The sequence below is a fragment of the Amycolatopsis sp. NPDC114478 genome, assembly GCF_055633805.1.
In genome coordinates, this window is sequence record NZ_JBVKDO010000010.1 from 226,446 (window position 1) to 338,742 (window position 112,297).

Below are 112,297 nucleotides of genomic sequence, written 5' to 3' on the forward strand. Positions count from 1 at the left end.
ATCCGCTGAACCACGCCGAGGAAGCCGCGCTCGCCAAGTGCGCCGGCGATCCGCGCCTGGCCGGCGCGACGATGTACAGCTCACTCGAGCCGTGCAGCCACCGCAGCTCCCACCCGCGCAGCTGCACGCAGCTGATCCTCGACGCCGGGATCCCGCGGGTCGTCTTCGCGTGGCGCGAGCCGCCCGTCTTCGTCGACGCCCGGGGTACCGAGCTGCTGCGCGAAGCCGGGCGGCACGTGGTCGAGGTTCCCGCGCTGACCCCGGAGGTCCAGCGCGAGAACACTCACCTCGAATTCTGAGGGCCGAAGCCTCAGCAGGCGCCGTTGTCGACCCAGACGCCCCATTCACCGGTCGTGCCCGGCTCTTCGCCCTGGGTCCACCACTTCGCGGTGAACTTGTGGCTGTTGTGCGAGACGACGTCGTCCTTCACGTAGACCTTGGTGCGATCCCATTCCGCCGCGGTGCAGGTGCCGCCGCCCGGGGTGGTCGGGGTCGTCGTCGGCTGGGTCGGCGTCGTCTGCGGCGGGGTCGCGCCGGCGAACCGGACGCTGAACTTCGTGAAGTCCCAGTCGTTCTGCGGGACGTTGCTGCAGACGCCGTTGTCGGTCGTCCCGACGCAGGCGCGGTCGCGGTTGACCGACCAGAACGTGAAGCGGCCGAGGCCGTGGCTGGTCGCGTAGTCGTAGACCGTCTGGAAGTCCGCCGTGTAGAACATCTCGGCGGCGTCCGACTTGCCGTTCATGCCCGAGAAGCCCTCGTGCGAGTACGCGGTCGCGCTGTCCCAGCCCATGTGCGACGTCAGGAGGCCGTGGAACGCCTCGAGCGCCGACACCTGCGACGAGCCGCCGTTGAAGCCGCCGTCGAACGGCATGATCGAGAAGTTGTTGGGGCTGAAGCCGATCGACTTCGCCTGGTCGAGCAGCTGCGTGCCGAACCAGCCGGTGCCGGCCGCGGTGCCCGGCATGGTCACCGACACGAACAGGCCGGGGTTGTTGGCCTGCAACGTCTTCGCCGCGCCGAGCTCGTTCGCGATGGCCGCGGTGTTCTCGTACTCCGGCTCTTCGAGGTCGAAGTCGATCGCCTTGAGCGAGTACTTGGTGATGACCTGCTGGTAGGCGTCCGCGGTCGCCGCGGCGGTGCCGCAGGTCTGGCCGAGCTTCGTGCCGCCGTAGCCGCCGACGGACACCGAGACGTCGCCGCCGTTGGACCGGACCCGCGAGATCACGTTCGCGACGGTCGTGTCGGAGGAGACCGCGTTGGTGCCGTCCCAGGTCGGGCTGCAGCCGCCGCCGTTGGGCGCCAGGATGAACGCCAGCTGGAACGCTTTGAGCCCGGTCGCGTTCATCACGGTGATCGGGTCGGGCGGGTTGTTGCTCACGGGCATCAGGTAGGGCGCTGCGGCGTACCAGTTGTTGCTCAACGCCGCGGTGGCCGACGGCGCACCGAGCACGAGGCTCACGGCGGTGGCGGCGAAAGTGGCGGCGGCGAGCCCGATGGCGGCCAGTCTGCTCCTGCGCATGATCTGTCCTCCCGGTGGGGTTCGAGGGTGGACAAACTATTGGACTAGACCATTAACGAAGTCAAGACGCGAAGGTCGGATAGGGGGAAATGGCGGGCGATAAGCGCCGAAATATCCGATATTGGTCCGGGGAAAGGCAACGCGGGGGTGAGGCCGCGACGGATGGATGCACCAGAGGACCGGGAGAATAAATCGGTGTGCGGCTTCGCGCGCGCCGAGACGCGGTTCGTTGCCCGCTCATCCGGTTACGCTGCCCGCGAGTCCTCATCCCGCGGGCAGCGACACCACCACGACCAGTCCGCCCTCCGGCCGCGCCGTCGCCACGACCTCACCGCCGTGCGCGTGCGCCACCGAGCGCACGATCGACAACCCCAGCCCCGCGCCTTCCGCCGCGACGCGCGCCCGCCGGTGGAACGGCTCGAACAGCGCCGGCACCTCGTCCGGCGCGATCACCGGCCCGCTGTTCGCCACCTCCAGCTCCACTCGCCCGGGCAACGCCCGCGTCGTCACGCGCACCCAGCCGTCCGGCACGTTGTGGCGGATCCCGTTCTCCACCAGGTTGTGCGCCAGCCGCTCCAGCATCAGCGCGTCGCCCAGCGCCGTCGCCTCGCCGAGATCCGCGAGCACCCCCGGCGGAACCACGTGCGCGACCACCGCCGCCAGGTCGACCGGGCATCGCTCGGTCAGCGCGCTCTCCGACCGGGCCAGCAGCAGCAACCCGCTGATCAGCTTCTCGTGCCGCGCGTTGATCTCCAGCAGCTTGCCCCCGAGCTGCCGGACGTCGTCGGAGGCCGTGCGGCGGTGCATCGCCACCTCGACCAGGGACCGGTTCAGCGTCAACGGCGTGCGCAGCTCGTGCGACGCGTTCGCGACGAACCGGCGTTGCGCGTCGAACGAGCGGTCCAGGCGCTCGACCATCACGTCGAACGCGTCGGCGAGGTCCTTCACCTCGTCGGCCGGGCCGTGCAGCGCGATCCGCGCGTGGCCACCCGGGTCGGCCGCCGCCGCGATGCCGCGCGCGGTGTCCGTGACCTGCCGCAGCGGCGCCAGCGCGCGGCCCGCCACCAGCCAGCCCAGCCCGGCCGCCAGCACCGCCACCGCGCCGAGCGCGATCGCCCCCTGCGTCAGCAGCGACGTCACCGCCGCCGCACGCAGCTGCCGCGCCTGCTCGTCGAGCGCCTTGAGCGAAGGCAGCGTGGGCAGTCCCGGCGACGGACTGCCCGAGATGATCGTGACCCGCCGGCCGACCTGCTGGGTGAACAGCAGGTACGTCACGCCCAGCAGCAGGCCGCCCGCCAGCAGGAACAGGCCGCCGTACAGGACGGTCAGCCGCAGCCGGAGGCTCACCGGAGCCGGTAGCCGACGCCGGTGACCGTCTCCACCAGCGGCGGGTCGCCGAGCTTGCGGCGCAGCTTGAGGATGGTGAGCCGGACGGCGCCGGTGAACGGGTCCGCGTGCTCGTCCCACGCCTTCTCCAGCAGGTGTTCGGCGGACACGGCGGCGCCGTCCGCGCGCAGCAGCTCGGCGAGCACGGCGAACTCCTTTTTGGACAGCGGCAGGTACCGCCCGTCGCGGAACACCTCGTGCCGCGCCGGGTCGAGCGTGACGCCGGAGCGGCGCAGAACCGGTGGCGCGGCCGGCCGGCAGCGCCGCCCCAGCGACTGGATCCGCGCGGCCAGCTCGGGGAACGCGAACGGCTTCGTCAGGTAGTCGTCGGCGCCGAGGGACAGCCCGGCGACGCGGTCGGTGACCTCGACGGCCGCGGTGAGCATCAGCACCCGCGTCGCGACCTCGGACGCGACCACCTGCCGGCAGACGTCGTCGCCGTGCACGACCGGCAGGTCCCGGTCGAGCACGACGACGTCGTAGTCGTGCACGGCGATCCGGTCGAGCGCGGCGCCGCCGTCGTGGGCGATGTCGACCGCGTGCGACTCGTCGCGCAGCCACTCCGCGATCGCGTCCGCGAGCATCGGCTCGTCCTCCACCACCAGCACCCGCATGCCCCGATGATCGCCGCGGCCGTGTTTCCTCGCCGTTAGCGGCACCGGAAGAGCGTGTCCGCCCCGCCACCGCCGTACGCCGCGGGGTCGACGGTCGCGCAGTGCTCTTCGATCCAGCGTTGACGTTCGGCCTGAGCCGGGCTGCGCGGCGGTCCTGGTCGGGGCCCGGTGTTGCTCAGCACGAACCGCAGCTTGCCCTCGGCGAGCCAGCGGTCGAGCTGCGCGACCGACGGCGCGTTGTCGCGGCCGCCGAAGCCGCCCATGCCGATCACGGTCGCGTCCGAGTCGATCAGGTACGGCGCCACCGCGCCGGCCTCGGCGTTCACGGCCAGGGTGATCTCGGTGCCGCTGCGGCGGGCGTAGTCGAGGATGCGCCGCTGCTCGTCCGACAGCGTGGCGGTGCCGTCGCCACCGGACAGCATGATCCGTGGCCGGGGACCACCGGGTGGCAGCGGCGGCGGCGCGGCGGGACCGGTGGCGGGGCCGGCGGCGGGCAGCGTCCCGGCCGACGTGCTCTGCGCGGCGGCGTACGACCACACGGCGGGCGTGAGCAGCAGGGGCACGAGCGCGGCGACGAGCGCGCGTCGGTCCGGCGCGACGACCAGCCACGCGATCGCGGCGACGGCGGTGCCGATGGCGGCCCAGCGCGTCCAGCCGTAGAAGGCCGTGTCGCGCGAGGTCAGGACGAACGCCCAGGCCGCGCTCAGCGCGACGGCCGCGGGGAGCAAGGTCCGCCGGTATCGCCGCCAGAGGAGCGCCAGTCCGGCGGCGGAGACCGCGGCGACGGCGGGGGCCAGCGCCGTCGTGTAGTACGGGTGCCAGATGCCGCCGGCGAAGCTGAAGACGACGGTGGTCACGAGCAGCCAGCCGCCCCAGAGCAGCCAGCCGGCGTCGCGCCACCGGCGGCCGAGGACGACCAGGACGACGAGGGACAGTGGAAGCAGCCACGAGATCTGGCCGCCGACGAGGTCGTTGAACATCCGGCCCGGGCCGGGGTCGCCGCCGAACGAGGTCGTGGTCTGCTGCCCGTCGCGCATGATCGTCATGCCGCCGCTCTCGCCGTCACCGGAGAGGCGGCCGAAGCCGTTGTAGCCGAAGACGAGGTCCCACGCGGAGCCGTCTTCGCTGCCGCCCATGTAGGGCTTGGCGCCGGGCCACCAGTCGTACAGCGCGATCCACCAGAACGAGGAGACGACGAGCACGAGGCCGGCGCCGAGGACGTCGAGCAGCCGCCGTCGGAGCGGCCCGCTCGTCCCGGCGAGGTAGGCGGCGACGAGGGCGGGCACGATGATCCACGCCTGCAGCATCTTGGTCAGGAAGCCGCAGCCGACGAAGAAAGCGCACCACCACAACCACTTCCGGCCGTCCCGCAGCGACCGCGTGAGGGCGTACGCGGCGGCGACGAGGAAGAGGACGAGCAGGGTGTCGGGGTTGTTGTCGCGGTTGATGATGACGGTGACGGGCGTCAGCGCGAGGAGGGCCGCGGCCAGGAGGGCGACGTTCTCGCCGGCCCAGAGCCGGATGGTCCGGTGCAGGAGGAACACCGCGGCGACGCCTTCGAGGACTTGGGGGAGCAGCAACGCCCAGCCGTGGAAGCCGAAGATCAGGACCGAGAGCGCCTGCGGCCACAGGGCCATTGGCGGTTTGTCGACCGTGACGACGCCGTAGGGGTCGAAGGAGCCGAAGAGGAAGTTGGTGAAGCTGCCGGTCATCGACTTGACGGCGGCGGAGTAGTAGGTGTTCCCGAGCTGGCCGTCGCCGATCTTCCAGGCGTAGAGAAGGGCGGCGCCGAGGCAGACGAGCGGAAGCGCCCAGGAGCGGGTCTTCGCTGGTGCGGCGGTGATCATGCCGCCACCCAACTCCGGCCCGCGTTTCCCGGGCGTTTCTACTCCGACTCGAGGTCGCCCTCCAAGGACAGGTACACCTCGCGCATCTTCGCGAGCAGCTCCGGGTCCGGCTCCTCCCACAGCCCGCGGTCCGCGGCCTCGTTCAACCGCTCCACGATCCCGCGCAACGCCCACGGGTTCGCCTGCCGCAGGAACTCCTGGTTGACCTCGTCCAGCACGTACGACTCGGTCAGCTTCTCGTACATCCAGTCCCCGACCACGCCGGCCGTCGCGTCGAAGCCGAACAAGTAGTCCACTGTGGCCGCCAGCTCGAACGCTCCTTTGTAGCCGTGCCGGCGCATCGCCGCCAGCCAGCGCGGGTTGACCACCCGGGCGCGGAACACCCGGGCCGTCTCCTCGCCCAGCGTTCGCGTGCGGACCGCGTCCGGTGACGTGCTGTCGCCCACGTAGGACGCCGGGGCCGTGCCCGTCAGCGCGCGGACCGTCGCGATCATCCCGCCGTGGTACTGGAAGTAGTCGTCCGAGTCCGCGATGTCGTGCTCGCGCGTGTCCGTGTTCTTCGCCGCCACCACGATGCGCTTGTACGAGTTCTCCATGTCCTCGCGCGCCGGACGGCCGTCCAGGTCGCGGCCGTACGCGAAGCCGCCCCAGACCGCGTACACCTCTGCCAGATCCTTGTCGTCGCGCCAGTTCCCGCTGTCCATCAGGGGCAGCAGACCCGCGCCGTACGCGCCCGGCTTCGACCCGAAGATGCGCGTGGTCGCGCGGCGGGAGTCGCCGTGCGTGGCCAGGTCCGCGGAAACGTGCGCCCGGACGAAGTTCTCCGCCAGCGGTTCGTCCAAAGAGGACACCAGGCGCACCGCGTCGTCCAGCAACGTGATGACGTGCGGGAACGCGTCGCGGAAGAAGCCGCTGATCCGGATCGTCACGTCGATGCGGGGCCGGCCCAGCTCCGCGAGGGGGATCGCTTCGATGCCCGTCACCCGCCGCGATGCCTCGTCCCACACCGGCTGGACACCCAGCAGCGCCAGGACTTCCGCCGCGTCGTCGCCGGACGTGCGCATCGCCGACGTTCCCCACACCGAGAGCCCGACCGAGCGCGGCCAGTCGCCCGTGTCCTCGCGGTACCGCTTCACCAGCGAGTCCGCCAGCGCCTGCCCGGTCTCCCAAGCCAGCCGGCTCGGGATGGCCTTCGGGTCGACCGTGTAGAAGTTGCGGCCCGTCGGGAGGACGTTCACCAGCCCGCGCAACGGCGACCCGCTCGGCCCCGCCGGGATGTACCCGCCGTCGAGCGCGTGCAGCACCGCGTCCAGCTCGGCCGTGGTCCCCGCGAGCCGCGGGACGATCTCCTCGGCCGCGAACGAAAGTACGCGGGCGACCTCGGGGTCCGGCGCCACCGACGCGACCGCGGTCGCGTCCCAGCCGCGCATCTCCATCGTCTGGACGAGCTCGCGCGCGGTCTTCTCGGCAGCGTCCACTTCGGACATCGGAGCGTCTTCCTTCAGCCCCAGCGCGGACCGCAGCCCCGGCACCGCGCCTTGCTTGCCGCCCCACATCTGGGACGCGCGCAGCATCGCCAGCACCAGGTTGACGCGCGCCTCGCCGACCGGAGCCGCGCCCAGGATGTGCAGGCCGTCGCGGATCTGGGCGTCCTTGACCTCGCACAGCCAGCCGTCGATGTGCAGCAGGAAGTCGTCGAACTCCGCGTCGTGCGGCCGTTCGTCGACGCCGAGGTCGTGGTCCAGCTTCGCGGCCTGGATCAGCGTCCAGATCTGGGCGCGGATCGCCGGCAGCTTCGCCGGGTCCATCGCCGCGATGTTCGCGTGCTCGTCCATGAGCTGCTCGAGCCGCGCCATGTCGCCGTAGGACTCCGCGCGCGCCATCGGCGGGATCAGGTGGTCGACGATCGTCGCGTGCGCCCGCCGCTTCGCCTGCGCGCCCTCGCCCGGGTCGTTGATCAGGAACGGGTACACCAGCGGCAGGTTCCCGAGGACGGCGTCGGGCGCGCACGACGCCGACAGCCCGGCCGTCTTGCCCGGCAGCCATTCGAGCGACCCGTGCTTGCCCAGGTGGACGACGGCGTGCGCGCCGAACTCCTCCTCCAGCCACCGGTACGCGGCCAGGTAGTGGTGGCTCGGCGGCAGGTCCGGGTTGTGGTAGATCGCGACGGGGTTCTCGCCGAACCCGCGCGGCGGCTGGATCATGATGATGACGTTGCCGCTCTGCAGCGACGCCAGCACGATGTCGCCGTTGTCGACGTACAGCTCGCCCGGCGCCGGGCCCCAGTGCTCCTCGACGCCCTCGCGGAGCTCCGCGGGCAGCGCGTCGAACCACTCCTGGTACCGCGCGGCCGGGACGCGGATCGGGTTCCCGGACAGCTGTTCCTCGGTCAGCCACTCCGGGTCCTGGCCGCCGGCGGCGATCAGCGCGTGGATCAACGCGTCGCCGTCGGGCTGGTCGGTGCCGGTCGGGTCGACGCCCGGGAAGGCGTCCGGACCGAGGTCGTAGCCCTGGGCGCGCATCCGCCGCAGCAGCTCGATCGCCGACGCCGGCGTGTCCAGCCCGACCGCGTTGCCGACACGGGAGTGCTTCGTCGGGTACGCGGACAGCATCAACGCGATCCGCCGCTCCGACGCGGGCGTGTGCCGCAGCCGGGCGTGGGCCAGCGCGATGCGGGCGACGCGGGACGCGCGCTCGGCGTCCGGCACGTACCGGGGGAGACCGTCCTCGTCCAGCTCCTTGAACGAGAACGGCACCGTGATCAGCCGCCCGTCGAACTCCGGGACGGCCATCTGGTTCCCGGCGTCGAGCGGCGAGAGGCCGTCGTCGTTGGCCGCCCACGTCTCGCGGTCGCTGGTCAGGCACAGCGCCTGCAGGATCGGGACGTCGAGCGCGGCCATCTCGGCGACGTCCCACGCCTCGTCGTCGCCCCCGGCGCCCACCTCGGACGGCCGCGTGCCGCCCGCCGCGAGCACGGTGACCAGCAGGGCGTCGACCTTGCCCAGCTCGGCCATCATCTCCGGCGCGCGTGTACGCAGCGAAGCACAGTAGATCGGCAACGCGCGCCCGCCCGCCGCCTCGATCTCGTCGGCGAGCGCGTGGACGAAGTGCGTGTTCCCGGACAGGTGGTGCGCCCGGTAGTACAGGATCCCGATGACCGGGCCGTCGCCTCGCGAAGGACGCTCGAGGATGCCCCATTCGGGCTGACGGGCGGGCGGCTCGAAGCCGTCGCCGGTGAGCAGGAGCGTGTCGGAGAGGAACCGGTGCAGCTGGGTGAGGTTCGCCGGGCCGCCCTGCGCGAGGTAGGCGTGGGCCTCGGCGGCGATGCCGGCCGGGACGGTCGAGAGCTTCATCAGCTCGGCGTCCGGTGTCTGCTCCCCGCCCAGGACGACGACGTGCGCGCCCGACGCCAGCAGCGTGTCCAGGCCGTCCTGCCAGGTCCGCGGGGTGCCGAGGATGCGGACGACGACGATGCGCACGCCCTCGAGCAGGCCCGGCAGCTCGGCGACGTCGAGGCGCGAGGGGTTCGCCAGCCGGAACTCCGCGTCGGCCGAACGGGCGCTGAGCAGGTCGGTGTCCGAAGTGGACAGCAGCAGGATCACGAGGTTCCTCCTCGGGGTCCGCGCCCCGGGTAGACGGGCGCGCCGGCCGGAGTTCCTGGCTCCCGGGGATCGCTCCCCGATGACAGTGGCGGGACCGCCCCGGACTCTCACCGGGTTCCTCCACCTGCCGACGCGTGGGTATCGCCCTCACTCTCCGGTGCCGGTGCGGGCGCGTCAAGGTGACGTACGCGGCTCAGAGCCGCTTCGCCGCGCGGAAGGCCTTCGCGTACGTCCCGGAGCCGTCGATCAGCGACACCCCGCCGGCGTCGCCGAAGGTCGGCCCGTTCGCCACCTTCCGGCTGGACAGCACGCGGTGGTGGCCGTCGCTGTCGATGCCCAGGTAGATGCCCGTGTGCGACACCTGCGTCCCCAGCTGGGGCTCGAGGTTGAAGAACAGCAGGTCACCCGGTTGGAGCGTGCTGAAGTCCGTCGCCTGCTTCTTCTCGTCGTGGATGACCTCGGCGCCCGGGCCCAGCTCCGACAGCGCCCACGCCCGGCGCGGCAGGCCCGGGCCCTTCGCGTTCGTCCCGAGCAGCGGGTACCCCGACCGGTAGCCGTACACCATCCGCACGAACCCGGAGCAGTCCAGCGACCGCGCCCGCGCCGGCTCCGCCGCCTCGTGGACGCCGCCCGGGAAGTCCCAGCCGATGCCCAGGTAGTCGTAGAAATCCGACTTCTCGAGCCGGCCCTCGGCGCTGTCCGGGCCGAAGTTGGCATCCCCGGCGATCCGCAGCTTCTTCGCGGTCTGGTCGGCCGCGCCGTCGGTGTACTGCAACGCGACGGCCAGGACGTCCGGATCGGTGTCGCCGATCGCCTTCGGCAGCCAGTCGGTGAACCACTTCTCCTTCTCCGCGCCCGGGTGCCACGTCTGCGGCGCGAGCCGGATCCAGGCCGTCGAGGTGATGCTGACCTTGGTGAACCTCGGCTCGGTGAAGGTCCGCGAGCGGCCCGTCAGCATCGCCGTGCGGGCGCCGTCGGTGAAGGACGCGAGCTGCGCGCCCGCGGCGTCGCGGACGACCGTCCGGGGCGGGTTCTCCAGCCGTTCGTAGGTGTAGCCGCCGGTGACCGCCGCGCCCGAGGGCGCCGCCGACGCCGAGATGGCCGTGATGCCCTGCTGGTCCTGCGTGGCGACGTAGACCGCCGCCGTGCCGGACACGCCGATGACCGCGGCCAGCACGCCGATCCGGACCGGCTTGCGCATCGTCACCTCACACCGTCGGGACCAGCCCGACCAGCACGCCGCTGATCAGGATCGCGTAGCTGGCCACGCTCACCCCGCCAGTGGCGAGCATCGTGGCCATCGGCTTCTGCCGCACCAGCTGGTAGGCGACCAGACCGGGCACGACGAACCCGAGCGTCTGGTGCACGAACAGCAGCGGGAAGTCGGCCTGCAGTACGATCAGCAACGTCGTCTGCAGCACGACGCCCAGCAGCACGACCGCCGCGAACAGCCGCTTGCCGTAGAGGATCACCAGGCGCTGCAACAGCTTCGTGCCGCCGAACGTCAGCGCCGTCATCAGCACGATGATCGCCGCGCGACGGTAGTCCTCGACCATGGTCAGCGCGATCCAGCCGGGCGTGATCATGCCGCCGGGCGACAGGTTCGTCGTCAGGTAGCAGACCAGCGACAGCAGCAGGCCGATGGCCAGGCCGACGGTGGCGACCTCGGGGGCGAGGGACGTGGTGAGCATCAGGCGACCGGTTCCAGTTTGGCGAGTTCCTCGATGAGCAGTTCCCCCTGGCCGTGGATGTTGCCGATGGCGATCAGCGACGCGTGCCGCCCGACGCCGCCGACGATCCCGCGCAGCAGGTCCCGCGGCGACCGCGACCCGCCCAGGTCGACGACGCGGTCGTGCCACTCGCTCGGGATCGCGGCGCGGGCGCTGCGCGTCGGCTCGCCGATCAGCACCACGCGTTCCGGGGCGATCTTCGGGATGAGCGCGCCCATCTGGCCGTTGCGCTCGACGCGGTCGGGGCGGCAGTTGATGATCACGTGCAGCGGGTCGGTGATCGCCCCTTGGCGGCGGAGCTGGTCGATGTTCATCAACGTCGATTCGGGGTCGTTCGCGGCGAAGACGTTGGCGAACCGCAGGTGACGGCGGCCCGCGCGGTACTGGTGGACCTGCAGTACGCCCGGGTCGGGCGGCGCGGCCCACATGCCTTCGAGCGCGAGCTGCCGGTTGACGTTGAGCAGGTCCGCCACGGCCAGCGCGATGGCGACGTTCTCCTTGAACGTGATCCAGCTGAAGCGGCGCAACTCCGCGTCGGTGACGGATTCGGGGTCGACGGCGATGAGCTCGCAGTCCCGCTTGTCGGCCTCCTCCTGCAGGATGTGCAGCCGGTCCTTCTCCGCGGTCAGGCAGATCCCGCCGACCGGCATCGAGCGCGACAGTGAGCGGGCGACGTCGTCGAGGGTGGGGCCCATCTCGGCGAGGTGGTCTTCGCGGACGTTGCACAGCACGCCGATGGTGGAGCGGATCAGCTTGCTCTGGTTGATCTCCTGCAGGTCCGGCATGACGGCCATGCATTCGATGACGAGGGCGTCGGGCCGGTAGGCGGCGGCGCGGCGGACGATGCCGATCTGCTCGACGACGTTGGCGATGCCGAACTTGCGGTAGACCGGTTCTTCGCTGCCGTCGGGGTGGATGAACCGGGCCGCGGTACCGGTGGTTTTGGCGGTGGTGACCAGGCCGCCGCCGCGCAGGGCGCCCGCGCAGAGCCGGGTGATCGACGACTTGCCGCGGATGCCGTTGACCAGCACGCGCGTCGGGATGCTGTGCAGGTGCTTGTAGTGCTGGCGCTGTTCGGCGATCCCGGCGGCCAGCATCGCCGCCGACGCTGTGAGCAGCACGACGTAGAGGAACGTCACGTCAGACCCCGGCCCCGTCCAGCCAGCTGAGGTAGTCGTTCTTCGCTTTCTCCTCGGGCGTCCGGGCGGGCAGCCGCGGCGGCGTCTGCGGCCGGGCCGCGCGCGGGGGTTGTGGCTTCGACGGCGGCCGCGGCTTCGGCTCCGGCGCGGGTTCCGGCTCATCGACGATCTTCTGGAGCAGCTCGGTCTCGTCGGTCGCCGCCCCCGTCGGCCGCCGGACCTCGCCGAGCCTGTTCCGCCCGTCGGTCAGGGCTTGCCGGCAGATCTCGACGCAGGAGGCGATGGTGCCGATCTCGTCCTGGCGCTGCGGGTAGACGACGGCGCCGGTGTCGCCGGCCGCGACCCGCCGCGCCTCATCGCCGACCCGCCGCAGTGGCCGCACGACCACCAGGAGGTGCCAGGCGAACAGCATCAGCGCGACGACGGCGGTGAGCAGCGCGGCGACCCGCGCGCCCGAGCGCACGGTGTTGTCCGCGACCCCGAGCGAGCCGATCGGCTGCTCGGCGACGACGACCCACTTCAGCGTCGCGGCGGTGCCCTTGTCGGCCAGGCGCTGCGCCGCGACGAGCGCGGACGACGTGGTCTCGCGGGCGTCCTTGCCGGACTGCGCGGCGTCGACGTTCTTGACCAGCGTCGCGTCGGACAGCGGGGAGAACGCGAGGTAGCCCTCGGTGTCGGCGATCGTGCGCTTGCCCTCGTCGACGACCCGGACCCGGCCGCTCGCGGAGCCGAGCAGCCCGGCCATCCGCGGCACGTCGTACTCACCGACCAGGACGTTCGTCGAGTCCGGCAGCGGCGTGAAGGCGTAGACGATCGGGACGCGCCCGCTCGTGTTGTGCTGGCGCAGGCCTTCGCCGTCGGGCAGCCTCGCGGCGTCGCGCAGCGACTCGCGCCCGGCCAGCAGCCGGACCGCGCCCTGGCCGTCGGCGACGTAGACGCTGCGGAACCGGCTCTCGGTGCCGGCGAGCCGGTCGAGCATGCCGCGCAGCTGCTCCGGCTCCTTGCCCTTGCCGAGCCGGGCGACGGACTGCAGGTCGCTGAGGCCTTCGGCGAGGCTGCGGCGCAGGGTGTCGGCCGAGCGCGTGACGCGGACGCCGTGCTCGCTGAGCATGGTCGGCGACACCGCGGCGTGCTGCCGGCCGAGCGTCGCGGCGACCGCGCCCGACCAGCCGAGCAGGGCCAGCGCGACGGCCGCGATGACGAGCTGGGCGGAGAGGACCGCGCGCACGTTCGGCGCGGGCTTGCGGCGGCGCAGCTTGGAGCGCGACCGCTCGAGCGCCGCCGTCACGCGGTTGACCTCGCGGATCCGCGACTGCCGGACCGGCTTGCCGAGCACGCCGGCGGCGACCGCGAGGGCATCGGTGCGGAGCCGCCGGATCGGCGCGACGACCGTGCGCCGCAGCAGGAAGAAGCCGACCACGGCGAGCGCGAGCAACGCGGCGGCGGGGATCAGGCCCGGCCAGCGCACCGGCACGGCCTCGACCGGGAAGCGGCTGAACGTCACGACGGACAGGCCGAGGCTGCCGCCGATGCCGGCGGGGGAGACCGGCGCGTAGGAGACGACCGGGGCTCGCTCCTTGCCCTTTTCGGTGGCGGCCGGGCCGGTCAGCACGCCGGCCTGCCCGGCGGCGGCCGCCGTGGCGGCGCGCGACAGCAGCTCTTGGGCACGGGTGTCGGTCGCGGTGACGTCGGAGCCGTGCGAGTACAGGACCGCGCCGTCCGCGGTGACCAGGCGGACCTGCTGCTGGGTGTCCTTGTCGAGGTCGCCGGCGGTGGTGCGCAGGGCCGTCGAGACGACGAGGAGCTTGCCGGCGCGGGTCCCGGTGAGCGGGAGCGCGGTCAGCACGAGCGGGGTGTCGCCCGGACGGGCGACCGGCCGGACGGTGAGGTTCGCGACGGCGACCCCGCGCAGCGTCTCGACCGGCACCGGCTCGCCGCGGGTGGTCAGGACCTTCTGCGCGGTGGGGTCGTAGACGACGACGCCACGCCAGTCTTCGTAGGTCTCACCCAGGCGGGTGAGCAGCGCGGTGTCGTCCGCGGTGTCGAACACCCCGGAGCCGGACGCGACCTGGAGGTCGCCGGCGGCGGTCGTCGCCGAGGTGGCGACGCTCTGCGCGAGACCGGTGGCGCCGCGCTGCTGGCCCGCGGTCACCTCGTCGGGGACGCGGCCGGCGGCGGCGTTCGCGCGGATCAGGGACAGCGGCCCCGCGGTGGACAGGTACAGCGCGGTGAAGGCGGCGATGAGCAGCAACAGGACGAACGCGGTCGCCGAGGCGACCCCGGCGCCGCGGGGGAACCCCGCTTCCGGAATCTGGGCGCGCAGCCGCGCTGTGCGAACTTCGTGCTGTTTCAAGAGGGTCTCCCCAGGCCCTTCCGGCCACCGCGGCCCACCCGTTCGGGTTACGTGAAGGTATCCATGACGTCTTCGGTGACGTTACAACTGCCCCCATTGGGGGACAAATGGTGCCTAACGCTAACGAACCGGTGACATCAGTACACTCCGGGTGGTGATGAGCCGACCGCGGATGTTGCTCAGCGTGGCCGGCGTGGCCGTCGCACTGGCCCTGGTGCTCACCCTGGTACTGACCCTCGGTGACGACGCACCGCCGAAACCCGCGCCGGAGGCCGGTTTGGATTCCTTGGTGACCGACTTCACCTCGAAGCTGTCCGCCGACCAGGAGTACCGCTCACCGAAATCCGACGAACGTCGGACGGCGGCGGCCGGGTTCGCGGCGGTGCTGGACCGCCGCGGCACGGCGGACCTCGAAAAGCTCGGGTTTTCGGTGCACGACGGCGTCGACCCGGCGACTGGGCGGCCGTACACGATCGCCGTCAACGAACCCGGCACCGAGCGGGCGTGGGGGATGTACGTGATCGACCGGTCGGCCCCGCCGTCGCTGGCGGTCGAGGTGCCGCACCCGGCGTTCGACCTGCGGACGGAGCTGTTCGGCGTCGACCTGTTCCGCCGCACGCCGGGCGCGGTGCTGCTGGTGGCGGGCGCGCACCGGAAGGCCGACGACAACAAGGCCGACGTCGCGCACGAAGAGGATTCGGTGTTCCACGTCGTGGCTTCGGCGCTCGCCGGGCGAGGGCTGGCCCAGGTCCAGCTGCACGGCTTCCACGACGAAAACCTGCCGTCGACGGACATCGTGCTGTCCTCGGGAGCCTCGGTGGCCGGCGACGCGGCCCGCCGCACGGCGACGCGCTTGACGGCGGACGGGTTCGCGGTGTGCCGCGCCTGGGAGGAACGCTGCGGAGCGCTCGAAGGGACGAAGAACGTCCAGGGCAAGCAGGCGGCGGCGGACGACACGGTGTTCCTGCACGTGGAGATGAGCCGGACGGTCCGCGAGTCACCCGAACGACGCGCGGGCGTCGTCCGGGCGCTCGCGGAGGCCGAGCTCACCAAGCCCTAGGCGGACTGCTCTCCCAGGCGGGGGAAGGGTTTCGTCGAGAACAGGACCTCCACCGGGACCTCGAAGAACTCCGCGATCCGCAGCGCCACGAACAGGCTCGGGCTGTACTCGCCGCGTTCCAGGTAGCCGATCGTCTGGTAGTGCACCCCCAGCGCCTCCGCCAGCTGGCGGCGCGAGATCGACCGCTCCGCGCGCAGCATCGCGATCCGGTTGTAGACGACCTCACTCATCTCTACCCCACACGCTGCATGGCCTTCTGCCGCCGTTCGGCCACCGACGATCCCGCTTCCCGCCGCGCCATGCGGCGCAGCAGCACCGGGGCCAGTGCCAATCCGATCACGGACCACGCCAGCAGCACGGCCAGGGTCGGCAACGGCCGCCACGACTGGCCGATCTCCACGACCACCGCGCTGTCCGGCAGCAGCGCCGAGCGCATGCCGAGGCCCAGCCAGTACATCGGGAACACCTGCGCGATGTCCTGCACCCAAACCGGCAACGCGGTGACGGGGTAGAAGATCCCCGAGATCGCGCCCAGGCCCAGAACCGGCAGCGTGATGAACCCGAGGGAGCGCGCGCTCGAGGCGAGCGAACCCAGTGCGGCGCCGAGCGGCAGCGTCGCGGTCAGGCCGAGGGCCAGGACCCCCAGCAGGTGCAGGTACGACCAGACACCGCCGGGTGCGAGGGCCGGGTACAGGAACAGGCACGGGACGAGCGTGATGAGCAGCCCGGTGACCTGCGTCATCGACAGCGACGTCGTCTTCCCGACGAGGTAGCCGAGCATGCCGTTCGGCGTGGCTTTCGCCCGCAGCAGCGTGCCGTCCTCGCGGTCGACGGCGAGGTGGCCCGCCGCGCCGTTCAGCCCGTTGAACACGATCCCGGCGCCGAGCACGCTCGGCACGGTGACCGCGCCGAGCGAGAACCCGGTGCCCGGCAGCGTCGCGTCCCGCATGAAGAACAGCACGCCCAGGAAGATTCCGATGAAGACGAACTGGCCGATCGCGTCGTCGCGGTTGGTCCACGTCTGCTTGAACTCGATCCAGCCGCGGGCCACCCCGGCCCGCACCGCGACGGCGTTCATCGCGCACCCGCTTCCTGGAGACCCAGCTCCGTCTCGCCGCCGGCTTCGGCGCGGTGGACCAGCGCCATGTACGTGTCCTCCAGCGACGCCCGCCGGACCTCGAGGTCCGCGACGGCCTCGCCGTGCTGCTTGAACAGGTCGTGGACGTACTTCGTCGCTTCGGTCGTCAGGTGCACGAACCGCTGGCCGTCGACCGTCCAGCGCACCTCGGCTTCGCCGGAGATCTGCCGCGACAGCGCGTCGGCCGAGCCGTCGGCGACGATGCGGCCGCCGTTGAGGATGAGGATCCGGTCGGCCAGCTTCTCGGCCTCGTCGAGGTCGTGCGTGGTCAGCAGGATCGTCGTGTCCAGCTCGTCGGACAGCCGGTGCACCAGGTCGTGGAACTCCCGCCGCGCCTCCGGGTCGAAGCCCGCGGTCGGCTCGTCCAGGAACAGCAGCTCGGGCCGCCCGACGATGCCGATCGCGACGTCGAGCCGGCGCCGCTGGCCCCCGGAGAGGGTTTTGATCTTCTTCTGCCCGTGCTCGGTCAGCCCGACGGCTGCGATCAGCTCGTCGGTGTCCCACGGCCGCGGGTGTGACGCCGTCGAGTACGGCGCGTAGTACCGGCCGAGGTGCGCGAGCAGCTCCCGGACGCGCCACTTCCCGTGGTCACGCCAGGATTGCAGCACGACCCCCAGCCGCGCCCGCCAGTCCTCACCGCCGTGCGCCGGGTCGACGCCCAGGACGTCGACCTCGCCCGCGGACCGCATCCGGAACCCCTCGAGGATCTCGATCGTCGTCGTCTTGCCCGCGCCGTTGGGCCCGAGCAGGCACACGACCTCACCCCGGTGCGCCTCGAACTCGACGCCGTGGAGCACGTCGTTCGCGCCGTAGCGCATCCGCAGCCCGCGCACGCGGACCACGGGAACAGCTGGATCTCTCATCTCGCCAACCCCCATCGGACTGATGCGATCGAATGTAGCACACCTACTACATTTGATCAGAGTTCTGCTGTGCCGGGAACTTGACCCGCGGTCACCCGGTTCGCCGGGCATGGGTACCTGGCTGGGGCTGGCTCTTCCGGGCGGCGTCGTGATCCTGCTGGTCATGGCCGCGATCGAACTGCGGCCGCGCAAGGACGGTTCGCGCTTCAAGGCGCGGATGTCCGCGACCTACCTCGAAGAGACCACCGCGTTCCTGTACGGCACCAAGCGGCGTGAGCTGGAACACCGGGAAACGATGTCGATGCTCGTCGAGCAGGACGCCGACGGCGCGCCACCCCTGCGTGACGTGGACCTCGAGGCCGGGATCGCCCGGCTCCGGCCGCGTTCCGACCCGCTTGAGCCGGAAAACCGCCAGCTACAGTGACTCCCATGCCGACCCCAGCGCGTGTGCGAGCCGACGCGTGCCCGGGTGTTTTCGCACCTCACGACGCCGCCGACGGCCCATTGGCCCGCGTCCGGCTGCCGGGCGGTGCGGTTTCCGCGGCGCAGCTGCGCGCGCTGGCCGAGTGCGCCGAGGAGTGCGGCGACGGCGACCTCCACCTCACCTCGCGCGGCAACGTCCAGCTGCGCGGCGTCACCCGGCCCGGCCTCGCGGCGCGGCTGACCGACGCGGGCCTGCTGCCTTCGCCGTCGCACGAGCGGGTCCGGAACGTCCTCGCGTCGCCGTTGAGCGGGGTGCGCGGCGGGCTCGCCGACGTCCGCGGTCTGGCTGCCTCGCTCGACGTCCTGGTGTGCGCCACGCCGGAGCTGGCCTCACTGCCGGGCCGTTTCCTCTTCGCCTTCGACGACGGACGCGGTGACGTCGCCGGCGAAGGCGCCGACGTCTGCTGGCGGGCGCTTGACGCGGACACCGGAACGCTCCTGCTCGCCGGCGGTGACACCGGACGCCGGGTGGCGCGCGCCGACGCCGTGGCGACGCTCGTCGAAGTCGCGCTGGAGTTCGGCCGGGTGCGCGGATCCGCTTGGCGCGTCGCCGAACTCGACGACCCGGCCTGGCGCGGGACCCCGGTCCCGCGGGCCGACATCGAGGTCCCGGCCGGGCTGATCGAGCGGGATGGCGGCCGGGCCGCGGGTGTCGTGCCGCGCTTCGGGCAGCTGACCGCCGACCAGGTCCGCGCCTTGGCGGAGTTCGGCCCGGCGCTGGTCACACCGTGGAAGTCCGTGGTCCTGCCGGACGTCCCCGCCGACGTCTTCGAGCGGCTCGGCTTCGGCGGCGAGCCGCTCGGCACCAGCGCGTGCATCGGACGTCCGGGCTGCGCGAAGTCGCGCGCCGACGTCCGGGCCGACGCCGTCTTCCGGCCGGACCTGCGCGCGCACTTCTCGGGCTGTGAACGGCGGTGCGGGAAGCCGTCGCAGTCCCATGTGGACGTGGTCGCCGAAGCGGACGGATATCGGGTCGACGGCCGCTGGGTGCCGTTCGACGAGCTGAAGGGGAATCTGTGATCGACTACCTGCGGGACGGTGCCGAGATCTACCGGCACTCGTTCGCCACGATCCGCGAAGAGGCGGACCTGGCGATCCTGCCCGACGACGTGGCGGGCCTGGCGGTCCGCATGATCCACGCCTGCGGCATGGTCGATCTGGTCGACGACCTGCGCTACACGCTCGACGTCGTCGAGTCCGGCCGCGCGGCCCTGGAGGCCGGCGCGCCGATCCTGTGTGACGCGCAGATGATCGCCAGCGGCGTCACCCGGCGCCGGCTGCCCGCGGACAACGAAGTCCTCTGCACGCTGTCGGATCCCAGCGTTCCTTCGCTGGCGGAGCGGATGGGCACCACGCGATCGGCGGCGGCGCTGGAACTGTGGCGCGACAAGCTGCCCGGCTCGGTCGTGGCGATCGGCAACGCTCCGACCGCGCTCTTCCGCCTGCTGGAGATCCTCGACGAAGGCGTCGGCGCGCCCGCGGCGATCATCGGCGTGCCGGTCGGGTTCGTCGGCGCGGCCGAGTCCAAAGTGGAGCTCGCCAAGCGCGCCCCGGCGCCCTACCTGGTGGTGCACGGACGGCGGGGCGGCAGCGCGATGGCCGTCGCCGCGATCAACGCCCTCGCGAGCGTCGAAGAATGACGGGCACGCTGTACGGCGTCGGGCTCGGCCCCGGCGACCCGGAACTGATGACGGTCAAGGCCGCGCGGCTGATCTCCGAGGCGTCGGTGATCGCGTACCACTGCGCGCGGCACGGGCGCAGCATCGCGCGGTCGGTCGCCGAGCCGTACCTGCGCGAAGGGCAGATCGAGGAGAAGCTCGTCTACCCGGTCACGACCGAGACGACCGACCACCCCGGCGGGTACGAAGGTGCGATCGCCGACTTCTACGAGCTGAGCGCGAAGCGGCTCGCCGAGCACCTCGACGCCGGCCGCGACGTCGTCCTGCTCTGCGAAGGCGACCCGTTCTTCTACGGCTCGTACATGTACATGCACGAACGGCTTTCCGGCCGGTTCGAGGCGGTCGTCGTGCCCGGCGTGACGTCGGTGAGCGCGGCGTCGTCGGTGCTCGGCCGGCCGCTGGTCCAGCGGGACGAGGTCCTGACGGTGCTGCCGGGCACGTTGCCGGCGCCGGAACTGGCCCGCCGGCTCGCGGACACCGACGCGGCGGCCGTCCTGAAGCTGGGCCGGACGTTCTCGTCCGTGCGGGAAGCGTTCGAGGAGGCGGGCAAGCTCGATTCCGCCGTTTTCATCGAGCGCGCGACCTGGGAACAGCAGCGGGTCGAGCCCCTCGCGGACGTGGATCCCTCGACTGTTCCGTACTTTTCGTTGGCGCTGCTGCCTTCCCCGGCTTACGTATCCCGGGTTTCGCCCGCCCCCGCCACGCCTCCCGCGGTGGCTTCGGGTGGCGAGGTGGTCGTGGTCGGGCTCGGTCCGGCCGGTCCCGAGTGGCTGACGCCCGAGGCCGCTTCGGAGCTTTCCGCGGCCGAGCACGTCGTCGGGTACGGGCCGTACGTCGCGCGCGTCCCGCAGAAGGCGGGTCAGCAGCGGCACGCGTCGGGCAACCGCGTGGAGGCGGACCGGGCTCGCGAGGCGCTGGAACTGGCGGCCGGCGGCGCCCGGGTGGCGGTCGTTTCCTCGGGCGACCCGGGGGTCTTCGCGATGGCGTCGGCGGTGCTGGAGCAGGTGTCCGCCGGCCACGGCGCGGGGGTGCGCGTCCGGATCGTCCCGGGTGTGACGGCGGCCCAGGCGGCGGCGTCCCGGGTCGGCGCGCCCTTGGGGCACGACTACTGCGTGCTCTCGCTGTCGGACCGGCTGAAGCCGTGGGAGATCATCGAGAAGCGCCTCGACGCGGCGGCCGCGGCGGACCTGGTGCTGGCGCTGTACAACCCGGCGTCGCGGTCCCGGACGACGCAGCTGGCGGACGCTCGTGAAGTCCTGCTGCGGTACCGCTCGGTGGCCACTCCGGTCGTGGTGGCACGGGACGTCGGCGGTCCGGAAGAGGACATCCGGATCACCACCCTGGGCGACCTCGATCCGTCCATTGTGGACATGCGGTGCCTGCTGATCGTGGGCTCGTCGAAGACCCGCGCGGAGAACGGGGTGGTGTGGACGCCGCGCAGCTACTGACGGCTGAGCTCGCGTTGCACCGCCGGGCCGTCCTGGCAGGCCGGGCGGCGTCGGCCGCGGGAGTACCCGGCCGCTTCCGGGCGTGGGAGCACGCGGGGTTGCTGGCGGTGCTGGCGACCGACCCGGCGCTGGCGTACCTGTCGACGGTGACCGGGGTGACACCGGAGACGCTGCCCGCGCTCCCGGAGCTGCTGAGTTCACCGGACTGGGACGGCGTCGACCCGGCGGTCGTCGCGCCGGCGGGTCTGCCGGTACCGGGCCTGGTACCGGCGGGCGAGCGGTTCCTGGCCGTCCGCCGCCTCGAGCCCAGTCCGGCGCCGCCACCGGAAGCGGCCGACGAGGAGGTCTTCCTGCGCGTCCTGCTGGCCGGCTTCGAGGTGAGGGGAGCGGTGGCCGCGTACATGGCCGCGGAACACCGGCTTCCGATCATGCGCCGGCTCCTGCTGGAGGACGTCGCGGCCGCGGGCATGACGGTCGACGCCGGGGTCGCGATCCTCGGCGCGGCATCGACCCTGCCTGCCCACCGCGGCCGAGGCGCCCAGCCGACGTTGCTGCGCCGCCGCCTCGAAGCGGCCGCGGCGGAGGGCTGCACCCTGGCGGTGGCGACGGCCCGCCCCGGCTCACCGAGCGTGGCGAACTTGGAGCGAGCCGGGTTCCGGCTCCACCGCCGCCAGGCGTGGACGAAGCCTTAGCGCGTCGGGTCCTTGCCGTTGGGCTGGCTCGGTCCCGGTCCCGGCGACCACCACCCCGGCACGGTCTTCTCCCCGTGCACCACGGTCGGCGCGATGCCCTCCGTGAACGGCTCGATCTGCAGCAGCTGGCCCCACGACTGGCTCGGCTGCCCGATGAGATAGCTCGGCACCTCGGGCTCCTCGGCCAGCTCCTCGAGCCACCCGATCGGCCCGCCGTTCGTCGACGACGCCCACTGGGCCTCGTCCGCCAAGCCGCCCGCCGTGATGCGGTACTCCGGGACCTGGGAGATCCCGTCGTGGGACGTCACCGGCTGGACGCACGGGTACACGAACGACGCCGGCCAGTCGACGTACACCGGCTTCGAGCCGATCTTGTCCGTCAGCGTCGTGAACGTCGGGACGCGCGGGGCGGACGCCGCGATCCAGCCGTCCTCCGTCAGGTCGTTGTCGACGATGTTGATGCGGACCGCGTTCGTCTCCGGCGGCAGGTCGCGCAGGTTGATGCGGGTGTCGTTCCAGCCACCCGTGCCCGAGCCCGGCGGCAGCATGAACTGGCTGCGCAGGATCTTCACGCCCTCCGGCGTGTTGACGCCGTAGTCGAGGCTCACCGACGTCGGGCGGCGGGGCGCACCCGCCGTCGCCACCACGATCTGGCCGTCCGCCGGCTTCTCCGTCAGCGCGTACCAGTCGCTGCGCAGGCGGCCCGCGCGCGTCTCCGGGTCGAGGTAGCTCGACCACATCGGCACGGTCTCCGGGGTGAACCCGTGCGGCGGCTCGGCCAGCGGGTCCTTGTCGTCGACCGAGCGGGTGTGGAAGCCGGTCTGGACGCGGCCGTTGTCCTGGTCGGGGTTGGGCAGGGGCGAGTTCTGCGGCTCCTTGGGCTTCTCCGCGACCGTCCGCTGCTCGGACTGCGGGCGCAGGATGCTCGTCGCCGCGTCGCGCTCGACCATCACGTGGTCGGACAGGTTGCAGCTCTTGCCGAACAGGTGCCCGACGTTCGCCGCGCCCAGGCTGTAGCTGCCGGACTGGTTGTGGATCGCCCACGCCATCGTGACGAACTCGCCCGCCGCGACCAGGCCGCAGACCACCACCAGCGACAGCGACCCGAGCCGCAGCGCGCGCAGCCGGCCTTCCTGGGGCTGGGCCGGCAGCCCTGGCCGGTGCGCGCGGACGTTCTCGACGAACGCGTAGATCCCGGCGACCGCGGCCGCGATCAGCAGGAGCGTCGACAGCGGGATGCCGCCGACCGAGGGCGCCACGTTCGTCCACTGGACGCCGAGGCGGGAGACGAACCAGTAGGTGTTGGGCCCGGTCGCGGCGAGCGCGGCGACCACCAGCAGCGCCGCGAGGAAGGCCGCGCGGTTGCGTTTGGACCGCAGCACCGTCGAACTGGTCGCGAGCGCGGCCAGCGCGGCCATCGACGCGCCGACCGCGGCGAACGCGCCGAAGTGGTGCGTCCACTTCGTCGGCGTCAGGGCCAGCAGCAGGAAGAACAGCGCCGTCGTGCCGATCAGGCGGCGGGCCGGGCCGAGCGACGCGCCGGGGATGCGGCCGCGGCGCAGCAGCACCACCAGGCAGGTGGCCGTGCAGAGCACCACCAGCAGCACCGGGAACCGGCGTGGCGCCGAGCCGTCCGGCAGGCTTTCGAACAGCAGCTGGTAGCGCGAAAGCTCCTGGAACCACGACAGGTTCGGGCCCACCTGGGTCCGGATCCGGGTGGCCTCCTGGACGGTCGCGAACGTCTGGTCGGCGAACACGACGACCAGTACCAGCAGCCCGGCCGCGGCGATCGGCGCGAGCACCGGCAGCCAGCCGTTCTCGTTCGCGCGCTGGCGGATCAGCTTGAACAGCGGGCGCGCGGCGACCAGGTACGGCGCCACCGCGATCAGCCCGGTCGGCGTCGCGGCCAGGGTGAAGCCGGCCGCGGTCAAGCCGAGGCACAGCGGCAGCAGCCGGCGCGTCACCAGCGTGCGCTCGACCGCGCAGATCGCCAGCAGCGAGCCGAGCGCGGCCACCGGTTCCGGGCGGACGCCGTTGTTGTAGGGCATCCACCAGATCAGGAACACCGTCGCGGCGGCCCAGCTGGCCGGGCGGCTGGTGCGGATCTGGGTGCCGAGGCGCGGCATCACCTCGCGGCTGATCAGCAGCCAGCTGAGCACGCCGAGCAGGAACGACGGCAGCCGGATCCACGGCGGCACCACGCTGACGTGCGCCATCAGCTCGAAGACGTGGTAGAACCAGCCGAACGGCGCCTCGGCGACCCCGAACCAGCGGTGGTAGTTCGTGAGGAACCCGGTCTGCTCGGTGACCCGGGCCATCGTGAGGATGTAGCCGTCGTCCGAGGTCACCGGCCCGATGAAGACCCACGCGCCGAGCGCGGCGATCACCGTGGCGTCGCGCATGGTCAGGCGCCACCAGCCGACCGGCGCCCAGCGCGGCGCGCGTCTCGCGGAGCCGGAGTCGCGGCGCCAGACCGCGATCATGCAGCCGATCAGCGACAGCACGGCGACCACGCCGACGCCGATCTTCAGCGCGGTCGGCGACGTCTGGTAGCGCGTGTCCGGTACGACCGAGACGTGCAGGCCGGCGATCGGGTCCTTGCTCGAGTTGATCGAGGAGTAGATGCCGATCACGCGGGGCCGGACGTCGCCGTTCGCGTGGAAGATCGGCGTCCCGGCCACGGCCAGGGTCATCTGCGTCGCGTCGACGTCCAGCTCGACATCGCACTTCTCGGCCGGCAGCGGCTGCTGGGCGATCTGCTGGCCCTGGCTGGAGGCTATCAGCACGCCGTTGTCGACGCGCAGCTGCAGGCCGACGCCCTTGCCGGCGTTCGGGTCGGTGCGGCCGTCCGGCACGGTGGCGAAGAGCAGGCCCGGGCCGTTCGTGCGGGCGTCGACCGAGCGGATGGCCGCGCACGGCAGTTCGGCGCGCAGGTCCTGGGCCCAGTACCCGGTCAAGGGCGCGTTGACGGAGCGGGTGTCGCTGCCGGTCGGCCAGACGACCTCCGCCGTGTCCTGCACCACCGGCAGGAAGGGGAAAGCCAGCGCGCACAAGGCCGAGAGCAACCCCAGCGCTACGGCAATCAGACGCATCGGCGCAACGCTAACGGGTCAGACGTCGGCGGCTGACGCAACCCCCGGGTCACGCGGGGTGAAGCGGCCGTGGTGGAGGGCCTCGGTCAGGGGACGGCGGCTGCGCCAACCGTGGCGCTCCAGGTCGGGCACGGTTTCCAGCTTGCTGACCGGCCCGACGCAGAGCCAGGCGACCGGCCGGATGCCGTCCGGGACGCCGAGCAGCTCGCCGAGGAACGGTTCGCGGTAGAAGCTGACCCAGCCGACGCCGAGGCCTTCGGCGGTCGCGGCGAGCCAGAGGTTCTGGATCGCCAGGCACACCGAGTACAGGCCGGCGTCGGCGATGGCGTGCCGGCCGAGGACGTCGGGCGCGCCGCGCGCCGGGTCGTAGGTGACGACGATGCCGAGGCTCGACTCGAGGATGCCCTCGATCTTGATGTTCGCGAAGGTGCTCGCGCGGTCGCCGTCGAGCTGCGCGGCGAAGACCTCGCGCTCCTCGTGGACGTGCTTCGCGAACGTCTCGCGCGTCGCGAAGTCGTCGACCAGCACGAAGTCCCACGGCTGGGTGAGCCCGACGCTCGGCGCGGCGTGCGCGGCCTCGAGGATCCGCATGAGCGTCGCTTCGGGGATCGGCTCGCCGGTGAACTCGCCGCGGACGTCCCGGCGCTTGCGGAGGACTTCATAGAACTCTTCGATCATCGGTTGAGCACCCATTCGACGGCTTCGGTCACGGTTTCGGCGGTCTCCGTGCGCGGCCTCGGCGGCCGCCGGACCACGACGACGGGCTTGCCGAGTTCACGGGCCGCCGTCAGCTTCGCTTCGGTCTGCGGGCCGCCGGAGTCCTTGGTCACCAGGACGTCGACCTTCTCGAGCAGCGCGCGTTCGGCGGCCACCTCGTACGGGCCGCGGGCGAGGATCAGCTCGTGGTGCCGCGGCAGCGGCGGCTCCGGCGGATCGACGCAGCGGATCAGGAACCACAGGTCGTCGAGGTGCGCGAAGGCCGGGAGACCTTGGCGGCCGCTGGTGAGGAAGACGCGTTCGCCCAAGCCGGAAAGTTGCCGGGCGGCATCTTCCAGGTCGTCCGCCCAGTGCCAGACGTCGCCGGGGCCCGGCTGCCACCCCGGCCTGGCGAGCCGGAGCAGGGGGATTCCGGTGCGTTCGGCCGCTTTCGCCGCGTTCGCGCCGATGCGCTCGGCGAAGGGGTGCGTCGCGTCCACGACGGCCTTCACGTCGTTCTCGCGCAGCCAGGCCGCGAGCCCGTCCGGGCCACCGAAGCCGCCTACGCGCACTTCGCCGACCGGGAGCCGAGGGCGCGCGACGCGTCCGGCCAGCGACGACATGACGCTGACGTCGTTCTTCACGAGCTCTTCGGCGAGGTGCCGCGCTTCGCCGGTCCCGCCGAGGATGAGGATCACCGCGGACGTCCGTAGCCGACGGCCTCGCGCCACCGGTCGAGGGTCCGCAGGTTGGCCAGGGTCTCCGCCCAGGTCAGCTCCGGTGCCTGCCGGTCGTCGATGTGCGCGGCGACGTGATCCGCTTCGCGCGCGAAGACACCCTGCGTCGCTTCGACCTCGATGACCTCCGGCTCGCCGTCGGCCGGTGTGAGGATGATCTGTGAGACGCCGGGTTTGCGCAGGGGATGGATCCACGCGGGTTGCGGCACATAGAGCTGGCCGCTTGACCCGTAGACGCGGATGCCGTCCTCACGGGTGAGCCGGATGCCGCAGGAGATCGTCGCGAGGATGTCGCCGGGGAGGCGCAGCAGGCCGGTGGCGTACTCGTCGACGCCGCTCGCGCTCAGGTGCGCCATCCCGCTGACCTCGGTCGGCTCCACGACGTCCTGCCCGGTCGCGGCCTGGGCGACCAGCCGGGCCAGCGACGTGCAGTAGCAGCCGACGTCGAGGATCCCGCCGCCGCCGAGCGCGGGGTCGGACAGGCGGGCGGTCTCCTCCGGGTTGCTGTCGAAGGAGAAGGTCGTGTCGACCGCGCGGACGTCGCCGATCGCGCCGCTCGCGATGAGCTCGACCAGCCGCCGCGTCTGCGGGTGCAGGCGGTACATGAACGCCTCCATGAGGAAGACGTCGTGCTTGCGCGCGGCGGTGATGACCTCCTCGGCGTCGGCGGCGGTGATCGTCAGGGGCTTCTCGCACAGCACGTGCTTGCCCGCTTCGGCCGCCGCGATCGCCCACTGCTTGTGCAGCGCGTGCGGTGTCGAGACATACACGGCGTCGACGTCCAGGTCGGCGAGGAGGTCTTCGTAGCTGCCGTAGGCCTTCGGGATCTCGAAGCGGGTCGCGAACTCGCGGGCGCGTCCGCCGTCCCGGGCCGCGACGGCGGTGAGCGTGCCGTGCTTGCTTTCGTCGACGCCCGCGGCGAAGTGGGCGGCGATGGTCCCGGCGGCCAGCAGGCCCCAACGCAGTTCGGTCACAACGACTCCGGTTGGTTCGCCCGGTCGCGGGCACTGGAATAGAGGAAGCTGTCGGGGAAGTCCGCGGCGGCGAGCACCCGGCCGACGAAGATCGTGGCAGCGCGGGTCATCCCGGCTTCCCGGACGAGCTTCGGCAGCTCACCGAGCACACCCCGCACGACGGTCTCCCCCGGTTGCGTGGCGAGCGCGACGACGGCGACGGGACAGTCGGCGCCGTAGTGCGGAGCCAGTTCGTCGGCGACGCGCTCGACGTGGTTGATGGCCAGGTGCAGCGCGAGGGTGGCCTCGGTGGCGGCGAAGGCGGCGAGGGTTTCCTTCGGCGGTATCTTCGTGGACCGGGCCTGGACGCGGGTGATCACCAGGCTCTGCCCGACTTCGGGCACGGTGAGCTCGCGGTTCAGCACGGCCGCGGAGGCGGCGAAGGCGGGCACGCCGGGAACGACGTCGTAGGGCACCTCCAGCGCGTCGAGGCGGCGCATCTGCTCGGCGACGGCGCTGTAGAGCGAGGGATCGCCGGAGGTCAGCCGGACCACGTCCTGACCCGCGCGGTGAGCCTCGGCCATCCGCGCGACGATCGCTTCCAGCGCGAGGTTCGCCGTGTCGACGAGGACCGCGTCCGGAGGGCAGTGCGCCAGGAGGTCGGTCGGCGTCATGCTGCCGGGGTAGAGGCAGACAGCGCAGCGGGCGAGCAAGTCGCGGCCCCGCACGGTGATGAGGTCGGCGGCCCCGGGCCCGGCCCCGACGAAGTGCACGGTCATCGGTTGCTCCACTGCGTCACGACGCGAGCCGGCGTCCAGCCGGTGAACCCGCCGAGCGTCCCGGCCCGTTCCACCCCGATCCGCACCAGTTCACCGCCGTACTGCGCATACGCCCGCGCCAGCACCTGCTCCGCCTCCAACGTCACTCCGTGCGCGACCACTCGCGCCTCCGTCGCCAGGCACGCGTCCAGCACGCCCGGCACCGTCACCCCGCCGCCGATGAACACCGCGTCCGGCGCCGGCAGCGCGCTCAGCGCGTCCGGTGCCTCGCCCGTCACCACCTCCAGTTCCGGTACCCCCAGGTCGAGCGCGTTCCGCCCGATCCGCTCCGCCCGCGCGGGGTCGCGCTCGATCGCGATCGCGCGGTTCAGCCCGTGCAGGCGCGACCACTCGATGCCGACGCTGCCCGCGCCCGCCCCGACGTCCCACAGCAGCTCGCCGGGGCTCGGCGCGAGCCGGGCCAGCGCCGATACCCGCAGGTCGCGCTTGGTCAGCTGGCCGTCGTGGGAGTACACGTCGTCCGGGATGCCGATCAGCGGCAGCGCCGGACCCGCGCACCTCAGCCCGAACACCGTCAGCGGGCCGGGATCGCCGGACCAGCCGTCGGAGATGCGCTCGTCGGGCCCGCCCAGGTTCTCCAGCGCGAACAGCTCGCTCTCGGCGTACCCGCGCACGGTCAGCAGGGAGCGCAACGCCGCCGCGTCGGCCCCCAGGACCAGCACCCGCCGCCCCGGCGCCAGCACCCGGGCGACGCGGGCCGACGACCGGCCGACGAGGGTCACCACCTCGGTCTCCTCGGCGGACCAGCCCAGCCGGGCCCGGGCCAGTGTCACCGACGAGACCGCGGGCAGCGCCTCGACCTCGTATCCATGTGCCACGAGCGTAGTGCCGACCCCCGACAAAAACGGATCACCGCTGGCCAGGACGCAGATCCGCTCGCCTTCGTGCTCGGCCAGCAGCGCGTCGAGCCCGGGCAGCAGCGGCGACGGCCACGGCTCGCACACGACGCCTTCGGGCAGGTACGCCAGCTGCCGCGGCGCCCCGATCACGACGTCGGCGCCGAGCACGAGGGCCTGGGCTTGCTCGGACAGGCCGGACCACCCGTCCGCCCCGATGCCCACCACCGTCAACCGTGATTTTTCGCGCACGATTTCCCACCCTAAGCGAGCCGGGCGCTGTGCGATGATCGGCCGGTCGCCGACCTGGAGGAGTGCTGTTGAAGCCGTACCCGTTCACCGCCGTCGTCGGGCTGCCGGACCTGCGCCTGGCGCTGGTCCTCTCCTCGATCTCGCCCGCGGTCGGCGGCGTGCTGGTGCGCGGCGAGAAGGGCACCGCGAAGTCGACCATGGTCCGCGCGCTCGCGGGCCTGCTCCCGGGCGTGGACGTCGTGTACGGGTGCCGCTTTTCGTGTGATCCCGCGGCTCCCGACCCGCTCTGCCCGGACGGCCCGCACGACGGCGCGACGAGTCACCGCCGCCCGGCCAAGCTGGTCGAGCTACCGGTCGGCGCCGCCGAAGACCGCGTCATCGGCTCGCTGCACCTCGAACGCGCGCTCGCCGAAGGCGTCACGGACTTCCAGCCCGGCCTCCTCGCCGCCGCGCACCGCGGCCTGCTCTACGTCGACGAGGTCAACCTGCTCCACGACCACCTCGTCGACACCCTGCTCGACGCCGCCGCGATGGGCCGCGCGACCGTCGAACGCGAGGGCGTCTCGGTGTCGCACGCGGCCCGGTTCGTGCTGATCGGCACCATGAACCCCGAGGAAGGCGAGCTGCGGCCGCAGCTGCTCGACCGGTTCGGGCTGACCGTCGAGGTCGCCTCCAGCCGCGACCCGGAGCAACGCGTCGAGGTCGTCCGGCGCCGTCTCGCCTACGAAGCGGATCCGGACGCCTTCGCCGCGCAGTACGCCGGCGAAGACGCTCAGCTCGCCGCGGACATCGAAGCGGCGCAACGGCTTCTGCCCGCCGTCAAGCTGCCCGACGATGCCCTGCGCCAGATCGCCGAGATCTGCGCGTCCTTCGAGGTCGACGGCATGCGCGCGGACATCGTCACCGCGCGCGCGGCCGTCGCGCACGCGGCCTGGGCCGGCCGCGCCGAGGTGACCACCGAAGACGTCCGCGTCGCCGCGCGGCTCGCGTTGCCGCACCGGCGCCGCCGCAACCCGTTCGACGCGCCCGGCATCTCGGAAGAGCAGCTGGAGCAGGCTCTCCAGGACGCCCAGCCGGACCCGGGACCCGAGGACGACGGCCCCGGTTCCGGCTCGACGCCCGAGGAAGCCCCGCAGGAAGTTCCGCAGGGTGACGCGCCGCAGGGACAGCCGCAGCAGAGTCAGAGCGGCGGGCAGCAGAAGACCGTCGGCGCCGGCGAGACGTTCAAGGCACGCGTCTTCCGCGTCAAAGGCATGGGTGAAGGCGAGCGCGGACGCCGGTCGCGCGCAATCACCGACAGCGGCCGCACCATCGGCGTCCAGCCCCCGAGCGTCCGCGACGGCCGCCCCCACTTGGTCGCGACCGTGAAAGCCGCGGCACCGCACCAGAAGTCGCGCGGCCGCGACGGCGCCGCGCTCAAGCTGCGTCCGGAGGACCTGCGGTACGCGCTGCGCGAAGGGCGCGAAGGCAACCTCGTGCTGTTCTGCGTCGACGCGTCCGGCTCGATGGGCGCGAAAGCGCGCATGCGCGAGGTGAAGTCCGCAGTGCTGTCGCTGCTGCTCGACGCCTACCAGCGCCGCGACAAGGTCGGGCTCGTCACGTTCCGCGGCAACGCCGCCGAGCTCGCGCTGCCGCCGACGATCAGCGTCGACGCCGCCGCGTCCCGCCTCGAAGGCCTCCCGACCGGCGGCCGGACGCCCCTCGCGGAAGGCCTCCTGGAGGCCGCGCGGGTGCTGCGCGTCGAGGAGATCCGCGACCCGCGGCGCCGGCCGCTGCTGGTCGTCGTCACCGACGGGCGCGCCACCAGCGGGCCCGACGCCGTCGCGCGCGCCCAGGCCGCGGCCGGGCTCCTCACCGGCGTCACGACGATCGTCATGGACTGCGAGAGCGGCAAGATGCGGCTCGGCCTGGCCGCCGATCTAGCCGCCCACCTGGGCGCGGAGCACGTTCCCCTCGCCGACGTCGCCGCCGAATCGCTGGCGAGCGCCGTCCGCGCCCGGACCGGAAAGGCCGCCTGATGCCGCAGGGAAAACCGTCAGTGGTGCCGGAAGACGGCTTGACCACCCGCCAGCGCCGCAACCGGCCGCTGCTCGCCGTGCACACCGGGGAGATGAAGGGCAAGTCGACCGCCGCGTTCGGGATGGCGCTGCGCGCCTGGAACCAGGGCTGGTCGATCGGCGTGTTCCAGTTCGTCAAGTCGGCGAAGTGGCGCGTCGGCGAGGAAGCCGCGTTCAAGGCGCTGGGGAAGCTGCACGACGACACCGGCCAGGGCGGGCCGGTCGAGTGGCACAAGATGGGCGAGGGCTGGAGCTGGGCGCGCAAGGCCGGCACCGACGAGGACCACGTCGAAAACGCGCGTGAGGGCTGGGCGGAGATCAAGCGCCGCCTCGCCGCCGAGACGCACGACTTCTACGTCCTGGACGAGTTCTCCTACCTGCTCAAGTGGGGCTGGCTCGACGTCGACGACGTCGTGTCCACCTTGGTCGGCCGGCCCGGGCACCAGCACGTCGTCATCACCGGCCGGTACGCGCCGCCGGAGCTGGTCGAGGCCGCCGACCTGGTCGCCGAGATGACCAAGGTCAAGCACCCGATGGACGCCGGCCAGAAGGGCCAGCGGGGGATCGAGTGGTAGCGCGCGTGGTCGTCGCCGCGCCCGGGTCCGGGCACGGCAAGACGACCATCGCCGCGGGGCTGATGGCGGCGCTGCGCGAGGCCGGGCACCGCGTCTCCGGGCACAAAGTCGGGCCGGACTTCATCGACCCGAGCTACCACGCCCTTGCGACGGGACGGCCGGCGCGGAACCTGGACCCGTTCCTGCAGGGCGAAGACCGGCTGATCCCGTTGCTGCGCCACGGTTCTCTCGGCGCGGACATCGCGGTCATCGAAGGCGTGATGGGCCTCTTCGACGGCGCACTCGGGACCGAGGGCTACGCCTCGACCGCGCACGTGGCCCGGCTGCTGGACGCGCCGGTGGTGCTGGTGGTGGACGCGTCGGCGGCGTCCCGCAGCGTCGCGGCGACCGTGCTCGGCTTCGCGCACTACGACAACCGCGTGCGGCTCGCCGGGGTGATCCTCAACAAGCTGGGCTCGCAGCGGCACCTCGACGAGATCGCGTCCGCGCTCGAAGCCACCGGCGTCCCGCTGCTGGGTGCGTTGTACCGCAACGAGGAGATCCACGCGCCGAGCCGGCACCTGGGGCTCGTCCCGGCGGCGGAACGCGCGGCCGAAGCGCGGCACGTGCTGCCGGCGCTGGCCGCGTGGGTGCGGGACGGCGTGGACCTCGAAGCGATCGTCCGGATCGCGGCCGCGGCACCGCCGCTTTCCGCGCCGGCCTGGGAACCGTCCGGAGTGGACGGTCCGCGGGTGACGGTCGCGGCCGCCGGGGGACCGGCGTTCACCTTCCGCTACACCGAGAACGTCGAGCTGCTGGCCGCGTGCGGCGTCGACGTCGTGGACATCGATCCCTTGCGGGACACGGCGTTGCCCGACGGATGCGCCGGGCTGTACTTCGGCGGCGGGTTCCCCGAGGTGCACGCTGCGGAGCTGTCGGCGAACACGCCGTTGCTGCGCGAAGTGGCCTCGGCCATCGCAGGCGGGATGCCGGTGAGCGCGGAGTGCGCGGGCCTGCTGTACCTGTGCCAGTCACTGGACGGCGTGCCGATGGTCGGCGCGGTGCCCGCCGACGCGAAGATGACCGCGCGCGGCAAGCTCGGCTACCGGCGCGCGGTCGCCGTCGAGGACAACCTCCTGGCGTCGGCCGGCCAGCGCGTCACCGGGCACGAGTTCCACCGCACCGAGGTGACGCCTTCGCACGGGGCTTCGGCGGCGTGGGGCTGGGACCGGCAGCTGGACGGCTTCGCGTCGCCGACGTTGCACGCGTCCTACCTGCACGTCCACTGGGCCGGGTACCCGGAGCTGGCCCACCGGTTCGCGGCGCGGGTCCGGGCTCATGCCTGAGTACGACCTGCACCACCACGGCGATCGCGAAGTCGGGCCGGGGCTGGTCGACCTCGCCGTCAACGTTCGCCTGCCGCGGCCTCCCGCCTGGCTGCGGGACGAACTGGTGTCCGCTTTGGACTCCTTGGCGGCTTATCCTTCCCCCGCGGACGCCGTGCACGCTGTTGCCGCGCGCCATGGTCGTCCCCCCTCGGAAGTCCTGGTCACCGCGGGGGCGGCGGAGGCGTTCACGCTGCTGGCGTCGGCTTTCCGGCCGCGGCACGCCGTGGTCGTGCACCCGCAGTTCACCGAGCCGGAAGCGGCGTTGCGGGCGGCGGGCCATCCGGTTTCGCGGGTGATTCTGTCCGAAAAGGACGGTTTCATTCTCGATCCGGCATTGGTCCCGGCCGATGCCGACTTGGTCTTCGTCGGCAATCCGACGAACCCGACGTCGGTCCTGCACCCGGCATCGTCGTTGCTTTCCCTGGCGCGACCTGGGCGGCTGCTCGTGGTGGACGAGGCTTTCCTGGACGCGATCCCGGGCGAGGCCGAGAGCCTGGCGTCCGGCGTCCCCGGCGTCGTCGTGCTGCGCAGCTTGACGAAGACGTGGGGGCTGGCCGGGCTGCGGGCGGGGTATGTGCTCGCTTCGGCGGACGTCGTCGAGCGGCTGCGGGCGGTGCAGGTGCCGTGGTCGGTGTCCACGTTGGCCGGGGTGGCGACGGTCGCGTGCTGCCGCCCGTCCGCCCTGGAAGAAGCGGAAAAGCTGGCGATCGCGGCGGAGTCGGACCGCGAGTACCTGGTGTCCGGCCTGACGGCGGCGGGGGTGCCGGTGCTGGGCGACCCGCGCGGCCCGTTCGTGCTGGTGCGCGTCCCCGACGGCGCTTCCCTGCGCGCGCGTCTGCGCGAAGCGGGTTACGCGGTGCGGCGGGGGGACACGTTCCCCGGTCTCGGTCCGGACCACCTGCGCCTGGCGGTCCGCGACCGTACGACGACGGACGCGTTCCTGACCGCGTTGCGGAAACTTTTGTAAACACCGACAGGGGGTTGTCGTTACCGCGGCCGAAAGTGGGCGGAGCCGGGAAACGCCCGGTGTGGCAGCGGAAGGAACGACATGCCCCGATTCAACGACGTCGCCTGGTTCGAGATCGGCACCGACGACCCGGCGGCCGCCGAACGGTTCTACGGCGACGTCTTCGGCTGGAAGGTCGCGCAGGACGACGCGGCGAGCACCGACACCGCCTACCGTGTCATCGACACCGGCGGCTCGCGCGGCGGCCTGTTCACCGGTGAGGAGAACTACGCGATCTTCACCGTGCTGGTCGAGGACGTCGAGGCCACCTGCCGCCAGGTCGAGGAAGCCGGCGGGCGGGTGCAGCGGCCGCCGAGCGTCAACCCGGTCGGCGTGACGTTCGCGCACGTGCTCGACCCGGCCGGCAACCACTTCTCCGTGTTCACCCCGCCAAAGTGAGCTGCTCGACGTCGCCGTAGGGGATGTCGAGGTCCTCGGGCCGCAGCCGGCGCAGCGGCGGAACCTCGGCCAGCACGGAGAAGGAGGCGATCCGGTCGGTGCGGAAGGCCCGGATCTCCTTGCGCAGCCGGCACCAGGCGATGAGGTACCAGTGCTCGGGCTTGCCGACGTAGCCGAGCGGCTCGACTTCCCGCCGCGTGACGGCGCCCGCGCGGTCGGTGTAGCGGAGGCGCAGGACGCGGCGGACGCCGAGCACGCGCGGCATCGGCGGGATGGGACCGCTGCCGAGCAGGTGGACACAGGTGGCGAGGTTCTGCGCGGCCTCGACGTCCTCCCGCCGCATCGCCGCGACGAGCTTGCGCAGCGCCGAGCGCCCGTCCGCCTGGAAGGGAGTGCCGTCGAGGTGCCTCAGCGCGAGCGCCATGGCGACGGCCTCGCCGGGCGTCAGGTTGACCGGCGGCATCGTGTGCGCCTTGTCGAGGCAGTACCCGCCGGTGCGGCCCGTCTCGGCGTAGATGGGCACGCCGGATTGCTGCAGCGCGCTGATGTCCCGTTCGACGGTGCGGACGCTCACCTCGAACCGGGACGCGAGCCAGCGCGCGCTGCGGGGGCGAGGGGCGACGACACGGAGTTCTTCGACGAGCGCGTACAGCCGATCGGTTCGGTTCACGCGTCGCACTCTAGGAAGGGGGTACGACAGTTTCAGGCGAACGCGAGCAGGGCGGCCGCGACAGCGACCTCGACGCCCGCACCGAGGACGTCGCCGGTGACGCCGCCGAGGCGCTGGGTGCACCGCCACAAGAGCGCCGCGGTGACGGCGTAGGCGAGGACTACCGCGAGCGGTCCGCGCCACCACGGGAGTCCGGGCAGCAACGTGGCGAGGCCGGCGGCGGCTACGCCGACGACGATCGCCGCGGTGCGGGGAACCGAGCCCGCGACGGTGGCGCCGAGGCCTTCCGGGCGGGCCGAGGGGACCCCGCGGGCGCAGGCGAGCGAAAGCGTGCACCGGCCGACGAGGACGGCTGCGGCCGCGGTGACCGGGCCGGCCGCGGTCAGCGCGCCGACTTGGACGAGCAGGACGACCACGAGCGTCGCGACCCCGGTGGGCCCGGAGTCGCCGCGGCGCATGACGTCGAGGGCCTTGGCGCGGTCGTAAGAAGCACCGAGGCCGTCCGCGGTGTCGGCGAGCCCGTCGAGGTGCAGCCCCCGGCTGCCGAGGGCGACGATGCCGACCGCGAGGGCGGCGGTAGCGAGAGAGGGGAGGTGAACAGCTTGTCCGGCGGCGACGACCAGGCCGGCGGCCACGGCGAGCGGAAGGGCGGCCAGGGGAGCCAGCAGCATGGCTCCGCCGGCCACCCGCCGGTCGATGACGCGGGGCGCCGGGACGGGAACGGTGGTCAACGTCCCGACGGCCATCCGCGCGGAGTCGGTCCAGCGGCTCACGTCAAGTCGGCCAGCAGACCCATGTCCGCCAGGATGGCGCGCGCCGCCCGGAGCGTCGGGACGGCCTGCACCGCTCCGCTGCCTTCGCCGAGCCGCAGCCCGAAGTCCAAGATCGGCTCCAGGCCCAGCGCCTTCAGCGCGAACGCCTGCGAAGGTTCGGTCGACCGGTGCCCGGCCAGCCACCACTGCTCCGCGCCCGGCGCGATGTCCCGCGCGACCAGGGCCGCCGCGCCCGAGAACACGCCGTCCAGCAGCACCGGGATGCCCCGTACAGCCGCCTCGACCAGGAAGCCGGCCGTCGCCGCGACGCACGCGCTGCCCAGGGCCGTCAGGCGCTCGAACGGGTCCTCCGTCCGGCCCGCCGTCCGCGTCAGTGCCGCCGCGACCGCCGCCGTCTTGCGCTCGAGGCCGTCCGCGTCGACTCCGGTGCCGGTGCCGACCACCTCGGCGGCCGGCAGTCCCAGCGAGGCCGCGACCAGGGCCGCGCACATCGCCGTGTTGCCGATCCCCATGTCGCCCGGGATCAGCACGTCCGCGTCCGCTTCCTCGCCGGCGATGGCCCGGCCGGCCTCGAAGGCGGCCTGCGCTTCACCCGGCAGCAGGGCGTCCTCGACGTCGATCGAGCCCGACCCGCGGCGGATCTTGTGCGCGGTGACCTCGGGCGGTACGTCGGCGCCGTCCCAGTCGACGCCCAGGTCGGCCACGCGCACCTTCGCGCCGACCTGCGCGGCCAGCACGTTGACGCCGCTCTTGCCGGCCAGGAACACGCGCACCATCGCCGCGGTCACCTCGCGCGGGTACGCCGACAGCGCGGACACGCCGTGGTCGCCCGCGAAGACGACCACCCGGACGTCGTCCAGCGGGCGCGGCGGCACGCTTCCGTGCGCGGCGGACAGCCAGGCGGCGATCTCCTCGAGCCTGCCGAGCGCGCCGAGCGGCTTGACCAGGCCGTCGAGCCGCTCCTGCGCGGCGGCGCGGGCGGCGGGGTCGGGGACGGGAACGTCGAACACGGGCGCCTCCTGGCTACAGGTCGAGCGCCCGGCCCGCGACGACCAGCACGACCCGGTCGGCGTCGGCGGACACCCGGTTGTTGAGTGCGCCCAGCACATCACGGAACAGCCGTCCGGACGACGTTGCGGGCACCACACCGCTGCCGACCTCGTTGCTGACCGCGACCACCGGCACCCGCGCCGCGGCCCAGGCGGCCAGGAAGTCCTCGAGCCGGTCGTCCAGCCGGTGTTCCCAGCCGGGCTGCTGCTTCCACGCGCCGACGTCGTCCAGCACGCGGGACAGCCAGGTGCCGAGGCAGTCGATCAGCAGCGGCTCGGTCGCCTTCCGGAGGGTGCCCGCGAGGTCGGTGGTCTCGACGGTCTTCCAGTGCGACGGCCGCCGCGCCTGGTGCGCGGCCACCCGAGCGGCCCATTCGGGGTCGTCTTCGCCGGCGGGCAGGCCGGGCGCGACGTAGACGAGGTGCGAGTGGCCGGCGACGAGCCGTTCGGCGTGCCGCGACTTACCCGAGCGCACGCCGCCGAGGACCAGCACCTTGTCTTCGTCGCGGCCGTACCGGCGCAGGGCGCGGGCCAGGGTCTCGAGGTAGCCCGCGAGGCGGGCCGTCAGCCTCGCCGACGTCTTCTTCCCCGCGGAGGCGGTGGGCGCAGTCATACCCGGCATTGTGGTGCACGCGCTACCGTGCGCCACGTGCCACTCCGTCTAGGGACAACCGCTGCCGGACTCGTTACCGGATACGCCGCCGACACCCTGTTCGGCGACCCTCGACGGGGGCACCCGGTCGCGCTGTTCGGGTCGGCGGCCGCGCGCCTCGAACGCCTCCTGTGGGCGGACTCGAAGCCGCGCGGAGCCGTGTACGCGGGGTTGTGTTCCTTCGGTGCTGTCGGCCTCGGGGTGGCGCTTCAGACGGCGACGAGGCGAAGCCCCTTCGCTCGCTTCTCCGTCACGGCCGTGTGTACGTGGGTCGTGCTCGGCGGCCGCGGCCTCGCTGCCGAAGGCGCCGAAATGGCCAGACTGCTCGAAAGGGGCGAAGTGCCTTCGGCGCGTACGCGGCTTTCGCACCTCTGCGCGCGCGACGCGACGGCGCTCGACTCCGCCGAGCTCACCCGCGCGGCGACCGAGTCGATCGCCGAGAACACGTCGGACGCCGTGGTCGCGCCGCTGTTCTGGGGTGCGGTCGCCGGGCTGCCGGGCCTGCTCGGGTACCGGGCGCTGAACACGCTCGACGCGATGGTCGGCTACCGGTCACCGCGGTACCGGCGGTTCGGCTGGGCCGCGGCCCGGGCCGACGACGTGGCCAACCTCGTGCCGTCCCGGGCCGGCGCGCTGCTCACGGCGTTGTGCGCGCCGCTGGCGGGCGGACGCGCGCGGGAGGCGTGGCGGATCTGGCGCCGCGACGGCGGCCGGCACCCGAGCCCGAACGCGGGCCAGGTCGAGGCGGCGTTCGCCGGGGCGCTGGACATCTGGCTGGGCGGCACGAACAGCTACGGCGGCGAGGTGGAGAGCCGCGCCCGGCTGGGGGAGGGCCGTGACCCGGAGCCGGTCGACCTGCGCCGGGCGGTGCGGCTGTCGCGCTGGGTCGGGGCGGCTTCAGTCGCCATCGCGGCGGCTTCAGTCGCCGTGGCGGCTCCCGCAGCATCGGGAGCCGCCCGATGAGCGGTCTCCTCATCGCCGGCACGACGTCCGACGCCGGCAAGAGCCTCGTCACCGCCGCGGTCTGCCGGTGGCTGGCCCGCCGTGGCGTGCGTGTCGCACCCTTCAAAGCGCAGAACATGTCCAACAACTCCATGGTCTGCGCCGACGGGGCCGAGATCGGGCGCGCCCAGTGGCTGCAGGCCCGGGCCGCGCGCGTCGAACCCGAAGCGGCCATGAACCCCGTCCTGCTCAAGCCCGGCAGCGACCGGCGCAGTCACGTCGTCGCGCTCGGGAAGCCCTTCGGCACCCTCGAAGCCGGCGAGTACGCCACCGGGCGCGCCGGGCTGGCCGAGATCGCCTTCGGCGCGTTCCAGGACCTGAGCGACCGCTACGACGTCGTCGTCTGCGAAGGGGCCGGGAGCCCCGCCGAGATCAACCTGCGTGGCGGGGACTACGTCAACATGGGGCTCGCCCGGCGGTTCGGGCTGCCGGTGCTCGTCGTCGGCGACATCGACCGCGGCGGCGTCCTCGCCGCGATGTTCGGCACGCTCGCCCTGCTGTCGGCCGAGGACCAGGCGCTCGTCGCCGGCTGGGTGGTCAACAAGTTCCGCGGTGACGTCGGCCTGCTGCGGCCCGGCCTCGACAGCCTGGAGAAGGTGACCGGGCGGCCGGTGCTGGGCGTGCTCCCGTGGCTCGACCGCGTCTGGATCGACTCCGAGGACGCCCTCGCCGCCGCGGGCTGGCGCCGGGAAGCCCAGGCCCGGGGCCTGCGGGTGGCCGTCGTGCGGTTCCCGCGCGCGTCCAACGCGACGGACGTCGACGCGCTCGCCGCCGAACCCGGCGTCACGGTCACGCTCACCGCCGACCCGGACACCGTCGCGGACGCCGACGTCGTCGTGCTGCCCGGGTCGCGCGCCACGGTCACCGATCTCGCCTGGCTGCGCGACCGCGGCCTCGACACGGCGGTCGCGGCCCGCGCCGCCGCGGGCCGCCCGGTGCTCGGCATCTGCGGGGGCTACCAGATGCTCACCGAGTCCATTGTGGACGAGGTCGAGTCCGGCGCGGGCGAGGTGCCCGGGCTCGGGTTGCTCCCGGCCCGGGTGACGTTCGCCGAGGAGAAGGTTCTCGCCCGGCCCACGGGAACGTGGCGCGGCGCCCCCGTCGAGGCGTACGAGATCCACCACGGCTCGGTGACGGCCGAAGCGCTCCTGGAGTCCTTTTTGGACGGGGTCCGGCACGGCGCGGTCTGGGGCACGATGTGGCACGGAGCTTTCGAGAACGACGAGTTCCGCCGGGCGTGGCTCACGGAAGCGGCGGCCCAGGCCGGCGTCGGGTGGACCCCGGCCCTGGACGCCCCCGGCTTCGGCACCCTGAGGGAGGAGATGCTGGACAAACTGGCCGACGCGGTCGACGAGCACCTGGACACGGCGGCGCTGCGCACCCTGCTGGAGCTGGGCGCACCGAAGGACCTGCCGTTCGTCCCGCCCGGCGCGCCCTGACGGTCAGGGCTGCACGGGCGCGGTGAGCTTGCCGCCCGGCTGCCCGAAGGTGCAGGTCGCAGTGCGGACGCCACCGACCCAGGACCCGCGGGTCGGGAGGTGCACGAAGAACTCGAGCCCGGGCGCCGGCGTGCCGTGAACGAAGTACGCCGCCGCCGAAGTCCGGCAGGTGGCCAACGCCGGTTCGCGAAGGGCATCGAGGCCCGGGTAGCTCTCGGCGCCCGCGCCGACGTCGATGCGGTCGAAGATCTGCTCGTCGTGCGGCTGGTCGCAGGGGAGCCGGGTGACGTGTTCGCCGTCCGCGCTCGAGTCGAAGCAGTCGCCGACCGCCACGGTATGGATGTAGTCCGGTCCGGCGGTCGCGTGCGTGAGGAGCTTCGGCACCACCGTCACGAGCCCGGCCCCCAGCCAGACCACGCTGAGCACCAGTCCGGCGATCGCGAGCCCGCGCCCGCGCTCTTCGCTCCGCCGTACCCGGACCAGCGCGAGGATGCCGAACAGCGCGCCGAACGGGATCAGCCCGACCAGGCCGCAGAGCAGGGACGCGACCGCGAACCCGTCGGTCCCGGGGGACTCGACGGGTCCGCGGACGGTCGTCTGGGCATGATTGGACAGCGTGGAGCGCGTGTCGTCGAACAACAGGGTCCCTCCGGAATCCCCCGACCCGGCCGGGAGAACTCTAGGACCCCGAGATCACGATGCGGCGACGGTGGCGGTCTTCTTGCTGAGCGCTTTCTCCGCGAAGGCGCCGAAGGCGAGGCCGAGGCCCAGCCAGAGCGTCACCTGCGTGCCGACCGACGCCGTGCGGAAGCTCCACAGCGTCGAGGCCGGGAAGTCCGCCGGGACCTCGTCGACCACCGGCATCAGCCAGGCCACCACGCCGATCACGACGAGGTAGCCCGCCGCGGCCAGGAGGAAGCCGTTCCACGCTCCGAAGCGGTCCGCGAGCTTGCGGCCGAACACCGTCGCGAGGATGCCGGCCAGCAGCGACACCGCGACGAACCCGAAGTACAGCTCGGTGCGGGAGCCGATCGTGCCCGGCTGTCCCACCGCCGGCGGGTTGGCCGGGTACTTGAGGAACGGCACCAGGAACACCACCGCGAACGCGCCACCGGTGAGTAGCAGCGCCGTCACACGGGGGCGGAGGTTGCCGAGGCGGCCTTGGGCGAACGCGAAGGCAAGCGACAGCAGGCCGCCGATCGCGACGCCGTAGACCAGGACGCCGGTCAGCAGCCCGACGGTGCTCTGGATGTCCCGCGGGACGAGCTCTTCCTCGTGTTGCTCGGCCGGTGCTGGCGTGGCGCCGGCGTCGTGGGAATGGGAGTGACCGCCGGACTCCTCGAGGCCGATGGCGGTGTTGACCGACGGCTCACCGAAGGCGTAGGCGAACCCGAACGCGAGCACGCCGGCGATCAGGCCCGCGAGCATGCCGCGGACCAGCAGGGTCTTCATCATGGGAGTACGTGCCGCCGATCAGTGGCAGGGGAAGGCCAGCAGGTGCCGGCCGTCGTGCACGAACTCGTGGACGTACATGTTCGCGAACACCGCGGTGGCGCCCTGCTCGGCGCTGACGAAGTACAGCGCGATCAGGGCGAGGAGCACCACGAACACCGCCCACGGCACGATCTCACGGATCGGGATGCGGATCGGGAGCGGGACGGAGGGCGCTGCCGTGTGGGACATGAGCGTGGCCTCCTCGGGCTTTCGCGGCCTCATCGGGGTCGGTCACGACGGTCCGGGTCTGGCTTCCCCCTGGTGGGGGTCACAGTGGCGCGACCGCGCGGACTTGCACCGCGTTCCGGAATCCGTCGTCTGGCCGGTTGAGCGTAGGTCCGCCGTTTGGGCTGCGTCAATGTGACAATGCCGCGGTGACTCGAATGGTGGCGGCCCTCGATGTGGGCGGGACGACGATCAAGGCGGCGTTGCTCGACGAGCAGCTCCAGCCCAAGGCGACGCTGCGGGCGGAGACGGCACGCAGCGCGGACGGCACGGCGCTGGCGGCCCAGGTCGCGGAGATCGTGACGGCGCTGGCGGAGCAGGCGGGCACCGGCCGGCCGGCGGCGGTGGGCGTGGTGGTGCCCGGGATCGTCGACGAGGAGACCCGCGTCTGCCACTTCTCGGCCAACCTGGACTGGCGCGAGGTCCCGTTCGGCGAGCTGCTCGAGAGTCGGCTGGGCCTGCCGGTGGCCTTCGGCCACGACGTGACGGCGGGCGGCATCGCCGAGTTCCGCGTAGGAGCGGGCCAGGGAGCGACGAACGCGGCGTTCATCCCGGTCGGGACGGGCATAGCGGCAGCGCTCCTGCTCGACGGCCGCATCCACCGAGCGCACGGGCAGGCGGGCGAGGTAGGGCACATCGACGTAGGCCACCCGGGCAAGTGCGGCTGCGGAGCAACGGGCTGCCTGGAGGCAATCTCCTCAGCGGCGGCGATCGCGCGGAGGTACCGGGAGAGAACGGGCCGCCCGGCCGACGGAGCCCGCGAGGTGGTGGACCTGGCCCGCCACGGCGACGAGGTGGCGGTGGCGGTGGTCCAAGACGCCCTGGACGGCCTGGGGCACGGAATCCGAACGCTGCTGACATTGCTGGGCCCAGAGGTGATCGTCCTGGGTGGCGGCTTGTTCACGGCGGCGGATTACGTACTGGAGCCGGTCCGCGACTGGCTGGCGGCGCATTTGACATTCCAGAGGATGCCGGAGTTGCGAATCGCAAAACTGGGCGACGAGGCAGGCCGCCTGGGCGCGGGGCTGCTGGCGCTGGACTTGCTGAAGGACTGATTTGCCGCCAGGCCGTGAATGCCACATCGAGGGACTTCTTGTCCCTGAATGTGGCATTCACGGCTTTTGACGACGCCCGCCGGCGACGCTACCTGTCAGAGTGCCCGCAAGAACGCCAGCGACGGCATGAAGAAGTACTCCCCACCCCGCAACGTCACCGCCTGCGGCACCGGCTCAGCCGTCCGCTGGGTCGACCCGCCCCATTCCACCGTGTACTCCGATGTCCCCCGCTCGCCCTGTCCGATCACCGGGTCCAACCCCGGCGTCACGCCCTCGGTTATCGGGAAGCCCGGGTTGTCCGCCCACAGCGCCTGCGTGAACTCGAACTGGTTCCCCAGCACCGCATTGAACGCCATGAACAACAACCCCACGCCACCGCTCGGCCGCGCCGACGGGGGGACCTCCGCGTTCGGGTCGTCCGGGCGCTCGCCGTACGTCACCCCCCGGCGGGCCATCAAGTGCAAGCGCTCGGCGGACGGGTCTTCCGCTCCTCCCGAACCTCGCGGGTTCGTCTTGCGGATGTGCGCCTGGAACGGGCACTTCAGCGCCGCTCGGTCGCTGTCGTACGTGAAGTTGTTCGATACCGGGCTCTCGGCGCCGTCCTCCCGCTGCGTTGTCAACGGGGTTCCGTCCTCGAACCGGCCGATCAGCATCGCTCCCGCTCGCTCGCGATCGTCGCCCGTCAAGCCGAGTGTGTCCGCCAAGTCCGCCTCGGCCTGCTTGAACCGCCGGACGTTCTGCTCCAGCTTGCGGAACACGAAATAGCTGCCGAAGTGCACGCCCGGATCCGGGGCCGCTGTGTCCGGAACCAGCACCTGGGACAGGGGCGCCGCCGGGTTCCACACGTTGATGCCGTCCGTGTTGTTCTTCTCCGCGTCCACGTCCTCCGTGAGGAACAGCGGCTGGCTGCGGCCGTCGACGTACCCGAAGTGCTCGATGCCCTCGCCGCGCGCGTTGACGCGGCCGAGGCCCGTTTCCTCCGCCAGCACCGTCACGGAGTCCGGCAGCAGGCCGAGGATTTCGTTGCGCCGCGCGGTCATGGCCTTGTCCGTCGCGTCGCCGATCAGCACGACCGCGTGGATTTCGGCGTGGTAGCCCGGATCGAACGTCGAGCGCGGCGGGTCGTTCAGCTTCCGCCGGGTCGCCGGCGCCGCCATGCCGCGCCGGAAAGCCTCGTCCTCCGGGAAGTTCTCGACGCCGAGGACGCCGTAACCCGCCGCCGTGAGCCCGACGCCGACGTACGGCGTGCCCGCCGCGCCGCCTTCCTTGAACGCGCCGGCTTCCTCGAGGTGTTGCTTGGCGGACTTCATCTTCCCGGTGACCGAGACCAGGAACGCCCGCGCCTCCGCGGCGTCGCCGAATCCCAGCAGCAGCGCGGAAAGATGGTCCCGGACGTGGGCCTTGAGGATGTTCGGCTGCAGTTCGCCGAGCATCACCCCGGCGTCCCCGGTCGCGGTGGTCCAGGACAGCGTGGTGGACAGATCGACACTCATTGCGGGCTCCCCTCCCGTGTGAACGGGCGCACGACCGACCGAAGCTCCCCCTCGCCGGTCGTGCCCCTGGTACCAGGCTGCCGTCGCCCGGTGCCGCGTGCCACCCATTCCCCGGCATTCACACGAAAGATTAAGTTGAACGCAGAACCGTTCGCCCGCAACGAAAACGCGGGCCCCGGAGCGGGACCCGCGTTTCCGTCAGGAAATGGTCAGTACCACCACTGCGACTTGCCGCCCGCGATGTAGTCCCACAGCTGCAGGCGCGTGCCGTTGGAGCCGACCGAACCCTCGCCGGTCAGGTACCGGTTGTTCTGCGGGCTCTGCAGGCGCAGGTAGCCCTCCGGGTTCACGGTGTCGGCCCACCACTGGTTCTTGGCACCGGCCCGGTAGTCCCACAGCTGGACCTTGGTGCCGTTGGCGCCGGCCGTGCCGAGGTCGGCGTCGAGGTACCGGCCGCTCTGCACGTTCTGGAAGCGCAGGTAGCCCTCCGGGATGCTGGTGATGTAGAACGCCTGGTTCGCGGCGTACTCGTTGCAGTCCCACAGCTGCATCTTCGTGCCGTTGGCGCCGATCGTGCCGAGGTCCGCGTCCCAGCAGCGGCCGAAGGCGGCGGACTCGATCAGGTAGGCGTCGGCCTGGGCGACCTGCGCGCCCGCGACCCCGGGGGTGGACCGGTGAGCGGCACCGACCTTCGCCGGCCGCAGCTTGATCCCGCCGGCGAGCGCCGAGACCGCGGTGCCCTTGCCGTCGGCGGGCGCCGCGCCGGCCTGCGGAACGGCGACCAGGCCGAACAGGCCGGCCGCCGCGGCGACTGTCACCATCAGCCGCTTCATCTTCGTCATGCTTTCCCCTTTTTCGTCGGTTCACCCGTGGTGACGAAAGGGCGCCAGCCGACTCCGGGCCCGCGTGGACCCGGCGCGTGGTCGTGCCGGCGAATCCCCCTCGTCGAGACCGTCAAACCCCCGAAAGCGATCTCTCGGACCATCATTCATCGCGCTCACGTCGTCGTCGAGGTCATTTCCGCGAGGGGCCAAAACGCACGTCAGGCGTGTAACGGAACGGAACCGGCGCCGATAGAGGGGCAGACACGGGGGGAGAGGCGTGCGCATCGAGCTGACGTTGCCCGACCTCGTCCGCGTCGGGCTCGCCGCCGCGGCCGACCCGATGGGGGAGCTCGCCGGGAGCCTGCAGGTGCTGCAACGCCGCGACGGCGGCCGCACCGCGGCTTCGGCGGCGTTCACGCGGTGGCGGCACCGCGTGTGGCAGAGCCTGCCCGACTCGGCGGCCGTGCTGATGTGGCTGTGCCGGCCGGACGCGCCGCTCCCGGGGTTCCTGCTGCCCGCCGCGGGGCGCTACGAACTGGAGTCCGGGCTCGCGGCGGTGCTCAAGACCGACCCGCTGAGTCTGAAGACGACCTTGCGCACGGCGCCGCCCGGCCGCGACCTGCCGTCGTGGGCCGCCGCGCTCGCCGACGGCGACACCGCGGGCCTGCCGCGACTGGTCCAGGCCATGCGCGACTACCACGACGTCGCGCTCGCCCCCGGCTGGGAGACGGTGTCCGGCCAGGTGGACGCCGACCTCGGGATGCGCACGCAGCTGCTGCTCCACGGCGGCGTCGACGCGCTGCTGACCGGTCTCCGCCCGCTGGTGCGCTGGGAGGCGCCGGTGCTGGAGACCGACGACCGCATCCCCGGCACGGTCCCGTCGGAGGGCACCGGCCTGCTGCTGGTCCCGACGTACTTCTCGGTGTGCCCGGCGCTGGTCCCGGCGGTCCCGGGCGGCACGCCGCGCCTGCACTACCCGTGCGTCCGCCAAGCGACGCCGCCGGCGGGCTTCGGCCGCGGCGGCCACAAGGCGACGGAAAAGGCGCTGGCGGACCTGCTGGGCCCGACCCGCGCGGCGGCGCTGGCGGTACTGGCGGTGGGCTGCTCGACGTCCGAGCTGGCGGCGCGGCTGGGCGTGACGCCGTCGGCGGTCAGCAAGCACACGACGGTGCTGCGCCGGGCCGGGCTGATCACCACGCACCGGGAGCGGAACACGGTGCTGCATTCGCTGACGCCGTTGGGAAGCGCTCTCCTGGACAGCTAGCTCAGTGCGCCGGCGGCTTTCACCAGTTCCTCCAAGGCTTCCTGGGCCAGTTCGCCGAAGGCCCGTTCGTTCGCCGGCTCCACCCAACGCGCGAAAGCCGTCGTGAACGCCAAGCCGCCGATCTCCGCCGCCAGGGTTGCCGCCGGGTCCGGGACACCCCTCGCCCGCAACGCCGAAGCCATCGCGCCCCTGAGCTTCGCGCGCTTTAGCAACTCGCGCTCGCGGAGGTCCGGCTGGCCCGCGACCACTCGCTGGACCTTCGCCGCCCACTCCCGGCGGTCCGCGTCCATCGCCGCTTCCGTGGCCGTCAGCGCCGCTGAGATCGCTTCGATCGGGGTGGCCGATTCGGGGGCCGCGGCGATCGCGTCCGCGAGGAGGTCGCTCAGGATTTCCTGGCCCGCGAACAGCACCTCGCGCTTGTCCTGGAAGTGCCGGAAGAACGTCCGCTTGGTCAGTCCCGCGCGTTCGGTGATCTCGGCGACCGTGACGTCGTCGTAGCCGCGCTCGAGGAACGACTCCACCGCGGCGCGCACCAGGCGCTCGCGGGCGTTCGGTTCCCAGCGGCTCATGCTCCCAGTCTAAGTTATGACACCCGGTGTCGTCAGACGTGCTACGGTGATGGCACCAGGTGTCATCACAGGGAGGTTCTCATGCGTGTCTTCGTCACCGGGGCGTCGGGCTGGATCGGCTCGGCCCTCGTGCCCCTGCTCCTCGAAGCCGGCCACGAGGTCGTCGGCCTCGCCCGGTCGGACGCCTCGGCTCAGGCCGTCGCGAAGATGGGCGCCGAGGTGCAGCGCGGCGACCTGACCGATCTCGAGACGCTCAAAACGGCCGCGGACCGCGCCGACGGGGTCGTCCACCTCGCGTTCGGCCACGACTTCGGCCGGATGGAAGAAGCGATCCGCACCGACGCGGCACTCGTCGGGACGCTGGGCGCGGTGCTGGACGGCAAGCCGTTCGTCGCCGCGTCCGGGACGCCGTCGGTGCCCGGCAGGGCGGCGACCGAGCAGGACGACCCCGCCGGGTTCGGCCCGGTGGCGGGCCGGCTGGAGGTCGCCCGCGCCGTGCTGAGGACGGCCGAACGCGGCGTCCGCGCGTCCGTCCTGCGGCTCCCGCGCTCCGTGCACGGCGAAGGGGACGCGCACGGGCTCATCGCGCGCCTCGTCCAGGCCGGCCGTGAGAAAGGCATCGCGGCCTACGTCGGCGACGGAACGCAGCGCTGGCCCGCGGTGCACGTCGCCGACGCGGCGCGCCTGGCCCACCTGGCGCTGGAGCAGGCCCCCGCCGGTTCGGTGCTGCACGCGGTGGGCGACGAGGGCGTGGCCATCCGCGACGTCGCCGAAGTCGTCGGACGCCGCCTCGGCCTGCCCGCGACGTCGGTCGAGGCCGGCGAGCTGGGCTTCCTGGGCGCGATCCTGGCGATCGACCAGCCCGCGTCCAGCGAAGAGACGCAGGCGCTGCTCGGCTGGCAGCCGACGCACCCGGGACTGCTGGACGACCTCGAAAAGGGTTACTACGGCTGAAAGTGGGACAGCGCCGGCGGAGGTGGCGACAGTGACACCCCCGCCGGCGCCGGGTCTTACGCGATCGGCCGGTCCGTCGGCGCGATCGGGGCGGGCAGGACGTCCCGCCCGGTCAGGTAGGCGTCCACGCCGGCCGCGGCACTGCGGCCCTCCGCGATCGCCCACACGATCAGGGACTGGCCGCGGCCCATGTCACCGGCCACGAACACGTTGTCCAGGCTCGTCTTGAACGCCTTGTCGCGGGCGACGTTGCCGCGCGCGTCCAGCTCGACGCCGAGGTCCTCGATCAGGCCCTTCTTCTGCGGCCCGAGGAAGCCCATGGCCAGCAGGACGAGCTGCGCGGGCAGCTCGCGCTCGGAGCCTTCCACCGGGACGAACTTGCCGCCCTCGTTGCGGACCTCGACCAGCTTCAGCGCCCGCACGCGGCCGTCCGCGTCACCCAGGAACTCCTGCGTGTTCACCGCGTAGAGCCGCTCGCCGCCCTCTTCATGCGCCGAGGACACCCGGTAGATCATCGGGTACGTCGGCCACGGGTGGGCGTCCGAACGCGACTCCGGCGGCTTCGGCATGATCTCCAGCTGCGTCACCGAACGAGCGCCCTGGCGGTGCGACGTCCCGACGCAGTCCGCGCCGGTGTCGCCGCCGCCGATGACGACGACGTCCAGGCCCGCGGCGGAGTACGGCGACTCGTCAAGCTCGCCCGAAGCGACCCGGTTGGCCGGCGGCAGGAACTCCATGGCCTGGTGGATGCCGTCGAACTCGCGGCCGGGGATCGGCAGGTCGCGCCAGTCGGTGGCCCCGCCGGCGAGCACCACGGCGTCGTACGAAGCAGTCAGCTCCGCAGCGGTGACGTCGACGCCGACGTTCACCGACGTCCGGAACTCCGTGCCCTCGGCCTCCATCTGCGCCAGGCGCCGGTCGAGGCGGGACTTCTCCATCTTGAACTCGGGGATGCCGTAGCGCAGCAGCCCGCCGATCTTGTCGGCCCGCTCGAGGACCACGACGCTGTGGCCCGCGCGCGTGAGCTGCTGCGCCGCGGCGAGTCCCGACGGGCCGGAGCCCACGACCGCGACCCTCTTCCCGGTCTTCGTGGTGGGCGGCTGCGGCGTCACCCAGCCCTCGTCGAAGGCGCGGTCGACGATGGAGATCTCGACGCGCTTGATCGTCACCGGGTCGTCGTTGATGCCGAGCACGCACGCGGTTTCGCACGGCGCCGGGCACAGCGTGCCGGTGAACTCCGGGAAGTTGTTCGTCGCGTGCAGCCGTTCGATCGCCTGCTGCCAGTCCTCGCGCCAGGTCAGCGTGTTCCACTCGGGGATGAGGTTCCCGAGCGGGCAGCCCTGGTGGCAGAACGGGATCCCGCAGTCCATGCACCGGCCGGCCTGCTTCTGCAGCTTCGTCGTGGCGAAGTCTTCGTAGACCTCTCGCCAGTCCATCAGCCGCAGGTCGACCGGACGGCGCTTCGGCTCTTCGCGGGTGGTGGTCAGAAAGCCCTTGGGGTCAGCCATGTGCGGCCTCCATGATCGCCTCGTTCACGTCGCGCCCGTCCCGTTCGGCCTGGACCTGGGCCGCGAGCACGCGCTTGTAGTCCTTCGGCATGACCTTCCCGAAGCGGTCGACACCCGCGTCCCAGTCGGCCAGCAGCTCCCGCGCGACGGCGGACTCCGTTTCGTCGTAGTGCTTTTCCAGCGTCTCGCGCAGGAAGTCCGCGTCCTCGGAGTCGAGCGGGTCGAGGTCGACCATCTCCGGGTTGACGCGGTGCGCGGGCAGGTCGAGCACGTAGGCGATGCCGCCGGACATGCCGGCCGCGAAGTTGCGCCCGATCGGGCCGAGCACGACCATCCGGCCGCCGGTCATGTACTCGCCGCCGTGGTCGCCGACGCCTTCGACGACGGCCAGCGCGCCCGAGTTGCGCACGCAGAACCGCTCGCCGACCTTGCCGCGGATGAAGATCTCACCGCTCGTGGCGCCGTAGGCGATGACGTTGCCGGCGATGATGTGGTCCTCGGCGGCGATCCGCGCCTCCTTCGGCGGGCGCACGATCAGCCGGCCGCCGGAGAGGCCCTTGCCGACGTAGTCGTTGCCGTCGCCGTAGAGCCGCAGCGTGATGCCCTTCGGCACGAACGCGCCGAACGACTGGCCCGCGGTCCCGGTGAAGGTGACGTCGATGGTGTCGTCGGGCAGGCCTTCGCCGCCCCACCGCTTGGTCAGCTCCGAGCCGAGCATGGTGCCGACGGTTCGGTTGACGTTGCGGACCGGCAGTTCCAGCCGCACCTTGTCCCCGGAGTTCAACGCGCCCTCGGCCAGCTGGATCAGCGTGTTGTCCAGGGCCTTCTCCAGGCCGTGGTCCTGCAGCGTCTGCTGCAGCCGCAGGCCGGCCGGGGCCATCTCGGGCACGTGGAAGATCGGCGACAGGTCCAGCCCGGCCGCCTTCCAGTGGTCGATCGCCTTGCGCTTGTCGAGGAACTCGGCGTGCCCGACCGCCTCGGCGATCGACCGGAAGCCCAGCTCCGCCAGGTACTCGCGCACTTCCTGGGCGATGAACTCGAAGAAGTTGACGACGTACTCGGCCTTGCCGCTGAACTTCTCGCGCAGCTTCGGGTTCTGCGTCGCGACGCCCACCGGGCACGTGTCGAGGTGGCAGACGCGCATCATGATGCAGCCCGACACCACCAGCGGCGCGGTCGCGAAGCCGAACTCCTCGGCGCCCAGCAGCGCCGCGACGACGACGTCCCGGCCGGTCTTGAGCTGGCCGTCGGTCTGCACGACGATCCGGTCGCGCAGCCGGTTGGCCAGCAGCGTCTGCTGTGTCTCGGCCAGGCCCAGCTCCCACGGGCCGCCCGCGTGCTTGATGGACGACAGCGGCGACGCGCCCGTCCCGCCGTCGTGGCCCGAGATGAGCACGACGTCGGCGTGCGCCTTGGACACGCCCGCCGCGACCGTGCCGACGCCGACCTCGGACACGAGCTTCACGTGGATGCGCGCGTTCGGGTTGGCGTTCTTGAGGTCGTGGATCAGCTGGGCGAGGTCCTCGATCGAGTAGATGTCGTGGTGCGGCGGCGGCGAGATCAGGCCGACGCCCGGCGTCGAGAACCGCGTCTTCGCGATCCACGGGTACACCTTCGCGCCGGGCAGCTGCCCGCCCTCGCCGGGCTTCGCGCCCTGCGCCATCTTGATCTGGATGTCGTCAGCGTTGACGAGGTACTCGCTCGTGACGCCGAAGCGGCCGGACGCGACCTGCTTGACCGCGGACCGGCGCTCAGGGTCGTAGAGCCGCTCCGCGTCTTCGCCGCCCTCGCCGGTGTTCGACTTGCCGCCGAGGCGGTTCATCGCGATGGCGAGCGTCTGGTGCATCTCCATCGAGATCGAGCCGTAGGAGATGGCGCCGGTGGCGAACCGCTTGACGATCTCCGAGACCGGCTCGACCTCCTCGATCGGCACCGGCGCGCGCTTGCCGTACTTGAAGTCGAACAGCCCGCGCAGCGTCAGCAGCTTCTCGGCCTGGTCGTCGACGGCCTTCGTGTACTCCTTGAAGATCTCGTACTTCCCCGACCGCGTGGAGTGCTGGAGCTTGAACACGGTCTGCGGGTTGAACAGGTGCGGCTCGCCTTCGCGGCGCCACTGGTAGTCCGCGCCGGTCTCCAGCTCGCGGTGGGCCGCGCGGAAGCCGTCGGCCGGGAACGCGTACTCGTGCCGCTTCGCGACCTCGTCGGCGAGGGTTTCGAAGCCGACCCCGCCGAGGCGGGACGTCGTGCCGGTGAAGCAGTTGTCGATGACCTCTTCGCCGAGCCCGATCGCCTCGAAGATCTGCGCGCCGGTGTAGGACGCGACGGTCGAGACGCCCATCTTGGACATCGTCTTCCGCACGCCCTTGCCGAGCGCCTTGATCAGGTTGTACGTCGCTTCCTTCGGCGTGACGCCCGGGATCAGGCCCTGGTGGGCCATCTCCTCGACGGTCGCCATCGCCAGGTAGGGGTTCACCGCGGCGACGCCGTAGCCGATGAGCAGCGCGATGTGGTGCACCTCGCGCGCGTCGCCGGCCTCGACGATGAGGCCGACCTGCGTGCGCGTCTTCTCGCGGACGAGGTGGTGGTGCACCGCGCCGGTCAGCAGCAGCGAGGGGATCGGTGCGTGGTCCTCGTCGACCCCGCGGTCGGACAGCACGATCAGCCGCGCGCCGTCCTCGATCGCCTCGGACACCTCGGCGCGGATCTCGTCGAGCCGCTTGACCAGCGCCTCGCCGCCGCCGTGGACGTTGTAGCGGCCCAGGACGGTGACGGCCTGGAACTCGGGCAGGTCGCCGTCGTCGTTGACGTGCACCAGCTTGGCGAGCTGGTCGTTGTCGAGCACCGGGAACGGCAGCACGATCCGGCGGCAGCTGGCGGCGTTGCCGGTCAGCAGGTTCGGCTCGGCGCCGATCTGCGTGCCGAGCGCGGTGACGAGCTCCTCGCGGATGGCGTCCAGCGGCGGGTTCGTCACCTGGGCGAAGAGCTGGATGAAGTAGTCGAAGATCAGCCGTGGCCGGCTGGACAGCGTCGCGATCGGCGAGTCGTTGCCCATCGAGCCGATCGGCTCCGCGCCGGTGCGGGCCATCGGCTCGAGGATGGCTTCGAGCTCTTCCTCGGTGTAGCCGAACGCCTGCTGGCGGCGGACGAGCGCGGCGTGCAGCGGCACTTCGCGGTCGCGCTCGGGCAGGTCCTCCAGGTGCAGGAGGCCGGCCTCGACCCACTCGTCGTACGGGTGCGCGGTGGCCAGCTCGGTCTTGATCTCCTCGTCCTCGATGATCCGGCCCTCGGCGGTGTCGACGAGGAACATCCGTCCGGGCTCGAGGCGTCCCTTCCGGACGATCGTCGCCGGGTCGATGTCGAGCACGCCGACCTCGGAGGCGAGCACGACGAGACCGTCGTCGGTCACCCAGTAGCGGCCGGGGCGCAGGCCGTTGCGGTCGAGCACCGCGCCGATCTGGCTGCCGTCGGTGAACGCGACGAGCGCCGGGCCGTCCCACGGTTCCATCAACGTCGAGTGGAACTCGTAGAAGGCGCGTCGCGCCGGGTCCATCTCCTGGTGGTTCTCCCAGGCCTCCGGGATCATCATGAGCACCGCGTGGGGCAGCGAACGGCCGCCGAGGTGCAGCAGTTCCAGGACCTCGTCGAAGCTCGCCGAGTCGCTGGCGCCGCGCGTGATCACCGGGTAGATCCGCTTGAGGTCGCCCGGGACGAGGTCGGTCTCGAGAAGGGCTTCGCGGGCGTCCATCCAGTTGCGGTTGCCCCGCAGGGTGTTGATCTCGCCGTTGTGCGCGACGTAGCGGTACGGGTGCGCGAGCGGCCACGACGGGAAGGTGTTGGTGGAGAAGCGGGAGTGCACCAGGCCGATGGCGCTGGTGACGCGCTCGTCGGTGAGGTCGGCGAAGAAGCGCTCGACCTGCGGCTCGGTGAGCATTCCTTTGTAGACGATCGTCCGCGAGGACAGCGACGGGAAGTAGACGTCGTCTTCGACGAGTTCATGCTCCACGCGCTTGCGGACGCAGAACGCGCTGCGCTCGATGTGCAGCGGGTCCGAATGCTCCGGCTTCGGGCGGCGCGCGGTGAGGAACAGCTGCGTGAAGTGCGGCATGGTCTCGGCCGCGGTCGGCCCGCAGTGCTCGGTGTGCACCGGCAGCTCGCGCCAGCCGAGGACGCGCATGTCCTCCTCGGCGGCGATGCGCTCGATGGTCGTCATGGCCCGGCCGCGGCGCTTTTCGTCCTGCGGCAGAAAAGCCGTGCCGACGGCGTAGGTGCCGGGCTCGGGGAGCTCGAAGTCCACGACCTCCCGGTAGAACTCGTCCGGGATCTGGATCAGCAGCCCGGCGCCGTCGCCGGTGTCCGGTTCGGCGCCCCGCGCCCCGCGGTGTTCCAGGTTGCGCAACGCGACCAGGGCCTTGGCGACGATCGCATGATCTCGGCGGCCGGTCAGGTCGGCGACGAAGGCGACACCGCAGGCGTCGTGTTCGTAGTCGCTCCGGTAGAGGCCTTCGGCCTCGGCGTTGCTGAGCTCCTGCCCCGCGCGGGGCAGGGAACGGGCACGGTGGGTCACGGCTGGCCGCCTCCCAAGGCGTTGGCGCGACCGGTAGTCACCTCATCGAGTGGTTCGAGCTGAACCGGTTAACGAAGTGGTCCGGTACCGCGATGGTCAGTCGAGAACAGTTGCTGTTGTCGGCGTTGGTGGTGCCGGCGTCGTGGACGTCGGCAGTGCAGGATGCCGCGGGGTACCGGCCGAGCGGCGATGCTCGGAAACCGGCCGCGGGTCATCCGGGAGGCCGCACAACACTGGGCAGCCGAACATGTCGGGTGCTGCGTGCGCGCACAGACCGGCCACTGTGGTGGGGGCCAGTCGGAGCGCGCGGTGTTACTCCCGGGTTCGCCGGGTCTTATGACGATAGTGTGAATTCGCTGTTATCGACATACGTCGTTGCGCCCGGGTGGGAAATGCCACGGTTGCGTTGACGGGACCCAGGGTAGTCCCATATGCCGGGCTGTTGCTCCCGAAGAACGGTCAGTATTGCCTCTGACCTGCGGAAACGTCTGTCTCAAGTGGTCTGAGGTACCTGCTGCGGTGCCGTGCCGGGGTGGGAAGCTGGCTGCATGGCGGACTCGTCCGATGACTGATCGTTATCTCTCCGTGGCTCGCTCCGGCGTCCACGAGCTCGAGATCAAGCGCTCCCGGTTCCTCTGCGCGGTCGCCCCGGTGACGTCGGAGGAGGCCGCGCGCGAGTTCATCGCGGCCCGCCGTCGGGCCGATCCGGGCGCGCGGCACCACTGCCACGCGTTCGTTTTGGGCGCTGACGGGCGAACCCGGCGGTCCAGTGACGACGGTGAACCGGCCGGCACCGCGGGCACGCCGATGCTGGAGGTGTTGCGGCGGCGTGAGCTGACCGACACGGTCGCGGTCGTCACGCGCTACTTCGGCGGAGTGCTGCTGGGGGCGGGCGGGCTGATCCGCGCGTACGGTCAGTCCGTTTCGGACGCACTGGAAGTGGTTGGTGTACTAGAACACCGGCGTCTCAGGCTGGTGGAAGTGGCGGTGGGTTACGACCGCGCGGGCCGGCTGGAGAACGACCTGCGCGCGTCGCCGTACTTGGTGCGCGCGACCCGCTTCGACGAGCTGGCCCGGTTCGAGGTCGGCCTGGCGCCGGGGGAGGGGCCGGCCTTCGAGGGGTGGCTGGCGGACCTGACGAACGGCGAAGCGACGACGACCGAGCTCGGCGACCACTGGGTCAGCGGGGGTTCCTGAGCCAGGCCGGGTGGTCCGCCGCGGCCGCGTGGTCCGGTCGCGGAACCGCTTGGCGCGCAACGGACTTTCGGCGCTTCCGCCCGAGGGTTCTTCCGTGGCACCATGTCGTGCCACGCCAGTTCCGGCCCCACCTCGATCACCAGAACGTTGCCGCCGCCGCGCGAGCTGCGCTGACAACGTTGTCACCACCTGCTTCGCCCGCCCGACAACGTTGTCGCCCAGCGGAAAGCGCGTGCGGCAAGGAGAGGAAAGGTTCATGCCCGGACCATTCGCCAGACGGCTGCGCACGGCCGTGGTCGCCGCGTTCGTCGGGGGAGCGGGGCTCGTCGCGCTGCCCGCCACCCACGCCGCGGCGGACACGCTCGCCCTTACGCAGTACGTGAACCCCTTCATCGGCACGGACAACAGCAACTCCCCGAACCCCGTTCCCGGCGGGGCCGGCGGCAGCACCTACCCCGGTGCCGTCGTGCCGTTCGGCATGGTCCAGCTCAGCCCGGACACCCCGACCGCGTCGCCGTCCGGGTACCGCTACGGCGACACGAGCATCGAAGAGTTCAGCCTCACCCACTTCAACGGCGCCGGCTGCGCCAACAACGAAGACCTCGGCCTGCTGCCGATCACCGGTGCGATCGGGACTTCGCCGGGCACCGGCTGGACCGGGTACGCGGGCAGCTACACGAAGGCCAACGAGTCGGCCGCGCCCGGTTACTACAAGAACAAGCTCGACAACTACAACACGAGCGTCGAACTTTCCGCGACCAAGCGGTCCGGCTTCATGAAGCTGACCTACCCCAACACGACGACCGCGCGGCTGCTCGTCAACACCAGCCGCAGCGCCACCGGCAGCCGCAACGGGTCGATCGCCATCAACGGCAGCCAGCTCACCGGATCGGTGACCGGCGGCGGTTTCTGCGGTTCCTCGAAGACCTACCAGATCTTCTACGTGATCCAGTTCGACCGCGCGCCCAGCGGGTTCGGCACCTGGCTCGGCGGCACGGTGACCGCCGGGTCCGCGAGCACCAGCGGCACGAACTCCGGCGGCTACGTCACCTTCGACACCTCGAGCAATACGACGGTGCAGGCGAAGGTCGGCATTTCGTTCGTGAGCCAGGCCAACGCGCAGGCGAACCTCGCCGCCGAAAACCCCGGCTTCGACTTCGCCGGGATCCGCGGCGCGGCCGACTCGAGCTGGAACGGCGTCCTCAACCGCGTCCAGGTGACCGGCGGCGCGACCGCGGACCTGCAGAAGTTCTACACGGCGCTGTACCACGTCTTCCAGAACCCGAACATCGCCAGCGACACCAACGGTCAGTACCGCGGGTTCGACCAGGCGGTCCACACCGCGTCGCACACCGTCTACCAGAACTACTCCGGCTGGGACATCTACCGGTCGTGGTCCGCGTTGATCGGGCTGGTCGCCCCGAACGAAGCGAGCGACATCGCGAAGTCGATGGTGCTCGACGGCCAGCAGGGCGGGCTGCTGCCCAAGTGGTCGCACAACAGCAACGAGCACTTCGTGATGACCGGTGACCCCGGGCCGATCATCGTGGGCAGCATGTACGCCTTCGGGGTCCGCGGCTTCGACACCGCGGCGGCGTTGGCCCTCATGGACAAGAGCTCGAACGGTGGCACCGCGCAGGGCCAGGCGATCCGCGGCCGCGAAAGCGGCTACCTCAGCCGGCACTACATCTACGAAGACCCGTCCGACTCGCTCGAGTACTCGGCGTCGGACTTCGCGGTGGCGCAGTTCGCGAAAGCCGTGGGCGACACGACGAAGTACACCACCTACATGCAGCGCGCCCAGTGGTGGCAGAACGTGTTCGGCACCGACTCGGGCTACATCCAGCCGCGCGGCAGCGACGGGACCTGGGCGTGGCCGGTCGTGCCGTCGAGCAACAGCGGCTACACCGAGGGCAACCCGTCGCAGTACACGTGGATGGTGCCCTACAACTACCAGGGCCTGATCAACCTGATGGGCGGCCGCCAGACCGCCGTCCAGCGGCTGGACCACCACTTCACCCAGCTCAACGGCGGCCTCACCCAGCCGTACTTCTACATCGGCAACGAGCCCGAGCACGGCGTGCCGTGGGCGTACAACTACGCGGCCCACCCGCAGGGCGCCAGCTCGGCGGTGCGGCGCGTGATGACCGAGTCGTTCACCACCGGCCCGGGCGGCCTGCCGGGCAACGACGACCTCGGCGCGACGTCGGCGTGGTACGTCTTCGCCGCGCTGGGGATGTACCCGGCGACGCCGGGCGCGGACGTCCTGGCCCTGCACGGCCCGCTGTTCCCGTCCGCCTCGATCGTCCGGCCGAGCGGGACGATCCAGATCACCGGTTCCGGCGCGGGTCAGGGCTCGCAGTACGTCCAGAGCCTGAGCGTCAACGGGACCGCGACCACCAAGTCGTGGATCCGCTACGGCGACATCGCGGGCGCGTCGACGCTGAACTACACGATGGGCTCGTCGCCCAGTGCGTGGGGCACGAGCACCGCCGACGTCCCGCCGTCGTACAACGACGGGTTCACGCCGCCGGCCGCCGCGCCGGAGCTGGGCACGAACCTGGCCCAGGGCAAGGCGGCCACGGGCTCGGCGACCTGCAACTCGGCCGAGACTCCCGCCAAGGCCGTCGACGGCAGCCTGGCGAACAACAGCAAGTTCTGCAGCACCGCCGCGACGAAGTTCCTCCAGGTCGACCTCGGGTCGGCGCAGAACGTGTCGTCGTTCGTGGTCAAGCACGCCGGCCTGGGCGGTGAGACGACCGGCTGGAACACCGGCGCGTTCACGATCCAGACGTCGACCGACGGCAGCACGTGGACGACGGTCGCGTCGGTGAGCGGGTCGCGGGCCAGCCGCACGTACCACCCGATCACGACGCGGTCGGCCCGGTACGTGAAGCTCAACCTCACGACGCCGACCAACAACGGCGACGGCGCGGCGCGGATCTACGAGTTCGAGGTCTACCGCTGACCCATCGGTCGTGAGTGGGAAACAGCGTTCCAACCCTGTTTCCCACTCACGATCCGGCCGCGGCAGACCACTCGTCGCGGGTGATGGCGTACTCGACTTCGCCGTGTTCGCTGCCTGGAGCGCGTTCGTGCTCCGGGAACTCCTCGAAGTACGTGCGGACGAACGTCATCCCCAGTTTCTCCATCACCCGGCGCGACCGCTTGTTCACCGTCATGGTGCACGCCGTCACGCGGGTGACCCCCAGTTCGGTGAAGCCCTTCGCGAGCAGGGCCGCCGAGCCTTCGGTTCCGTAGCCCTTGCCCCACGCCTTCCGGTGCAGCCGGTACCCCAGCTCCGGCTCGTCGGGCGGGTCCTGCGGGCGCGGGCGGAAATGGAACCACCCCAGGAAATCGCCGGTGCTCTTCTCGATCGCCGCCCAGAACCCGTAACCGGGGAAACGCTCGTAGTAACCGAGGAACGCGGGGAGATCGAGAGTGACGATCTCGGTGCGGTCCGCCGGCCGGCCCCCATTGAGGTACTTCATCACGGCCGGGTCGTCGTAGAGCTCGAAGAGTGCGTCGGCGTCGTTCTCGGTGAACCGGCGGAAGATCAGCCGCTCGGTTTCGAGGAATACGTGCATCGGGTGATGCTGGCAGGAACCCCAGTGGGTGGCAACGCGATTACGCGGCGGCGGCGAAGACCTCGCCCAGCGCCAGCGAGCCGGCTTCGGTGAGCACGGCGGCCACGCGCTCGCCGCACTTGCCGGGGTGTGCGGGTGCGATCAGGCCGAGCCGCGCGAGGCGGTGCACGGTGGACTGGTCGCAGCAGCTCAGGCCGTCGATGAACAGGTCGGGCTCGCAGCTGCAGCTGATCTCGGCGTGGCCCCCGGCCACGGCTCTCAACGTGGCCCGCTCACGGTGGTTCAGTTCCGTTGTCATGGCGGAGCCTCCTTCCCGTCGGACTCATGAGACCACTCACCACCGACATTTTCCGCCTCCGAGGGTGCGAACCGGGGGATTTAGGGGAAACACTTAGGGGTGGCGTGTCGCGGCTGGTCGGGTGACTCCCGGATACCCCGCGTCGAGTGGTTCAATCGTCGTCTTGCGCAGGTGGCGGAAAACGATCGACGTGCGGAAGCCGACGATCTCCCGGCGCAACGCCAGCCGGTCAGCGAGGAACGCGTGGAGCGCGTCGATGTCGGGCGTCGTCACTTCGATCAGGAAATCGTCACTCCCCGCGGTCACGTACACCGAGAGCACCTCCGGCAATTCCGCGATCGAGCGCTGGAATTCGTCGATGACCGCCCGGCTCAGCGGCCGCACCTGCGCCGCGACGAGCGCCCGGACGCCGCGGTTGAGGCTCGCCAGGTCGATGTCGGCGTGGTAGCCGCGGATGACACCGCGCTCCCGGAGCAGCCGGATGCGTTCGAGGCACGTCGAGGGCGCGATACCGACCTTCCGGGCGATGTCCCGGTTGGTCTGCCGCGCGTCCTCCTGCAGGTGCCGCACGATCGCCGAATCAAGTTCGTCCAGCACCGGGTCCTCCGCATCGCCGCCGAATTTCGTTCGGCAGTGCCACGGCGCCGCCGGTGTTCACTCTAACTTCGGTCGGCATGACCGCACATGAGCAGCTCGTGGCCCGCCGGGGCCGTCGATCCGGCGTCACCACCATGGTCGCGATCCATTCGACCGCCCTCGGCCCCGCCGTCGGCGGCTGCCGCTTCAAGCCGTACGGCACGCTCGAAGAAGCCGTCGGCGACGTCCTCCGCCTCTCCGAAGCCATGACGGCGAAGTGCGCCGTCGCCGGGCTCGCATTCGGCGGCGGCAAGAGCGTCATCGCGCCGGAACCGGGACGCGTCCTCTCGCCCGAGGAGCGCCGGGACGTCCTGCTCGACCACGCCGACCTCGTCGCCGACTTCGGCGGCACCTACCTGGCCGGCCCGGACGTGGGCACCGGCCCGGCCGACATGCTGGTGCTGCGCGAGGTCTCGGCGTTCGCGTTCTGCACGCCCGAGTCCGCGGGCGGAACCGGGTCCTCCAGCGGGCCGACGGCGGTCGGTGTGCTCGCCGCGCTCCGGGCGGCGACCGGCGCGGCGGACCTGACCGGGCGCCGGGTGGTGATCAGCGGCTACGGCTCGGTCGGCGCGCACCTCGCGGCGAGCCTGCACGCCGGCGGCGCCGACGTCGTCGTCTCCGACATCGACCCGGCCAAGCGGGCCGAGGCCGAGAACCAGGGCTTGACCTGGGTGGAACCGGAGAAAGCGCTCACCCTGACGGCCGACGTCGTGATCCCGGCGGCGGTCGGCGGCGTGCTGAGCCCCGAGACGGTGGCCCGCCTCGACACGCCGCTCGTCGTCGGCCCGGCCAACAACCAGCTCACCGACGACAGCGTCGCCGGTGAGCTCGCGGCGCGCGGCATCCTGTGGGTCCCGGACTACGTGGCGAGTGCGGGAGGGATCCTCTACACGCTCTCACGCGAAGCGGAGGGCCTCGGCCACGCCGCCGCGCTCGCCCGCGTCGAGACGATCGAGCAGACCGTCAGGGACCTCCTGAGCGCCGCGAAGGCCAACGCGACCACCCCGCTGCAGGAGGCGGCCGCGCTGGCCGGACGCCGGCTCACTTCTGGTGCGGCGCCACGTACTCCTTGGCCTCCGGTGCCTCGAACAGCGGCTTGACGTACCTGACGCCGCCCTCGGCCGAAGCGTCCGGGGTGGCCGCGTACACCTGGCGCGTCGCCGGCGTCCCCGGCTTGGAGAAGTCGAGCGCCGCGACCAGGTTGTCCGTGTTCGCCGACGTCGTCTGCTTCAAGGCCGCGGAGATGCCGTCGCGCGTGAGGTCCTTGTTGTCACACGCCTTCTTCAGCACCGCGCCCCACACTTCGCCGACCGCGTAGCCGTAGGGGACGCCGCCGTTCGGCGTCTCCTTGTACGCGGCCTTGTACTTCGCCGCGACGTCCTTGGCCTTGGGCAGGTCGGCCGAGAACGGCACGCTGCTCGCGACGACAGTGAGCTTGTCCAGCGCGCCCGCGGCGGGGCTCTTCAGCAGCGCCGGGTCGAACGTCGGGTTGTTGCCCAGCACCGGCACGTTCAGCCCGAGCGCCTTGTTCGCCGCGACCGCCGACCCGGTCTGGGCGGGGGTGGTGGTCAGCGCGATCAGCTTGACCCCGGCGCCCTTGAGCCCGGTGACGGCGTTCGTGAGGTCGCTGTCGGTCGAGGTGATCTTGACTTCCTTGACCGTCAGGTTGTGCTTCTTCGCGTAGAACTGCGAGCCGCGCAGGCCGTTCTTGCCGTACTCGCCGTCGATGTACACGTGCCCGATCGTGTCGCCGTCCTTGAGCAGCCCCTGCTCCTGCAGGTACGAGAGGCCGTCGATCATCTCCACGTCGTAGGTGGTGCCGACGATCATCACGTACGGGTTGTCGAGCAGCTCCGAGGACCACGACGCGGGCGCGGCGACGGCCTTGTCGGAGGCCAGGTTCTGCTTCAGCGCGGCCACCACCGGCGAGCCGAGCAGCTGCACGAACCCGAGCACCTTCGGCTCGATCTGCGGGTACAGCGTCTTCGCCGTGTCGGCCTTGTAGCCGTGGTCGACCTCTTCGAGCTTGACCTGCCGGCCGCAGACGCCGCCGGCGGCGTTGAAGTCCTTGGCCCACAGCTCGTTGCCCTGGGTGACACCGAGGCCGAGGTTCTTGAAGACGCCGGACTTGTCGGTCATCACGCCGAGCGTCACCTCGCTCGCCGTGACCCCCTTGCCGGTCTTGACGCCGGAGCTGTCCGAGCCCGACGAGCCCGAGTCGCCCGCTTTCGTGCTGCACGCGGAGAGGACGAGGGCGGCCGCCAGCGCCGCCGCCAGGTGTGTGCGTTTCATGGTTCCTCCGGGGGTTGACGGCGAGAACGGGTGAGGCGGCGGCCGATCGCGGCGAGCCCGCCCGGCTCGAACAGGACGACGAGGATGATCGCGGCGCCGTAGACGAACGAGCTGACCAGGACCGGGGTCAGCGCGCCGTCGCCGGTGCCGGCGAACCAGCCCAGGTCGGCCGAGTACAGGGCGAGCACCTGCGGCAGCCCGTTGACGATCAGCGCGCCGACCAGCGCGCCGGAGACCGAGCCGAGCCCGCCGATGATGACCATCGCGAGGTAGGCGATGGACACGTTGATGCCGTACGTGCCGTATTCGCTCTCGTCCGGCTTGAGGATGTCGAACCACAGCACGGTCATCGCGCCGGCGAGGCCGCCGTAGGCCGACGAGACGGCGAACGCGCCCGCCTTCGCGCGCAGCACGCTGACGCCCATCACCGCGGCCGCGGCTTCGTTGTCGCGCACCGCCCGCCACGAGCGTCCGACCCGGCCGCGGACGGCGCCGCGCGCGATCACGAACGCCAGCACGGTCAGCAGCAGGAACAGGTACCACGTGCGTTCGGCCTGCCGGATCGGCACGCCGAGCACGGTGATTTCGGGCCCGTCGTTGGTGAACGGGAAGCCGAACAGCGAGAACGGCGTCGGCGCGCGCCCGGTCGACGTCCCGCCGGTGAGCTCCTCGGCGGACTGCCCGAAGTAGAGGCCGAGGAACACCAGGGCCAGCGAGGCGACGCCGAGGTAGATCCCGCGCAGCCGCCCGGCGACCGGCGCGAAGGCCAGGCCGAGCAGGGCCGTGACGACCACCGCGCCGAGCAGCGACAGGCCCGGGTCGAGGCCGAAGCCGACGACGCGGTCGTCACCCGTCGGCCCGGACAGCACGGTGTAGGCGGTGGCCCCCGCGAGCAGGAAGAACGCGTGGGCCAGGGAAAGCTGCCCGGCCTGCCCGACCACCAGCGTCAGCCCGATCGCGCCGACCGCGCCGATCATCATGTACTGCCCGGCCTTCAGCCAGGCGGCGTCGAGGTAGAGCGGCAGGGCGAGCAGCACGACCAGCAGCGCGAGCCAGGCCACGGTGCGCACCAGCTTCCGCCAGTCGCGGCGCGGCGGCGGCGTCGCTTCGACAGCCGGCGGGGAGTCCACTTCGGACACAGCGCTGTCAGACACGGGTTCGCTCCCTCGTGCCGAACAGCCCGGAGGGCCGCACCACCAGGACCACCAGCATCACCAGGAACACCGCGCTCTTCGAGAAGTCGAACGAGACGTACTGCGCGGACAGCGCTTCCACGATCCCCACGACCAGGCCGCCGACGACGGCGCCCGCCGTCGAGTCGAGGCCGCCGAGGATCGCCGCGGGGAACGCGGCCAGCGCGATCGAGTGCGTCCCGCGCGAAAGCCCGGCGCCGGAGAAGTCCTGCGTGGCGATGAACAGCACCGCCACCCCGGCCAGCAGCCCGGCGACGAGCCACGCGGTCGCGGTGACCCGCGAACTGCGGATGCCCATCAGCGCGGCGGCCTCGCGGTTCTCCGCCTGCGCCCGCATGGCCACGCCCCAGTTCGAGTACTTGAACGCCAGCCAGAACGCCGTGATGAGCACCGCGGCGACGACCAGCGCGACCAGGTGGGTGCGGAACAGCGTGATCCCGCCGACCTGGAACGGCTTCGCGTCCCAGGCGCCGCCGAGGAACGGCAGCGTGACGCCGAGGCGGCGCACGATCTCCTCGGTGACGATCACGTCGACGCCGATGGTGAGCAGCGCCAGGCTGTTCGCGTCGGCGTGCCGGGAGCGCGACAGCAGCAGCCGCTCGACGGCCAGGCCGAGCAGCCCGGCCGAGACGATGCCGGCCAGCGACGCGCCCACCCAGCCCAGCGCGTCCCGCGTCACCACGACGACGTAGCCGCCGAAGAGCACGAGCGAGCCGTGCGCGAAGTTGACCACCTCGGTGGCCTTGAAGATGATCACGAACCCCAGCGCGAGCAGCGCGAACACCGCGCCCTTGCCGAGGCCGTTGACCGTGAGCTGCAGGAAGGTGTTCACGCTGCCTCCGTGCCCAGGTAGGCCTTGATGACGTCCGGGTCGGACTGGACCTCCGCCGGGGTGCCGTCGGCGATGCGGCGGCCGAAGTCGAGCACCGTGACCCGGTCGGCGATGCCCATCACCAGGCCCATGTCGTGTTCCACGAGCAGGATCGAGATGCCCAGCTCGGCGCGGATCCCGCTGATCGTGCCGGCCAGCTCCGCGGTCTCCGCCGCGTTCATCCCGGCCGCGGGCTCGTCGAGCAGGAGCAGCACCGGTTCGACGGCGAGCGCGCGGGCGAGGTCGACGCGCTTGACGACGCCGTAGGGCAGCGCGCCCACGAGGGCGTCGACGACCGCGCCGAGCCCGAGGAACGCGCAGATCTCGCGCGCCCGCTCGGCGTGCCGGCGTTCGGCGCGGACCGTCCACGGGAGCCGCAGCCCGACCTCGAGGAACCCGCCGCGGGTGAGCGCGTGCCGGCCGAGCATGACGTTGTCCAGCACGGTCGAGCCGGCCGACAGCGCGGCGTTCTGGAACGACCGCCCGACACCGAGGCGGGCGAGCTTGTGCGGCGCGAGCCCGGTGAGGTCGGTGTCCCCGAGCCGCACGCGGCCGGCGTTGGCCCGGTAGAGGCCGCTGATCACGTTGAAGCAGCTGGACTTCCCGGCGCCGTTGGGCCCGATCAGCGCGTGCAGCGACCCGGGCGCGACGGTGAAGCTCACCTCGTCGAGGGCGCGGATCCCGCCGAACCGCAGCGAGACGTCCTCGACACGCAGTTCCGGCGGCGTCATCCGGCCCACCTCGACAGCGTCCGGCCGGCCAGCTGCTTGCGCGCCTGCTCGGCTTCGGCGTCGGCGGTCTCCTGCGACTCGGCGTGCCCGCCGAGGTAGAGCCGCCGGACGTCCTGGCTGGCGGCCAGCTCGGCGGCCGTCCCGGCGAGGGCGACCCGGCCGACTTCCAGCACCACGGCGTGGTCGGCGACCGCGAGCGCCATCACGGCGTTCTGCTCGACCAGCACCACGGCGGTGCCCTGCTCGTGGATCTCGCGGATGGTCTTCCCGATCTGCTCGACGATCTTCGGTGCGAGTCCGAGCGACGGCTCGTCGAGCAGCAGCAGCTTCGGCGCGGACATCAGCGCCCGGCCGATCGCGAGCATCTGCTGTTCGCCGCCGGACAGCAGGCTGGCGCGCTGCTTGGCGCGTTCGGTGAGCACCGGGAACAAGGCGTCGACCCGCTCGCGCGCTTCGGTCCGTTCGGCGGCGGTCCGGGCGCCGATGCCGCCGGCCCGCAGGTTCTCCTCGACGGTCATCCGCGCGAAGACCTGACGCCCCTCGGGCACGCCGACCACGCCGAGCCGGACGATCCGGGCCGGGTCGAGCTTGCCGAGCGCGTGGCCGTCGTAGCGGATCTCGCCGGCGTCGACGGCGCCCCGGTGCATCCGGAGCGTGCCCGACACGGCCCGCAGCAGGGTGGACTTCCCGGCGCCGTTGCTGCCGAGCACGGCGAGGACGCCGTCGGCGGAGACGTCGAGGTCGACGCCGTGCAGGGCGGGTGTCGACCGGCCGTAGCGCACCCGAAGACCACGCACGGTCAGCACGGACTCACTCCAGGACGCAAGAGGCCTCCTCCACTCGTGTGACGTGAGTCACGGTCGGTGGCGGCCATCCTGCGATCACGCGCGGCTCTCGGACACCCCCACGTGGAGACCCCGCGGGCTACGAAACGGACACGGCGGACTGCCGGAGCGCGGCGAACACCTCGGGCGAGGTGGTGCACTCGCCGAGGCGGACCGGCTTGCGGTCGCCGTGGAAGTCACTCGACCCCGTGGTGAGCAGCCCCAGGTCCGCGGCCACCTCACGCAGCCGCGCCCGCACCTCCGGCGATTGCTCCGGATGGTCGACTTCGACGCCGGCGAGCCCGGCTTCGGCCAACGCGGCCAGTTGCGCGTCGGAGACCGATGCGCGTCGCTTCACCGACCGCGGATGCGCCAGCACCGCGACACCCCCGGCCGCGCGCACGAGCGAGATCGCGTCCACAGTGGACAGCACGTGCTTCGGGACGTCCGCCCGGCCGCCGTCGGCGATCCAGTCGGCGGTGAAGGCATCGGTGATGCCCACCGCGGCCAGCGCCGCGGCGATGTGCGGACGCCCCAGCGGCGCACCGGCGGCGATCTCCCGCACCCGCGCCAGGCTGATCGGCGCGCCCAGCTCCCGGCAGCGCTCGACCATCCGCACCGCGCGCCGCTCCCGGTCGGTGCGGATCAGCTCCAGCTCACCGCCCAGCTCCGCGTGCCCCGGATCGACGAAGAGGCCGAGCAGGTGCACCTCCGCGTCGTCGAGCCGGCACGAGATCTCGACGCCGGGGACCAGCTCGATGTCCGGAGCAGCGGCGGAAGCCGCGGCCAGGCCGGCGAACGTGTCGTGGTCGGTGAGGGCCAGCACGGTCAGCCCGGCTTCGGCGGCCAGCCGGGGCAGCTGCGCGGGCGGCGTCGTCCCGTCGGAGGCGGTGCTGTGCGCGTGCAGGTCGATCGTCACCCGGCCGAGGATCTCACAGCAGCCCGGCCTCGCTGGCCTTCCCGATCGCCTCGACGCGGTTGCGCGCGCCGAGCTTGTGCAGCGCCGACTGCAGGTACGTCTTGACCGTGTTGCGCGCGAGCCCCGTCGACTCCGCGATCTCGGGGTTCGTCTGGCCCTGCGCAGCCAGCCGCAGCACCTCGTACTCGCGGCGGGTCAGGCCGCTGCGGGCCAGCGCGTCCGACCGCTGCCCGGCGTCGGGCAGGATCCGCGGGTCGACGACGCGCTCGCCGCGCAGCACCCGCCGCAGCTCGGTCACCAGCTGCGCGCCGGCGGCGTCCTTGAGCAGGCAGCCGTGCGCCCCCGACTCCAGCGCGGCCAGCACGCCCTGGTGGTCGCCGTGCGCGGTGAACACGACGATCTTGCCGTCCGGGTGCACCCGCCGCAGCTCGGTGACGACCTCCGGGGCGAGCATGTCCGGCAGGCGCAGGTCGAGCAGGATCAGGTCCGGCGCCAGCGCCGCGACCCGCTCGATCGCCAGCCGCCCGGACTCCGCGGAGCCGACCACGCTCAGGCACGGGTCCGAGCGCAGCAGCAGCGTCACGCCGTCGCGGACCACCGGGTGGTCGTCGACGACGAACACGGTCGCGGGCGTCGTGGGGGTCACCGGCGCACCAGCGGCACCCACGCGCGCAGCGTGCAGCCGTCGTCGTCGTCCCGGACCAGGCTGATCCGCCCGCCGAGCCGCAGCGCGCGGCCGCTCAGCGTCCGCAGGCCCATCCCGGTGCCGGGGACGGGCTCGCCGCCGCTGCCGTCGTCGGCGACGACCACCTGGACCCCGTCGTCGCTGGGCAGCAGGCTGACGATCACCGACGACGCCCCGGCGTGCTTCTCGACGTTGAGCAGCCCTTCGCGGACCGCGGCGACCAGCAGCGCGGTCCGTTCGGCGTCCAGCGGTGGCACCGCCGCGAGCTGCACGAACCGCGCCGGGACGCCGCAGCGGGCCTGGAACGAGCGGCAGTGCTCGGCCAGCTCGACCGGCAGCGCGCGTTCCGGGCTGGACTCCGACAGCGCCAGCAGCGACTCCCGCAGCGCGCCGGCGGCCGCCGAGACGTCGCCTTCCAGCCGCCGCAGCCGCGCCTCCAGCCCGGGGAGCTCGCGCAGGTCCGCGTGCAGGTCGCGCACCTGGACGCCGATGGAGAACAGCAGCGCCCCGACGGAGTCGTGCAGCGCGCTCTGCATGCGCAGGCGTTCGCCGGCCACCGCGGCCGTGCGGTCGGTCTCGGCCACTTTCGCCAGGTGCAGGGCCGCGCCGGCCTGGCAGGCGACCTCCTCCATCCGCCGGACGGCGTCGTCACCGAAGTCGGCGGGCTCTCGCATGGCCGCGTAGGCGATGGCGACGGTCTCGCCGCGCGCGACGATCGGGACAGCGAGCAGCGCGGCCAGGCCCTCCCCGCGGACCTGGACGTCGAAGTGGTGGGTGATCGTCGGCGCGCTGACGTAGTCGGTGACCTTCACCGGCCGGCCCAGCGCCAGCACCCGCCCGCCGACGCCCTGACCGGTCGGCACCTCGAGGTCCTGCAGCGCGTCGGTCCGGTTGCCCGACATCCAGCGGATCACGGCCAGCCCCGGCTCGGTGAGCTCGCCGACGAACCCGGCCTTCGCGCCGACGGCGTCCCGGACCAGGCGCGCGGTCCCGTGCAGCGCGGCGACGCGGTCGAGCGTGCCGAGCAGCTTTTCCCGCTCGCGCAGCAGCTCGCCCAGCACGGCGCTGTACTCGGCGACGTGCTCCTGTGCCGTCACGCGCCCACGATCGCACACGGACTGTGGTTTCGGACATACCCGGCTGGAGAGGTACGGGAGCGCCCGGTCGACTTGAATGGGGGCGTGGAGATCCTCACCGACGCCGCCACGCTCGCGCTGTACACGACAGATGCGTCCAACTACCGCCACGTGCCCCGCGGGGTGGTGCTGCCGGAGTCCGTCGACGACGTCGTCGCCGCGGTCGCGGCCGCCCGCGATCGTGACCTGCCGGTGATCGCCCGCGGCGGCGGCACGAGCGTCGCCGGCAACGCGTGCGGGCCGGGCCTGGTGATCGACACCTCGCGCCACGTCGGCGGCGTGCTTTCCCTGGACCCGGAGGCCCGGCTCGCGCGGGTGCTGCCCGGCACGGTGCTCGACGACCTGCAGGCGGTCGCGGCGCCGCACGGGCTGCGGTTCGGGCCGGACCCGTCGACGCACAGCCGCTGCACCCTCGGCGGGATGATCGGCAACAACGCGTGCGGCTCGCACTCGGTGGCGTGGGGGCGCACGGTCGACGTCGTCCGCTCGCTGGACGTGCTGCTCTACGACGGCACGCGGCTGCGGGTGGGCCGGGACGAGCCCACCGAGGGCCCGATCTTCGACGAGCTGCGCGCGCTCGTGCGCGACAACCTGGCGTTGCTGCGCAAGGAACTTTCGACGTGGCCGCGGCGGGTGTCCGGCTACGGGCTCGAACACCTGCTGCCGGAGAACGGGTTCGACGTCGCGAAGGCGCTCGTCGGCTCGGAAGGCACCTGCGTCACGATCCTCGAGGCGACGGTCGAGCTGGCCCGGCTGCCTGCTCGTCGCGTGCTGGCCGTGCTGGGCTTCCCCTCCGACATCGCCGCGGCCGACGCCGTGCCGTCGATCCTGCCGTGGTCGCCGCTGACCGTCGAAGGCGTGGACGCCGAGCTGGTCGCGATGCTGCCCGGCCGCGCGGGCGACCTGCCGCCGGGTGGCGCGTGGCTGTTCGTCGAGCTGGCGGGGGACGACCCGGCTTCGCGGGCCCGGGACTTGGCCGCGTCCCTCGACCTGACCGGGTTCGCGATCGTCGACGACCCGGCCGCGCAACGCGGGCTGTGGCGCATCCGCGAGGAGGGCGCGGGGCTCGCGACCCGGCTCGCGGACGGCTCGGAAGCCTGGCCGGGCTGGGAGGACGCGGCTGTCCCGCCCGAGCGGCTCGGCGCGTACCTGCGCGAGTTCAAGGACCTCATGCGGGCGCACGGGCGGCGCAGCGTCGTCTACGGCCACTACGGCGAAGGCTGCCTGCACATGCGGCTGGACTTCGATCTGCTGTCTTCGGGCGGCATCGCGGACTTCCGGCGCTTCCTGGAGGAGGCCGCGGACCTCGTCGCCGCGCACGGCGGATCGCTGTCCGGCGAGCACGGCGACGGCCAGGCGCGGTCCGAGCTGCTGTCCCGCATGTACAGCCCGGAGATGCTGGACGTGTTCGCCCGGTTCAAGGCGATCTTCGACCCGGCCGGCCGGATGAACCCCGGCATCCTGGTCGCGCCGCGCGCGATCGACGCGGACCTGCGCGTACGAGCCACCTCACCGTCCTTCGAGGACAGTGTCTTCCTCGGCTACCCGGAGGACCAGGGGAGTTTCGGGCAGGCGATGCGGCGCTGCGTCGGCGTCGGGAAGTGCCGCAACACCAGCGGCGGCGGCGTGATGTGCCCGAGCTACCGGGCCACCCGGGAAGAGCAGCACTCGACGCGGGGGCGGGCACACCTGCTCGCCGAGATGATCAACGGCGAGGTCATCACCGACGGCTGGCGCTCGTCCGAAGTGCACGACGCCCTGGACTTGTGCTTGTCCTGCAAGGGATGTCTGTCGGACTGCCCGGTCGACGTCGACATGGCGACCTACAAGGCGGAGTTCCTGCACCACCACTACCGGCGGCGGCTGCGGCCGGCGTCGCACTACTCGATGGGCTGGCTACCGCTGTGGCTCCGGGCCAGCGCGCGGATGCCGCGGCTGGCCAATCTCGTGGGGCGGTCCCGCTTGGCGGGTCTGGTGAAACGGCTCGGCGGGATCGCGCCCGAGCGTTCGCTGCCTTCGTTCGCCCCTTCGCCGTTCACGTCGTCGCGGGCGGATCTCCGGCGCCGGGCGTCGGGCGAGCGTCGCGTCGTGCTGTGGCCGGATTCGTTCAACAACTACCTCACGCCGTCGGTGCTGGAGGCCGCCCACGAGGTGCTCACCGCGGCGGGCTACGACGTCGTGCTGCCCGACCGCGGAGTCTGTTGTGGACTGACGTGGGTGTCGACCGGCCAGCTCGGCGTCGCGCGCCGCGTCCTGGACCGGACGCTTTCCGTGCTGGCGCCGTGCCTCGAAGACGGCTACGAGGTGGCCGGGCTGGAGCCGAGCTGCACGGCGCTGTTCCGCGGCGACCTGCCGGCGCTCATGCCCGGCGACGCGCGCGCGGAGCTGCTGGCTTCCCGGACGTTCACGTTCGCGGAGCTGCTGGAGCGGGCGCCGATCCCGTTCGCGGCGCTCGACGTCGACGCGATCACGCAGGTGCACTGCCACCAGCACGCGGTCCTCGGCTTCGGCGCCGACGAGTCGGCTCTCGCGGCGGCGGGGGTGCGCAACACGACGCTCGACTCGGGGTGTTGCGGCCTGGCGGGCAACTTCGGCTTCGAGCGCGGCCACTACGAGGTGTCGAAGGCGGTGGCGGAGGACCGGATGCTCCCGGCGATCCGCGCTGCCTCGGCGGAGACGGTGGTGGTGTCGGACGGCTTCAGCTGCCGGACCCAGATCGAGCAGGAGTCCGGCCGCCGTCCGGTGCACCTCGCGGAGCTACTGCGCCGCGCGTTGCCCTGAGCCCCACCAGGCGGTCGCCAGGGCGTCCAGCGTGGGCTCCGGCGGCGCCGGCAGGATGTCGAAGTACCAGGGGAAGTTGCTGTAGACGTGCAGCAACGCGTACGCCAGGCACCGGCGCGGGTCGATCGGCTGCCCGTAACCGTCCAGGAAGCGGCGCAGCAGGTCGCCGTCCCCGCGTGAGACGAACAGGCCCACTGCGACGAAGTCGTACTCCGCCGCGCCGCGCATCGCGGGCTCGAAGTCGAACACGCCGGTGACGCGGCCGTCGGCGACCATGACGTGCTCGCGCATGAACTCCGTGTGCAGCGGGACGACCGGTGGCGTCCCCAGGTCGACCGCGTCGAGGAACGCCGGGATCTGCGCGGTCCACGTGTCGTCCAGGTTGATCGTCCGGTGGTGCTCGACGACCTTCGCGCGTTGCGCCGCCACGAACTCCGCCCAGTCCGCGGGGTCCAGGACGGCCAGCCGCGGGTCGTCGACCGCGTGCAGGGTGGCCAGGAGCTCGCCCAGCTCGCGCACGAGCCGCCCTCTGTCCTCCGTGGACAGTTCCGGCCAGGCCTCGGCGAGCGTCCGCCCGGGGAGGCGTTCCATGAGCAGCCAGCCCCAGCCGTCGCGCTCGCCCGCGTCCTTCACCGCCGGTGTCGGCAGGGTGCCGTGCAGTGCTTCGAGGACGGTGCGCTCGGTCGTGCTCTCGGCGAGGTACAGCGGCGGGTAGAGCTTGAGCACCAGGTCGTCGCCGACGGCGTACACCGGCAGCGAGCCCTCGGTGAACGGGACGACGTCGTCCCGCCCCAGCAGGGCGGTGACCGCGGGGAGCAGCGCCGCGCGGGAGAGCTCCGCCTCGGTCGCCGCGGACGGGAAGGTGGCCATGATCCCGACCGTAGGCCGGGTGTCGAGCGGTTATTCCGTGCGCTCCAGCAGCGTCCTGGTCGCGGTGACCACCAGCCGGCAGATGTCGTCGGGGTCCGCGCTGGCCAGGGGTTCCTTCCCGCTGACCTCGCGGACCAGCGCGATCCCCATCAGCCAGGCGAGCGCGAGGTCCGCGCGCAGCTCGGCGTCCGGGGCGTCGGTCAGCGTGGCCAGCACCCGCGCGTACTCCTCGCCGATCTCTTGGCGGATGGCGGCCGCGACGCCGTCGCTGCCCGATGAGCGCAGGTAGGTCTCGAGCGTCCGGTTCCGCGGCCCCTCGGGGGCCAGCATGCTGTGCAGGGAGGCGCTGAACAGCCGCTCGGGCGGCGTGCTGGCCAGCTGCTCGCGGCCGTCACGGGCGATCACCGCTTCGAACAGCGCTTCCTTGCTGCCGAAGTAGCGGAACAGCAGCGCCTGGTTGACCCCGGCCTCACCCGCGATGTCGCGCACGGTGGTCCGGTCGAAGCCGCGCTCGGCGAACAGCTTCGCGGCGGCGTCCAGCAACGCCTGCTGCGTCGCCGCCGCGTCCCGTCGCCGGCCGGCCTGTTCCGTCACTGGAGCAGGCTAACCGGCAAACGGGACACGCGCGCTGCTACCCGCTCAGCCGGATCGCCGCGGCCGGGCAGGTCAGCTCGGCCTGGCGGACCGCGTCGTCCTCACCGGACGCCGGTTCGTCGGTGAGGAGGACGACCGTGCCGGCCTCCTCGTCCTGGTCGAACGTCCCCGGCGCGAGCAGGACGCACTGTCCAGACGCGACGCAGGCTTCGGTGTCGGCGGTGATCTTCACGGGGCTCACCACGTCACCGGAACGGCGTCGACCCCGCCGGCGACACGGTTGACGCGCACCGGGATGTCCTCGATCCGGGCCGCCAGCCGCAGGCCGGGGAACCGGCGGAACAGCTTGGGGAACACCGTCCGCAGCTCGGTGCGGGCGAGGTTGGCGCCGATGCAGACGTGCGCGCCGGTGCCGAAGGCCAGGTGGACGTTCGGCGTGCGGCCCGGGTCGAACTCGTCGGGGTCGGAGAACACCGAGGCGTCGCGGTTGGCCGCGTCGCTGGAGACGAGCACCGCGTCGCCGCGCCGGATCCGCGTGCCGGCGATCTCGACGTCCTCGTGGGCGTAGCGCAGCAGGCCGGTGCCGCTCGTCGCGGTCAGCCGCAGGATCTCCTCGACGGTCTGGTTCACCTCGCCGTCGGGATCGGCGGCGAAGCGGTCGCGGCGGGCGGTGTCGCTGAGCAGGAAGAGCGTGCCCATCGCGATCCGGGTGGACGTCGTCTCGTGGCCGGCGAACAGCAGGCCGGTCGCCATCCGGGAGAGGTCGTCGTCGGTGAAGCTCGGGTCGTCGGCCTGGACGGCGACCATGTCGGAGATGACGTCGGGCTGCGGGTCCGCGCGCTTCGCCTCGGCGAGCTTCAGCATGTAGGCCTTGAACTCGGCCATCGCCGCCTGCGCGTCCTCGCCGCCGTCCATCCTCGCGATCCGCTCGGACAGGCCGCGGAAGTGCTCGCGGTCGGCGTACGGGACGCCGAGCAGTTCGCAGATCACCAATATCGGCAACGGGAAGGCGAGGAAGTCGGTGAGGTCGACCGGCTCGTGGGGGTTCGCGTCGCGGGCGGCCTGCAGGTCGTCGAGGCAGCGGTCGGTCAGCTCGGCGATCCGGTCGCCGAGCGCCCGCATGCGCGGCGCGGAGAACGCGGGCGCGAGCATCCGGCGCATCCGCTTGTGCTCGGCCTCTTCGGTTTCGAAGTCCCCGCTCGGGCCGTCCTGGATCGCGGCGTTCGAGATCCGCGACGCCTGCTCCGGCGCGGGGTGCGAACGGCCGAAGCGCTTGTCGCGGAAGACTTCCTTGGCCTCTTCGTACGACGTCACGAGCCACGCGGGGTCGCCGGCCGGGGTCAGCACCCGGCTGATCGGCGCGCGGCTGCGGAGGGCTTCGTAGTCCGGGGCGATGGCGAGCGCGTTCGCCCGGGTGAAGGGGAGGCGAGGCGTCTCTTCGGTGGTGGTCATGCGTCTCTCCTCAGTTCGGTTTCGAGGTCGGCGAGCCAGCGGAGTTCGGCGTCGAGCTTGCCGAGGACGTGCCGCAGCGCCGCCCGGCCCCACGGGTCGGCCTGCCCGGCCGCGAGCGCGGTGAGCCGGGCGTGCTCGGTGGTCAGCGCGTGTTTTCGCACGTCGAGGACCCGGGCGCGTTCTTCTTCCCGGAGCCGGCTGAAGCTCCCGACGCGCGCGAGGAACTCCTCCTGGCTGAGCGCCAGCTCGGCCGGGAAGTCCGCGAGCATGTCGTGCAGCAGCTCACGACCGACGTCGGTGATCGTGTAGACGTGCCGCGGCGGTTTGGCCTCCTGTTCCTCCGCGCTGCGGCTCACCGCGCCCGCGTCGACGAAGCGCCGCAGGGTCGGGTAGAGCGAGTTGTTCGACAAGGTGTGCCCGGTCGAGGCTTCGACGGCCTTGCGCAGCTCGTAGCCGTGCATCGGCTCGCGGTCCAGCCTCGACAGCAAGAGGATCTCGATCCACACCTAGGTCACCGTAACCTAGTGGTCCGTGACTGAGCAATGGCGGATCGTGACAGGTGGGGAGAAACTGTGTAGCTTTGTAAGCAGCTGCTTACAACCGAGCACGGGGGTTTTCCGGATGACCGTCACCCACACCGAGCCGCTCTCGTACCCCTTCAACGAGGAGGCCGGGCTCGACCTCAACGAGGCCTACGCGGCCGCCCGCGAAGCCGAGGGCATGGTCCGGGTCAAGATGACGTACGGGGAGCCGGCGTGGCTGGCCACCCGCTACGCCGACGCCCGGCTCGTGCTCGGTGACCGCCGGTTCTCGCGGGCGATGGAGAAGGAGAAGGACGCGCCGCGCCGCTCACCCGTGCAGCGCGAGGGCGGCATCCTGCAGATGGACCCGCCGGACCACACGCGGCTGCGGACGCTGGTGGCGAAGGCGTTCACCATGCGCCGCGTCGAGCTGCTCCGCCCGCGCGTCGCTTCCCTGGCGGCGGAGCTGATCGCGGACATGAAGGCCGCCGGCCCGCCCGCCGACCTCGTCGACCGCTACGCGCTGCCGATCCCGGTCGCGGTGATCTGCGAGCTGCTCGGCGTCCCGGTTGCCGACCGGCCGAAGTTCCGCGTCTGGAGCGACGCCGCGCTGTCGACCAGCGGGTTGACGCCGGAGGAGTTCGAGCGCAACCGCGAAGAGCTGCGCGACTACATGCGCGGGCTGATCGCCGAGCACCGGGCGCAGCCGCAGGACGACCTGATGACGGCGCTGATCGAGGCGCGCGACACCCGCGACCGGCTGACCGAGCTGGAGCTGGTCGACCTGTGCGTCGGCATCCTCGTCGCCGGCCACGAGACCACCGCCAGCCAGATCCCCAACTTCGTCTACGCGCTGCTCGACCAGCCCGGGCAGTGGCAGCGGCTGGTCGACGACCCGGACCTCATTCCGGCGGCCGTCGAGGAGCTGCTGCGGTTCGTCCCGCTGGGCGCCGGCGCCGGGTTCGCGCGCTACGCCACCGAAGACGTCGAGGTCGGCGGCGTGCTGGTGAAGGCGGGGGAGCCGGTGCTGGTGGCAGTCGGCGCGGCCAACCGCGACCGGCTGCAGTTCGACGACGCCGACCGGCTGCGGTTCGACCGCGGCGACACCCACCACCTCGGCTTCGGCCACGGCGTCCACCACTGCCTGGGCGCGCCCTTGGCCCGGCTCGAGCTGCAGGAGGCGCTGCGCGCGTTGGTCACCGAGCTGCCGGGCCTGCACCTGGCCGGCGATATCGTGTGGAAGACGCAGATGCTCGTCCGCGGACCGCGGTCGATGCCGATCGGATGGTGAGCATGACCTGGCACGTGGAAGTCGACGAACACACCTGCATCGGCTCGGGGATGTGCGCCGCGCTGATGCCCGAGGTGTTCGTCCTGGACGGCGCGGTCGCGCAGACGGCGGCGCCGGAGGTGGAAGCCGACGAGACGGTGCTGGACGCGGCGGACTCGTGTCCGGCGATGGCGATCACGGTGACCGACGGCGGCCGCGAGATCGGCCCGCGTCCCTAGGGTTCGAGGCGGCCGTGCTCGGTGACCACGGCCGTGACGAGCTCGTACGGGGTGACGTCGAACGCGGGGTTGAAGACCCGCGTGTTCGGTGGTGTGACCGTCGTGCCGGCGTATTCGGTGAGTTCGCGGGCATCGCGTTCTTCGATGGCGATGCCCGCACCGGTGTCGAGGGTCGTGTCCACAGTGGACGAAGGCGCGACGACGACGAACGGCACCCGGTGGTGCCAGGCGGCGATGGCGAGGCCGTAGGTCCCGATCTTGTTGGCGACATCGCCGTTGGCGGCGATCCGATCGGCCCCGACGAGCACGCAGTCGACCATCCCGTTCGCCATCGCGGCGGCGGCCGCGCCATCGGGTTGCACGCGGTAGGGGACGTTCTCCTGGGCGAGTTCCCACGCGGTCAGCCGGGCGCCTTGGAGGAGCGGGCGGGTCTCGTCGACGAGGACTTCTTCGACGAGCCCGCGTGCGTGCAGGTGCCAGACGACACCGAGGGCGCTGCCCCACCCGACGGTGGCGAGGCGCCCGGCGTTGCAGTGGGTGAGCAGCCTCAGCGGCCGGCGCGAGCACTCCTGCACAACGACCTCGGCGGCGTGCTGGGAGGCGGCTTTGTTGAGTTCTTCGTCCTCTTTGAGGAGGGCTTTCGCCTCGTCCAGGACGGCGTCCGGGCCTTGGGCGAGTTTGGTCATGGCGCGCCGGACGCCCCAGGCGAGGTTGACGGCGGTGGGCCGCGCGGTGGCGATCAGCCGGGCATCGGCCTCGACGTCGTGACTGGTCCGGGCGGCAAGGGCGACCCCGAGAGCACCGGCGGCCCCGAGGGCGGGCGCCCCGCGGACGGCGAGCCGTTTGATGGCGTCGACGAGCTCACCGACGGTCCGCAGGTGAAGCAGCCGGAACTCCCCGGGCAGGGCGGTCTGATCGATGACGACGACGGCGCCATCGTCCCAGTCGATGGTCCTGCGCACGTGCCCTCCCAGGGGTTATCGGGTTGCGCGCCCGGCGAAGATGCGACGGTGACCATTGAACGGCAGAACCCGCCCGGCTTGCACACACCACCGGGCTACCACCACGTGGTGTCGGTATCGGCGGGACGCACGCTGTACCTGGCGGGCCAGTGCCCGCTGACCGCTGAGGGATCGGTGCCCGAGGGTGTGCCGGCCCAGGTCGACCAGGTAGTGGCCAACACGGCGGCGGCGTTGAAGTTCGCGGGAGCGTCGCCGAGGGACGTGGTGCGCACGGTGATTTACGTGGTGACGGAGGACCGCGAGGTGTTGTCGGAGGTGTGGGACCGGCTGACGAGTTCGGAGATCAGCGAGGCGTTCACCGCGGCGAGCACGCTGCTGGGGGTGGCCCAGCTGGGGTTCGAGGGCCAGCTGGTGGAGCTGGACGTAACGGCAGCACTGGACTGACGAGCGCCGGCCAGGCAGAGCGAAACAGACAGCCGGCCACTCGACAACGCACCCGGCCAGCCATCCTCTCCCCGGCCCCGGCCCCGGCCCCGGCCCCGGCCCCGGCCCCGGCCCCGGCCCCGGCCCCCTACAACCCAGCCATCAAATCCGTCTCCGTGATCCCCGGCCCCTGCCCCACCCGGATGAACCACTCGGTCCCGAAAGCAAAAGCGAAAGCATCATCCGGCATGGCCAGCATGAACATGTCCTCACTGATCTGGCTCGGATGAGCCCGCATGGCCGCCCGCTTCACGCCCACGTACTTCGACACATCCACCGCCGCCGTGATCTCGGCCTCCGGCTTCCCGAACTCCACGTTCTCCGGGGGCTTCGGGGCCGCCTCCTCGGGCATCAACCCCTGCTCCACCGCCGCCTCGAAGCCGCGCTGCATGAACTCGCGGTTGAACGTCGCCTGGAACACCCTCGAAGTTCCGGCCAGCTCGGCCGCGCGCATGCCGACCCGGTGGACCTGGATGTGGTCCGGGTGGCCGTAGTCGCCGTTGTCGTCGTAGACCGTCAGCACGTCGGCCGACTCCGCGCGCAGGATCTCCGCCAGCTGCTCGGCCGCCTTTTCGACGTCCGCGCGCCAGAAGCACCCCGGGTCGTCGTTCGTCGGCTCGCCCATCATCCCCGAGTCGCGGTAGCCCAGGAACTCGACGCGGGCCACGCCGAGGATCTCCGCGGCCGCGTGCGACTCCCGCACGCGCCGCTCCCACAGTTGTTCGCCGTCGGCGAGGAAGCCCTCGGGGACCTCGCCGACCTCGCCCTTGGTGGCGACGACGAGCACGACGCGGTGCCCCTCGGCGACGGCCTTGGCCATCACCCCGGCGGTGCGCAGGCATTCGTCGTCCGGGTGGGCGTGGAAGGTGACCAGTGTTGCCATGTCCGCCAAGCTACCGAACACCACCGACAAAAACCGCCCGCCAAGGTGCGCACCTGCCGTCGGAGTCGTCGCACGTGGCCGACCGGCTGGACGCCGCTCGCGGACGACATCGCCGCCCCGCGCGGGGCGGTCCGGCACATGATCGAAGGGACAACCGGTCGCCGCGCTAGGCCTGTTCCTTCGCGCACCACCAGGTCGACCGGCCGCCGACCGTGCCGTGCACCATTTCAGCGCCGCAGCGCGGGCAGTGGTCGCCGGCCCGGCGGTGCCCGATGATCTCGCCGGTGTGCACGCCGCCGTGCTTGATCGCCGCGCGCAACGACTTCCGCAGCGCCTTGTGCAGCTCGGTCAGCTCGTCGCCGGACAGCTCGTCGACCGGACGGGCCGGGCTCACGGCCGCCTGCCACAGCGTTTCGTCGGCCAGCAGGTTCCCGATCCCGGCCAGCACCGACTGGTCCAGCAGCCGCGCCTTCACCGGCGCGCGCCCCCGGCCCACGCGCGAGCGGAAGTCCGCGCGCGACACCTCGCCGGCGTCCGGGCCCAGCGCGTCGAGGTCGGGGTCGAGCCGCACCCGGCTGAGCCGCCGGGTGTCGAAGAGACGCAGTTGTTCGCCGTCGGCGAAGGTGAGCCCGAACCGGAACCACTCCGGCTTCTCGTCGCGGCCGCGGAACCGCCGCGGCCCGGGCGGCCCGCTGCGGCCGGCGAACCGCAGCTGCCCGGCCATGCCGAGGTGCAGGCCGAGGGTCGGGCCCGGTTCGCCGGCGCCGTTCTCCGTTTCGCACCACAGCGTCTTGCCCCGCCGGTGCGCCTCGGTGAGCCGGCCGCCCCGCAACGCGGCGGCGATGTCCCCGGGCGCGTGCGGACGGCAGACCCAGTCGTCGTGGTCGTCGACGTCCCGGATCTCCCGGCCGAGCGCGTCGGCGAGGACCTGGCGGGCGAGCTCCACTTCGGGCAGTTCCGGCACGCCGACCAGTCTGCCGACTCCGGCGCCCAGCCGCAGATCACTCCGGCCGCGTCCATTCGTACAGCCGGTGCTCGGGGTTGGTCAGGTCCGGCGCGGCCACCATCCGGTCCATGACGATCGCCCTCGCGATGAACCCGAAGTGGAGGTTCGTGCCGACCGTGCGGCGCAGGTACGCCTGGTTCGCCGGCCCGAGCACCGGGTGGGTCAGGCACCGGGCGGCCGCCAGGGTGCCGCGGGCGTACATGCCGGCGCACATCGTGATGGTGCGCCGCCGGTCGGCCGGGTTGACGCCGCGGAAGAACAGGATCACGTCCTCGTGGAGGATGCGCGCCCCGTATTCGTCGCCGAGGACGGGGCTGAACCGCTGCGTCCCGTCCCCGTTGACGACTTCCATGCCGAGCCAGTCCGTCTCCGGCAGGCGCGGCGACATCTTCACCGGCAGGTGCAGCGCCGAGAACATGTCGCGGGTCAGCATGTTGAAGTCCGATCCGCCGATCACCACGAGGTGGCTGGCGTAGTCCGCGGGCTGCAGTTCGTCCGTCGTCGCGAACTTCACGTCGTTGTCCGGGTTCAGGGCGCGAATGTGACCGAACAGGTGGACCAGGGCATCGGGATCGGCGTACGTCAGCAAATCGACGTAGTCGGGGTCCCGCCGATCGCTCGGCGCGAAACTGCCGACCTCCGACTGCGGGATCCGCCCGCAGGTGATCATCACCGGATCGTCCGGCGGAAACCGCCAGAGATCGGGCGTTTCTTCGTCTTCCGGATCGGCGATGACCTCGGCGGGCTGCCCGGCGACGGCTCTTTCCCACGCGTTCGTCCACGCCGCCCGGTCCCCGTCCGGCACCCCGAACGCGTCCAGCAGCGCCAAAAGCAGGTCCCGCCGCGGCCCGCGCCGGCCGGTCAGGACCCCGTTCACGGTCGAGCGGGGCAGCACGTGTCCCCGTTTCTCGCCGAGCCGCTCGATGTCGCGCAGAGACGGATTCCCGGCGCGCACCCGGCATTGCCGGAGCAGCGCGGCCAACTGGGTGAGCGTCGTGACCCCGGACGGGTCAAGGTCACCGAATGGTCCGGGTCGGGAAAGCGGCATGGTGACATGGTGTCCCATCGCGGCCGGTTTTGTCCCACATCGTCTCACGCCTTCGCGTTCGTCTTCGTGTGTCCGCGGACGTGGTGCGGAAACCGCGCGCGACTGTTCAATCGTCTCAGGGACATCGGCTCTGCCGAGGGGACGGACAATGCTTCACGAAGGTCAGCTCGTTTACGGACTCATCGTCGCGGTCGACGTCGAAGGGTTCTCGCGCATGGGGATCCTCGACCAGACCGCGGTGCTTTTCCGGCTCGAGGAAGTGCTCGACCGCGCCGCCGAACGGGCCGGGCTCGCCCGCGCCGAATGGATCAGGCAACCGCGGGGCGACGGTGAGCTGGCGGTGCTGCCCGCCGATTCCGACGTTTCCCGCGTGCTCGCGGATTTCGTCCACGAGGTCGTGGAAGAACTGCGGCGGGGGAGCCGGCCCCGGCTGCGCTTGCGGATTTCGATGCACCACGGCGCCCTGACCGCGGGGGTGTTCGGCCCGATCGGGGACGCGCTGATCGTCGCCTGCCGGTTGCTCGACGCGGAGTCCGCGCGCGAAACGCTGGCCCGGCACGCCGGCGAAGACGTCGTGGTCGTCGTTTCGGACCGGTTGTACGAAGACGTCGTCGCCACGCGGTTCCGCGGCCTGCGTCCCGACCGGTTCCGGCTGGTGACCGAACACGTGAAGGGCCGGACGTACTGCGGGTACCTCTGCGTGGGCAGCCCGAAAGCCGGGCCCGGAGCTGTCAGGCGGGTGACCCGCTGGAGGACGGCCGCCGCGTCGTGACGAGACCGCCGCGGCGGCCGCCGGTCAGGGGCGGCGGTCCCGGCGGACCAGGGCCAGCGCCGGGACGATGACCACGGCGGCGAGGACGAACGTCACCGGGTAGCCCACCGAGCCGATGACCAGCCCCGCGCCCAGCGCGCCGGCGGCCATGCCCAGGTCGTAGGCCGCGTTCCAGATCGCGCTCACGGCGCTCTCGCCGCCCGCCGGGACGCGGGCGTACATCAGCGTCAGCGTCGCGTTCTGCAGCGCGCCGAACCCGGCGCCCAGCACGACCGCCCCGCCGATCACCAGCGACGGCGTGCCGGTGGCCGCGATGGCCGCCATGCCCACGGCCGACAGGACCACGCCCGGCACCAGCAGGACGGCCGGGCCGTGGCGGTCGCCGAGCCGGCCGGCGACCCAGCGGGCGGCGGTGGCCGCCGCGGGCTGGGCGAGCAACGCGCTCGCGGCGACCCACGCGGGCTGGTCGGCGGCGGCGAGCGGGAGGAACGTGACCAGGACGCCGACCGCGGCGGCGGCCACGGCGAAGACTGTCGCGGGGCGGGTCAGCACCGGGTTGCGCAGGCCGGCGAGGACGCCGTGGCCGCCGTCTTCCTTGGGCGTCGCGGCGTAGCGCGGCAGGCCGGGCACCGACACCAGGGCGAGCAGGGTGGCCACGGTCGTCGCCACGAACACCGGCGTGAAGCCCCAGTGCGCCGCCGCCCAGACACCGGCGGGCAGCGCCAGCAGACCGGGGATCCCGCCGACGATCCCGACCAGGGCGAGGCCCTCGCCGCGCCGGTCCGCCGGGATCAGCAGTGCGGTGACGGCGCCACCGGCCACGACGGCGATCGCGAACCCGATCCCGCGCACCACGCTGACCCCGACGATCACCCAGACGTCCGAGCTGAGCGTGAGCAGCAGCGTCGGCGCGCCGAGCAGGACCAGCCCGACGGCCAGCGCCCACCGGTACCCGACCCGGGCGACCAGCCGCGGCGTCACCAGCTCGGCGGCGACGGTGGCCAGCAGCAGCGCGACCGTCGCCAGCCCGGCGCCGCTGTCCGAGCCCGCCTGCTTCGCGAACAGTGGCACCACCGAAAGCGGCAGGTAGAAGCCGATCGACGACCCGAAGATCGAGACGAAGCGGATGAGCAGGGCGCGGGATACCAGCCTCGGCCGGATTTGCAGGTCAGCGGTCATGACTAAAACGGTAGAAGCGAACTGGGTCACCGGTAAGGTCCAGTTCCATGGCTGTGGAGTGGGCCGGTTTGAGTCCGGAGCTGCTGTTCACGATCGACCGCGAGAGCGGCGCGGGCCTGCGCACGCAGCTGGAGGACCAGCTGCGCGACGCGATCCGCGGCGGCCGCCTGGCGGGCGGGGAGAAGCTGCCGTCGTCACGCGAGCTCGCCCGCGGCCTCGGCCTGTCGCGGGGGCTGGTGCAGGACTGCTACGCCCAGCTGCAGGCCGAGGGCTACCTGACCAGCCGCGCGGGCTCGGCGACGCGGGTGGCGTCGGTCGTCCGGCCCGCGGAGCCGCCGCGGGTGAGCGCGCCGGAGCGGCCGCGGCACGAGGTCGCCGACTTCCGCCACGGCGTCCCCGACCTGCGCCTCGCGCCGCGCGAAGACTGGGCGTGGGCCGTGCGCGAGGTCTGCCGCACCGCGCCGAACAGCGCCTTCGACTACGGCGACCCGGCCGGCGCCCGGCCGCTGCGGGAGGTGCTCGCGGCGTACCTGCGACGGGTGCGGGCGGTCGTGGCCACGGCCGACCAGCTGGTCGTGTGCACCGGCATGGCCCAGGCGCTCGGGCTGGTGCTGCGCGCGCTGGCCGCCGACGGCATCGGCACGATCGCCGTCGAGGACCCCGGTGTCGTCCGGACGACGACCGAGCAGGCGAACGCCGCCGGGCTGACCGCCGTGCCCGTCCCGGTCGACGAGGACGGCGTCGACGTCGCCGCCCTCGAACGCAGCGGCGCGCGGGCCGTGCTGGTGACCCCGGCCCACCAGTGGCCCACCGGCGTGGTGCTCGCCGGGCACCGCCGCCAGGAGCTGCTCGCCTGGGCGCGGCGGCACGACGGCGTCGTCATCGAGGACGACTACGACGCGGAATTCCGCTACGACCGCGACCCGGTCGGCTCGCTGCAAGGCCTCGACCCCGACCGCGTCGTCTCGCTGGGGACGGTCAGCAAGTCGCTGGCGCCGGCGTTGCGGCTGGGCTGGCTGGTCGCTCCCGCCCGGCTGCTCGACGCCTTGGCGCGCGGCAAGCACGTCACCGACCGCGGGAGCCCCGGCCTCGACCAGCTGGCGCTGGCGCTGCTCATCGAATCGGGGCGCTACGACCGGCACCTGCGCCGCGCCCGCGCCGAGTACGCGGCCCGGCGCGAAACCCTGCTCGCCGCGCTGGCCGCCCACGCGCCGGGCATCCGCGTCACCGGGCTCGCGGCGGGGTTCCACGCGATCCTGCACCTGCCCCCGGGCGCCGACGAGGAGCGGGTGATCGCCCGCGCGGCCGAGCGCGGCGTCGGGCTACACGGCCTGGCCCGGATGCACGCGACGCCGTCGGCGACGGCACCGCGGCTCGTCCTGGGCTTCGGCGACACACCGCAGCGCTCGATCGAAGCGGGGATCGCCGCCATCGCGGACCTGCTGTCAGGCGTCGAGTGACTGGGACGTGGTGACTTCCCAGGCGAACCCGTCCGGGTCCGTGAACGCACCGGCGGGGTGATTGACGGCGATCCGGTGCGAGCCACTGCCCTCAGGGGCGACGCCGGCCTGCTTGGCGAGCGCCTTGCGCCGGTAGAGTGCCAGCTTGACGCGGCTTTCGCCGCCCTCGAACTCGACGTACATCCGGCCGAAGCTCTTCGCGACGGCGAGCCCGTGGTCGACGTAGAACTTCTTGCTGGCGGCGACGTCGGCGACGCCGAGCAGCAGCACGAGGGAGTCGAACGCCCGCGTGACGGGGCCGGTGTCCTTCTTGTTCGAGGTGGCGACGGTCCAGATCGCGCCGTCGGGAGCCTGGACGCCGCCACCGTAGCCCCACATGTTCTTCGCGGCGGCCTTGAGCACGGTGGCCCCAGCCTCGACGGCGCTGGCCATGAGCGAGTCGACGTCACCCGGCTGGGCGACGGTGAGGGAGAGGGTGAAGCCGCGGAACCCGCTGGAGGGCTGCTGAGCGGCCCGGAAGCGGAGCTGGCTGGTGAGGCCGAAGGCGTCGGAGTAGAAGCGCTCGGCGGCGGCGGTGTCGGTGACTTCGAGGGTGATGGCGTCGATGTTGGTCATGCCGGTAACGCTAGGTCCGGCCCGGTGACCAGCGCTTCTCGATTCCTGATCGGTTGGAGCGGGGCGCTGGCCGGCGGCCCGCGCGGCCCGGCGCTTGGCCAGGTCGCCGGCGTGGACAGCGTCGTGAATTTCCCAGTACAGGTCGGAATAGGCGGCGCGCTCGGGAAACCCCGAGCTCGCCGCGTTCGCCGACACGATCGAGGGAGAACGGCTCGTGGGCGCCGGCGCGGTGGTCCGGGCGCTCGCCGAAATCGGCGGGCTGCGGTCCGGGCTCGGCTTCGACCAGGCCCGCCGATCGGCTAGTACTCGCCCTTGATGACGAAGTACGAACCGCGGATGGTGCCGGCCAGCTTGGACTTCTGGCGGGCGAACTTGAACGACCCCAGTTCCGCCGGCACCTCCATCCCGTCGGAGAGCTTGAACCCGACCGCGCGCTTGCCGCCGTCGTCCACTGTGTACATCACGTTGATCGACAGGCCGCTTTCGTAGAACACGTACGCCATCCGGATGTTCTCGACCTGGAACGCCGTCGCCTCGAGCGGGCGGGACGCGATGACGATCCCGCGTTCCTCTTCGAGGATCCGGTGCACCCAGTCGATCGTCGGCTGCGCGTCGGCCGCCGGCTCGACCGCGAAGACGTGGTCGTACTTGTTCTTGAAGTACCGGGCCTCGTTCGCCCGCAGGCCGGCGAGCGCGGCCGCGACCGGCGAGGACTCGAGGCCTTCGGTGGACACGGTGGTGAAGTCCACGGCTTGGGGCATGGGGCATTCCTCCCGGGGGACGAACTCGGCGGGTGCGCTGGTGGTGGTGACTATAGTCAGGCGGACTCGGCTTCGCGGATGATCGCGACCGCGGCGCGCGGGTCCGGCACGGTGATCGTCACGCTCCGGCCGGTGCGCAGGGTGAGCCGCAGGACGGTGCCGGTGCGGACCGTGAAGTAGGTGTGGCGCGGGGTCCACCAGTAGCCGAGGGAGACGCGCCACAGCGACGGCGCCAGCTCGGTCACCTCGGCGCGTTCGATTTCTTCCAGGCGGTAGGTGCGGTGCGGCCACCCGAATATTCCACAGTGGACGGAAATGCCGTTGGGCCCGGCCGCCGTCCGGACGCTGAGTCCGGTGAGGACGGCGACGAGCACCACGGCCGCGGCCACCAGCAGCGGGATCGCGGGCCCGGCGGGGTCGAGCCAGCTGCCGGGCGAGAGCGAGCCGAGCAGTACGAGCGGCAGGACCAGGGCGACGGCGAGGGTCACCACCAGCGGCCAGTTGGTCGAGCGTCCGGTGTAGATCGAGTACCGCGCGGATGCTGTCATCGGGCACCGTCCTCTCGAGGGGTCAGCTTCTCGATGAGCCGAAGCAGGTCGTGGCGCCCGACGCCGTGCCGGCGGGCGAGGGTCACGAGGGCTTGCGCGGCCTCGGTGACGGGGGCGGGTTCGGTGACGGCGGACGCGACCCGGGCACCGCGGCCGCGCCGGAACTCCAGGACGCCTTCTTCGCGCAGTTGCCGGTAGGCGGCCAGGACGGTGTTGCGATCGACCGAGAGTGCGCCGGCGAGTTCGGCCGCGGGAGGGAGTTGTTCCCCGACGGCGAGCTCGCCTGAAGCGACGCCACGGCGAACGCAGGCGATGATCTGGAGAGGCAAGGCCTCCCGCGACGAATGATCCACTGTCCATCTCATGGTGCTAGTATTATTAGCACCATCGGAAGGTGGAAGCAACCGTGCTGCCGCTGCCTAAGTGCTGACCGACAACCGGGGCGCGACCAGCCGGTCCCACGCCCATGCCGCGGCGATCGCCGCGGCCAGCAACACCACGCTCCCCACGACGTCCAACACGTAATGGTTCGCCGTCGTGATCACGACTGCCACCATGAGCAGCGGGAACACCCACGGCACCAGCGCCCATCGCGTGCCGCGAAGCGCCGACCACGCCGCATACGCGCACCACAACGACCAGCCCACGTGCATGCTCGGCATCGCCGTGTAATGGTTGGGGTTCGACCAGCTCTCCTGACGGAGAATGTCATACCGGGCAACGATGTCCACGGCACCGGCCAACGCCAGCCGCGGCGGTGACAGCGGCGCCGCCCAGTACACCGGCAGCACGAGGACCATCATCGCGACCATCGTCCGGCGGACCTTGCGGTACACCTCCGCGTGCCGGACGAACACCCACACCAGCACGCCCGCGACCACCACGTAGTACAACCGGTACACGTACACCGCCAGCCGGGCGACGACCGGATTCCCGGCCAGCCAACGGTTCGCGCTCAGCTCGATGTCGACGTGCACCGCGTGTTCCGCGGACTGAACGGCCGAAGCGGCGGCGTTGGCGGCCACCCCGTCCGTTCCCAACAATGCGGTGAGCCGCGCGAACAGCACGAACAACAGTGCCAGGAAGACCAGCTCGACGACCACCGCACGTCGCCCGCCGGAGGTCACGCCGGCAGGGTGCGCCGCAGGAACTCCGTGGTCAGGTCCCAGGCGCGGGCTGCCGCTTGCGGGTTGTGGAACATCGGGGCCACGTTGTTGTGGAACGCGTGCCCCGCCTCTTCCTGCACGTGGATCTCCGCGCCCTCGTGCTCGGCCACCGCCGCCTCGACGATCGCCACGTCCGTGCGCGGGATGTACGGGTCCTTGCCGCCGAAGTGGAACTGGATCGGGCACGTCACCCCGCTCAAGTCCGCGATCTGCTGCGCCACCGTCGATCCGTAGAACGACACCGCCACGTCGGGGTCGCCCGCGGCCGCCGCCGCGAACGCCAGTGAGCCGCCCAGGCAGAAGCCCAGTACGCCGACTCCGCCCGTCACCGACGGCGAAGAACGCAGGTGGGCCACCGTCTCCAGGACGTCCGACAGTCCCAGAGCCGGGTCGAACGCCGACGCCACCTCCATCGACGCCGCCACGCCGGCCTCGTCGTGCGTCGCCGACCAGCCGGGCGCCGTCCGCCAGAACAGCTCCGGGATCGCTACCACGTACCCCGCCGCCGCGAGGTCCGCCGCCACCGAACGGAGGTAGTCGTCCAAGCCGAAGATCTCCTGGACCAGCACCAGACCCGGGCCGCGACCGGACGGCGGGTGCCACACCGGGAGGTCCGTCAGCACGCTGTTCATCGGAAGGTCCTTTCCAGGATTTCGGCGACCAGCTCGGCCTGGCGGCCGTCCGGGTCGGGACTGTCCACTGCGGACACGTACGCCGCGTCCGCGCCTCGCCCGGTCATGATCGCCAGGTCCTCGCCCGCCGCCGCGCCCACGTGCGGAGCGAGGCCCAGGTGGCGGAAGTCGTCGTGGCCGTCCAGGTACGCGATCCCGTAACGGCCGGTGCGGCGCAACGCCAGCATCGCACCCAGCGAAATCGAGCAGTCGCCGCCCAGCACCACCGGGGACCACGTGCCGACGTACCGCCCCGGTGGCACGACGCCGCCGTCGGACGCCCCCAGGCGGTCGAGGATCCCGAGGTCGCGCAGCACGCCGGGCGTCTGGTAGCACCCCGGAACGGCGCCCTCGGCCGGCGGGCGGAGGCCCAAGTCGGACGGTGCGTCGATCACGACGTAGTTCCCCACCCGGTCACCGTACTGGCTCCGCGGCCGGAGGCGTCCTAAGTTGAGGTGCCGACCAAGGAGGCTCGATGGCTGAGAAGACCAAGTACGTCCTCGACGAAGACGAGCTGCCGACCCAGTGGTACAACGTCATCCCCGACCTGCCGGAGCCGCCTCCGCCCCCGCTGCACCCGGGCACCCGCGAGCCCGTCGGGCCGGACGACCTCGCCCCGCTCTTCCCGCAGGCGCTCATCGCCCAGGAAGTGACGACTGATCGCTATGTCGACATCCCGGAGGAGGTTCGGGAGGTCTACCGGCTCTGGCGGCCGTCGCCGCTGTACCGGGCGCGGCGGCTGGAGAAGGCGCTCGGCACGCCGGCGCGGATCTACTACAAGTACGAAGGCGTCAGCCCGGTCGGCTCGCACAAGCCGAACACCGCCGTGCCGCAGGCGTTCTACAACGCGCAGGAGGGCGTCAGCCGGCTGACCACCGAGACCGGCGCCGGCCAGTGGGGCAGCGCGCTCGCGTTCGCCTGCGCCCAGTACGGCTTGGAGTGCGAGGTCTGGCAGGTCCGCGCGTCCTACGACCAGAAGCCCTACCGCAAGCTGATGATGGAGACGTTCGGCGCGACGGTCCACCCGAGCCCGTCCGAGCTGACCGAGTCCGGCCGGGCGATCCTCAAGGACCACCCGGATTCGACGGGCAGCCTCGGCATCGCGATCAGCGAGGCGGTCGAGCAGGCCGCGCAGGACCCGGACGCGCGGTACGCGCTGGGCAGCGTGCTCAACCACGTGCTGCTGCACCAGACGATCATCGGCGAGGAAGCGCTCAAGCAGTTCGAACTGGCCGGCGACACCCCGGACGTGCTGGTCGGCTGCACCGGCGGCGGCTCGAACTTCGGCGGCTGGCGTTCCCGTTCCTGCGGGAGAAGCTGGCCGGCCGGATGGACCCGGTGATCCGCGCGGTCGAGCCGGCCGCGTGCCCGTCGCTGACGCGGGGGAAGTACGCCTACGACTTCGGCGACACGGCCGGGCTCACGCCGCTGCTCAAGATGCACACGCTCGGCCACGAGTTCATCCCGGACCCGATCCACGCGGGCGGCCTGCGCTACCACGGGATGTCGCCGCTGATCTCGCACATCTACGAGCTCGGCCTGATCGAGGCGATCGCGATCGGGCAGCAGGAGTGCTTCGCCGCGGGCGTCCGGTTCGCGCGGTCCGAGGGCATCATCCCGGCCCCCGAGCCGACGCACGCGCTTGCGGCGTGCATCCAGGAAGCGTTGCGGTGCAAGGAAACCGGTGAGGAGAAGGTGATCCTCACGGCGCTCTGCGGCCACGCGCACCTGGACCTGCCCGCGTACGGCGCCTACCTCGCGGGGGACATGGTGGACAACGAGCTGTCCGCGGCCACGCTCGAAGCGTCGCTCGCCACCCTGCCGTGATGGCCAGACGGAGCAGTATTCGTGGCACCAACGTTCTGGAGGTCTAAGGGGCGACTATACCTGAACTACCTTTCGTTGGCACTTCTGACCTGCACCTTTCGATCGGAGGTGCCACGCCTGGAACCGGTGTTACGAATCGGTGGCAAGCAGCGATGTACGAGTAGTTTGCTAGATGACAGACGCGATGGATGAGGCTAAGTTGACAGAGTCGTTCACGGAGTATCGAGATGTCAGTGTTACTGATCCGTTGCGGCAGGGTGACGTTCTCGAGGCGGTGGACTCGGCTGCCTCGAAGTGGGGGCGGTACCTTCTCGTCATCACGGCCGACTGCGACTTCGCCTACGATAAGCACCAAGGCCGTGTCACTTGTGTCCCTTTCCTGACTGCATCCGACTACTTGATGGAGTTGCAGCTTCCGCGTCTGCGAGAAAAGTTCGTCGTGAAGGTCATTGGCATCTTGCGTAAATTGTTGCCGCCGGGGCGAGGTGGAAATATTTCAGACGAGCGGTTGAGAGAATGGGCTCGCGAGACTGAATCTGAAAAGATAGTCGAAACCCTTGCTCTTGATGGGAAAGATGCGGCTGCAGCCAAAGCGGCGTTTGAGTCTCTGCGCATCGTCGGTAGCTTGCCCGGCTCGCTCAAGGAAGGTGTAGATAGCCTTGTCGTGGCAAACCTGAACCTGCCCAACGCTAAGAAGCGCGAGAACGTAACTCGTGAAATAGTCGAATCGTTGAAAACCTCCTACTCGCACCCTCCGGGTGATGCACTTTTTCTTTCTGCGATTGCTCCGTATCAACTAGATGGTTATTTTGTGTATCTGAGGCATCTGGAGCAAGTCTGGCAGTCGGAAATTGCTCTGGGGCTCACTCGTGCCTCAGTTAGTTATCGCCGCATATCGCGACTTCACGATCGTTATATTCATGCAATTGTGCAACGATTTGCGCTAGTTTTCATGTCTATCGGCTTGCCGACTGAGTATGAAGAGATCCGTGACTTGCACTCTGAACTGCTAGGAGAGAGCTACAAGTGAAGCCGCTTGTTACTACGGTTCGTGCGCTTAAGGAGCTGGCCACGGGGCTTTCGCCGGAGGCCGTGTCGGCTTCTCCGGTGCTGTTTGAGCACTGTGGCGGTAGTGTCGACGTTCTTTTGTCTGTTGATGACAAGACGAATGATCAGAGAGTTGTCCTGATTCGCGACACAAATTCCAGGGAGCGCTATGTTCCTGAATACCTTTCAGGCCTTCGTCGGGATGTGCTCAGTCGGATGGCGTCGTTTGCCGAACGGGCGAATGTCAATGGTCCACTAACGTTGCCGCGAGGCTGGCATCAGTACAAGCGAAACAATTTGATCGCGTTCTTTGCAGTGCCGGGTGGAGACGCACTCACTAGTCGATGGATCGCTGAGGTCTCGCCCGGAGATCGATCGGATGTGATCTTCTGGGCGACGACAACCTCTGGACAAAAAGAAAGCCTAGAAGATTTCGAATTAGCGAAGCCTGGATTGCCGTCCAATTGGGGTATTGACTGGGAGATGGCGATAGCCCAGGCTGCCGAGAGTGTTGAACGCTCACGGCGAAACCAGCCGTCTGATGTCGAAATGTACCTGCCTCAGCTTGAACGGTCCACGACCAAGGGTTGGTCTTATGAGCAGTGGATAGCGACGATAAGTGACGATCAGCGTTCTTTCGTCATGGCAAGTACGGATAAATCAATTAGGTTGCGGGGGCCAGCTGGTTCGGGCAAGACTCTTGCTCTTACGCTGAAAGCTATACGTGAAGTTCTCGAAGCTAGGAAAAACGGCACGGAACTTCGTGTGTTAATGGTAACTCACAGCTGGTCGCTTGCTAGTGAGATATCCGATTCCCTTGACTCGATGGGGATGGGCTTAATTAGTGAGATAGATGTATTTCCTTTGTTGGAGATTGCAAGAAATATATCACCTCAATACGTAAATGACGACACTGGCTTTACTTTGATCGGCAACGACAGTTTCAGTGGCAAAAGAGCTCAGCTTGACGAGATCTACGAGGTTCTCGACGAGTTTATTTCTGGCGATTGGTTGACCTATCAAAGTGGAGTAAGTGGGGGGCTGCGGGCGCGGTTTGATTCCACTGATGCTGACGATAGGCTGGCCTTGGCCTGGGATCTGCTGGTTGAGTTCGGCTCAGTGATTGGGGCTGCGGGGATATTCCCCGGAGCAGGTGCGGAGTCGCGGTACTTCCAACTCCCCAGGGCTTCTTGGATGTTGCCATTGCAAAGTCGCGAAGATATGCGCGTTACCTTCGCAGTCTATGAGAAATACATTCGAAGCCTTGATGCCCGTGCGTTGTTGACCTCAGATCAAGTTCTCGCCGATCTTTTGAGTCATCTCGTTACGCATGCTTGGAATCGTGCGCGAAGGAATCAAGGGTACGATCTCATCCTGGTCGACGAGTTTCATTTGTTCAGTCCTCTGGAACGCCAAGTGCTTCACTATCTGTCACGCGATGTTAAGGTTTATCCTCGAGTATTTATGGCGGTCGATCCGCGTCAGTCGCCTTCTGCGGCCTTTATCGGCGTGGCGGCCGACGAGACTCGATCGTCGTCGATATCGTCGGAGGACGGACTCGGTGACGTTGACAACTTTGAACTGGCGACCGTTCATCGGTTCACTCCCCAGATCCTAGATCTGATCAAACATGTGCATCACGAATTTCCGACTTTTGATCTTGGTCAGGATTGGGATATCGATTTTGCGGCGGTCGAATCTGCGCAAGAGGCTGGTCCTATTCCTCGGCTGATCTCGGCCGCGTCACGTGCGGGCGAAGAGGATGACATTGTGAAGGCGGTTCACGAGTTGTATTCCGTGGGTCGCCTCGCGCTGGCTGTCGTTGATGATCGACAATGGCGACGGTTCAGTGACTTGGCCGCGCGTATCGGAAACTCTGGAAAATTTCACGTTTCAACTATATCTGGTCGGACTGACGTCGACGGTCTTGGTTATCGGCGGCGCGGGTTGGTGGTTGGCCCTGCTGAATATCTCGCCGGCCTGCAGTTTGATACTTTATTGGTTGCTGGGGTGCCGGACATGGAGGTAAGTCACACTCCTGCGACTGAGAGGACCCGCCTTCTTTCGCTGCTCTACCTCGCTCTAAGTCGTGCTCGACGCGAGGTGCGAGTATTTGTGAACGACGATGATGGCGGTTCGGCTGAGGTGCTTTCGCGGGCGGTGACTAATGGTCTGATGAAACCCGAGCGAGGAAGCCTGGTTTGAGCTAGCGAGAATACGATGGGTCAGAGGACGTCCGGGATCTCCGGGCGGGCCAGCTCGGTCCGCTTCTGCGCCAAGACGACCCGGTCGCGGCCCGCGGCCTTCGCCGTGAACACCGCGTCGTCCGCCGCCTGCAGCAGGATCGTGTACTCCGTCGCCGTTTCCGGGTACACCGCCGCGCCGATCGACGCCGTCAGGCCGTCGATCACCTCGGGCTTGCCCGGGCGGACCACCGGGACCGGCACCTCGACGCGGGCGATCGCCGCGCGGACGCGGTCCGCGATGGACACGATCTCCGCGCTCGTCGCCCCCGGCAGCAGCACCACGAACTCGTCGCCGCCGAAGCGCCCGACGTAGTCGCCGCCGCGGACCGCGCCCTGGATCGCCGCCGCGATCGCGCGCAGGACCTCGTCGCCCGCCAGGTGGCCGTTGCCGTCGTCGATGGCCTTGAAGTGGTCGATGTCGATCATCAGCACGCCCGCCGTCGACGCCAGCTCGGCGGCGCGGGCCAGCTCGTTGCGCGCCAGCTGCACCCAGAACTCCGGCGCGAGCAGCGCCGTCTTGGAGTCCGTGCGCGCGGCCGCCTGGAACTGCGGGAGAAGCAGGCCGATGTGCAGCGCCACCGGCGTCACCATGAGCACCGGCAGCAGCCACGGCCGGACCGTCATCACCAGCGCGATCCCGCAGCCGACGCCGACCGCGGCCAGCACGATCAGCACGTCCGACGGGTTCCCGAACGCCTGCCGGGGCGGCTTGCCGGGGTTGCTCATCAGGATCGCCAGGATCACCAGCACGTAGTTGAGTCCGAAGTAGACGATCCCGGACAGCAGCAGCGCGGTCATCCCGCCGAAGCCGTCCAGGTAGGGCACGTACGGCGCGAGGTGCCCGGTGCCCGCGGACAGCACGGCGCCCGCGGCGAAACAAGCGAGGATGACCGTGGCCCCGGAGAACACTTTCCGGTGAATCACGCCGCGTCGTTTGTACACGCGGACCCAGGAATGGGCGTAGCTGACGACGATGACGAGCGTGGCCAGCGGCGGTGGCAGCAGGAGCTGCCCGGCGAAGATCCAGATCGACTGCAGGTGCATGTGCGGCCGGCCGTCGGCGGCGAGCTCGCGGATGCGCTCGATGCGTTGCGCCGCTTCGAGGTGCACGATCTCGCCCGCGAGGATCAGGCCACACCAGAGCACCGCCTGGGTGGTGACCGGCACGAGCGCGGCCGTGGCGACGACCGCGATCAACGCCAGCGCGTCGACGATGAGGACGTAGCCGAGCACCGGAGTGGCCAGCTTCCACATCGCCCACGTACGGAAACCCGATCGTGGACGTTCTGAGCTGGGCTTTCGCCCTTGGGACCCGGACAATCCCACGAAACGCCCCTCTTCTCAGGACGGATCTCTTCGCGGAAATCGTCACTGTAATCGAATGAACGCGGTGTGTCACTAGGCTGGTCGGGCTACCGTCCGGTCACGCACCGTGCAATATCCCTCACGAACAGGAGAAGTCATGTCGCACTTCCTGCCCAACGCGAACATCGTCCCGTCCCGGCGTCGCGCGCAGCGGCCGACCGACTGGACCCGGCAGCTCCCCACCGACTGGACCCGCGCGATCCCGACGGACTGGACCCCGCGGCAGCTGCCGACCGACTGGACCGCCCGCGAACTGCCCACCGACTGGACCGTCCGCGAGCTCCCGACCGATTGGACCCGCCCCGGCGTCTCGCCAGCGCTGCCGCAGTGCCCCACTGACTGGACGCAGCGCTGACCAGTGCCCGGTGACCGGCCCTCGACGCCGGTCACCGGGACTCCGGTTGCGCCCGGCGCCACAACATCGCCGCGCCGAAAGCCGCGACGACCCCGATCGCGCCCGCCCCGGCGACCACTCCGTGCGGGGCGGCGCGTTCGGCCGCGACCCCCGCCAGCACCACGCCCAGCCCCTGCGACACCCGCAACGCCGTCAGCGCGAACCCGAACGCCTGCGCGCGCTGGGCGTCCGGGGTCAGCTGGACGAACGTCGTGTTGGCGATCAGGTTGTACGAACTGGCCACCCCGGACAGCGTCAGCAGCGCCAGCGTCGCCTCGAGGTCCGGCCGCAGCGCGCAGCCCAGCAGCGCCGCGCACGCCAGCACCGCCAGCGGCCCGAGCAAGCGGGCCCGCCGGGACGGCGGGACCCGCGACAGCGCGGCCATCCCGAGCACGTTCCCCAGCGCGTACGCCCCCAGCAGCAGCCCGACGACCACCGCGCCGCCGCCCAGCTCCGCCGCGTACGGCGCCGCGATCGCTTCGCCCGCGATGTAGATCCCCGACACGCACCCCAGCGCCACCAGCGCGAGCCGGCGCCGGTCGCCGACGACCACCGTCCAGCCCGCCCGCACGTGCGGCCACCAGCGGACGCCGGACGTCTCGCGCGGCGGCCGGGGCCGGACGCCGGTGACCAGGAACAGCGCCGACACCGCGAAACTCGCCGCGTCCGCGAGCAGCGCGCCGCCGGTGCCGACGGCGGCCACCAGGAGCCCGCCGAGCGCGAACCCGGCGACCTGGCCCGCCTGCACCAGCATCATCAGCAGGCCCATCCCGGGCACGAACCGCTCGCCGGGCAGCACCTGCGGCAGCAGCGCCGCGCGCGCGGAGTTCCACACCGGGTTGACCAGCTGGACGCCGATCAGCAGGGCCGCGACCACCGGCAGCGGCAGGCCCGGCCACGCCATCACGGCGACCGCCGGCGCGCGCAGCACGTCGGCCAGGACCAGCACCGTCCGCGGCGGGTACCGGTCGGCCAGCCCGGACAGCAACGGCCCGCCCACGAGGTCCGGCAGGAAGGTCAGCGCGTACGTCAGCGCGGCCCAGCCCGGCGAGTTCGTGCGGTCGTAGACCAGGATCGACAACGCGACGCGCGCGAGCTGGTCGCCGGTGACCGAGACCAGCTGCGCGGAGAACAGCGCCCGGAACTCGGTCACGCCGAGGACGTCCCGGAACCCGACCGCGCGTGCCGTCATGGGCACTCAGGGTACCGGCGCGGACGCCCAGCGTGAACGGCCGTTAGGAGGTCATTGCCCGTCGCCGCACGTGATTTTCGGCTGCGGGTTGTAGTGGACCGTCCGGGTCGACCGGCTCACCTCGCGGCCGGACGCGGCGTCCTTGAGCACGCGCGTGTCGCTCGTGGTGAACCCGGGCGCGCCGTTCGACGCGTGGCAGTTCTCCGCCGGGCCCGGCTTGGGCTGCGGGTCGCTCGGGTTCGAGCGGCCGCCGGGGACGGACTCGACGGTGTAGCGCTTGGTGCCCCACAGCTTCACGGTGATCGACGACGGCGTCCAGATCGCCTGGATCGCGATGCCGGTCGGGGAGTCGTTGGTGAACTTGAGGTCGATGACGCTGGAGCCGTCGGGGTTCTGGAACACCGTCGCCTCGCGCGCGGCGGGGTAACGGCTGATGTAGTAGCTGTGCTCCTTGTGCCCCGCGTCCTTCATGCCCGCGAAGTAGGACGCGTTGTACAGCGTCGTCGCGAACTGAGAGATACCGCCGCCGACCTCGCGGCCCGGGGCACCGTCCTTGATCACGCCCGCCTCGACGTACCCCTGCGGCTTGCCGCGCGGGCCGGTGAACCCGTTGAGGCTGAAGGTTTCCCCGGGCTTGACGATGGCGCCGTTCACCTTCTGCGCGACGACGCGGATGTTGGTGCCGGAGTCGGGCGCGAAGCCGCCGGTGGTGAACTCGCCGACGACCTCCTTGACGCCCAGCTGGTTCGCCTGCTCGGTCGTCACCTTCGCCGGGGCGTCCTGGTAGATGGCCGGCACCTCGCGGCCGTCGGTCTTCTTCAGCACCTCGGGCAGCGGCTTGAGGCTCGGGTCCCAGTCGATGGTCCGGCCGTCGGTGGAAGGGTCGACCGCGGGCTTGCCGCCCTCGAAGACGATCGTCGCCTCCTTGCCCTCCTTCTCGGTGGACTTCAGCTGCGGCCCGGCGGCTTCGGCGATCTTGGCGTTGTCGATCTTCGGCGTGAGCCCGCCGCCCTCGGCCGGTTCGAACGTGATCGCCGCGGCGATCGCCTCCGGCTTCACGGTGGCGTTCTTGCCTTCGCCCTTGACGACCAGCGGGCCCGAGACGGCGGGGCGCGCGAACTCCTCCAGCGCGGCCTGGACGCCTTCGGGGGTGGTCCGGACCGGCGTGCCGGTCACCGGCAGGGCCAGCGGCGCGCCGCTCGCCCACTTTTCGACCACCGCGGCCTTGGCGGCGTCGACGTCGAGCTTCTGCCCGGGCTTCGGCGGCACGGCGACCGGGTTGACGCCCTCGAACTTCACGGTGCCTTCGGCCGGCTCGCGGTCGACCTGGCCGCGGAGGCCGTCGAGCGCGGCGGCGAGCTTGGCGTCGTCGGCGTGGCTGACGACGCCGACCTCTCGGCTGGAGAACAGCGACGCGAGCCGCGTGAAGGGGTTCAGCGGCTGTTCGCCGGCCTGGTCGAGGGTCTTCGGCCAGTCGAGGCCCAGCCCGGCGGTTGCCGGCGAGAGGGTGCCCTGGACGTCGCCCGCGGTGACGGCGACCGGACGCGTCAGCCGCGGTTCAATCTGCCCGCGCAGCTCCTGCTCGGCCGCGGCGCGGTCCATCCCGCCGACGTCGACGCCGGCCACGGTCACGCCGCGCGGGACGCTGCCCTGGCTGACCAGCAGGTCGACGCCGTAGACCACGACGAGCAGGCCGAAGACCCCGCCGGCGATCCAGCCGGCCTTGCGCAGATCGCGCTTCCTGGGCGGTTCCGGGTCCGGCTCGGGCCGGACGACCGGCAGGACGTCCGTCTGCTCACCGTGTGACTCGGGCCAGCGCGGTTCGTACGGCAACTCTCCACCCCTTCAACGCGTGACGGGGCTCAGCCTACGGGGCACCCGGACAAGCCGTACGACTCGCCCTAACGGGGGATGAACCGGTCACCGCGCGTCCGGTTCCGGGTTGTGCCCGGCCCGCGCCAGGAAGTCGAAGTCGCAGCCTTCGTCGGCCTGCGTGATGTGTTCGCTGTAGAGCGCGCCGTAACCCCGCTCGAACCGCGGCTCCGGCGCCGTCCACTCGGAACGCCGCCGCGCGAGCTCCTCATCGGACACCTCGAGCCGCAGCACGCGCGCCGGCACGTCGAGGGTGATCGGGTCGCCGTCGCGGACCAGCGCCAGCGGGCCGCCGACGTGGGACTCGGGCGCCACGTGCAGCACGCACGCGCCGTAGCTCGTCCCGCTCATCCGGGCGTCGGAGATCCGGACCATGTCGCGCACGCCCTGTTCGAGCAGGTGGGCCGGGATCGGCAGCATGCCGTACTCGGGCATGCCGGGGCCGCCGAGCGGGCCGGAACCGCGCAGCACCAGCACCGAGTCCGCGGTGATGGACGGGTCTTCGATCCGCTTCTTGAGGTCCGCGTAGTTCTCGAAAACGACGGCCGGGCCCGTGTGGGTCAGCAGGTGCTCCTCGGCGGCGATGTGCTTGATCACCGCGCCCGAGGGCGCGAGGTTGCCGTGCAGCACGGCGACTCCGCCCTCGGCCGCCACCGGGTTGTCGCGCGGCCGGATGACGTCGTCGTTGTGCACGCGCGCGGCCTCGAGGTCGGCGCCGAGCGTGCGGCCGGTGACGGTGACCCGGTCGGTGTGCAGCAGGTCGGTAAGCCGCGAGAGCAGGCCGGGCAGGCCGCCCGCGTAGTAGAAGTCCTCCATCAGCCAGTCGCCGCCCGGGCGGATGTTCGCCAGCACCGGCACGCGCCGCGCGATCGCGTCGAAGTCGGCCAGGCTCACCGGGATCCCGCTGCGCCCGGCCATCGCGATCAGGTGGATCACGGCGTTGGTCGACCCGCCCAGCGCCAGCACCGTGGTGATCGCGTCTTCGTACGCGGTCTTGTCCAGGATCCGGCCCACCGTCAGGTCTTCCCAGACCATGCCGACGATCCGCGCGCCGCTCGCCGCGGCCATCCGGTGGTGGGCCGAGTCGACGGCCGGGATCGATGCCGCGCCCGGCAGCGTCATGCCGAGCACCTCGGCGGCGGATGTCATCGTCGACGCCGTCCCCATCGTCATGCAGTGGCCCGGCGATCGGGCCAGGCCGCGTTCCAGTTCGGACATTTCGGCGTCGCCGATCAGGCCGGCCCGCTTGTCGTCCCAGTACTTCCACATGTCGGTACCGCTGCCGAGGACCTCGTTGCGCCAGTGTCCCCGCAGCATCGGCCCGGCCGGCACGAAGATCGCGGGCAGGTCCGCGCTCGCCGCGCCCATCAGCAGCGCCGGTGTCGTCTTGTCGCAGCCGCCCATCAGGACGGCGCCGTCGATCGGGTAGGACCGCAGGATCTCCTCGGTCTCCATCGCGAGGAGGTTGCGGTAGAGCATCGGCGTCGGCTTCTGGTAGGTCTCCGACAGCGTCGCGACCGGGAACTCCAGCGGGAAGCCGCCGGCCTGCCAGACACCGCGCTTGACCTGCTCGGCGCGTTCGCGCAGGTGCATGTGGCACGGGTTGATGTCCGACCACGTGTTGAGGATGCCGATGACCGGCTTGCCGAGGTGCTCTTCAGGGTTGTAGCCGAGCTGGCGGCTGCGGGCGCGGTGGCTGAAGTTACGCAGTTCTTCGCCGCCGAACCACCGGTGGCTGCGGAGCTCCTCGGGCGTCTTTCGGGGACCCAGTTTCATGTTCTTCAGTATGGCATCTGATATATGATCTCGCGGGCCTGGTTGAATGGGTTCCGACACGATGCGAGGGAGCGACCATGACCGGGACGTTCAGCCTGCCCGCCTCCCGGACCGAAGTGGTCCTGGAGGAGATCCGTCGCGGCATCCTCACCCGGGAACTGGTGCCCGGCCAGCCGCTCGTCGAAGCGGAGCTGGCCGCGCGGCTCGGCGTGTCGAAGACGCCGGTGCGCGAGGCGCTCAAGGTGCTGTCCAACTCGGGCCTGGTGACGTTCAGCCCGTACAAGGGCGCTTCGGTGGTCACGGTCGACGCCGAGCTCGCGAAGTCCGTCTACGACGTGCGGATGGTCCTGGAACCGGAAGCCGTCCGGCGGACCGTCGAGCGGCGCGACCCCGAACTGCTGGAAGACGCCGCCGAAGCGCTGAAGGAAGCGTCGACGGCCATCGCGGACAAGGACCAGGCCGCGCTGAGCCTGCTCAACCGCCGGTTCCACCGCGCCCTGTACTCGGGCTGCGGCAACCCGCTGCTGGTCAGCATCCTCGACGACCTCAAGGACCGCGCGGCCCTGATCAGCGTCGTCGGCTGGGAAGCCAACCCCAGCTGGAAGAAGGAGTGGACCGAGCACAAGGCGGTCCTCGCGGCGGCCAAGAAGGGCGACGCCGAAGGCGCCGCGGCGTTGCTCAAAGACCACATCGGCGGCTTCCTCGAGCGGGTCCTCAAGGCCATCGGATGAGGCTGCTGCTCATCTCGGACACCCACCTGCCCGCACGCGCCCGCGTGCTGCCTTCGCAGGTGTGGAACGAGGTCGAGGCGGCGGACGTCGTGGTGCACGCCGGCGACTGGGTCGAGGTCGGCCTGCTCGACGAACTGGAGCAGCGCAGCAAGCGCCTGATCGGCGTCTACGGCAACAACGACGGCGCGGACCTGCGGGCGCGGCTGCCCGAGGTCGCGCGGGCGGACCTCGACGGCGTCCGGCTGGCCGTCATCCACGAGACGGGCTCGAAGCAGGGCCGCGAACAGCGCTGCGACGCGCAGTTCCCGGACACCGACGTGCTCGTGTTCGGGCACAGCCACATCCCGTGGGACACGACGACCCCGGCCGGGTTGCGGCTGCTCAACCCCGGTTCGCCGACCGACCGCCGCCGTCAGCCGTTCTGCACGTACCAGACCGCCCGCGTCGAGAACGGCACGCTGACGGACGTCGAGCTGCATGAACTGCCCCGGAAGGGGTAGGAAGAGTCCATGGATCCGGCATGGGCGTTGCGGGAGATCGCGTTCCAGCTCGAACGCGCGGGGGAGCCGACCTACCGCGTCCGCGCGTTCCGCAACGCGGCCGCGACCGTCGACAAGACCGAAGCTTCGCAACTGGCCTCGATGGCCGAGAACGGCACGCTGACCTCGTTGCCCGGCATCGGGAAGGCCACCGCCGGCGTCATCGAGGACGCGCTGGCCGGCCGGGATCCCGCGTACCGGTCGAAGATCGTCGAGAAGAAGCTGCCGGACGGCGAACCGCTGCGGTCGGCGCTGCGCGGGGACTGCCACACGCATTCGGACTGGTCGGACGGCGGCAGCTCGATCGGGGAGATGGCTGTCGCGGGCCGGGACATCGGCCACGAGTGGATGGTGCTGACCGACCACTCGCCGCGGCTGACCGTCGCGAACGGGCTTTCCCCGGACCGGCTGCGGACGCAGATGCAGATCGTGGCGAAGGCCAACGAGCTGATGGCGCCCTTCCGGCTGCTGCACGGCATCGAGGTCGACATCCTCGACGACGGCGCCCTCGACCAGGAAGAGGAGCTGCTGGGGCAGCTGGACCTCGTCGTCGCGAGCGTGCACTCGAAGCTGCGGATGCCGGCGAAGGACATGACCCGGCGCATGCTCGCCGCCGTCCGGAACCCGCACGTCCGGGTGCTGGGGCACTGCACCGGACGGCTCGTCGTCGGCCGCGGCCGTCCCGAATCGGAGTTCGACGCCGAGGCGGTGTTCACCGCGTGCCGTGAAAACGGCGTCGCGGTCGAAATCAACTCGCGCCCCGAACGGCTCGACCCGCCGATGCGGCTGCTGAAGCTGGCCGCGGAGATCGGCTGCGAGTTCGCCATCGACAGCGACGCGCACGCGCCGGGCCAGCTCGACTGGCAGCCCTACGGCTGCGAACGCGCGATCAAAGCGGGCATCGGCCCGGAGCGGATCATCAACACCCGCACGGCGGAGGACCTGCTCAGCCGCTGATCTCGATGACCGGGTGCTTCGCCGGATCGAGCCAGCGCAGGAGTGCGTCGAGGTCGGACGCCGGGATCGCGACGCAGCCCGCCGTCGGCTTCCCGTCCGTGACGTGCAGGAAGAACGCCGAGCCCGCGCCCGGCACCACGGGTGCGCGGTTGTAGTCGATGACGACGGCGTGGTCGTAGACCGGGCCCGCCTGCCCGAGGTTCTCCCCGGCGGCCTCGTCGAACGGGCACGTGCCGGGAGCGCACGAGAAGTGCGTGTTGTAGTACGGGGATTTCACGTCCGAGACCCACCAGTCCGCGGTGGTGACCTGCCGGTAGGGCAACCGGGTGGTGGCGGGCCGGTGGCCGAAGGCCTCGGTCAGCGGCCACGTCCCGGCCGGGGTGCGGGAGACGGTTTCGCTCGCCTTGCCGACGCCGTCCGCGCCGACGAACGCCTCGACCGGGCCGTACGCCTTCGTCCAGTCGCCGCCGGTGCGCTGCCAGGCGGTCAGGACGGCGGTCGTCGCGTCCGCCGAGCCGGCGGCGACGGTGACGCGCTGCTCCGGGCCCGTCGGCCCCGGCGCGGCGGCTGCCCCGGAGAGCAGCGCGGCCGCGGCCAGCGTGGCACCGAGGGATCTCCTGCGCATGCCGGAGAGCCTAACGGTGCCACGCCGGATGCGTCAGTTGATCGTGTAGGAGTCCCCGTAGACCTTCCAGTTCAGCGGGGTGTGCAGGTCGAAGTTGCCCGCGTTGAGGAACACCACCTGCTCGGTGTCGACGCGCGAGGTGTCGGCGTGCGCCTCTTCCTGCTTCATGATGACCTTGCGGGCGGCGAAGAACGCCTTGAGGTAGGTGGCCTCGTCGCCGCCCTGGGCGGGGGTCTTCGCCTTCTTCATCGCGGCCTTGCGGATGCCGCCGAAGCTGTCGGAGCTGTCGCCGGGGCCGTGCATGACGATGGCGTCGTAGTAGGCGAACTGGCCGAGGTTGCTGAGTCCGTCGGACTTGCCCTGGCTGACTGCGGGGTCGAAGTACACCCGGTCGCGCTCGTTGTTCTGCGCGGTCTGGAACGCCGTGGTGGCCGCAGCCTGCTTCCAGGCGCTTTCGAACGCCGAGCCGAGGCCGGCGTGCGAGGCGGTGCCGTTCACCTTGCGCAGCGCGGGAAGGTACTTGGCGAGGGGGTTGTCCGGGACGGAGTCCGTGTAGGCCTGGACGAGCTCGAGCATGTCGCCGGTGCCGGAGCAGAACCCGATGATGCCGGCGGTGTACCCGCGGCCGTCGCCGATGTCCTCGATGTACTTGTACTGGGCTTTCCAGTCCAGCGAGGAGTTTTCCGCGCTGGAGACCAGCTTCATCGCGATCTCCTTCTTCGCCGGGGCCGACAGGTCGCCGACGGCGCGGGCGGTCGCGCTGGTGGCGCTGTTCGCGGCCAGGGGCGCGGGTGCCGCCGAGGAGAGCGCGGGGGTGGTGATCACGAGGGCGGCGACGGAGGCCGCGCCGAGCGCGCCGATGACGACCGGCCGCAACTTCTTGCTCATGGGTGGAGACCCTTTCCGCGGGGTGCGCCGTGGGGGATCACGGCGGTACGGGTGATGAGGGTGGAGCTGCGGCGTAGCGACACGGTAGCGAAGAGTCAGCACGCTCCACAAGAGGCGGAAATCGTTCAGGTTCGTGAACGGTCCAGACCACCCCGCGGGGTCCTCTGAGGACGGTCAGCGCGTCCCGGTGAAGATGCGGATGACGTCCGGCAGCACGTTCACCGGGATCGTCGGGTCGATCGCCCGCTGCACGCCGAGGCCGATGCCGAGGCTGAGCAACGCCGTCGCGGCGTCGTCGGCCGGCATCGGGAGCGTGATCCCGAACCGCTCGGCGTACCCGCTCAGCAGGCCGGCGATGGTGTCGCGGATCGCCTTGTCCCGCGCGGCCAGTTCGGCGCGCACGTGCGGGTTGCGCCGCGCGTTCGTGGCGAACTCGACCTCCAGGGCCGTCCAGGCCTCGTCGCCGATGCTGCGCTCGGCCCAGGTCTGGAACGCGGCCAGCAGGTCGTCCACGCCCTCGGCGCCGACCAGCGCTTCCGCGATCAGCGCGACCTGGTCGTCGTGGATCCGGTCGAGGACGGCGAGGCAGAGCTCGTCCTTGTTGCGGAAGTTCGAGTACACCGCGCCCTTCGAGTAGCCGGCCTCGTCCGCGACCTTCTCCAGCGACGTCACCGAGTAGCCGTCGCGCAGGAAGAGCAGCTTGGCGGTCTCGATCAGCTGCTCGCGGGTGCGCGCCTGGCTTTCCGCGCGGGTGAGTCGGGCCATGGCGCCACTCTAGCCAGGGCCGGAATCGGGGTACCGCCAGTATTGAGATACTGCTAGTCTCCGAAAATGGAGCAACGCCACTTCGCGGTCCTCGTCGTCGGCGCCGGGGCGTCCGGGCTGGGGGCCGCCATCCGGCTCGGCCAGGCCGGCGTCGACGACCTCGCCGTGCTGGAGAAAGCCGGCTCGCTCGGCGGAACCTGGCGCGACAACACGTATCCCGGCTGCGCGTGTGACGTCCCGTCCGCGCTGTACTCGTACTCGTTCGCGCCGAATCCCGGGTGGACGCGGGCCTTCGCCGGGCAGGCGGAGATCCGCGCGTACCTGGCGGACACGGCGTCGCGGTTCGGCGTCACACCCAAGATCCGGTACGGCGTGGAGGTGACGCGGGCGCAGTGGAACGCCCGGGAGTCCCTCTGGGAGCTGGAGACGACCCGCGGCCCGTACTCGGCGCGGGTCCTGGTCGCCGGCACCGGGCCGTGGCACGAGCCGCTGGTCCCGGACCTGCCGGGGCTCGGCGGCTTCCCGGGCGAGGTCTTCCACTCCGCGCGGTGGAACCACGGTTACGACCTGGAGGGCAAGCGGGTCGCGGTGATCGGCACGGGCGCGTCGGCGGTCCAGTTCGTGCCGCGGATCGTGCCTTCCGTCGGCCGGTTGCACCTGTTCCAGCGCACGGCGCAGTGGGTGCTGCCGAAGCCGGATCACGCCGTCCCTGGCGTGGAGCGGTTCCTGCTGCGGCGGTTTCCCGCGCTGCAGCGGGCGTTGCGCAGCGCGGAAGACGGGGCGATGGAGACCCTCGGCTTCGGGTTCCGGCACCCGTGGCTGCTGCGGCAGGTGCAGAAGGTCGGGCTCGCGCATCTGCGGCTCGCGGTGCGGGATCCTGCGTTGCGCCGGGCGTTGACGCCGGACTACACGCTGGGGTGCAAGCGGTTGCTGATGTCGAACACGTACTACCGGTCGCTGACGCAGTCGCATGTGGACGTTCACCCGACGGCGGTGCGCGCGGTGTCCGGCAGCAGGGTTCTCGGCGCGGACGGTTCCTCCGCCGATGTGGACGCGATCATCTTCGGCACGGGCTTCCACATCCTCGACATGCCGGTGTCGTCGCGGGTCTTCGACGGCGACGGCCGGAGCCTGGACGACCACTGGAAGGGGAGCCCGCGGGCCTACGCGGGGACGACGGTGGCCGGGTTCCCGAACCTCTACCTGCTGCTGGGCCCGAGCCTGGGGACCGGGCACTCGTCGGCGTTCATGATCCTGGAGGCCCAGCTGCGGCACACGGTTTCGGCCGTGACGCGGACCTTGCGTTCGGGCTGGGAGTCGGTGTCGGTGCGGCCGTCGGTGCAGGACGCGTTCAACGCGGAGGTCCAGGCCGCGCTGCCGGGGACGGTGTACCAGTCGGGCGGGTGTTCGAGCTACTACACGGATGTCAACGGGCGCAACAGCTTCAGCTGGCCGTTCTCGACCGGGCGGCTGCGGTCGCGGGTGGGCGCGTTCGACGAGGCGGACTACGAGATCGGTCAGTCCCACTCCCAGCACAGGCCGTAGACCCCCGGCTGGGCGTCCAGCACCGCGATGTGGCTCGTCCCGCTCGGACCCACCGGCAGCTCCGGCCGCTCGGCCGAGGCCTCCCCGTCGTAGCGGTAGCAGCGCACCGGCACCGCCGCCGGGTCGAAGCACGCCTGCAGCACGATCTGGCGGGCCGGCGCCCATACCCGAACTGCAGGTAACTCGTCTCCGGCGGCACCCCGTCGTAAGCGAACTCGAAGTCGAACACGTATGTCTCGCCCGCCCGCAGCGGGTAGTCGAACCGCAGCTCCACCGCCATCAGCTCGGACGCGGCGTCGCGGCGGACGCGGCCCGGGCGGCAGCAGCGGGCCGACCGCAGCACGGGCCGGTGGCCGCCGCCCGTCTGGGGCCGGAAGAACGACACCCAGCGGTCGACGCCGTCCTCGCGGCTGGTCACCACCAGCTCGGTGCGCACCGACCGCTCGGTGCGGTCCGCGCCCAGCGTCGCCCGCTGGTGCACCGACGCCAGCGCCAGCCGGGCGTTGCCGTCGAGGTCGATGCCGTCGCACGATGCCAGCTCCGTCGGCTCCGACCCGAGCGCGCTGGCCAGGCTGACCCCGCCCGGCCACGGCTCGGCCCGGCGCACCCGGGGCCGCGCCACCAGGCTGGTCAACGCGGCCGCGGGCAGGCCGAGGCACCCTTCGGCGACGCCCACCGCGTGCAGCGAACGCGGTCCTTCGGGGTGCCGCCGGCCCCGGCGCCAGTAGCTCAGCGTGGCCAGGCTGACCTGGGCGCCCCGGATCGCCATCCGCCGCTGCAGCGCCTCCAGGCTCAGCCCGCGGTGCCGGATCACCAGGTCGAAGGCCACGTCGAACGGTCCTTCCCGGACCGCGTCGACGACTTCGGCGTCGTCAGTGTCGCTCTCGGGGAACGCATCCATTCGGGTAAGCATGAATACCGGACGCACCGGACGCAACGAGGCCTGCCACCAAAGTAGGTGGCAGGCCCCGTGGGGGTCAGCTCACGGTGACCCCGGTGTCGTCGACGGCGAACGACGTCTGCAGCGACTGGTCCTCCGTCCCGGCGAACTTCAGCGTGATCGTCTGGCCCGCGAACGAAGACAAGTCGAGCGTCTTCTGGACGTAGGCGGAGTTCCGGTCGAGGTTGGAGTACGTCGCCAGCGTCGTCGAACCGGCGGACACGATGAGGTTGTCGTACGCGACGTTCTCGGTCTCGGCCGTCCACACGCGCAGCCAGAACGTCAGGCTCGCCCGGCAGCCGGCCGGGATCGTGACGGACTGCGTGAGCGTGTCGGTGTGCGCCGAACCCCAGCCGCCGAGCCAGGAGTCCCAGGTGCCCGAGCGCGCCGGCGCCTGGCCGCCCCACTGGCCGATGGTGGTGTCCGGGTCGGTCCACGACGCCTTGCCGGACTCGAAGCCCGGGTTCTGCACCAGCTGCCCGCTGCAGCCGCCCGGGGGAGTCGTGGTGGTCGGCGGAGTCGTCGTGGGCGGAGTGGTCGTGGGTGGGGTGGTCGTGGTCGGCGGCGTGCCGGTGCACGTCGGGTCGCCGGACTGCGCCGGGACGCTCACCGCGTTCCACGCCGCCTTCACGGCGTCGAACTCGGCGCAGCTGTCCGGGTACAGGTTCTTCGCGGCCTGCAGCGTCCACGTCCGGTACCGCAGGTAGGAACTGCCGGACGTCTTCAGCTGCAGGGCGCCGTGCATGATGTTGATCGCCTTGCGGATGCCGATGCCCGCGACGGTGCTGTTGTTGCACGTCGAGCTCGTCGGCTGCCCGTCGGTCGGGTTGCTGCCCTCGGCGAGCAGGTAGAACCAGTGGTCGCCGGGGCCGGCCGCCTTGTGCACCTCCGCGTTCGGCGTCGAGCTGGAGTAGCAGCTCGGGTCCCCGACCTTGGAGGGGTCGTACATGTACCGGAGCGCGCCGGTGCCGACCAGGTTGACCTCTTCGCCGATCGCGTAGTCCGGCGGGTCGTACTGGGACGGTTCGTTCGCGTAGAACTCCGTCGCCGTGCCGAACGTGTCCGCGATGAACTCCTGCGTGCCGCCGCCGGAGAAGCCGCCGGACCCGGAGTAGTCGTCGACGCCGTGGCCCATCTCGTGGCCGAGGATGTCGAGCGAGCCGACCCACTCGCCGCTCGGGTTGTGGCCGAGGTTCACGTACGCGGGCCGCGAGTTGTAGTAGTACGCGTTCTCGTCGTCGAGGCCGACGCGGATCTTCCACGCGCCGCCGTTGCCGGTGAACCCGTTGCGGCCCACCCACTCCGAGAGCATCTTCTTCTCGGTCTGCGCGACGAACAGCGCGTCGGCGCAGCCGGTCTCGATGTTCGTGCCGGTCCCGTTGCCCCAGCTGTCGTCCGGTCCGGTGAGGACGGAGTCGCTGTTGTAGTCGCGGCAGTCGAGGTTCGGCGTGTTCGGGTCGGCCATCGAGTACGTGCTGCCGGACTTCGTCGTGTTCAACGGCAGCGGCGCCGGCCCGTTCCACTTGCCGGTGCCGGTGCCCGCGGCGACGTGCTGGACGGTCCGCAGCACGCGCCCGTCCACCGCGTCGACGTAGACGCTCAGGCTGCTCGGCTCGCCGTGTTCGTCAGTGCCCTCGACGTTGCTCTCGTACGCGAGCCGCCCGGCGCCGTCGGCGACCACGACGAGCTTCCCGCCCGGCAGGCTCTTCGGCCCGCGGACCTGCTTGCGTGCCACGGTTTCGGCCTGCGCGGCCGTGAGCTTCGCGCCGTGGACGTCGAGATCGCCGAGGGCCTGCTGCTGCGCGACGGACGTGGTCTTGACGGTGCCGGCGGAGTCGGTGGCGATGACGAGGTCGCCGCCGATCACGGGCAGGCCGTCGTAGGTGCGGTCGTAGACGACGTACGACAGGCCGTTGGCCGACCGCACGTCGCGCTGGACGAACTTGTCGTGCGCGCCGGGGTGGAGGGCGGCGGCCCGCGCGTTGACGAGGTTCGCGGCGGCGCTGGTGGCGTTGGCCTGGGCCTGCGCGGCGGACGGAGGCGGTTCGGGGACGGGCTGCGCGGGCGCGGCGACGGCGATGCCGACCACCACCATGCCCGCCGCCGTCGCCCCGCCGAGCGCGGCGAACCGTTGGGGCAATCTCATGACGCTCCTTGCGAAAACGCGATGGGGGGGAGGGAGAACCCGATCGACGTTAAGCGCGGTCCGGGAGCGGCAGAAGGTTCATCACAGCGGCGAACTTTCACGCCGCGGCGGTGTGAAATCGCTCAGAGGGTGTGGAAGCGCAGGCCGGCTTTGGTGAGGCGGTCGATGAGGGCGTCGCCCATCGCGGTCGCGGTGGTCACCTGGCCCGCGGTTTCCGGGAGTTCGTCCGTCGCGAGGCACAACGCCGATTCCGCGAGCATCTTCGCCGTTTCGTCGTAGCCGGGGTCGCCGCCGGAGACCTCGGTGACGACGCGCTCGCCGCCGCCCTCGCCGATGAACCGCACGGAAAACCACGAGCGCGCCCGGCGTTCCGGGCTGGGGCCGTTGCCGGGGGCCAGCAAACGGGAAAGCCCGCGCCGCGCGGGCGGGACCTGAGCGGCGGCGAGCAGCGCGCCGGCGCCGAGCACGCCGCCGGCGAGCACGGGCAGGTGTTTGACGGCGGCGAAGTGCCGGTAGGTGAAGTCGGGCCCGTAGCGCTCGGACGCGGCGGCCGACCGGCGGACGACCTCGGGATCGATGGTCGGCAGCGGCACGGCCCACCAGCCGGCGTCGGCGACCCGGTGCGGACGGCCGAGCGGCGCGTGGGTGAAGCGCCCGGCGGGTCGCGGTTCGGCGGCCGCGCGTTCCTTCGCGACGCGGGCGCCGGCCGGGAGCCGGGACATGATGGTCAGCGCGCTGAGGAAGGTGCCGCCGGACGGCATCCCGCTGGCCCGGACGTAGCCGTCGACCTTGAGTGGAACGCCTTCGGGCAGCTGCTTGACGGTGAAGTAGGCGCCGAGGTCGTGCGGGATGGAGTCGAAGCCGCAGGCGTGCACGAGCCGCGCGCCGGTTTCGCGGGCCCGCCGGTCGTGGGCGAGGTACATCCGGTCGACGAACTCGGGTTCGCCGGTGAGGTCGACGTAGTCGGTACCGGCCGCGGCGCACGCGGCCACGAGCGGCTCGCCCTGGGTGAGGTAGGGGCCGACGGTGGTGATGACGACCTTGGTCGCCTCGGCGACGGCCTTGAGCGAGGCGGCGTCGCCGGAGTCGGCGACGAGCAGGTCGAGGGAGGAGAGGCGGTCGTCGATGGCGGCGAGCCGCGCGCGGACGGCTTCGAGCTTGCTTCGGTTGCGCCCGGCGAGGGCCCACCGCAGGTCCGCGGGCGCGTGCCGGGCGAGGTATTCGGCGGTGAGCCCCCCGGTGAACCCGGTGGCGCCGAAAAGGACCACGTCATGCGCGCGCATGTCTCCTCCAGAGGACGTCGACGGCGGACGGGGTCAGGTTACCCGCGGGTACGGAAGGGTGCCGGGTGTCGTTCGCGCGGTGCGCTGGGCTCGCCGGTGCAGGTGAGCGCCGCCGGCTGGTCGCGCCGGGTTACGGATGGGCGAGGGTGGTTGCCGGCGCGGGGAAGCGCGGCAGGCTGCTCGCGCCGGGTCGCGAGGGTTGTTGCCGGCGCCCGCTGGCGCTTCCGGTCGCCCGGCGCGGGGAGCCCCCGCTGGCTGGTCGCGCCGTGTTGCTGGTGCGCGAGGTCGGCCGCCGCGCGTGGTTGCCTCGGGTTCGCCGGTGCGGGCGAGCGCCGCCGGCTGGTCGCGCGGGGCGTGTGGGTTGTTGCCGGCGCCAGCCGGCGCTTTCGTTCGCGCGCGCGAGGAACCGCCGCTGAATGGTCGCGCCGTGTTGCTGGTGCGCGAGGCCGGCCGCCGCGCGTGGTTGCCTCGGGTTCGCCGGTGCGGGCGAGCGCCGCCGGCGGTCGTGCCGGATTGCTGGCGCGCGAGGCTCGCCGTCGCCGCGTGTCGGTTGCCTCCGGTCGCCCGCTGCGGCCGCCGCCGCTGGGGCGCCGGTGCGCGAGGGTTGTTGCCGGGCGCTTCCGCTCGCGCAGCGCAAGCGACCGGCGCCCGCCTCTCCCGCACCGCCCCACCTACTTCCGGTCCCCCGTGTACACCACCGCCGCCGCAACCGCCGCCACTCCCGCGATCACGTCCGCTATCCGGCGCGGCAGGGCGTGGTGCGTGTCCTCCATCCACGCCCGCACCCGCGCCCGGTCCAGCTCAGGCTCGCACAGGTCGTCCACTCCCGCCGTCCACGCCAGCAGCGCCAAGCACGCCGCGTGGGGGTCCGGGCGGTCGATGCCGAACACCGCCGCCCGGGCCTTGCTTCGCGCCGCCGTCGAGACCAGCAGGTCCGCCGGTAGGTAGCGGGATCGGCGCAACAACGCCGGCGTTCGCCGGACCAGGCCGAGCGCGACCAGATTGTCCGCCGCCACCGACGGCAGTTCCGCGCGCAGGTGATCCACCCAGTCGCGGACGCTGTGCGTCGCCGTTTCCGAAACAATTTCGGAAAACACGTGATCGGCGGTCGGAATACCCGGCGGCCGGTCGGCGATCACGCGCACCTTCCGGTCCTCGACCGTGATCCGGTCGGTGAACAGCAAGTCGCACAACGCCGAGCCCGCCAGGCCGATGCCCAACGACGTCCGACTGAGCACCGGGCGCCCGGTGAACTCGTCGTGGCCGAGGAAGAAGAAGGAATCCACCAAGGTGAGCCGGCGCATGACGGAAAACGGCCCCCTGGGCGGTCGCGGTGAGGATGCCGAAGATAGCGGTCCGGCTTCGCGCCGCTTTCGGTGCCGTCACCTTTACCCCGAACGGACGTACCGTCGCACCACAAAAACCCCCTACTCTGGGTCGCCGCCGCCAAGATCACCTAGGCGCGGGGGGAAAGGTCCATGGGAACCCACACGCCGGGGCGCGGCCTCGGCACCAGGCGGCTCGGCGCCGCCCAGATCGTCTTCTTCGTCGTCGCGGCGGCGGGTCCGCTGTACGCGATCGCCGGCGGTGTCTCGGCGACGTACGCGGTCACCGGCAGCGTCGGCGTGCCGTTGTCGTTCGTGCTGCTGGCCCCGGTGCTCGCGCTGTTCGGCGTCGGGTACGCCGCGATGAGCCGGTACATCACGAACGCCGGCGCGTTCTACCCCTATGTGGCGCACGGGATCGGACGCTCCGCGGGCACCGCCGTCGCGTACGTGACCGTGCTCGCCTACAGCTCCATCCAGACCGGCGTCTTCGGCTTGTTCGGGCTGTCGGTGTCCACCTGGCTGAACACGACGTTCGGGACGGACCTGCCGTGGTGGCCGATCGCGCTGCTGATGGTGCTCGTCGTCGGCGCGGGCGGCGTGCTGCGGATCGACCTCAACGCGAAGGTGCTCGGCGTCGCGCTCGGCCTCGAAGTCGCGGTGCTCGTCGTGCTGAACGCCGGGATGTTCAGCCACCCCGCGGGCAGTGCGCTCACCCCGCTGGAGCCGTCGAGCCTCTTCACGGCGGGGGTCGGGGCCGTTTTCGCTTTCTCCATCGCGGTTTTCCTCGGTTTCGAGGGCGCCGCCACCTACGGCGAGGAGAGCCGCGACCCGCGCAAGACGGTCGGCCGCGCGACCTACATCGCGATCGGGCTGACCGCCGTGCTGTACATCGCGTCCTCGCTCGGGATGGCGGTCGCGACCGGTCCGGACCACATCGTCGAGCGCGCCGCCACCGAAGGACCGGGCCTGCTGTTCGGGCTCGGTGGCCGGTACTTCGGCACGGCCTTCGCCGACACCGCGTACGTGCTCTTCCTGACCAGCCAGTGCGCCGCGCTGCTGAGCTTCCACAACGCCGTCGCGCGCTACTTCTTCGCACTGGGCCGCGAAGGGCTGCTGCCGGACGGCTTCAGCCGCACCAGCAAGCGCACCGGCGCGCCCATCGGCGGCTCACTGGTCCAGACCACCATCGGCTTGGTCGTGGTCTCGGTGTTCGCGCTGGCCGGCCGCGACCCGTTCACCGACCTCTTCACCTGGACCGGCGTCACCGCGTCGACCGGCGTCACG

Annotated in this window: 103 protein-coding genes, 1 pseudogene and 1 riboswitch (2 of these 105 only partly in view); of the genes and pseudogenes, 35 read left to right on the forward strand and 69 right to left on the reverse strand. The window is 71.4% G+C overall.

What is annotated here, in order from left to right; translation table 11 throughout:
- Positions 1–299, forward strand: the 3' end of a protein-coding gene (locus ACZ7OH_RS27245) for a dihydrofolate reductase family protein (RefSeq protein WP_470283380.1). The gene continues 793 nt to the left of window position 1, outside the view; only the last 299 of its 1,092 coding nucleotides appear in the window; its start codon lies beyond the left edge, outside the window; the stop codon is at positions 297–299.
- 11 nt (positions 300–310) lie between these two features.
- Here ACZ7OH_RS27245 and ACZ7OH_RS27250 read toward each other — a convergent pair whose 3' ends face one another.
- The 9 genes from ACZ7OH_RS27250 to ACZ7OH_RS27290 all read right to left on the reverse strand — a co-directional run bounded on the left by ACZ7OH_RS27250 (position 311) and on the right by ACZ7OH_RS27290 (position 14,190).
- Positions 311–1,519, reverse strand: coding sequence for a chitinase (locus ACZ7OH_RS27250; RefSeq protein WP_470283381.1), 1,209 nt, complete (start codon positions 1,517–1,519; stop codon positions 311–313).
- A gap of 264 nt (positions 1,520–1,783) precedes the next feature.
- Positions 1,784–2,866 (reverse strand): sensor histidine kinase, encoded by a 1,083-nt coding sequence (locus ACZ7OH_RS27255; RefSeq protein WP_470283382.1) that lies wholly within the window; start codon positions 2,864–2,866, stop codon positions 1,784–1,786.
- Positions 2,863–3,519 (reverse strand): response regulator transcription factor, encoded by a 657-nt coding sequence (locus ACZ7OH_RS27260; RefSeq protein WP_470283383.1) that lies wholly within the window; start codon positions 3,517–3,519, stop codon positions 2,863–2,865. Before ACZ7OH_RS27260 ends, ACZ7OH_RS27255 begins: the two co-directional genes overlap by 4 nt.
- Before the next feature lie 35 nt (positions 3,520–3,554).
- Positions 3,555–5,366, reverse strand: a complete 1,812-nt coding sequence (locus ACZ7OH_RS27265; protein WP_470283384.1) for an ArnT family glycosyltransferase — start codon at positions 5,364–5,366, stop codon at positions 3,555–3,557.
- A gap of 38 nt (positions 5,367–5,404) precedes the next feature.
- Positions 5,405–8,968 carry a cobaltochelatase subunit CobN gene (cobN, locus tag ACZ7OH_RS27270; RefSeq protein ID WP_470283385.1) on the reverse strand — a complete coding sequence of 1,188 codons (3,564 nt, stop codon included), beginning with the start codon at positions 8,966–8,968 and terminating at the stop codon, positions 5,405–5,407.
- A 49-nt stretch (positions 8,969–9,017) separates the two neighbouring features.
- Positions 9,018–9,089: riboswitch (cobalamin riboswitch) on the reverse strand.
- A gap of 72 nt (positions 9,090–9,161) precedes the next feature.
- On the reverse strand, positions 9,162–10,169 hold the full coding sequence (locus tag ACZ7OH_RS27275) for an NlpC/P60 family protein (RefSeq protein ID WP_470283386.1): 1,008 nt from the start codon (positions 10,167–10,169) through the stop codon (positions 9,162–9,164).
- Positions 10,170–10,176: 7 nt separating this feature from the next.
- A complete protein-coding gene (locus tag ACZ7OH_RS27280; RefSeq protein WP_470283387.1) occupies positions 10,177–10,659 on the reverse strand; it encodes a poly-gamma-glutamate biosynthesis protein PgsC/CapC in 483 nt (160 codons plus the stop codon).
- Positions 10,659–11,837 carry a poly-gamma-glutamate synthase PgsB gene (pgsB, locus tag ACZ7OH_RS27285; protein ID WP_470283388.1) on the reverse strand — a complete coding sequence of 393 codons (1,179 nt, stop codon included), beginning with the start codon at positions 11,835–11,837 and terminating at the stop codon, positions 10,659–10,661. The genes ACZ7OH_RS27280 and pgsB overlap by 1 nt, the downstream gene beginning before the upstream one ends.
- Before the next feature lies 1 nt (position 11,838).
- Entirely contained in the window at positions 11,839–14,190 is a 2,352-nt protein-coding gene (locus ACZ7OH_RS27290; protein WP_470283389.1) for a HAMP domain-containing protein, read from the reverse strand.
- A gap of 157 nt (positions 14,191–14,347) precedes the next feature.
- Between ACZ7OH_RS27290 and ACZ7OH_RS27295 the strand changes: the two genes are divergently transcribed.
- On the forward strand, positions 14,348–15,250 hold the full coding sequence (locus ACZ7OH_RS27295) for a hypothetical protein (protein ID WP_470283390.1): 903 nt from the start codon (positions 14,348–14,350) through the stop codon (positions 15,248–15,250).
- Here the strand turns inward: ACZ7OH_RS27295 and ACZ7OH_RS27300 are convergent.
- From ACZ7OH_RS27300 to ACZ7OH_RS27310, 3 genes are read right to left on the reverse strand one after another with little or no spacing between them, the layout of a single operon-like run.
- Positions 15,247–15,480 carry a helix-turn-helix transcriptional regulator gene (locus ACZ7OH_RS27300; protein ID WP_086676495.1) on the reverse strand — a complete coding sequence of 78 codons (234 nt, stop codon included), beginning with the start codon at positions 15,478–15,480 and terminating at the stop codon, positions 15,247–15,249. The two genes, ACZ7OH_RS27295 and ACZ7OH_RS27300, sit on opposite strands and share 4 nt — an antisense overlap.
- Positions 15,481–15,482: 2 nt before the next feature.
- Positions 15,483–16,328: an ABC transporter permease gene (locus tag ACZ7OH_RS27305; protein WP_470283391.1), complete on the reverse strand. Its 846-nt coding sequence runs from the start codon at positions 16,326–16,328 to the stop codon at positions 15,483–15,485.
- Positions 16,325–17,251 (reverse strand): ABC transporter ATP-binding protein, encoded by a 927-nt coding sequence (locus ACZ7OH_RS27310; protein ID WP_470283392.1) that lies wholly within the window; start codon positions 17,249–17,251, stop codon positions 16,325–16,327. The genes ACZ7OH_RS27305 and ACZ7OH_RS27310 overlap by 4 nt, the downstream gene beginning before the upstream one ends.
- Before the next feature lie 109 nt (positions 17,252–17,360).
- Between ACZ7OH_RS27310 and ACZ7OH_RS27315 the strand changes: the two genes are divergently transcribed.
- The 5 genes from ACZ7OH_RS27315 to ACZ7OH_RS27335 are packed head-to-tail and all read left to right on the forward strand — an operon-like array spanning position 17,361 to position 21,553.
- On the forward strand, positions 17,361–17,675 hold the full coding sequence (locus ACZ7OH_RS27315) for a DUF6191 domain-containing protein (RefSeq protein WP_470283393.1): 315 nt from the start codon (positions 17,361–17,363) through the stop codon (positions 17,673–17,675).
- Positions 17,676–17,680: 5 nt separating this feature from the next.
- Complete coding sequence (locus ACZ7OH_RS27320; RefSeq protein ID WP_470283394.1) at positions 17,681–18,754, forward strand: precorrin-3B synthase; 1,074 nt, start codon at positions 17,681–17,683, stop codon at positions 18,752–18,754.
- The gene (locus tag ACZ7OH_RS27325) at positions 18,751–19,374 is read left to right on the forward strand and encodes a precorrin-8X methylmutase (RefSeq protein WP_470283395.1); all 624 of its coding nucleotides are present in this window, start codon (positions 18,751–18,753) and stop codon (positions 19,372–19,374) included. Before ACZ7OH_RS27320 ends, ACZ7OH_RS27325 begins: the two co-directional genes overlap by 4 nt.
- The gene (locus ACZ7OH_RS27330; protein ID WP_470283396.1) at positions 19,371–20,861 is read left to right on the forward strand and encodes a precorrin-2 C(20)-methyltransferase; all 1,491 of its coding nucleotides are present in this window, start codon (positions 19,371–19,373) and stop codon (positions 20,859–20,861) included. The genes ACZ7OH_RS27325 and ACZ7OH_RS27330 overlap by 4 nt, the downstream gene beginning before the upstream one ends.
- Entirely contained in the window at positions 20,840–21,553 is a 714-nt protein-coding gene (locus tag ACZ7OH_RS27335; protein WP_470283397.1) for a GNAT family N-acetyltransferase, read from the forward strand. The genes ACZ7OH_RS27330 and ACZ7OH_RS27335 overlap by 22 nt, the downstream gene beginning before the upstream one ends.
- Here the strand turns inward: ACZ7OH_RS27335 and ACZ7OH_RS27340 are convergent.
- From ACZ7OH_RS27340 to cbiE, 6 genes are read right to left on the reverse strand one after another with little or no spacing between them, the layout of a single operon-like run.
- Positions 21,550–24,645, reverse strand: coding sequence for an arabinosyltransferase domain-containing protein (locus ACZ7OH_RS27340; RefSeq protein WP_470283398.1), 3,096 nt, complete (start codon positions 24,643–24,645; stop codon positions 21,550–21,552). The two genes, ACZ7OH_RS27335 and ACZ7OH_RS27340, sit on opposite strands and share 4 nt — an antisense overlap.
- A gap of 18 nt (positions 24,646–24,663) precedes the next feature.
- Complete coding sequence (bluB, locus tag ACZ7OH_RS27345) at positions 24,664–25,323, reverse strand: 5,6-dimethylbenzimidazole synthase (RefSeq protein WP_470283399.1); 660 nt, start codon at positions 25,321–25,323, stop codon at positions 24,664–24,666.
- A complete protein-coding gene (locus ACZ7OH_RS27350; RefSeq protein ID WP_470283400.1) occupies positions 25,320–26,039 on the reverse strand; it encodes a cobalt-precorrin-6A reductase in 720 nt (239 codons plus the stop codon). The genes bluB and ACZ7OH_RS27350 overlap by 4 nt, the downstream gene beginning before the upstream one ends.
- Positions 26,036–27,052: a Gfo/Idh/MocA family protein gene (locus ACZ7OH_RS27355; protein WP_470283401.1), complete on the reverse strand. Its 1,017-nt coding sequence runs from the start codon at positions 27,050–27,052 to the stop codon at positions 26,036–26,038. The genes ACZ7OH_RS27350 and ACZ7OH_RS27355 overlap by 4 nt, the downstream gene beginning before the upstream one ends.
- Complete coding sequence (gene cobM, locus ACZ7OH_RS27360; RefSeq protein WP_470283402.1) at positions 27,049–27,810, reverse strand: precorrin-4 C(11)-methyltransferase; 762 nt, start codon at positions 27,808–27,810, stop codon at positions 27,049–27,051. The genes ACZ7OH_RS27355 and cobM overlap by 4 nt, the downstream gene beginning before the upstream one ends.
- Positions 27,807–28,958, reverse strand: a complete 1,152-nt coding sequence (gene cbiE / locus ACZ7OH_RS27365; RefSeq protein WP_470283403.1) for a precorrin-6y C5,15-methyltransferase (decarboxylating) subunit CbiE — start codon at positions 28,956–28,958, stop codon at positions 27,807–27,809. The genes cobM and cbiE overlap by 4 nt, the downstream gene beginning before the upstream one ends.
- A gap of 68 nt (positions 28,959–29,026) precedes the next feature.
- Here cbiE and ACZ7OH_RS27370 point away from each other — a divergent pair, with 68 nt between their 5' ends.
- The 5 genes from ACZ7OH_RS27370 to ACZ7OH_RS27390 all read left to right on the forward strand — a co-directional run bounded on the left by ACZ7OH_RS27370 (position 29,027) and on the right by ACZ7OH_RS27390 (position 34,362).
- Positions 29,027–30,976 (forward strand): putative cobaltochelatase, encoded by a 1,950-nt coding sequence (locus ACZ7OH_RS27370; protein ID WP_470283404.1) that lies wholly within the window; start codon positions 29,027–29,029, stop codon positions 30,974–30,976.
- Positions 30,976–31,590 (forward strand): cob(I)yrinic acid a,c-diamide adenosyltransferase, encoded by a 615-nt coding sequence (cobO, locus tag ACZ7OH_RS27375; protein WP_470283405.1) that lies wholly within the window; start codon positions 30,976–30,978, stop codon positions 31,588–31,590. Before ACZ7OH_RS27370 ends, cobO begins: the two co-directional genes overlap by 1 nt.
- Entirely contained in the window at positions 31,584–32,915 is a 1,332-nt protein-coding gene (locus tag ACZ7OH_RS27380; RefSeq protein ID WP_470283406.1) for a cobyrinate a,c-diamide synthase, read from the forward strand. The genes cobO and ACZ7OH_RS27380 overlap by 7 nt, the downstream gene beginning before the upstream one ends.
- Positions 32,908–33,924: an Rv2231c family pyridoxal phosphate-dependent protein CobC gene (gene cobC, locus ACZ7OH_RS27385; RefSeq protein ID WP_470283407.1), complete on the forward strand. Its 1,017-nt coding sequence runs from the start codon at positions 32,908–32,910 to the stop codon at positions 33,922–33,924. Before ACZ7OH_RS27380 ends, cobC begins: the two co-directional genes overlap by 8 nt.
- An 81-nt stretch (positions 33,925–34,005) precedes the next feature.
- The gene (locus tag ACZ7OH_RS27390; protein WP_400908217.1) at positions 34,006–34,362 is read left to right on the forward strand and encodes a VOC family protein; all 357 of its coding nucleotides are present in this window, start codon (positions 34,006–34,008) and stop codon (positions 34,360–34,362) included.
- Here ACZ7OH_RS27390 and ACZ7OH_RS27395 read toward each other — a convergent pair.
- The 4 genes from ACZ7OH_RS27395 to ACZ7OH_RS27410 are packed head-to-tail and all read right to left on the reverse strand — an operon-like array spanning position 34,346 to position 37,467.
- Positions 34,346–35,032, reverse strand: coding sequence for a helix-turn-helix transcriptional regulator (locus ACZ7OH_RS27395; protein WP_470283408.1), 687 nt, complete (start codon positions 35,030–35,032; stop codon positions 34,346–34,348). The genes ACZ7OH_RS27390 and ACZ7OH_RS27395 overlap by 17 nt on opposite strands.
- Positions 35,033–35,064: 32 nt before the next feature.
- Positions 35,065–35,778 (reverse strand): adenosylcobinamide-GDP ribazoletransferase, encoded by a 714-nt coding sequence (locus ACZ7OH_RS27400; protein ID WP_470283479.1) that lies wholly within the window; start codon positions 35,776–35,778, stop codon positions 35,065–35,067.
- 23 nt (positions 35,779–35,801) lie between these two features.
- On the reverse strand, positions 35,802–36,815 hold the full coding sequence (gene cobT / locus ACZ7OH_RS27405; protein ID WP_470283409.1) for a nicotinate-nucleotide--dimethylbenzimidazole phosphoribosyltransferase: 1,014 nt from the start codon (positions 36,813–36,815) through the stop codon (positions 35,802–35,804).
- Positions 36,816–36,828: 13 nt separating this feature from the next.
- Positions 36,829–37,467 (reverse strand): bifunctional adenosylcobinamide kinase/adenosylcobinamide-phosphate guanylyltransferase, encoded by a 639-nt coding sequence (locus tag ACZ7OH_RS27410; protein WP_400908209.1) that lies wholly within the window; start codon positions 37,465–37,467, stop codon positions 36,829–36,831.
- Between the two features lie 36 nt (positions 37,468–37,503).
- On the opposite strand from ACZ7OH_RS27410, the gene ACZ7OH_RS27415 reads away from it, so the two are divergent.
- Positions 37,504–38,469, forward strand: a complete 966-nt coding sequence (locus tag ACZ7OH_RS27415) for a cobalamin biosynthesis protein (RefSeq protein WP_470283410.1) — start codon at positions 37,504–37,506, stop codon at positions 38,467–38,469.
- Positions 38,466–39,947: a cobyric acid synthase gene (locus ACZ7OH_RS27420; RefSeq protein ID WP_470283411.1), complete on the forward strand. Its 1,482-nt coding sequence runs from the start codon at positions 38,466–38,468 to the stop codon at positions 39,945–39,947. The genes ACZ7OH_RS27415 and ACZ7OH_RS27420 overlap by 4 nt, the downstream gene beginning before the upstream one ends.
- Before the next feature lie 3 nt (positions 39,948–39,950).
- On the opposite strand, the gene ACZ7OH_RS27425 is transcribed toward ACZ7OH_RS27420, so the two are convergent.
- The 3 genes from ACZ7OH_RS27425 to ACZ7OH_RS27435 are packed head-to-tail and all read right to left on the reverse strand — an operon-like array spanning position 39,951 to position 41,630.
- A complete protein-coding gene (locus tag ACZ7OH_RS27425) occupies positions 39,951–40,586 on the reverse strand; it encodes a DUF4190 domain-containing protein (RefSeq protein WP_470283412.1) in 636 nt (211 codons plus the stop codon).
- Positions 40,587–40,640: 54 nt separating this feature from the next.
- Positions 40,641–41,402, reverse strand: coding sequence for a CbtA family protein (locus ACZ7OH_RS27430; protein WP_470283413.1), 762 nt, complete (start codon positions 41,400–41,402; stop codon positions 40,641–40,643).
- A gap of 18 nt (positions 41,403–41,420) precedes the next feature.
- Complete coding sequence (locus ACZ7OH_RS27435; RefSeq protein ID WP_470283414.1) at positions 41,421–41,630, reverse strand: CbtB domain-containing protein; 210 nt, start codon at positions 41,628–41,630, stop codon at positions 41,421–41,423.
- A gap of 194 nt (positions 41,631–41,824) precedes the next feature.
- Here ACZ7OH_RS27435 and ACZ7OH_RS27440 point away from each other — a divergent pair, with 194 nt between their 5' ends.
- Positions 41,825–42,721: an ROK family protein gene (locus tag ACZ7OH_RS27440; RefSeq protein ID WP_470283480.1), complete on the forward strand. Its 897-nt coding sequence runs from the start codon at positions 41,825–41,827 to the stop codon at positions 42,719–42,721.
- A 95-nt stretch (positions 42,722–42,816) separates the two neighbouring features.
- Here ACZ7OH_RS27440 and ACZ7OH_RS27445 read toward each other — a convergent pair whose 3' ends face one another.
- Both ACZ7OH_RS27445 and ACZ7OH_RS27450 read right to left on the reverse strand, forming a co-directional pair.
- Complete coding sequence (locus ACZ7OH_RS27445) at positions 42,817–44,214, reverse strand: Dyp-type peroxidase (protein ID WP_470283415.1); 1,398 nt, start codon at positions 44,212–44,214, stop codon at positions 42,817–42,819.
- Positions 44,215–44,423: 209 nt separating this feature from the next.
- Positions 44,424–45,056, reverse strand: a complete 633-nt coding sequence (locus tag ACZ7OH_RS27450) for an RICIN domain-containing protein (protein WP_400908192.1) — start codon at positions 45,054–45,056, stop codon at positions 44,424–44,426.
- 259 nt (positions 45,057–45,315) lie between these two features.
- Here ACZ7OH_RS27450 and ACZ7OH_RS27455 point away from each other — a divergent pair, with 259 nt between their 5' ends.
- The gene (locus ACZ7OH_RS27455; RefSeq protein WP_470283416.1) at positions 45,316–46,302 is read left to right on the forward strand and encodes an ArsR/SmtB family transcription factor; all 987 of its coding nucleotides are present in this window, start codon (positions 45,316–45,318) and stop codon (positions 46,300–46,302) included.
- Here the strand turns inward: ACZ7OH_RS27455 and ACZ7OH_RS27460 are convergent.
- Positions 46,299–46,871 (reverse strand): TetR/AcrR family transcriptional regulator, encoded by a 573-nt coding sequence (locus ACZ7OH_RS27460; RefSeq protein WP_470283417.1) that lies wholly within the window; start codon positions 46,869–46,871, stop codon positions 46,299–46,301. The genes ACZ7OH_RS27455 and ACZ7OH_RS27460 overlap by 4 nt on opposite strands.
- Before the next feature lie 81 nt (positions 46,872–46,952).
- Between ACZ7OH_RS27460 and ACZ7OH_RS27465 the strand changes: the two genes are divergently transcribed.
- Positions 46,953–47,825 carry an SDR family oxidoreductase gene (locus ACZ7OH_RS27465; protein WP_470283418.1) on the forward strand — a complete coding sequence of 291 codons (873 nt, stop codon included), beginning with the start codon at positions 46,953–46,955 and terminating at the stop codon, positions 47,823–47,825.
- A gap of 56 nt (positions 47,826–47,881) precedes the next feature.
- Here ACZ7OH_RS27465 and ACZ7OH_RS27470 read toward each other — a convergent pair whose 3' ends face one another.
- Positions 47,882–49,333: a glutamate synthase subunit beta gene (locus tag ACZ7OH_RS27470; RefSeq protein WP_470283419.1), complete on the reverse strand. Its 1,452-nt coding sequence runs from the start codon at positions 49,331–49,333 to the stop codon at positions 47,882–47,884.
- Positions 49,326–53,897 (reverse strand): glutamate synthase large subunit, encoded by a 4,572-nt coding sequence (gltB, locus tag ACZ7OH_RS27475; protein WP_470283420.1) that lies wholly within the window; start codon positions 53,895–53,897, stop codon positions 49,326–49,328. Before gltB ends, ACZ7OH_RS27470 begins: the two co-directional genes overlap by 8 nt.
- Before the next feature lie 564 nt (positions 53,898–54,461).
- Here gltB and ACZ7OH_RS27480 point away from each other — a divergent pair.
- On the forward strand, positions 54,462–55,094 hold the full coding sequence (locus tag ACZ7OH_RS27480; protein ID WP_470283421.1) for a YigZ family protein: 633 nt from the start codon (positions 54,462–54,464) through the stop codon (positions 55,092–55,094).
- Positions 55,095–55,350: 256 nt separating this feature from the next.
- A complete protein-coding gene (locus ACZ7OH_RS27485) occupies positions 55,351–58,062 on the forward strand; it encodes a GH92 family glycosyl hydrolase (protein ID WP_470283422.1) in 2,712 nt (903 codons plus the stop codon).
- 46 nt (positions 58,063–58,108) lie between these two features.
- Here ACZ7OH_RS27485 and ACZ7OH_RS27490 read toward each other — a convergent pair whose 3' ends face one another.
- The 3 genes from ACZ7OH_RS27490 to ACZ7OH_RS27500 form a co-directional block, all read right to left on the reverse strand.
- Entirely contained in the window at positions 58,109–58,681 is a 573-nt protein-coding gene (locus ACZ7OH_RS27490; protein ID WP_470283423.1) for a GNAT family N-acetyltransferase, read from the reverse strand.
- A gap of 40 nt (positions 58,682–58,721) precedes the next feature.
- Positions 58,722–58,979, reverse strand: a complete 258-nt coding sequence (locus ACZ7OH_RS27495; RefSeq protein ID WP_470283424.1) for a hypothetical protein — start codon at positions 58,977–58,979, stop codon at positions 58,722–58,724.
- A 93-nt stretch (positions 58,980–59,072) separates the two neighbouring features.
- Positions 59,073–59,573, reverse strand: a complete 501-nt coding sequence (locus ACZ7OH_RS27500) for an Lrp/AsnC family transcriptional regulator (RefSeq protein ID WP_470283481.1) — start codon at positions 59,571–59,573, stop codon at positions 59,073–59,075.
- 80 nt (positions 59,574–59,653) lie between these two features.
- Between ACZ7OH_RS27500 and ACZ7OH_RS27505 the strand changes: the two genes are divergently transcribed.
- Entirely contained in the window at positions 59,654–60,715 is a 1,062-nt protein-coding gene (locus tag ACZ7OH_RS27505) for a Glu/Leu/Phe/Val dehydrogenase dimerization domain-containing protein (RefSeq protein WP_470283425.1), read from the forward strand.
- Here ACZ7OH_RS27505 and ACZ7OH_RS27510 read toward each other — a convergent pair.
- The 8 genes from ACZ7OH_RS27510 to ACZ7OH_RS27545 form a co-directional block, all read right to left on the reverse strand.
- Entirely contained in the window at positions 60,657–61,907 is a 1,251-nt protein-coding gene (locus ACZ7OH_RS27510; protein ID WP_470283426.1) for an ABC transporter substrate-binding protein, read from the reverse strand. The two genes, ACZ7OH_RS27505 and ACZ7OH_RS27510, sit on opposite strands and share 59 nt — an antisense overlap.
- Entirely contained in the window at positions 61,904–63,061 is a 1,158-nt protein-coding gene (locus tag ACZ7OH_RS27515; RefSeq protein WP_470283427.1) for a branched-chain amino acid ABC transporter permease, read from the reverse strand. The genes ACZ7OH_RS27510 and ACZ7OH_RS27515 overlap by 4 nt, the downstream gene beginning before the upstream one ends.
- Positions 63,054–63,932 carry a branched-chain amino acid ABC transporter permease gene (locus tag ACZ7OH_RS27520; protein WP_470283428.1) on the reverse strand — a complete coding sequence of 293 codons (879 nt, stop codon included), beginning with the start codon at positions 63,930–63,932 and terminating at the stop codon, positions 63,054–63,056. Before ACZ7OH_RS27520 ends, ACZ7OH_RS27515 begins: the two co-directional genes overlap by 8 nt.
- A complete protein-coding gene (locus tag ACZ7OH_RS27525; protein ID WP_470283429.1) occupies positions 63,929–64,702 on the reverse strand; it encodes an ABC transporter ATP-binding protein in 774 nt (257 codons plus the stop codon). Before ACZ7OH_RS27525 ends, ACZ7OH_RS27520 begins: the two co-directional genes overlap by 4 nt.
- The gene (locus ACZ7OH_RS27530) at positions 64,699–65,508 is read right to left on the reverse strand and encodes an ABC transporter ATP-binding protein (RefSeq protein ID WP_470283430.1); all 810 of its coding nucleotides are present in this window, start codon (positions 65,506–65,508) and stop codon (positions 64,699–64,701) included. The genes ACZ7OH_RS27525 and ACZ7OH_RS27530 overlap by 4 nt, the downstream gene beginning before the upstream one ends.
- Positions 65,509–65,626: 118 nt before the next feature.
- Positions 65,627–66,445, reverse strand: a complete 819-nt coding sequence (locus tag ACZ7OH_RS27535) for a PHP domain-containing protein (RefSeq protein WP_470283431.1) — start codon at positions 66,443–66,445, stop codon at positions 65,627–65,629.
- A gap of 13 nt (positions 66,446–66,458) precedes the next feature.
- Positions 66,459–67,091 (reverse strand): response regulator, encoded by a 633-nt coding sequence (locus ACZ7OH_RS27540; RefSeq protein WP_400908146.1) that lies wholly within the window; start codon positions 67,089–67,091, stop codon positions 66,459–66,461.
- Positions 67,088–68,227, reverse strand: a complete 1,140-nt coding sequence (locus ACZ7OH_RS27545; protein ID WP_400908144.1) for a GAF domain-containing sensor histidine kinase — start codon at positions 68,225–68,227, stop codon at positions 67,088–67,090. Before ACZ7OH_RS27545 ends, ACZ7OH_RS27540 begins: the two co-directional genes overlap by 4 nt.
- Before the next feature lie 84 nt (positions 68,228–68,311).
- Between ACZ7OH_RS27545 and ACZ7OH_RS27550 the strand changes: the two genes are divergently transcribed.
- The gene (locus ACZ7OH_RS27550) at positions 68,312–71,047 is read left to right on the forward strand and encodes an FAD-binding and (Fe-S)-binding domain-containing protein (RefSeq protein WP_470283432.1); all 2,736 of its coding nucleotides are present in this window, start codon (positions 68,312–68,314) and stop codon (positions 71,045–71,047) included.
- Here the strand turns inward: ACZ7OH_RS27550 and ACZ7OH_RS27555 are convergent.
- From ACZ7OH_RS27555 to ACZ7OH_RS27575, 5 genes are read right to left on the reverse strand one after another with little or no spacing between them, the layout of a single operon-like run.
- Positions 71,024–71,917, reverse strand: a complete 894-nt coding sequence (locus tag ACZ7OH_RS27555) for a phosphotransferase family protein (RefSeq protein ID WP_470283433.1) — start codon at positions 71,915–71,917, stop codon at positions 71,024–71,026. The two genes, ACZ7OH_RS27550 and ACZ7OH_RS27555, sit on opposite strands and share 24 nt — an antisense overlap.
- Positions 71,918–71,947: 30 nt before the next feature.
- A complete protein-coding gene (locus ACZ7OH_RS27560; protein ID WP_470283434.1) occupies positions 71,948–72,511 on the reverse strand; it encodes a TetR/AcrR family transcriptional regulator in 564 nt (187 codons plus the stop codon).
- A gap of 37 nt (positions 72,512–72,548) precedes the next feature.
- On the reverse strand, positions 72,549–72,743 hold the full coding sequence (locus ACZ7OH_RS27565) for a ferredoxin (protein WP_470283435.1): 195 nt from the start codon (positions 72,741–72,743) through the stop codon (positions 72,549–72,551).
- Between the two features lie 5 nt (positions 72,744–72,748).
- A complete protein-coding gene (locus ACZ7OH_RS27570; protein WP_470283436.1) occupies positions 72,749–73,963 on the reverse strand; it encodes a cytochrome P450 in 1,215 nt (404 codons plus the stop codon).
- Positions 73,960–74,469, reverse strand: a complete 510-nt coding sequence (locus ACZ7OH_RS27575; protein WP_400908129.1) for a PadR family transcriptional regulator — start codon at positions 74,467–74,469, stop codon at positions 73,960–73,962. The genes ACZ7OH_RS27570 and ACZ7OH_RS27575 overlap by 4 nt, the downstream gene beginning before the upstream one ends.
- A gap of 115 nt (positions 74,470–74,584) precedes the next feature.
- Between ACZ7OH_RS27575 and ACZ7OH_RS27580 the strand changes: the two genes are divergently transcribed.
- Positions 74,585–75,775: a cytochrome P450 gene (locus ACZ7OH_RS27580; protein WP_470283437.1), complete on the forward strand. Its 1,191-nt coding sequence runs from the start codon at positions 74,585–74,587 to the stop codon at positions 75,773–75,775.
- 2 nt (positions 75,776–75,777) lie between these two features.
- Positions 75,778–75,993 (forward strand): ferredoxin, encoded by a 216-nt coding sequence (locus tag ACZ7OH_RS27585; protein WP_372671020.1) that lies wholly within the window; start codon positions 75,778–75,780, stop codon positions 75,991–75,993.
- Here ACZ7OH_RS27585 and mtnA read toward each other — a convergent pair.
- On the reverse strand, positions 75,990–76,955 hold the full coding sequence (gene mtnA / locus ACZ7OH_RS27590) for an S-methyl-5-thioribose-1-phosphate isomerase (RefSeq protein ID WP_470283438.1): 966 nt from the start codon (positions 76,953–76,955) through the stop codon (positions 75,990–75,992). The two genes, ACZ7OH_RS27585 and mtnA, sit on opposite strands and share 4 nt — an antisense overlap.
- Before the next feature lie 48 nt (positions 76,956–77,003).
- Between mtnA and ACZ7OH_RS27595 the strand changes: the two genes are divergently transcribed.
- Positions 77,004–77,399: a RidA family protein gene (locus ACZ7OH_RS27595; RefSeq protein ID WP_470283439.1), complete on the forward strand. Its 396-nt coding sequence runs from the start codon at positions 77,004–77,006 to the stop codon at positions 77,397–77,399.
- Positions 77,400–77,526: 127 nt separating this feature from the next.
- Here ACZ7OH_RS27595 and ACZ7OH_RS27600 read toward each other — a convergent pair whose 3' ends face one another.
- From ACZ7OH_RS27600 to ACZ7OH_RS27610, 3 genes are all read right to left on the reverse strand, one after another.
- The gene (locus ACZ7OH_RS27600; protein ID WP_470283440.1) at positions 77,527–78,321 is read right to left on the reverse strand and encodes a PIG-L family deacetylase; all 795 of its coding nucleotides are present in this window, start codon (positions 78,319–78,321) and stop codon (positions 77,527–77,529) included.
- A 166-nt stretch (positions 78,322–78,487) separates the two neighbouring features.
- Positions 78,488–79,285 (reverse strand): Fpg/Nei family DNA glycosylase, encoded by a 798-nt coding sequence (locus ACZ7OH_RS27605; protein WP_470283441.1) that lies wholly within the window; start codon positions 79,283–79,285, stop codon positions 78,488–78,490.
- A 37-nt stretch (positions 79,286–79,322) separates the two neighbouring features.
- Positions 79,323–80,375 (reverse strand): helix-turn-helix domain-containing protein, encoded by a 1,053-nt coding sequence (locus tag ACZ7OH_RS27610; RefSeq protein WP_470283442.1) that lies wholly within the window; start codon positions 80,373–80,375, stop codon positions 79,323–79,325.
- Between the two features lie 148 nt (positions 80,376–80,523).
- Between ACZ7OH_RS27610 and ACZ7OH_RS27615 the strand changes: the two genes are divergently transcribed.
- Positions 80,524–81,147 carry a nucleotidyl cyclase domain-containing protein gene (locus ACZ7OH_RS27615; protein ID WP_470283443.1) on the forward strand — a complete coding sequence of 208 codons (624 nt, stop codon included), beginning with the start codon at positions 80,524–80,526 and terminating at the stop codon, positions 81,145–81,147.
- Positions 81,148–81,171: 24 nt separating this feature from the next.
- Here the strand turns inward: ACZ7OH_RS27615 and ACZ7OH_RS27620 are convergent, their stop codons facing one another.
- Positions 81,172–82,326, reverse strand: coding sequence for an MFS transporter (locus tag ACZ7OH_RS27620; protein ID WP_470283444.1), 1,155 nt, complete (start codon positions 82,324–82,326; stop codon positions 81,172–81,174).
- A gap of 47 nt (positions 82,327–82,373) precedes the next feature.
- Here ACZ7OH_RS27620 and pdxR point away from each other — a divergent pair, with 47 nt between their 5' ends.
- Complete coding sequence (gene pdxR / locus ACZ7OH_RS27625) at positions 82,374–83,786, forward strand: MocR-like pyridoxine biosynthesis transcription factor PdxR (protein ID WP_470283445.1); 1,413 nt, start codon at positions 82,374–82,376, stop codon at positions 83,784–83,786.
- Here pdxR and ACZ7OH_RS27630 read toward each other — a convergent pair.
- The 7 genes from ACZ7OH_RS27630 to ACZ7OH_RS27660 all read right to left on the reverse strand — a co-directional run bounded on the left by ACZ7OH_RS27630 (position 83,772) and on the right by ACZ7OH_RS27660 (position 87,957).
- Positions 83,772–84,401: a glyoxalase gene (locus tag ACZ7OH_RS27630; RefSeq protein WP_470283446.1), complete on the reverse strand. Its 630-nt coding sequence runs from the start codon at positions 84,399–84,401 to the stop codon at positions 83,772–83,774. The genes pdxR and ACZ7OH_RS27630 overlap by 15 nt on opposite strands.
- A gap of 299 nt (positions 84,402–84,700) precedes the next feature.
- Positions 84,701–85,162: a phage tail protein gene (locus tag ACZ7OH_RS27635; RefSeq protein WP_470283447.1), complete on the reverse strand. Its 462-nt coding sequence runs from the start codon at positions 85,160–85,162 to the stop codon at positions 84,701–84,703.
- A 56-nt stretch (positions 85,163–85,218) separates the two neighbouring features.
- Positions 85,219–85,710: a hypothetical protein gene (locus ACZ7OH_RS27640; RefSeq protein WP_470283448.1), complete on the reverse strand. Its 492-nt coding sequence runs from the start codon at positions 85,708–85,710 to the stop codon at positions 85,219–85,221.
- Positions 85,707–86,039: a GntR family transcriptional regulator gene (locus ACZ7OH_RS27645; RefSeq protein WP_470283449.1), complete on the reverse strand. Its 333-nt coding sequence runs from the start codon at positions 86,037–86,039 to the stop codon at positions 85,707–85,709. The genes ACZ7OH_RS27640 and ACZ7OH_RS27645 overlap by 4 nt, the downstream gene beginning before the upstream one ends.
- A 90-nt stretch (positions 86,040–86,129) precedes the next feature.
- Positions 86,130–86,837, reverse strand: a complete 708-nt coding sequence (locus ACZ7OH_RS27650; RefSeq protein WP_470283450.1) for a phosphatase PAP2 family protein — start codon at positions 86,835–86,837, stop codon at positions 86,130–86,132.
- Positions 86,834–87,508 (reverse strand): dienelactone hydrolase family protein, encoded by a 675-nt coding sequence (locus ACZ7OH_RS27655; protein WP_470283451.1) that lies wholly within the window; start codon positions 87,506–87,508, stop codon positions 86,834–86,836. The genes ACZ7OH_RS27650 and ACZ7OH_RS27655 overlap by 4 nt, the downstream gene beginning before the upstream one ends.
- Entirely contained in the window at positions 87,505–87,957 is a 453-nt protein-coding gene (locus tag ACZ7OH_RS27660) for an arginase family protein (RefSeq protein WP_470283452.1), read from the reverse strand. Before ACZ7OH_RS27660 ends, ACZ7OH_RS27655 begins: the two co-directional genes overlap by 4 nt.
- 65 nt (positions 87,958–88,022) lie before the next feature.
- Between ACZ7OH_RS27660 and ACZ7OH_RS27665 the strand changes: the two are divergent.
- From ACZ7OH_RS27665 to ACZ7OH_RS27675, 3 genes and pseudogenes are all read left to right on the forward strand, one after another.
- Positions 88,023–89,374 (forward strand): annotated as a pseudogene (locus ACZ7OH_RS27665) (TrpB-like pyridoxal phosphate-dependent enzyme).
- A gap of 172 nt (positions 89,375–89,546) precedes the next feature.
- Entirely contained in the window at positions 89,547–90,404 is an 858-nt protein-coding gene (locus ACZ7OH_RS27670; RefSeq protein WP_470283453.1) for a hypothetical protein, read from the forward strand.
- The gene (locus ACZ7OH_RS27675; protein WP_470283454.1) at positions 90,401–92,626 is read left to right on the forward strand and encodes a UvrD-helicase domain-containing protein; all 2,226 of its coding nucleotides are present in this window, start codon (positions 90,401–90,403) and stop codon (positions 92,624–92,626) included. The genes ACZ7OH_RS27670 and ACZ7OH_RS27675 overlap by 4 nt, the downstream gene beginning before the upstream one ends.
- Positions 92,627–92,646: 20 nt before the next feature.
- On the opposite strand, the gene ACZ7OH_RS27680 is transcribed toward ACZ7OH_RS27675, so the two are convergent.
- Entirely contained in the window at positions 92,647–93,921 is a 1,275-nt protein-coding gene (locus tag ACZ7OH_RS27680) for a GGDEF domain-containing protein (protein WP_470283455.1), read from the reverse strand.
- A 208-nt stretch (positions 93,922–94,129) separates the two neighbouring features.
- Between ACZ7OH_RS27680 and ACZ7OH_RS27685 the strand changes: the two genes are divergently transcribed.
- Positions 94,130–94,387, forward strand: a complete 258-nt coding sequence (locus tag ACZ7OH_RS27685; protein ID WP_400908070.1) for a hypothetical protein — start codon at positions 94,130–94,132, stop codon at positions 94,385–94,387.
- Between the two features lie 31 nt (positions 94,388–94,418).
- On the opposite strand, the gene ACZ7OH_RS27690 is transcribed toward ACZ7OH_RS27685, so the two are convergent.
- The 3 genes from ACZ7OH_RS27690 to araD form a co-directional block, all read right to left on the reverse strand.
- A complete protein-coding gene (locus ACZ7OH_RS27690; protein ID WP_470283456.1) occupies positions 94,419–95,618 on the reverse strand; it encodes an MFS transporter in 1,200 nt (399 codons plus the stop codon).
- 51 nt (positions 95,619–95,669) lie between these two features.
- Positions 95,670–97,451: a VanW family protein gene (locus ACZ7OH_RS27695; protein WP_470283457.1), complete on the reverse strand. Its 1,782-nt coding sequence runs from the start codon at positions 97,449–97,451 to the stop codon at positions 95,670–95,672.
- Between the two features lie 87 nt (positions 97,452–97,538).
- A complete protein-coding gene (araD, locus tag ACZ7OH_RS27700) occupies positions 97,539–99,266 on the reverse strand; it encodes an L-arabinonate dehydratase (protein ID WP_470283458.1) in 1,728 nt (575 codons plus the stop codon).
- 77 nt (positions 99,267–99,343) lie between these two features.
- Here araD and ACZ7OH_RS27705 point away from each other — a divergent pair, with 77 nt between their 5' ends.
- From ACZ7OH_RS27705 to ACZ7OH_RS27715, 3 genes are read left to right on the forward strand one after another with little or no spacing between them, the layout of a single operon-like run.
- The gene (locus ACZ7OH_RS27705) at positions 99,344–99,997 is read left to right on the forward strand and encodes a GntR family transcriptional regulator (protein ID WP_400908060.1); all 654 of its coding nucleotides are present in this window, start codon (positions 99,344–99,346) and stop codon (positions 99,995–99,997) included.
- Positions 99,994–100,497, forward strand: coding sequence for a metallophosphoesterase family protein (locus ACZ7OH_RS27710; RefSeq protein WP_470283459.1), 504 nt, complete (start codon positions 99,994–99,996; stop codon positions 100,495–100,497). Before ACZ7OH_RS27705 ends, ACZ7OH_RS27710 begins: the two co-directional genes overlap by 4 nt.
- Before the next feature lie 9 nt (positions 100,498–100,506).
- The gene (locus ACZ7OH_RS27715; RefSeq protein ID WP_470283460.1) at positions 100,507–101,493 is read left to right on the forward strand and encodes a PHP domain-containing protein; all 987 of its coding nucleotides are present in this window, start codon (positions 100,507–100,509) and stop codon (positions 101,491–101,493) included.
- On the opposite strand, the gene ACZ7OH_RS27720 is transcribed toward ACZ7OH_RS27715, so the two are convergent.
- The 3 genes from ACZ7OH_RS27720 to ACZ7OH_RS27730 all read right to left on the reverse strand — a co-directional run bounded on the left by ACZ7OH_RS27720 (position 101,483) and on the right by ACZ7OH_RS27730 (position 103,771).
- A complete protein-coding gene (locus tag ACZ7OH_RS27720) occupies positions 101,483–102,118 on the reverse strand; it encodes a L,D-transpeptidase family protein (RefSeq protein ID WP_470283461.1) in 636 nt (211 codons plus the stop codon). The two genes, ACZ7OH_RS27715 and ACZ7OH_RS27720, sit on opposite strands and share 11 nt — an antisense overlap.
- Before the next feature lie 33 nt (positions 102,119–102,151).
- Positions 102,152–103,006 carry a chitosanase gene (locus tag ACZ7OH_RS27725; RefSeq protein WP_470283462.1) on the reverse strand — a complete coding sequence of 285 codons (855 nt, stop codon included), beginning with the start codon at positions 103,004–103,006 and terminating at the stop codon, positions 102,152–102,154.
- Positions 103,007–103,180: 174 nt separating this feature from the next.
- The gene (locus tag ACZ7OH_RS27730) at positions 103,181–103,771 is read right to left on the reverse strand and encodes a TetR/AcrR family transcriptional regulator (RefSeq protein WP_470283463.1); all 591 of its coding nucleotides are present in this window, start codon (positions 103,769–103,771) and stop codon (positions 103,181–103,183) included.
- Positions 103,772–103,837: 66 nt separating this feature from the next.
- Between ACZ7OH_RS27730 and ACZ7OH_RS27735 the strand changes: the two genes are divergently transcribed.
- Positions 103,838–105,316 carry a flavin-containing monooxygenase gene (locus tag ACZ7OH_RS27735; RefSeq protein ID WP_470283464.1) on the forward strand — a complete coding sequence of 493 codons (1,479 nt, stop codon included), beginning with the start codon at positions 103,838–103,840 and terminating at the stop codon, positions 105,314–105,316.
- Here ACZ7OH_RS27735 and ACZ7OH_RS27740 read toward each other — a convergent pair.
- The 4 genes from ACZ7OH_RS27740 to ACZ7OH_RS27755 form a co-directional block, all read right to left on the reverse strand.
- Positions 105,216–106,217, reverse strand: coding sequence for a hypothetical protein (locus ACZ7OH_RS27740; RefSeq protein WP_470283465.1), 1,002 nt, complete (start codon positions 106,215–106,217; stop codon positions 105,216–105,218). The two genes, ACZ7OH_RS27735 and ACZ7OH_RS27740, sit on opposite strands and share 101 nt — an antisense overlap.
- Before the next feature lie 76 nt (positions 106,218–106,293).
- Positions 106,294–108,402 carry a M4 family metallopeptidase gene (locus ACZ7OH_RS27745; protein WP_470283466.1) on the reverse strand — a complete coding sequence of 703 codons (2,109 nt, stop codon included), beginning with the start codon at positions 108,400–108,402 and terminating at the stop codon, positions 106,294–106,296.
- Between the two features lie 122 nt (positions 108,403–108,524).
- Positions 108,525–109,685, reverse strand: a complete 1,161-nt coding sequence (locus ACZ7OH_RS27750; protein ID WP_470283467.1) for a saccharopine dehydrogenase family protein — start codon at positions 109,683–109,685, stop codon at positions 108,525–108,527.
- Between the two features lie 671 nt (positions 109,686–110,356).
- Positions 110,357–110,989, reverse strand: a complete 633-nt coding sequence (locus ACZ7OH_RS27755) for a GOLPH3/VPS74 family protein (RefSeq protein WP_470283468.1) — start codon at positions 110,987–110,989, stop codon at positions 110,357–110,359.
- Between the two features lie 174 nt (positions 110,990–111,163).
- On the opposite strand from ACZ7OH_RS27755, the gene ACZ7OH_RS27760 reads away from it, so the two are divergent.
- Positions 111,164–112,297, forward strand: the 5' portion of a protein-coding gene (locus ACZ7OH_RS27760) for an APC family permease (protein WP_470283469.1). It continues 324 nt past the right edge of the window; the window shows 1,134 of its 1,458 coding nt (coding positions 1–1,134); it begins with the start codon at positions 111,164–111,166; the stop codon falls past the right edge of the window.

Coding starts and splice junctions, on each gene's coding strand:
- ACZ7OH_RS27490 (WP_470283423.1), bottom strand. CDS start 58,681: ATGCACGTATTCCTCGAAACCGAGCGGCTGATCTTCCGCCGGTTCACC.
- ACZ7OH_RS27615 (WP_470283443.1), top strand. CDS start 80,524: ATGCTTCACGAAGGTCAGCTCGTTTACGGACTCATCGTCGCGGTCGAC.
- ACZ7OH_RS27725 (WP_470283462.1), bottom strand. CDS start 103,006: ATGAGCAAGAAGTTGCGGCCGGTCGTCATCGGCGCGCTCGGCGCGGCC.
- ACZ7OH_RS27585 (WP_372671020.1), top strand. CDS start 75,778: ATGACCTGGCACGTGGAAGTCGACGAACACACCTGCATCGGCTCGGGG.
- ACZ7OH_RS27480 (WP_470283421.1), top strand. CDS start 54,462: ATGACTGATCGTTATCTCTCCGTGGCTCGCTCCGGCGTCCACGAGCTC.
- ACZ7OH_RS27400 (WP_470283479.1), bottom strand. CDS start 35,778: ATGGCCGTCGGGACGTTGACCACCGTTCCCGTCCCGGCGCCCCGCGTC.
- cobO (WP_470283405.1), top strand. CDS start 30,976: ATGCCGCAGGGAAAACCGTCAGTGGTGCCGGAAGACGGCTTGACCACC.
- ACZ7OH_RS27465 (WP_470283418.1), top strand. CDS start 46,953: ATGCGTGTCTTCGTCACCGGGGCGTCGGGCTGGATCGGCTCGGCCCTC.
- ACZ7OH_RS27445 (WP_470283415.1), bottom strand. CDS start 44,214: ATGAGTGTCGATCTGTCCACCACGCTGTCCTGGACCACCGCGACCGGG.
- pdxR (WP_470283445.1), top strand. CDS start 82,374: ATGGCTGTGGAGTGGGCCGGTTTGAGTCCGGAGCTGCTGTTCACGATC.
- ACZ7OH_RS27505 (WP_470283425.1), top strand. CDS start 59,654: ATGACCGCACATGAGCAGCTCGTGGCCCGCCGGGGCCGTCGATCCGGC.
- ACZ7OH_RS27610 (WP_470283442.1), bottom strand. CDS start 80,375: ATGCCGCTTTCCCGACCCGGACCATTCGGTGACCTTGACCCGTCCGGG.
- ACZ7OH_RS27720 (WP_470283461.1), bottom strand. CDS start 102,118: ATGCGCAGGAGATCCCTCGGTGCCACGCTGGCCGCGGCCGCGCTGCTC.
- ACZ7OH_RS27555 (WP_470283433.1), bottom strand. CDS start 71,917: ATGGCCACCTTCCCGTCCGCGGCGACCGAGGCGGAGCTCTCCCGCGCG.
- ACZ7OH_RS27495 (WP_470283424.1), bottom strand. CDS start 58,979: ATGACAACGGAACTGAACCACCGTGAGCGGGCCACGTTGAGAGCCGTG.
- ACZ7OH_RS27310 (WP_470283392.1), bottom strand. CDS start 17,251: ATGAGAGATCCAGCTGTTCCCGTGGTCCGCGTGCGCGGGCTGCGGATG.
- ACZ7OH_RS27630 (WP_470283446.1), bottom strand. CDS start 84,401: ATGACCAACATCGACGCCATCACCCTCGAAGTCACCGACACCGCCGCC.
- ACZ7OH_RS27315 (WP_470283393.1), top strand. CDS start 17,361: ATGGGTACCTGGCTGGGGCTGGCTCTTCCGGGCGGCGTCGTGATCCTG.
- ACZ7OH_RS27710 (WP_470283459.1), top strand. CDS start 99,994: ATGAGGCTGCTGCTCATCTCGGACACCCACCTGCCCGCACGCGCCCGC.
- ACZ7OH_RS27510 (WP_470283426.1), bottom strand. CDS start 61,907: ATGAAACGCACACACCTGGCGGCGGCGCTGGCGGCCGCCCTCGTCCTC.
- ACZ7OH_RS27745 (WP_470283466.1), bottom strand. CDS start 108,402: ATGAGATTGCCCCAACGGTTCGCCGCGCTCGGCGGGGCGACGGCGGCG.
- cobM (WP_470283402.1), bottom strand. CDS start 27,810: ATGACCGTGCACTTCGTCGGGGCCGGGCCCGGGGCCGCCGACCTCATC.
- ACZ7OH_RS27265 (WP_470283384.1), bottom strand. CDS start 5,366: ATGATCACCGCCGCACCAGCGAAGACCCGCTCCTGGGCGCTTCCGCTC.
- bluB (WP_470283399.1), bottom strand. CDS start 25,323: ATGATCGAAGAGTTCTATGAAGTCCTCCGCAAGCGCCGGGACGTCCGC.
- ACZ7OH_RS27295 (WP_470283390.1), top strand. CDS start 14,348: ATGAGCCGACCGCGGATGTTGCTCAGCGTGGCCGGCGTGGCCGTCGCA.
- ACZ7OH_RS27685 (WP_400908070.1), top strand. CDS start 94,130: ATGTCGCACTTCCTGCCCAACGCGAACATCGTCCCGTCCCGGCGTCGC.
- ACZ7OH_RS27705 (WP_400908060.1), top strand. CDS start 99,344: ATGACCGGGACGTTCAGCCTGCCCGCCTCCCGGACCGAAGTGGTCCTG.
- ACZ7OH_RS27640 (WP_470283448.1), bottom strand. CDS start 85,710: ATGACAGCATCCGCGCGGTACTCGATCTACACCGGACGCTCGACCAAC.
- ACZ7OH_RS27620 (WP_470283444.1), bottom strand. CDS start 82,326: ATGACCGCTGACCTGCAAATCCGGCCGAGGCTGGTATCCCGCGCCCTG.
- ACZ7OH_RS27320 (WP_470283394.1), top strand. CDS start 17,681: ATGCCGACCCCAGCGCGTGTGCGAGCCGACGCGTGCCCGGGTGTTTTC.
- ACZ7OH_RS27485 (WP_470283422.1), top strand. CDS start 55,351: ATGCCCGGACCATTCGCCAGACGGCTGCGCACGGCCGTGGTCGCCGCG.
- ACZ7OH_RS27635 (WP_470283447.1), bottom strand. CDS start 85,162: ATGCCCCAAGCCGTGGACTTCACCACCGTGTCCACCGAAGGCCTCGAG.
- ACZ7OH_RS27740 (WP_470283465.1), bottom strand. CDS start 106,217: ATGGATGCGTTCCCCGAGAGCGACACTGACGACGCCGAAGTCGTCGAC.
- araD (WP_470283458.1), bottom strand. CDS start 99,266: ATGAAACTGGGTCCCCGAAAGACGCCCGAGGAGCTCCGCAGCCACCGG.
- ACZ7OH_RS27330 (WP_470283396.1), top strand. CDS start 19,371: ATGACGGGCACGCTGTACGGCGTCGGGCTCGGCCCCGGCGACCCGGAA.
- cobC (WP_470283407.1), top strand. CDS start 32,908: ATGCCTGAGTACGACCTGCACCACCACGGCGATCGCGAAGTCGGGCCG.
- ACZ7OH_RS27580 (WP_470283437.1), top strand. CDS start 74,585: ATGACCGTCACCCACACCGAGCCGCTCTCGTACCCCTTCAACGAGGAG.
- ACZ7OH_RS27435 (WP_470283414.1), bottom strand. CDS start 41,630: ATGTCCCACACGGCAGCGCCCTCCGTCCCGCTCCCGATCCGCATCCCG.
- ACZ7OH_RS27525 (WP_470283429.1), bottom strand. CDS start 64,702: ATGACGCCGCCGGAACTGCGTGTCGAGGACGTCTCGCTGCGGTTCGGC.
- ACZ7OH_RS27440 (WP_470283480.1), top strand. CDS start 41,825: ATGGTGGCGGCCCTCGATGTGGGCGGGACGACGATCAAGGCGGCGTTG.
- ACZ7OH_RS27250 (WP_470283381.1), bottom strand. CDS start 1,519: ATGCGCAGGAGCAGACTGGCCGCCATCGGGCTCGCCGCCGCCACTTTC.
- ACZ7OH_RS27280 (WP_470283387.1), bottom strand. CDS start 10,659: ATGCTCACCACGTCCCTCGCCCCCGAGGTCGCCACCGTCGGCCTGGCC.
- ACZ7OH_RS27300 (WP_086676495.1), bottom strand. CDS start 15,480: ATGAGTGAGGTCGTCTACAACCGGATCGCGATGCTGCGCGCGGAGCGG.
- ACZ7OH_RS27690 (WP_470283456.1), bottom strand. CDS start 95,618: ATGACGGCACGCGCGGTCGGGTTCCGGGACGTCCTCGGCGTGACCGAG.
- ACZ7OH_RS27680 (WP_470283455.1), bottom strand. CDS start 93,921: ATGTGGAAGCTGGCCACTCCGGTGCTCGGCTACGTCCTCATCGTCGAC.
- ACZ7OH_RS27655 (WP_470283451.1), bottom strand. CDS start 87,508: ATGAACAGCGTGCTGACGGACCTCCCGGTGTGGCACCCGCCGTCCGGT.
- ACZ7OH_RS27460 (WP_470283417.1), bottom strand. CDS start 46,871: ATGAGCCGCTGGGAACCGAACGCCCGCGAGCGCCTGGTGCGCGCCGCG.
- ACZ7OH_RS27430 (WP_470283413.1), bottom strand. CDS start 41,402: ATGATGAAGACCCTGCTGGTCCGCGGCATGCTCGCGGGCCTGATCGCC.
- ACZ7OH_RS27755 (WP_470283468.1), bottom strand. CDS start 110,989: ATGCGCCGGCTCACCTTGGTGGATTCCTTCTTCTTCCTCGGCCACGAC.
- ACZ7OH_RS27730 (WP_470283463.1), bottom strand. CDS start 103,771: ATGGCCCGACTCACCCGCGCGGAAAGCCAGGCGCGCACCCGCGAGCAG.
- ACZ7OH_RS27260 (WP_470283383.1), bottom strand. CDS start 3,519: ATGCGGGTGCTGGTGGTGGAGGACGAGCCGATGCTCGCGGACGCGATC.
- ACZ7OH_RS27450 (WP_400908192.1), bottom strand. CDS start 45,056: ATGACGAAGATGAAGCGGCTGATGGTGACAGTCGCCGCGGCGGCCGGC.
- ACZ7OH_RS27470 (WP_470283419.1), bottom strand. CDS start 49,333: ATGGCTGACCCCAAGGGCTTTCTGACCACCACCCGCGAAGAGCCGAAG.
- ACZ7OH_RS27600 (WP_470283440.1), bottom strand. CDS start 78,321: ATGGCAACACTGGTCACCTTCCACGCCCACCCGGACGACGAATGCCTG.
- ACZ7OH_RS27275 (WP_470283386.1), bottom strand. CDS start 10,169: ATGCGCAAGCCGGTCCGGATCGGCGTGCTGGCCGCGGTCATCGGCGTG.
- ACZ7OH_RS27750 (WP_470283467.1), bottom strand. CDS start 109,685: ATGCGCGCGCATGACGTGGTCCTTTTCGGCGCCACCGGGTTCACCGGG.
- ACZ7OH_RS27410 (WP_400908209.1), bottom strand. CDS start 37,467: ATGACTGCGCCCACCGCCTCCGCGGGGAAGAAGACGTCGGCGAGGCTG.
- ACZ7OH_RS27420 (WP_470283411.1), top strand. CDS start 38,466: ATGAGCGGTCTCCTCATCGCCGGCACGACGTCCGACGCCGGCAAGAGC.
- ACZ7OH_RS27340 (WP_470283398.1), bottom strand. CDS start 24,645: ATGCGTCTGATTGCCGTAGCGCTGGGGTTGCTCTCGGCCTTGTGCGCG.
- ACZ7OH_RS27715 (WP_470283460.1), top strand. CDS start 100,507: ATGGATCCGGCATGGGCGTTGCGGGAGATCGCGTTCCAGCTCGAACGC.
- ACZ7OH_RS27670 (WP_470283453.1), top strand. CDS start 89,547: ATGACAGACGCGATGGATGAGGCTAAGTTGACAGAGTCGTTCACGGAG.
- ACZ7OH_RS27735 (WP_470283464.1), top strand. CDS start 103,838: ATGGAGCAACGCCACTTCGCGGTCCTCGTCGTCGGCGCCGGGGCGTCC.
- ACZ7OH_RS27570 (WP_470283436.1), bottom strand. CDS start 73,963: ATGACCACCACCGAAGAGACGCCTCGCCTCCCCTTCACCCGGGCGAAC.
- ACZ7OH_RS27390 (WP_400908217.1), top strand. CDS start 34,006: ATGCCCCGATTCAACGACGTCGCCTGGTTCGAGATCGGCACCGACGAC.
- ACZ7OH_RS27305 (WP_470283391.1), bottom strand. CDS start 16,328: ATGAACGCCGTCGCGGTGCGGGCCGGGGTGGCCCGCGGCTGGATCGAG.